At 41.1% G+C, this 115,343-nt stretch carries 100 protein-coding genes (2 of these 100 running past the window's edge); 55 read left to right on the forward strand and 45 right to left on the reverse strand.

Annotation, left to right across the window (positions count from 1 at the left end; all coding sequences use genetic code 11):
• The 6 genes from PAARA_RS08640 to PAARA_RS08665 all read right to left on the reverse strand — a co-directional run.
• On the reverse strand, positions 1–229 hold the start of the coding sequence (locus tag PAARA_RS08640; RefSeq protein ID WP_062568820.1) for a methyl-accepting chemotaxis protein. 989 nt of this gene lie to the left of the window's left edge; the window shows 229 of its 1,218 coding nt (coding positions 1–229); it begins with the start codon at positions 227–229; the stop codon falls past the left edge of the window.
• Between the two features lie 84 nt (positions 230–313).
• The gene (locus PAARA_RS08645; RefSeq protein WP_062568637.1) at positions 314–1,012 is read right to left on the reverse strand and encodes a glycerophosphodiester phosphodiesterase; all 699 of its coding nucleotides are present in this window, start codon (positions 1,010–1,012) and stop codon (positions 314–316) included.
• The gene (locus PAARA_RS08650; RefSeq protein WP_062568638.1) at positions 1,009–1,875 is read right to left on the reverse strand and encodes a DMT family transporter; all 867 of its coding nucleotides are present in this window, start codon (positions 1,873–1,875) and stop codon (positions 1,009–1,011) included. The genes PAARA_RS08645 and PAARA_RS08650 overlap by 4 nt, the downstream gene beginning before the upstream one ends.
• A gap of 87 nt (positions 1,876–1,962) precedes the next feature.
• Positions 1,963–3,489 (reverse strand): polyamine aminopropyltransferase, encoded by a 1,527-nt coding sequence (locus PAARA_RS08655; RefSeq protein WP_209438177.1) that lies wholly within the window; start codon positions 3,487–3,489, stop codon positions 1,963–1,965.
• Positions 3,479–4,297, reverse strand: a complete 819-nt coding sequence (locus PAARA_RS08660) for a hypothetical protein (RefSeq protein ID WP_062568640.1) — start codon at positions 4,295–4,297, stop codon at positions 3,479–3,481. Before PAARA_RS08660 ends, PAARA_RS08655 begins: the two co-directional genes overlap by 11 nt.
• A gap of 20 nt (positions 4,298–4,317) precedes the next feature.
• Positions 4,318–5,166, reverse strand: coding sequence for a DUF350 domain-containing protein (locus PAARA_RS08665; protein WP_245219927.1), 849 nt, complete (start codon positions 5,164–5,166; stop codon positions 4,318–4,320).
• A 122-nt stretch (positions 5,167–5,288) separates the two neighbouring features.
• Between PAARA_RS08665 and PAARA_RS08670 the strand changes: the two genes are divergently transcribed.
• The 6 genes from PAARA_RS08670 (at position 5,289) to PAARA_RS08695 (ending at position 12,885) form a co-directional block, all read left to right on the forward strand.
• Positions 5,289–5,708: a DMT family transporter gene (locus tag PAARA_RS08670; protein ID WP_245219928.1), complete on the forward strand. Its 420-nt coding sequence runs from the start codon at positions 5,289–5,291 to the stop codon at positions 5,706–5,708.
• A 14-nt stretch (positions 5,709–5,722) separates the two neighbouring features.
• Entirely contained in the window at positions 5,723–6,841 is a 1,119-nt protein-coding gene (locus PAARA_RS08675) for a sensor histidine kinase (RefSeq protein ID WP_062568641.1), read from the forward strand.
• Positions 6,838–7,440 carry a response regulator transcription factor gene (locus tag PAARA_RS08680; RefSeq protein WP_054552706.1) on the forward strand — a complete coding sequence of 201 codons (603 nt, stop codon included), beginning with the start codon at positions 6,838–6,840 and terminating at the stop codon, positions 7,438–7,440. The genes PAARA_RS08675 and PAARA_RS08680 overlap by 4 nt, the downstream gene beginning before the upstream one ends.
• A gap of 145 nt (positions 7,441–7,585) precedes the next feature.
• On the forward strand, positions 7,586–10,069 hold the full coding sequence (gene rnr, locus PAARA_RS08685) for a ribonuclease R (RefSeq protein WP_062568642.1): 2,484 nt from the start codon (positions 7,586–7,588) through the stop codon (positions 10,067–10,069).
• Positions 10,066–10,812, forward strand: a complete 747-nt coding sequence (gene rlmB / locus PAARA_RS08690; RefSeq protein ID WP_062568643.1) for a 23S rRNA (guanosine(2251)-2'-O)-methyltransferase RlmB — start codon at positions 10,066–10,068, stop codon at positions 10,810–10,812. Before rnr ends, rlmB begins: the two co-directional genes overlap by 4 nt.
• A 168-nt stretch (positions 10,813–10,980) precedes the next feature.
• A complete protein-coding gene (locus tag PAARA_RS08695) occupies positions 10,981–12,885 on the forward strand; it encodes an alpha/beta hydrolase family protein (protein ID WP_237114452.1) in 1,905 nt (634 codons plus the stop codon).
• A gap of 97 nt (positions 12,886–12,982) precedes the next feature.
• Here the strand turns inward: PAARA_RS08695 and PAARA_RS08700 are convergent, their stop codons facing one another.
• Positions 12,983–13,909 (reverse strand): manganese-dependent inorganic pyrophosphatase, encoded by a 927-nt coding sequence (locus PAARA_RS08700; RefSeq protein ID WP_062568644.1) that lies wholly within the window; start codon positions 13,907–13,909, stop codon positions 12,983–12,985.
• Positions 13,910–14,059: 150 nt separating this feature from the next.
• Between PAARA_RS08700 and PAARA_RS08705 the strand changes: the two genes are divergently transcribed.
• Both PAARA_RS08705 and mutM read left to right on the forward strand, forming a co-directional pair.
• On the forward strand, positions 14,060–14,551 hold the full coding sequence (locus PAARA_RS08705; protein WP_062568645.1) for a hypothetical protein: 492 nt from the start codon (positions 14,060–14,062) through the stop codon (positions 14,549–14,551).
• A gap of 11 nt (positions 14,552–14,562) precedes the next feature.
• Complete coding sequence (gene mutM, locus PAARA_RS08710) at positions 14,563–15,372, forward strand: bifunctional DNA-formamidopyrimidine glycosylase/DNA-(apurinic or apyrimidinic site) lyase (RefSeq protein ID WP_062568646.1); 810 nt, start codon at positions 14,563–14,565, stop codon at positions 15,370–15,372.
• A 45-nt stretch (positions 15,373–15,417) separates the two neighbouring features.
• On the opposite strand, the gene PAARA_RS08715 is transcribed toward mutM, so the two are convergent.
• The 4 genes from PAARA_RS08715 to PAARA_RS08730 are packed head-to-tail and all read right to left on the reverse strand — an operon-like array spanning position 15,418 to position 18,964.
• A complete protein-coding gene (locus PAARA_RS08715; protein WP_062568647.1) occupies positions 15,418–15,906 on the reverse strand; it encodes a DUF3299 domain-containing protein in 489 nt (162 codons plus the stop codon).
• An 8-nt stretch (positions 15,907–15,914) separates the two neighbouring features.
• Entirely contained in the window at positions 15,915–17,189 is a 1,275-nt protein-coding gene (locus tag PAARA_RS08720) for an ABC transporter permease (RefSeq protein ID WP_062568648.1), read from the reverse strand.
• Positions 17,176–17,874, reverse strand: a complete 699-nt coding sequence (locus PAARA_RS08725) for an ABC transporter ATP-binding protein (RefSeq protein WP_062568649.1) — start codon at positions 17,872–17,874, stop codon at positions 17,176–17,178. The genes PAARA_RS08720 and PAARA_RS08725 overlap by 14 nt, the downstream gene beginning before the upstream one ends.
• 16 nt (positions 17,875–17,890) lie before the next feature.
• Entirely contained in the window at positions 17,891–18,964 is a 1,074-nt protein-coding gene (locus PAARA_RS08730; protein WP_193987804.1) for a CDP-glycerol glycerophosphotransferase family protein, read from the reverse strand.
• 217 nt (positions 18,965–19,181) lie between these two features.
• Here PAARA_RS08730 and PAARA_RS08735 point away from each other — a divergent pair, with 217 nt between their 5' ends.
• The 5 genes from PAARA_RS08735 to PAARA_RS08755 all read left to right on the forward strand — a co-directional run bounded on the left by PAARA_RS08735 (position 19,182) and on the right by PAARA_RS08755 (position 24,660).
• Entirely contained in the window at positions 19,182–20,288 is a 1,107-nt protein-coding gene (locus PAARA_RS08735; protein WP_062568650.1) for a phosphoribosylaminoimidazolesuccinocarboxamide synthase, read from the forward strand.
• A 171-nt stretch (positions 20,289–20,459) separates the two neighbouring features.
• Positions 20,460–21,113, forward strand: a complete 654-nt coding sequence (locus tag PAARA_RS08740; RefSeq protein WP_062568651.1) for a methylamine utilization protein — start codon at positions 20,460–20,462, stop codon at positions 21,111–21,113.
• Complete coding sequence (locus PAARA_RS08745; protein WP_062568652.1) at positions 21,106–23,421, forward strand: EAL domain-containing protein; 2,316 nt, start codon at positions 21,106–21,108, stop codon at positions 23,419–23,421. The genes PAARA_RS08740 and PAARA_RS08745 overlap by 8 nt, the downstream gene beginning before the upstream one ends.
• Positions 23,408–24,241 carry a DUF3034 family protein gene (locus PAARA_RS08750; protein ID WP_062568653.1) on the forward strand — a complete coding sequence of 278 codons (834 nt, stop codon included), beginning with the start codon at positions 23,408–23,410 and terminating at the stop codon, positions 24,239–24,241. The genes PAARA_RS08745 and PAARA_RS08750 overlap by 14 nt, the downstream gene beginning before the upstream one ends.
• A complete protein-coding gene (locus tag PAARA_RS08755) occupies positions 24,241–24,660 on the forward strand; it encodes a group I truncated hemoglobin (protein ID WP_062568654.1) in 420 nt (139 codons plus the stop codon). Before PAARA_RS08750 ends, PAARA_RS08755 begins: the two co-directional genes overlap by 1 nt.
• Here the strand turns inward: PAARA_RS08755 and PAARA_RS08760 are convergent.
• A complete protein-coding gene (locus PAARA_RS08760) occupies positions 24,657–25,556 on the reverse strand; it encodes a glycosyltransferase family 9 protein (protein ID WP_245219930.1) in 900 nt (299 codons plus the stop codon). The genes PAARA_RS08755 and PAARA_RS08760 overlap by 4 nt on opposite strands.
• 489 nt (positions 25,557–26,045) lie before the next feature.
• Between PAARA_RS08760 and PAARA_RS08765 the strand changes: the two genes are divergently transcribed.
• Positions 26,046–26,885 carry a sulfurtransferase gene (locus tag PAARA_RS08765; protein ID WP_062568656.1) on the forward strand — a complete coding sequence of 280 codons (840 nt, stop codon included), beginning with the start codon at positions 26,046–26,048 and terminating at the stop codon, positions 26,883–26,885.
• Here the strand turns inward: PAARA_RS08765 and PAARA_RS08770 are convergent.
• The 3 genes from PAARA_RS08770 to PAARA_RS08780 all read right to left on the reverse strand — a co-directional run bounded on the left by PAARA_RS08770 (position 26,860) and on the right by PAARA_RS08780 (position 31,476).
• Entirely contained in the window at positions 26,860–28,398 is a 1,539-nt protein-coding gene (locus PAARA_RS08770) for a tetratricopeptide repeat-containing sulfotransferase family protein (RefSeq protein ID WP_062568657.1), read from the reverse strand. The genes PAARA_RS08765 and PAARA_RS08770 overlap by 26 nt on opposite strands.
• Before the next feature lie 108 nt (positions 28,399–28,506).
• The gene (locus PAARA_RS08775; RefSeq protein ID WP_062568658.1) at positions 28,507–30,939 is read right to left on the reverse strand and encodes a TonB-dependent receptor; all 2,433 of its coding nucleotides are present in this window, start codon (positions 30,937–30,939) and stop codon (positions 28,507–28,509) included.
• Between the two features lie 180 nt (positions 30,940–31,119).
• Positions 31,120–31,476, reverse strand: coding sequence for a DUF5522 domain-containing protein (locus PAARA_RS08780; RefSeq protein ID WP_062568659.1), 357 nt, complete (start codon positions 31,474–31,476; stop codon positions 31,120–31,122).
• A gap of 43 nt (positions 31,477–31,519) precedes the next feature.
• Between PAARA_RS08780 and PAARA_RS08785 the strand changes: the two genes are divergently transcribed.
• A complete protein-coding gene (locus PAARA_RS08785) occupies positions 31,520–31,843 on the forward strand; it encodes a hypothetical protein (RefSeq protein ID WP_062568660.1) in 324 nt (107 codons plus the stop codon).
• Between the two features lie 40 nt (positions 31,844–31,883).
• On the opposite strand, the gene PAARA_RS08790 is transcribed toward PAARA_RS08785, so the two are convergent.
• Entirely contained in the window at positions 31,884–32,852 is a 969-nt protein-coding gene (locus PAARA_RS08790) for a class 1 fructose-bisphosphatase (protein ID WP_062568661.1), read from the reverse strand.
• A 161-nt stretch (positions 32,853–33,013) separates the two neighbouring features.
• On the opposite strand from PAARA_RS08790, the gene PAARA_RS08795 reads away from it, so the two are divergent.
• Together PAARA_RS08795 and PAARA_RS08800 are read left to right on the forward strand one after the other, a co-directional pair.
• Entirely contained in the window at positions 33,014–35,443 is a 2,430-nt protein-coding gene (locus PAARA_RS08795; RefSeq protein WP_062568662.1) for a zinc-dependent metalloprotease, read from the forward strand.
• Between the two features lie 104 nt (positions 35,444–35,547).
• Positions 35,548–36,330 carry a YggN family protein gene (locus PAARA_RS08800; protein WP_062568663.1) on the forward strand — a complete coding sequence of 261 codons (783 nt, stop codon included), beginning with the start codon at positions 35,548–35,550 and terminating at the stop codon, positions 36,328–36,330.
• Between the two features lie 53 nt (positions 36,331–36,383).
• Here PAARA_RS08800 and PAARA_RS08805 read toward each other — a convergent pair whose 3' ends face one another.
• Positions 36,384–38,009: a methyl-accepting chemotaxis protein gene (locus PAARA_RS08805; RefSeq protein ID WP_062568664.1), complete on the reverse strand. Its 1,626-nt coding sequence runs from the start codon at positions 38,007–38,009 to the stop codon at positions 36,384–36,386.
• A gap of 115 nt (positions 38,010–38,124) precedes the next feature.
• The gene (gene rsuA, locus PAARA_RS08810) at positions 38,125–38,823 is read right to left on the reverse strand and encodes a 16S rRNA pseudouridine(516) synthase RsuA (protein ID WP_062568665.1); all 699 of its coding nucleotides are present in this window, start codon (positions 38,821–38,823) and stop codon (positions 38,125–38,127) included.
• A gap of 58 nt (positions 38,824–38,881) precedes the next feature.
• Between rsuA and zapE the strand changes: the two genes are divergently transcribed.
• Positions 38,882–39,994 (forward strand): cell division protein ZapE, encoded by a 1,113-nt coding sequence (gene zapE, locus PAARA_RS08815; protein ID WP_062568666.1) that lies wholly within the window; start codon positions 38,882–38,884, stop codon positions 39,992–39,994.
• 58 nt (positions 39,995–40,052) lie between these two features.
• Here the strand turns inward: zapE and PAARA_RS08820 are convergent, their stop codons facing one another.
• Positions 40,053–43,073 (reverse strand): TonB-dependent receptor domain-containing protein, encoded by a 3,021-nt coding sequence (locus tag PAARA_RS08820; protein WP_062568667.1) that lies wholly within the window; start codon positions 43,071–43,073, stop codon positions 40,053–40,055.
• 336 nt (positions 43,074–43,409) lie between these two features.
• On the opposite strand from PAARA_RS08820, the gene PAARA_RS08825 reads away from it, so the two are divergent.
• A complete protein-coding gene (locus tag PAARA_RS08825) occupies positions 43,410–45,539 on the forward strand; it encodes a winged helix-turn-helix domain-containing protein (RefSeq protein WP_062568668.1) in 2,130 nt (709 codons plus the stop codon).
• Positions 45,540–45,541: 2 nt separating this feature from the next.
• Here the strand turns inward: PAARA_RS08825 and PAARA_RS08830 are convergent, their stop codons facing one another.
• Positions 45,542–45,871 (reverse strand): 5-carboxymethyl-2-hydroxymuconate Delta-isomerase, encoded by a 330-nt coding sequence (locus PAARA_RS08830; RefSeq protein WP_062568669.1) that lies wholly within the window; start codon positions 45,869–45,871, stop codon positions 45,542–45,544.
• An 11-nt stretch (positions 45,872–45,882) separates the two neighbouring features.
• Positions 45,883–46,470: an outer membrane beta-barrel protein gene (locus PAARA_RS08835; RefSeq protein WP_062568670.1), complete on the reverse strand. Its 588-nt coding sequence runs from the start codon at positions 46,468–46,470 to the stop codon at positions 45,883–45,885.
• Between the two features lie 103 nt (positions 46,471–46,573).
• Here PAARA_RS08835 and PAARA_RS08840 point away from each other — a divergent pair, with 103 nt between their 5' ends.
• The 6 genes from PAARA_RS08840 to PAARA_RS08865 all read left to right on the forward strand — a co-directional run bounded on the left by PAARA_RS08840 (position 46,574) and on the right by PAARA_RS08865 (position 51,517).
• Positions 46,574–47,044: a CreA family protein gene (locus PAARA_RS08840; protein ID WP_062568671.1), complete on the forward strand. Its 471-nt coding sequence runs from the start codon at positions 46,574–46,576 to the stop codon at positions 47,042–47,044.
• 3 nt (positions 47,045–47,047) lie between these two features.
• Complete coding sequence (locus PAARA_RS08845) at positions 47,048–47,830, forward strand: hypothetical protein (RefSeq protein WP_062568672.1); 783 nt, start codon at positions 47,048–47,050, stop codon at positions 47,828–47,830.
• A 7-nt stretch (positions 47,831–47,837) separates the two neighbouring features.
• Complete coding sequence (locus tag PAARA_RS08850; RefSeq protein WP_062568673.1) at positions 47,838–48,458, forward strand: LysE family translocator; 621 nt, start codon at positions 47,838–47,840, stop codon at positions 48,456–48,458.
• Between the two features lie 8 nt (positions 48,459–48,466).
• On the forward strand, positions 48,467–48,982 hold the full coding sequence (locus PAARA_RS08855; protein ID WP_062568674.1) for a gamma-glutamylcyclotransferase family protein: 516 nt from the start codon (positions 48,467–48,469) through the stop codon (positions 48,980–48,982).
• Positions 48,979–50,526, forward strand: a complete 1,548-nt coding sequence (locus PAARA_RS08860) for a serine hydrolase (RefSeq protein ID WP_062568675.1) — start codon at positions 48,979–48,981, stop codon at positions 50,524–50,526. Before PAARA_RS08855 ends, PAARA_RS08860 begins: the two co-directional genes overlap by 4 nt.
• 70 nt (positions 50,527–50,596) lie before the next feature.
• A complete protein-coding gene (locus PAARA_RS08865) occupies positions 50,597–51,517 on the forward strand; it encodes a histone deacetylase family protein (RefSeq protein ID WP_062568676.1) in 921 nt (306 codons plus the stop codon).
• Here PAARA_RS08865 and PAARA_RS08870 read toward each other — a convergent pair.
• The gene (locus tag PAARA_RS08870) at positions 51,514–51,807 is read right to left on the reverse strand and encodes a hypothetical protein (protein ID WP_062568677.1); all 294 of its coding nucleotides are present in this window, start codon (positions 51,805–51,807) and stop codon (positions 51,514–51,516) included. The genes PAARA_RS08865 and PAARA_RS08870 overlap by 4 nt on opposite strands.
• Positions 51,808–51,885: 78 nt before the next feature.
• On the opposite strand from PAARA_RS08870, the gene PAARA_RS08875 reads away from it, so the two are divergent.
• Positions 51,886–54,384, forward strand: a complete 2,499-nt coding sequence (locus PAARA_RS08875; RefSeq protein WP_062568678.1) for an EAL domain-containing protein — start codon at positions 51,886–51,888, stop codon at positions 54,382–54,384.
• 1 nt (position 54,385) lies between these two features.
• Here the strand turns inward: PAARA_RS08875 and PAARA_RS08880 are convergent, their stop codons facing one another.
• The 5 genes from PAARA_RS08880 to purH all read right to left on the reverse strand — a co-directional run bounded on the left by PAARA_RS08880 (position 54,386) and on the right by purH (position 61,637).
• Positions 54,386–55,195 carry a DUF2797 domain-containing protein gene (locus tag PAARA_RS08880; RefSeq protein WP_062568679.1) on the reverse strand — a complete coding sequence of 270 codons (810 nt, stop codon included), beginning with the start codon at positions 55,193–55,195 and terminating at the stop codon, positions 54,386–54,388.
• Between the two features lie 45 nt (positions 55,196–55,240).
• Complete coding sequence (locus tag PAARA_RS08885) at positions 55,241–57,739, reverse strand: EAL domain-containing protein (RefSeq protein ID WP_062568680.1); 2,499 nt, start codon at positions 57,737–57,739, stop codon at positions 55,241–55,243.
• A 93-nt stretch (positions 57,740–57,832) separates the two neighbouring features.
• The gene (gene purD / locus PAARA_RS08890; protein WP_062568681.1) at positions 57,833–59,119 is read right to left on the reverse strand and encodes a phosphoribosylamine--glycine ligase; all 1,287 of its coding nucleotides are present in this window, start codon (positions 59,117–59,119) and stop codon (positions 57,833–57,835) included.
• A 16-nt stretch (positions 59,120–59,135) separates the two neighbouring features.
• Positions 59,136–59,954, reverse strand: a complete 819-nt coding sequence (locus PAARA_RS08895) for a class I SAM-dependent methyltransferase (RefSeq protein ID WP_062568682.1) — start codon at positions 59,952–59,954, stop codon at positions 59,136–59,138.
• A 96-nt stretch (positions 59,955–60,050) separates the two neighbouring features.
• The gene (gene purH / locus PAARA_RS08900) at positions 60,051–61,637 is read right to left on the reverse strand and encodes a bifunctional phosphoribosylaminoimidazolecarboxamide formyltransferase/IMP cyclohydrolase (RefSeq protein WP_062568683.1); all 1,587 of its coding nucleotides are present in this window, start codon (positions 61,635–61,637) and stop codon (positions 60,051–60,053) included.
• A 413-nt stretch (positions 61,638–62,050) separates the two neighbouring features.
• Between purH and PAARA_RS08905 the strand changes: the two genes are divergently transcribed.
• Both PAARA_RS08905 and PAARA_RS08910 read left to right on the forward strand, forming a co-directional pair.
• Complete coding sequence (locus PAARA_RS08905; RefSeq protein ID WP_062568824.1) at positions 62,051–63,277, forward strand: tyrosine-type recombinase/integrase; 1,227 nt, start codon at positions 62,051–62,053, stop codon at positions 63,275–63,277.
• Complete coding sequence (locus PAARA_RS08910; RefSeq protein ID WP_062568684.1) at positions 63,255–64,037, forward strand: hypothetical protein; 783 nt, start codon at positions 63,255–63,257, stop codon at positions 64,035–64,037. The genes PAARA_RS08905 and PAARA_RS08910 overlap by 23 nt, the downstream gene beginning before the upstream one ends.
• A 94-nt stretch (positions 64,038–64,131) precedes the next feature.
• Here the strand turns inward: PAARA_RS08910 and PAARA_RS08915 are convergent, their stop codons facing one another.
• The gene (locus tag PAARA_RS08915) at positions 64,132–65,151 is read right to left on the reverse strand and encodes a hypothetical protein (RefSeq protein WP_209438178.1); all 1,020 of its coding nucleotides are present in this window, start codon (positions 65,149–65,151) and stop codon (positions 64,132–64,134) included.
• A 2-nt stretch (positions 65,152–65,153) separates the two neighbouring features.
• Positions 65,154–66,440, reverse strand: coding sequence for a DNA cytosine methyltransferase (locus PAARA_RS08920; protein ID WP_062568685.1), 1,287 nt, complete (start codon positions 66,438–66,440; stop codon positions 65,154–65,156).
• 234 nt (positions 66,441–66,674) lie between these two features.
• On the opposite strand from PAARA_RS08920, the gene PAARA_RS08925 reads away from it, so the two are divergent.
• The 4 genes from PAARA_RS08925 to mobF all read left to right on the forward strand — a co-directional run bounded on the left by PAARA_RS08925 (position 66,675) and on the right by mobF (position 71,550).
• Entirely contained in the window at positions 66,675–66,905 is a 231-nt protein-coding gene (locus PAARA_RS08925; RefSeq protein ID WP_062568686.1) for a helix-turn-helix transcriptional regulator, read from the forward strand.
• Between the two features lie 186 nt (positions 66,906–67,091).
• A complete protein-coding gene (locus PAARA_RS08930) occupies positions 67,092–67,388 on the forward strand; it encodes a hypothetical protein (protein ID WP_062568687.1) in 297 nt (98 codons plus the stop codon).
• Positions 67,385–69,010, forward strand: a complete 1,626-nt coding sequence (locus PAARA_RS08935; RefSeq protein ID WP_062568688.1) for a type IV secretion system DNA-binding domain-containing protein — start codon at positions 67,385–67,387, stop codon at positions 69,008–69,010. Before PAARA_RS08930 ends, PAARA_RS08935 begins: the two co-directional genes overlap by 4 nt.
• A complete protein-coding gene (mobF, locus tag PAARA_RS08940; RefSeq protein WP_062568689.1) occupies positions 69,007–71,550 on the forward strand; it encodes a MobF family relaxase in 2,544 nt (847 codons plus the stop codon). Before PAARA_RS08935 ends, mobF begins: the two co-directional genes overlap by 4 nt.
• A gap of 34 nt (positions 71,551–71,584) precedes the next feature.
• Here mobF and PAARA_RS20995 read toward each other — a convergent pair whose 3' ends face one another.
• From PAARA_RS20995 to rsmD, 9 genes are all read right to left on the reverse strand, one after another.
• The gene (locus PAARA_RS20995) at positions 71,585–72,622 is read right to left on the reverse strand and encodes an Abi family protein (protein WP_062568690.1); all 1,038 of its coding nucleotides are present in this window, start codon (positions 72,620–72,622) and stop codon (positions 71,585–71,587) included.
• 440 nt (positions 72,623–73,062) lie between these two features.
• Positions 73,063–73,353, reverse strand: coding sequence for a DNA-binding transcriptional regulator Fis (fis, locus tag PAARA_RS08950; protein ID WP_002957804.1), 291 nt, complete (start codon positions 73,351–73,353; stop codon positions 73,063–73,065).
• A gap of 21 nt (positions 73,354–73,374) precedes the next feature.
• Positions 73,375–74,346 (reverse strand): tRNA dihydrouridine synthase DusB, encoded by a 972-nt coding sequence (gene dusB, locus PAARA_RS08955; RefSeq protein WP_062568691.1) that lies wholly within the window; start codon positions 74,344–74,346, stop codon positions 73,375–73,377.
• 270 nt (positions 74,347–74,616) lie between these two features.
• Positions 74,617–75,498, reverse strand: coding sequence for a 50S ribosomal protein L11 methyltransferase (gene prmA, locus PAARA_RS08960; RefSeq protein ID WP_062568692.1), 882 nt, complete (start codon positions 75,496–75,498; stop codon positions 74,617–74,619).
• A 65-nt stretch (positions 75,499–75,563) separates the two neighbouring features.
• Positions 75,564–77,423, reverse strand: coding sequence for an RNA polymerase sigma factor RpoD (gene rpoD / locus PAARA_RS08965; RefSeq protein ID WP_062568693.1), 1,860 nt, complete (start codon positions 77,421–77,423; stop codon positions 75,564–75,566).
• A 119-nt stretch (positions 77,424–77,542) separates the two neighbouring features.
• The gene (gene dnaG / locus PAARA_RS08970; protein WP_062568694.1) at positions 77,543–79,294 is read right to left on the reverse strand and encodes a DNA primase; all 1,752 of its coding nucleotides are present in this window, start codon (positions 79,292–79,294) and stop codon (positions 77,543–77,545) included.
• A gap of 135 nt (positions 79,295–79,429) precedes the next feature.
• Positions 79,430–79,876, reverse strand: coding sequence for a GatB/YqeY domain-containing protein (locus PAARA_RS08975; RefSeq protein WP_062568695.1), 447 nt, complete (start codon positions 79,874–79,876; stop codon positions 79,430–79,432).
• Between the two features lie 21 nt (positions 79,877–79,897).
• A complete protein-coding gene (gene rpsU / locus PAARA_RS08980; protein ID WP_002957797.1) occupies positions 79,898–80,113 on the reverse strand; it encodes a 30S ribosomal protein S21 in 216 nt (71 codons plus the stop codon).
• A 145-nt stretch (positions 80,114–80,258) separates the two neighbouring features.
• Positions 80,259–80,876 (reverse strand): 16S rRNA (guanine(966)-N(2))-methyltransferase RsmD, encoded by a 618-nt coding sequence (gene rsmD, locus PAARA_RS08985; RefSeq protein WP_062568696.1) that lies wholly within the window; start codon positions 80,874–80,876, stop codon positions 80,259–80,261.
• 211 nt (positions 80,877–81,087) lie between these two features.
• Here rsmD and ftsY point away from each other — a divergent pair, with 211 nt between their 5' ends.
• The 5 genes from ftsY to glsB all read left to right on the forward strand — a co-directional run bounded on the left by ftsY (position 81,088) and on the right by glsB (position 86,940).
• Entirely contained in the window at positions 81,088–83,121 is a 2,034-nt protein-coding gene (gene ftsY / locus PAARA_RS08990) for a signal recognition particle-docking protein FtsY (protein ID WP_083515287.1), read from the forward strand.
• A gap of 55 nt (positions 83,122–83,176) precedes the next feature.
• Complete coding sequence (gene ftsE / locus PAARA_RS08995) at positions 83,177–83,854, forward strand: cell division ATP-binding protein FtsE (protein WP_062568697.1); 678 nt, start codon at positions 83,177–83,179, stop codon at positions 83,852–83,854.
• The gene (ftsX, locus tag PAARA_RS09000) at positions 83,851–84,837 is read left to right on the forward strand and encodes a permease-like cell division protein FtsX (protein ID WP_062568698.1); all 987 of its coding nucleotides are present in this window, start codon (positions 83,851–83,853) and stop codon (positions 84,835–84,837) included. The genes ftsE and ftsX overlap by 4 nt, the downstream gene beginning before the upstream one ends.
• Positions 84,838–85,076: 239 nt before the next feature.
• Complete coding sequence (gene rpoH / locus PAARA_RS09005; RefSeq protein WP_062568699.1) at positions 85,077–85,940, forward strand: RNA polymerase sigma factor RpoH; 864 nt, start codon at positions 85,077–85,079, stop codon at positions 85,938–85,940.
• 79 nt (positions 85,941–86,019) lie between these two features.
• Positions 86,020–86,940, forward strand: coding sequence for a glutaminase B (glsB, locus tag PAARA_RS09010; RefSeq protein WP_062568700.1), 921 nt, complete (start codon positions 86,020–86,022; stop codon positions 86,938–86,940).
• Between the two features lie 6 nt (positions 86,941–86,946).
• On the opposite strand, the gene PAARA_RS09015 is transcribed toward glsB, so the two are convergent.
• Positions 86,947–88,251, reverse strand: coding sequence for an inosine/guanosine kinase (locus PAARA_RS09015; RefSeq protein WP_062568701.1), 1,305 nt, complete (start codon positions 88,249–88,251; stop codon positions 86,947–86,949).
• Positions 88,252–88,482: 231 nt separating this feature from the next.
• On the opposite strand from PAARA_RS09015, the gene tadA reads away from it, so the two are divergent.
• Positions 88,483–88,980, forward strand: coding sequence for a tRNA adenosine(34) deaminase TadA (gene tadA / locus PAARA_RS09020; RefSeq protein ID WP_062568702.1), 498 nt, complete (start codon positions 88,483–88,485; stop codon positions 88,978–88,980).
• Here the strand turns inward: tadA and PAARA_RS20620 are convergent, their stop codons facing one another.
• Together PAARA_RS20620 and mltF are read right to left on the reverse strand one after the other, a co-directional pair.
• Positions 88,981–89,154, reverse strand: coding sequence for a hypothetical protein (locus tag PAARA_RS20620; RefSeq protein ID WP_162898022.1), 174 nt, complete (start codon positions 89,152–89,154; stop codon positions 88,981–88,983).
• A 100-nt stretch (positions 89,155–89,254) separates the two neighbouring features.
• Positions 89,255–90,733: a membrane-bound lytic murein transglycosylase MltF gene (mltF, locus tag PAARA_RS09025; RefSeq protein WP_062568703.1), complete on the reverse strand. Its 1,479-nt coding sequence runs from the start codon at positions 90,731–90,733 to the stop codon at positions 89,255–89,257.
• A 310-nt stretch (positions 90,734–91,043) separates the two neighbouring features.
• Here mltF and purL point away from each other — a divergent pair, with 310 nt between their 5' ends.
• The 4 genes from purL to PAARA_RS09045 all read left to right on the forward strand — a co-directional run bounded on the left by purL (position 91,044) and on the right by PAARA_RS09045 (position 98,045).
• Positions 91,044–94,928 (forward strand): phosphoribosylformylglycinamidine synthase, encoded by a 3,885-nt coding sequence (gene purL, locus PAARA_RS09030; RefSeq protein ID WP_062568704.1) that lies wholly within the window; start codon positions 91,044–91,046, stop codon positions 94,926–94,928.
• Positions 94,929–95,068: 140 nt separating this feature from the next.
• On the forward strand, positions 95,069–97,525 hold the full coding sequence (locus PAARA_RS09035) for an intermembrane phospholipid transport YdbH family protein (protein ID WP_167346339.1): 2,457 nt from the start codon (positions 95,069–95,071) through the stop codon (positions 97,523–97,525).
• Positions 97,518–97,700 carry a YnbE family lipoprotein gene (locus PAARA_RS09040; RefSeq protein WP_062568706.1) on the forward strand — a complete coding sequence of 61 codons (183 nt, stop codon included), beginning with the start codon at positions 97,518–97,520 and terminating at the stop codon, positions 97,698–97,700. Before PAARA_RS09035 ends, PAARA_RS09040 begins: the two co-directional genes overlap by 8 nt.
• A 9-nt stretch (positions 97,701–97,709) precedes the next feature.
• Positions 97,710–98,045 (forward strand): YdbL family probable chaperone protein, encoded by a 336-nt coding sequence (locus tag PAARA_RS09045; RefSeq protein WP_062568707.1) that lies wholly within the window; start codon positions 97,710–97,712, stop codon positions 98,043–98,045.
• Positions 98,046–98,080: 35 nt separating this feature from the next.
• On the opposite strand, the gene PAARA_RS09050 is transcribed toward PAARA_RS09045, so the two are convergent.
• Positions 98,081–98,623, reverse strand: coding sequence for a DUF1415 domain-containing protein (locus tag PAARA_RS09050; RefSeq protein ID WP_062568708.1), 543 nt, complete (start codon positions 98,621–98,623; stop codon positions 98,081–98,083).
• Between the two features lie 40 nt (positions 98,624–98,663).
• Positions 98,664–99,923, reverse strand: coding sequence for a lipid IV(A) 3-deoxy-D-manno-octulosonic acid transferase (waaA, locus tag PAARA_RS09055; RefSeq protein WP_062568709.1), 1,260 nt, complete (start codon positions 99,921–99,923; stop codon positions 98,664–98,666).
• Between the two features lie 156 nt (positions 99,924–100,079).
• Here waaA and PAARA_RS09060 point away from each other — a divergent pair, with 156 nt between their 5' ends.
• The 5 genes from PAARA_RS09060 to PAARA_RS09080 all read left to right on the forward strand — a co-directional run bounded on the left by PAARA_RS09060 (position 100,080) and on the right by PAARA_RS09080 (position 107,864).
• On the forward strand, positions 100,080–101,567 hold the full coding sequence (locus PAARA_RS09060) for a capsule assembly Wzi family protein (protein WP_083515288.1): 1,488 nt from the start codon (positions 100,080–100,082) through the stop codon (positions 101,565–101,567).
• Between the two features lie 32 nt (positions 101,568–101,599).
• Positions 101,600–102,190 carry a D-sedoheptulose-7-phosphate isomerase gene (locus tag PAARA_RS09065; RefSeq protein WP_062568710.1) on the forward strand — a complete coding sequence of 197 codons (591 nt, stop codon included), beginning with the start codon at positions 101,600–101,602 and terminating at the stop codon, positions 102,188–102,190.
• Complete coding sequence (gene hldE / locus PAARA_RS09070; RefSeq protein ID WP_062568711.1) at positions 102,190–103,632, forward strand: bifunctional D-glycero-beta-D-manno-heptose-7-phosphate kinase/D-glycero-beta-D-manno-heptose 1-phosphate adenylyltransferase HldE; 1,443 nt, start codon at positions 102,190–102,192, stop codon at positions 103,630–103,632. Before PAARA_RS09065 ends, hldE begins: the two co-directional genes overlap by 1 nt.
• An 890-nt stretch (positions 103,633–104,522) precedes the next feature.
• On the forward strand, positions 104,523–106,787 hold the full coding sequence (gene katG, locus PAARA_RS09075) for a catalase/peroxidase HPI (protein WP_062568712.1): 2,265 nt from the start codon (positions 104,523–104,525) through the stop codon (positions 106,785–106,787).
• 57 nt (positions 106,788–106,844) lie between these two features.
• Positions 106,845–107,864 carry a cytochrome-c peroxidase gene (locus tag PAARA_RS09080; RefSeq protein WP_062568713.1) on the forward strand — a complete coding sequence of 340 codons (1,020 nt, stop codon included), beginning with the start codon at positions 106,845–106,847 and terminating at the stop codon, positions 107,862–107,864.
• An 18-nt stretch (positions 107,865–107,882) separates the two neighbouring features.
• Here PAARA_RS09080 and PAARA_RS09085 read toward each other — a convergent pair whose 3' ends face one another.
• The gene (locus PAARA_RS09085) at positions 107,883–108,605 is read right to left on the reverse strand and encodes a 3-deoxy-D-manno-octulosonic acid kinase (protein WP_062568714.1); all 723 of its coding nucleotides are present in this window, start codon (positions 108,603–108,605) and stop codon (positions 107,883–107,885) included.
• A 126-nt stretch (positions 108,606–108,731) separates the two neighbouring features.
• On the opposite strand from PAARA_RS09085, the gene PAARA_RS09090 reads away from it, so the two are divergent.
• The 6 genes from PAARA_RS09090 to glpG all read left to right on the forward strand — a co-directional run bounded on the left by PAARA_RS09090 (position 108,732) and on the right by glpG (position 113,963).
• Positions 108,732–109,793: a glycosyltransferase family 9 protein gene (locus PAARA_RS09090; protein WP_062568715.1), complete on the forward strand. Its 1,062-nt coding sequence runs from the start codon at positions 108,732–108,734 to the stop codon at positions 109,791–109,793.
• Positions 109,790–110,341: a D-glycero-beta-D-manno-heptose 1,7-bisphosphate 7-phosphatase gene (gene gmhB, locus PAARA_RS09095; protein WP_062568716.1), complete on the forward strand. Its 552-nt coding sequence runs from the start codon at positions 109,790–109,792 to the stop codon at positions 110,339–110,341. The genes PAARA_RS09090 and gmhB overlap by 4 nt, the downstream gene beginning before the upstream one ends.
• 159 nt (positions 110,342–110,500) lie before the next feature.
• Entirely contained in the window at positions 110,501–111,697 is a 1,197-nt protein-coding gene (locus PAARA_RS09100; RefSeq protein WP_062568717.1) for a glycine C-acetyltransferase, read from the forward strand.
• A 55-nt stretch (positions 111,698–111,752) separates the two neighbouring features.
• The gene (tdh, locus tag PAARA_RS09105; protein ID WP_062568718.1) at positions 111,753–112,778 is read left to right on the forward strand and encodes an L-threonine 3-dehydrogenase; all 1,026 of its coding nucleotides are present in this window, start codon (positions 111,753–111,755) and stop codon (positions 112,776–112,778) included.
• A 55-nt stretch (positions 112,779–112,833) separates the two neighbouring features.
• Positions 112,834–113,151 carry a thiosulfate sulfurtransferase GlpE gene (glpE, locus tag PAARA_RS09110; RefSeq protein ID WP_062568719.1) on the forward strand — a complete coding sequence of 106 codons (318 nt, stop codon included), beginning with the start codon at positions 112,834–112,836 and terminating at the stop codon, positions 113,149–113,151.
• Positions 113,148–113,963: a rhomboid family intramembrane serine protease GlpG gene (glpG, locus tag PAARA_RS09115; RefSeq protein WP_062568720.1), complete on the forward strand. Its 816-nt coding sequence runs from the start codon at positions 113,148–113,150 to the stop codon at positions 113,961–113,963. Before glpE ends, glpG begins: the two co-directional genes overlap by 4 nt.
• 37 nt (positions 113,964–114,000) lie before the next feature.
• On the opposite strand, the gene PAARA_RS09120 is transcribed toward glpG, so the two are convergent.
• Positions 114,001–114,408, reverse strand: a complete 408-nt coding sequence (locus PAARA_RS09120) for a flagellar basal body-associated protein FliL (RefSeq protein ID WP_062568721.1) — start codon at positions 114,406–114,408, stop codon at positions 114,001–114,003.
• Between the two features lie 165 nt (positions 114,409–114,573).
• On the opposite strand from PAARA_RS09120, the gene PAARA_RS09125 reads away from it, so the two are divergent.
• Positions 114,574–115,119, forward strand: a complete 546-nt coding sequence (locus tag PAARA_RS09125) for a chorismate--pyruvate lyase family protein (RefSeq protein WP_062568722.1) — start codon at positions 114,574–114,576, stop codon at positions 115,117–115,119.
• A protein-coding gene (gene ubiA, locus PAARA_RS09130; RefSeq protein ID WP_062568723.1) for a 4-hydroxybenzoate octaprenyltransferase crosses the window boundary here: on the forward strand, positions 115,116–115,343 show its 5' end (the start). Its footprint extends 651 nt past the window's final position; only the first 228 of its 879 coding nucleotides appear in the window; its start codon is at positions 115,116–115,118; the stop codon falls past the right edge of the window. The genes PAARA_RS09125 and ubiA overlap by 4 nt, the downstream gene beginning before the upstream one ends.

Consider the following 115,343-nt stretch of genomic DNA (forward strand, 5'->3'; position numbering starts at 1 on the left):
TTAAAAAACGCATATAGAAAATCGTAAAAATAAAGCTCGCGACGATGATAAGTGCCATTAACCAAAACAAGCTCATGCTTGCTTGTTGCTCTGAAAGGCTATTGTAAAGCCAGATTAAAGTGATCGCCTGGAATGCAAACACGAATCCTAAATTACCGACAATTTTACGCGTTAAGGTGTAAAAGAAAGTCTGTTCGATAAAATTATACATGCGCATATAGCTACTCATTAAGGTGTTGTGTTGATTCATTTGGACGTTTCTTAGTCTTGTTCAATGCCACTCAATTCAACAGTATAGCTTACTCTTGCTGAGTTACAGTGATTGAAGTGTCATTTGTGTATGACAGGGGAAATTGGTAAAAATACCATCCACGCCATAACTTAACATTAATTCAATATCTTCTACTTTATCGACCGTGTAAGCATAAACTTGAAGGCCTCGTTGTTTTGCATCTGCAACAAATTCATGGTTTATAAAGTTTTTATCTATATGAATGCTGTAGGCATGCAGTTTTTGAGCAAATTCACTGTAATTGATTGGAATTGAAGCCGTAAGAGCGCCAATTTTTACCCATGGTAACTTTTGTTTGAGCCACATGAGTTGATGATGATCAAAAGATGATACCAAAATATTATCTCTTGATATTTTTCCAATACTAATATTTGACTCTACCATCTCAACAAACTTATCTAAAGAAAAAGTGTGTTTTAGTTCAAGGTTTAAAAGCGTTTTATCTTCTACCCAGTCAATGGCATCTTGCAGACAGGGAACAACTTCTCCGTTACCTGCATCATATTGTTGAATTTGCTCTTTTGTGCAGGCATTTACTTTACCGCGACCAGAGGTTGTGCGATCGAGCCAAGTGTCGTGAATGATCATGTAATCATCAAGGCAGCTCTGTACGTCAATTTCGATACCATCTACTGCCAAATCTACTGCGGCAATAATGGCGCTTTTGGTATTTTCTGGATAGGTACCACTGGCACCTCTGTGAGCGAATACTTTCATCATTGCTTATGTTTCCGAGTCACTGACCATGTTTCATAAAAAGCGGCACTAATCACTAATGTACCACCAATAAGTGTGCTAATTGTAGGTTGCTCATGCAAAATTAAAAAAGCGAAAAACGTACCGTATAAAGGTTGCAAACAAGATATTAAACCAGCGGTTGAAGCGGATAAATGTTTTAAGCTTGCTGCAAACAGTGAATGCGGTGCTGCTGTAAAAATAACCCCTACGGTAATTAATAGCAGCCAATTTATTGTATCAACTTGTAATGGTGGTACTTCGACAAACGCGCATAACATAATACACGCGATCCAAGTTTGATAAAGCATGGTTTGTGGGCCGCTATATTGGCTAAAGTAACGCTTATGCACAATATTTCTAAAAGCAAAAAAACACGCTGACAAAATACCAATGGCAATCCCTAGAGTCACATCATTTCCTAAGCTGGCATCAGGAATGAGTAAGTAAATACCCAACATCACCACCAAGGCACTTGCTATATCTTTGAGTTGCGGTTTGCTGCCATGAAAAAAAGGCTCTAAAAATACCGTAATCACAGGGTAAGTAAAAAAGGCAATCATACCCACTGCAATCCCTGCCAATTGCATACCAGCAAAGTAGGTGAGCCAATGAACTCCAACCGTGATGCCAAGCAACAAGGCAATTAGGTAATCACGGCGAGAATGAAGCTTAATGGCTTTGTGTTGAATTGTGAGTAAAATCAGTAAGGCACAGCCTGCAATCGCTGTTCTATAAACGGTAATATCTAATGCACTTAGGCTGACCAATTTGGCAAATAATGCGGTGCCACCGAATAGTAGCACTGCAATGTGTAAGTACATAAGGCTCTGTTTGTGCGCCTGCATTACAAACCTTATTTTTGTTGTTATTAACTCTCTTTGTAACGGTAATCCTTTACTTTGTAAACTCCCTAAATAGGCTAATCCATTCGGTTAGTTCCAATATTTCCAACCTTGCAAGTAATAGTGGAGCACATTAGGCTCATCAAGCGTCGATACTTTTTCATTGTTAGCGCTAATATCGGGGGAGAAAATAAACAGTTGAGCATCATTTTCTGGACGATAAAAGCGAGTGTTAACAGGCAATAACTGGTGGTTACTACACATCAGATTACACGCCATGACAAAGCCCCATTCACCAAACGACGGTACGTTCAAATGATAAGGCAAAGTATGGGCGAAGCCTGCTGCATTGAGCGTATTGTTGATAGACCAAAATGCCTGCTTCGCAAAAAACGGGCTCGTTGCTTGGGTCACAACAATGCCATTGTCAGGCAAGCTAGCTTTTACTAATTGGTAAAATTGTTTGCTGTAGAGTCGTGCTAAGTTAATCGCCTTAGGGTCAGGTAAATCAATAAAAATGATATCGAACAGTTGCTTGCCTTGCTCAATAAACACATAGGCATCTTGGTGAATAACTTTAACCTTTGGATCATTTAGCGACTGTTGATTAAGGGTTGTTAAGTTGTGATTAGTCCTTGCAAGCTTGGCAACAGCAGGGTCTAAATCGACAAGGGTGATAGACTCTAGTTGCGGGTACTTCAAAAGCTCTCTAGCTGCTAAGCCGTCACCACCGCCTAAAATTAGAATTCGTTTTGCGTTGCCATGGCGCACCATAGCTGGATGAATAAGCGCTTCGTGATAGCGATATTCATCAATCGATGAAAATTGTAAGCCACCATTTAAATAAAGCCGAATATCATCTTTATGGCGAGTCAGAACAATTTGTTGATAAGGCGTTTGCTCTGAGTGTATGACACGATCATCATAGATTTGGCTTTGCCAAAGGTGGGTGAGTTGTTTACTAGCAAATAAACAAAGCACCAATATGAGACTAACTAAAATGAGCGTGAACCTTAGCACCTGTCGACGATGAGTGCTGATATGGTCAATAAAGTACCACAGCAATAACAGCGCAATACTTAAGTTCATTAGGCCAAAGCTTAAGGCTGTTTTAAATACCCCCAGCCAAGGTAAAAATAGAAAAGGGAATAGTAAAGTTGCGAGCAGGGCACCAAAGTAGTCAATTGATAGTACATTGGCAAGGTTTGCTTTTAGCGCATAGTGCTTTTCCATTAAGCGACTTAACAGTGGAATTTCTAAACCAATTAAAATACCTATTAAGGTGGTGAGTAAAATACTAATCGCTTGTAGTGGTAAGCCATACGCATAAGCGAAGTATAGTAATGGCACACTCAAGCCACCTAGTAATGCTAGTAGTAACTCAAAACCGATAAAATAAACCAGCAATGGCTTATCAGGCACGAAGCGAGAAAAATAAGAGCCAACCCCCATTGCCGCCATATACACGCCAATTGTCAGGGAAAATTGGGTGATGCTATCACCTAAAAAATAGGCGCCAGTGGTCGCAATTAATAATTCATAAATTATAGAGCAAAGACCGGCGACAAAAATACTAAACAGTAAAATGTGGCTTTCGCGAATTGACTTACTTACCACCTGGGCCGCCTCGTGAACGGAAACCTGCGCTGCCAATACTTTGCTCACGTAATTGTTTATCAACGTTTATATTGAAGTGGTGATATGAATAAACTTGCCAATCGTGCTCATCATCGCCTTTGCTATAAGCCAACAAAGATGCAACTAGCACAGGCACGAAAAACAACAATGCAATTGGCCAAGCTGGGATATGGGTTTCCATTGCTTTCATAGCCTCTGGGCTTAACGTGTTGATTGGTTTATAAGTAAGTTCAGAGTTTTTTCTCTTTGCGCCAAGTCGATGCAAAATAACAATGAAAGAGAAGCCTGCTATTATGCCAGTGATCCAAAGTAGAGGGTCGATGAAGCTGATGTTGCCTTTGATTGGAATGATGCGAAATGTATAATTGAAATGCTTAGCGCTATTACTGGGGCCAAAGCTACTGCTCACATATGCACTATATTGGCCTTTTTTAGGGAAGTGCACATCATGATAAGCCCTGCTCTTATATTCTCGCCATTCACCTTCAGAATCACGCCCTGATTCAGCCCATAGCTCATCAGAATAACTAAATAGATAGTTGCCTTCAGGGTCAAAAATTTCCATATCAATGGCTTTCCATGAATTTAAAGGCAGGCTACCTGTTATTTCTAAACGCATCATTTGGCCATCTTCAGGCACTGTAAATAGGTAGGCTTTGTCTTGTCCATCGTAGTCTTTAAAATTACCATCTTGGCCACTGATTAGGGGCGTCTGTAGGTCTGAACGTATTATTAAGCAGGCCAAAAATGTGATGGCAGCGATAATACAAAGCTTATAGATGTTCATCCGTTACTCCATAAATAAGCTTAAATAGCGATGGTAATGATTACAGCAACACACACTGCAATGCTACTTTCAATAACCGCTACCGCAGTGTTGTTGTCGTGCATTGCTTGGTCGAGGGAGATTTTACTAAAGATAATTTTATCAACGAGGTAGCGCACAATTGGTAAAATTAAAAAGCCAAATAATGCGTCAATAAAGAATAAACTCAGGCTTTGTTGCCAGCTGTGGAAGCCACCAATCAGCGCATGGCATAAGATTATGGCTAATGCCAACATAGTGGCAGAAAAGCTAAGTGCGACGGCTTTATTACCTTTTTCGAGTTGCTCATGAAGGTTGAAACTTGTTAGGCGATCATAGCCTTTGGCAAAAATGATCAGCATCAGTTGCCCGAGTAAATAGAATACGATGGCTGATAACCACGTTCCTTCGCCTGTTAATGCGCCACCAATAATCAGTGCTGCGGCCATATAGTTAGCCGCTTGTACTAGGCCAACCGCCTCGTTTTGTTGGTTGATTAATTGTGCTTCATTGCAGAATAAGCGCAGTAGTAACTTGTCATTCAAAATGCGTGAGCAAGTAAGTAGCACCATACCTAATATGCTGTAAAGTGATACATTCATTAAATCGCTCAGTAGACCTTGACTAGGCCCTGCTAACACAAAACCATAAATAATAGTAATCGCACCTAAGTAGCCGCCAATGGATAAACCTAAAGCACTGTTGGCATTGTCGGTTAATTGGCTGGTGGTGTTATAAGGGGTCGCTAGGTTATAGGACAATTTTGCAACGGCTATAATCGCAATGAACAAACCAATATAGGCGCTGTTATAGGCCATCGTTGATAGGTAGTGGGTTAAGTTAATATCCATATAAATTTGTTAGTGTGTTGTTATTTACCGAAAATATTAACACAGAGTGTTTGCTGCAAAGAATATTAAAGCCCCATTTTTAGCAGAATTAATCAATTTCTTAAAAGTTTCATAGCTTTTTTATGACAATTGTCAGTTCAATCAATGACAAAATTCACTTATTACGCCAAGTAGAAAAAGTAATAGTTAAGCCTCTACTTTCTGGAGGAATAAAAATGAATAATGCGGCGTGGATAAGTTTATTAATTGCAGGAATTTTTGAGGTTATTTGGGCACTTGCTATGAAGCAGTCAAATGGCTTTACTAAACTATGGCCTTCAGTTGTTACATTCGCAGCTATGTGGGCCAGCTTTGCCTTTTTGTCATTTGCTTTAAAATCGTTACCTCTCGGAATTAGTTATGCGATTTGGGTCGGTATTGGTACTGTTGGGGTATCAATATTTAGTGTGATATGGCTTAGAGAGTCTATTACGATATTTCAGATAATCTGTATTATATTAATTTTAGTCGGAATAATTGGGCTAAAATTTCAAACGAACTAAAAGCAGCAAGTGATATGTTAAATAGTCGACTTAAGGATAAAAAAACGAATTTGACCTCTTTTTGGAATTGGGGGCCACTGCTTTTTTCGGGATTCTATTTGCTTCCGAGTATTTTCCAAATTGAAAGCACTGACTTTATGCAGATGTTCGCGATTGTTCTGTTGTACTTAATTTTTATTTATTTGTATGTGAAAGCAACACAAAGAGGAACAGAACAAGTTTGGCTGCAGCTAATGTCGCTTATTTTGGTTTGTGTCATTGCTAGTTATCTAACAGTTGGCTCCGCGACTTTATTTGGCTTTGTTGCATATATTGTAGGCTATAACTTTTCGAACCGTGCGCGTATTTTTGCAATTTCGATACTACTTTTAGCTTTGCTATCTAGTAGCCAAATAATCAATGAAAATTATGCTGAGTATTTTCTCAGTGGTTCTCTTATATTGCTTGTCGCTTTATTTAGTTATGGCATTGCAGGGCGTAATGAATTTTTCCATAAACGCCGAGAAAAGCAAAATAGCAAACAGTTAGAGCAGTTTGCAGCAATTGCAGAGCGAGAGCGCATAGCTAGAGATTTGCATGATGTGTTAGGCCATTCTTTATCTTCAATCGCTTTAAAAGCGGAGCTCGCGAGCAAATTAAGTCAAGCTAATAGACAGGCTCAAGCAAGATCGGAAATTTTTCAGGTTGCGGAGTTGGCTAGGGAACTATTAAGCGATGTGAGAAAAGTTGTAACTGATTTAAAAGAATTGGATATAGATACACAAATTAATAGGTTAATTGTTCGGTTAGAGGAGAGTGGCTTCAAAGTTATTCGTAATATTAAGGCTGTTGACTTGCCGGCAAAATTAGAAGGAGTTGTTAACCTAATAATTAAAGAGGCTGTAACCAATATATTGCGCCACAGTAGTGCTAAATATTGTGAAATATCAATATTACAAACACTGGATAGTGTTGACATTAAAATGAAAAATAATGCAAATGAAACTAGCCAAATTACACTTGGAAATGGTCTATCGGGAATTAAAGAGCGAGCTCTACAGCTAGGGGGAAAGGCCGAGTTTAGTTTTTGTAATCAACAGTTCGTTGCATTTATTAAATTGCCTTTGAGTATTAAATCGGAGCAGGCAGAATGATAAGGGTCTATCTTGTTGAAGATCAAGCGTTAGTTAGAGGAGCTGTTGCTGCTCTTTTAGGCCTTGATGAAAATATTCAAGTAATTGGTCAGGCTGAAAATGGCAAGGTGGCGCTTGCTGAAATACCAAAGTGTAAACCTGACATCGTACTTACAGATATTGAAATGCCGGAGTTATCTGGAATTGAACTTGCAGAAAAGTTGGCAATAGAAAAGAGTGAAAGTCGTATAGTAATCATGACTACTTTTTCTAAAGCAGGCTATATCAGGCGCTCTTTAGATGCCGGTGTAAAGGGGTTTATTCTTAAAGAGGCATCAAGTGATAGTTTAATTCTAGCACTTAAAAAAGTCATGTCTGGGCATAAAGTGATAGATCCTGAATTAGTTTTAAGTGCTTTAGATGATAGAGACCCACTAACTGAAAAAGAGCGGGCATCATTAAAGTTAGCTGCAGAGGGGTTAAAAACGCAAATGATTGCAGCTAAATTATACTTAAGTGAGGGGACCGTACGTAATTACTTATCAGAGGCGATTAGTAAATTAAATGCAAGTAACCGTATCGACGCTGCTAGAATTGCAAAGAGAAAAGGGTGGTTATAAGGTCCTTTATTTTGCTATAAAATTATTGAACAATTTGAGTGCGAAAACTGGTTTAATCAATTTCTTAAAAGTTTCATAGCTTTTGCCTGTCTCATTGTTAGGTTATGGGTTAAAATAACAACATAACCAACTAACAAGATAGTGAATGTCAAAACAGGATCCCAATCTCAGTCGAGAGCAAGAAAAGTACGAAAACCCCGTCCCTAGCCGTGAGTTTATACTTACTCACTTAGAATCTCGCGCTAAACCAGCAAACTTCACACAACTTTGTGACGAATTACAGGTGAATGATACAGAGCGTCAAATTGCGTTCAAACGTCGTTTACGTGCAATGGAGCGCGATGGTCAACTGTATTTCAATAAGTTTAAATGCTACGCATTGATAGATGAATCAGGCCTCGTTAAAGGCAAGGTCATTGGTCATCGTGACGGATTCGGCTTTTTAGAAGTTGAAGGTGAGAGTAAAGATTGGTTTATCGCAAAGCACCAAATGAATATGGTGTTGCACGGTGACATTGTGCTTGCTAAAGGCAATCGCAAAGGTTCAAGTGGCAAATGCGAAGCACGTATCATTAAAGTATTAACTAATGAACGCGCGCCCATCGTCGGCCGTTATTTTGTTGAGCATGGTATCGCCGTTGTTGTGGCGGAAGACCCACGCATAACGCAAGATATTATGATACTGCCCGGCAGTGAAAATGGCGCGCGCCATAATCAAATGGTGCAGGTGCAAATTACCCAAAACCCAAGCCGACATATGAATGCAGTGGGCAAAGTCACCGAAGTTCTCGGTGAACACTTAGCACCAGGGATGGAAATTGAAGTTGCACTGCGTAATCACGATATTCCCCATGTGTGGCCAGAAGCGGTTGAAAAGCAAGTTGCTCATTTAGGGGAATTTGTTGATGAGCAAGCAAAGCAAGGTCGTGTAGATTTACGTGACTTACCACTGGTTACTATCGACGGTGAAGATGCCCGTGACTTTGACGATGCCGTTTATTGTGAGCGCAAGCCATCAGGTGGTTGGCGTTTGTGGGTAGCCATTGCCGATGTGTCGCATTATGTAGGTATGAACACACCACTGAATAAAGAAGCGATCGAGCGTGGTAACTCAGTGTATTTCCCTGAGCAAGTTATTCCGATGCTGCCAAAAGTATTATCCAATGGCTTATGCTCATTAAACCCAGAAGTTGACCGTTTATGTATGGTTGCAGAGATGACGGTGTCTGATGCGGGTAAGTTGTCTGGCTATAAGTTTTACGAAGCAGTGATGAACTCACACGCTCGTTTTACCTACACTAAAGTGAATGCGATTTTACAAGGCGATGAAAAGCTGCGTGAAGACTATGCCGAGATGGTGCCACACTTAACTGACTTACAGCAAATGTATATGGCACTTAAAGCTGCACGCCAAGAGCGTGGTGCGATTGAGTTTGAAACCTTAGAAACACGTTTTGTGTTTAATGCACACCGTAAGATTGAATCAATCGTGCCTGTGGTGCGCAATGATGCGCACAAACTTATCGAAGAGTGCATGATTTTAGCGAACGTATCTGCTGCCCGATTATTAGAAAAACACAAGGCGAGTGCGCTATATCGTGTGCATGATGAACCGGATGCTGAAAAGCTTGGTTTTTTCAGAAACTTTTTATCAGAGCTTGGTATCGAAACCGCGATTTCTGATGAGCCAACACCAAAAGAAATAACCCAAGTGTTAGCAAAATTAGGCGACCGCCCTGAAGCTGAGCTTATTCAAACCATGTTGCTACGCTCAATGAAGCAAGCGGTTTATCAGCCTGATAATATTGGTCACTTTGGATTAGCGTTACCTGCTTACGCCCACTTTACGTCGCCAATTCGTCGTTACCCAGATTTAGTGGTACACCGTGCAATTAAAGCTGTGCTTAAAGCACAAGGCCAGCAAACATCGGGTGAGTACGCATACACTGATGACGAAGTTGATATGTTAGGTGAGCAGTGTTCAACCACTGAACGCCGTGCTGATGACGCAACTCGCGAAGTAGCAGATTGGCTGAAATGTGAATTTATGCAAGACCATGTTGGTGACGAATTTGGTGGGGTGATCTCATCGGTGACTAACTTTGGGTTGTTTGTGCGTTTAGACGATTTACAAATCGATGGCATGATCCACGTAACCAACTTAGGCAATGAATATTTCCATTACGATGGTGCTAAGCATTGCTTGATTGGTGAGCAAACCCACACTGTTTATCGTTTAGGCGATAAATTAACGGTTCAGGTATCATCTGTCAGTCTTGATGAGCGACGCATAAACTTAGTGTTAGCAGGCGAGGCACAGCAAGACCGTTATGCCCGTCGTCGTGGCCGTAGCGCCCCTGCAAAACCAAGTGTTCGTGCCCAGCTAAAAGCAGGTAAAATTCCTGGTAAAAAATCTGAATCAAGTCGCTTTGAAGCAAAATCAGGCGATAAAGACAACGAAAAACGTGGCAAGTCTTCTCCTTCTAAAGGGCGCAAAAAGCCAAGTAGTAAAAAAGCTGATGCAGTAAAAGCCAGTAACAAAAAGAGTAAGAAAAAAGCCACTAAAAAGGCAAAAAGACCGGGTAAGAATGCCCGTAAACGTAATGGCCGAGGAGCAAATAATACGTGAGTAATGAATTAATTTTTGGCTTTCACTCAGTTGAAGCAATTTTAGCAAAAGAGCCTGAGCGCTTTTTAGAAATTTATGCTTTAAAAGGCCGTGAAGACAAACGTTTAAATCCGGTTATTGACCAAGCACGTAAATTCGGTATTTCTGTACAGTTTATGCAGCGTAAAGCGCTTGATAATAAAGCCAATGGTGAGCAACACCAAGGCATTATTGCCAATGTAAAAGCGGCGCGTATGTATAACGAGAAAGATCTAGATGAGATCATTGCCCGTGAAGAAACGCCTTTCTTATTGGTGCTTGATGGTATTACTGATCCGCATAATTTAGGGGCCTGTTTACGTAGCGCTGATGCCGCGGGTGTACACGCGATTATTGTGCCTAAAGATAAATCTGCCAAACTCAATGGTACAGCACGCAAAGTAGCATGCGGCGCAGCGGAAACAGTACCATTGGTACAAGTCACTAATCTTGCACGTACCTTGCGTGAAATTAAAGACGCCGGCGTGTGGGTGGTTGGCACTGCCGGTGAAACAGATACGGAATTATTTGATGCAAACCTGACAGGGCCAATGGCTGTTGTTATGGGTGCCGAAGGAGATGGTATGCGCCGCCTGACTCGTGAGCATTGTGATTTACTTGTTAAAATTCCAATGGCAGGCACGGTATCTAGCTTAAATGTATCAGTGGCGACCGGTATTTGTTTATTTGAAGTGTTACGCCAGCGTAATGCGACCCAGCTATAAAGCTGACTGCAACCCACCGAATATCATTAAATAACCACCTTTATAAAGGTGGTTATTTAATATCTAAAAGCTCTTCAAAAACGTTAACTAAAAATTAATGCTGTGTTAGCTTTTCCTGTGTGTTATCCTTTTATTAGTCATTTAACTGATTAATTAAAAAGGGAAAATATGTTAAAAGGAATCGTGACAATCCTGCTTCTGGCAACATTCATTGTCAATGCAAAAGCCCCTGCATGGGAACAATACGCCAAACTTCCAATGGTTGAGCAGCCAAGCTTATCGCCAAATGGTGAGCTTATTGCGACACTCTATAATACTGATTCGGGCCCAACGATTAGTGTTACTAAGTTTCCTGATATTGATTTTAAGGTGCTGGCACGGTTAAAGAAAAACAAAGACCGTGTTGATTTTATTCGTTGGTCAGGCAATCGCTACATTATCGTCTCGGCAAGTTATCCCGAATATGTAAATGGTCAGTTTTTCAGAGTATCTAGGTTGTACTCTATCAATGTAGAAACCTCTGAAACTAAAGTGCTCACATCTCCACGTTTTACAGATGATCGTTGGTATAAGTATCAGTCGTTTGAGTTAGTATCATCACTCAAGGATGAAACCGATTACGCGCTTATTTCCACCTACGACAAAAATGATAAGGGCTATGTTGTCTATCGTGTGCATTTAGGCACATCTGACTTTGATAAAGTTCAGGGTAATAAAAATGATATTGGTAGCTGGTATGCTGATAGTAAAGGGGTTATCAGACTTGGACTAGCCGTTGAAGAAAAAGACGACGTATTTACCGCATCAATTTGGTACAGAGCAAATAAAGACGCAGAGCTAAAAAAAATTCACTCACAGGTGTGGGGCGAAGATGACACTTTTTCTATTCAAGCTTTATCAAAAGATGGCTCGAAAGCGTATGTGCTCTCTAATAGGGAGCTTGGACGTGAAGCTCTTTGGCTCTATAACATAGAAGCAGGCAAGTTTGAGGAGTTGATTTTTAGTAATGATAAATATGATCTCGATGGCGCAATAACTGATAATGAGGGCGAGTTTATCGGTGTATCTTTTTTTGATGACTACTATCGCACTCACTATTTTGATGACAAAGATGGCGCACAAGAGCGTGAGGTAGCAGGCCTATTTAAAGGAAAGCAAGCCACAATCAGCAGCCGTAGCCGAGATCATACGCGATTATTAGTGTCAGTCACTAACGATGTTACGCCGCCAACTTATTATTACTTTGACTTAAATACTCAAAAAGGAGGTGTTTGGTTATCGAAATACCCTTATTTAGTCAGAAAGTCATTTAGCCCTGTACAAAATTATAGCTTTAAAGCCAGTGATGGTCTGGAAATAACGGGTTACTTTACGCAGCCAGCAAATGTTAAAAATCCGCCATTGATCGTTATGCCGCATGGTGGTCCGCATGCCAGAGATTATAAGTATTTTGACAAAGAGCTTCAGTACCTTGTTGAGTTAGGGTTTTCTGTATTACAAGTTAACTTTAGGGGCTCTGCAGGCTTTGGTAGCGCATTCGAAACGGCTGGTTATTACCAGTGGGGTAAACGCATGCAACAAGATGTGTATGAGGCAATGGATTGGGCAATTGCGCAAGGCTTAGCTAAAAAAGACAATGCCTGTATTTTTGGTGCAAGTTACGGTGGGTATGTTGCCTTAACAGCAGCCTTTCAAGAGCCTAAGCGCTTTAAATGTGTGGTGAGTATATCAGGCGTCTCTGACCTTGAAACTTTTGTTACTAAAACCGATAGACAAGGGAAATACTTAGGTAATATTGTTGATGTTAAAGATGATAAGTCTATCGATGCGTTAGCTGAGGTATCAGCAATAAGAAAAATAAACCATATTAAGGCACCTATTCTTTTAATACATGGTAATAACGATACGCGCGTTAATTATAATCAATCGAAAGATTTCTATGACAAAGCGAGAAAGCAGCTAGATATTAAATATGTTGAAATAGAGGATGGAACACACTTTTTTGACGATCAAGAAAGCCAAGTAAAGTTATTCTCTGAGATAACGCCGTTTTTGAAAAAGCACCTATTATAGGTAGCCTTAGTAACATCTAGATAAAATTTAAATAATAGAGTAATAAAAAAGCCGATGTTTGAAGTTACATCGGCTTTTTTGTATCTATTTCGTGAGATTAGATTTTTGCAAAAGCGTCTTGTAGTGGCGGTACTACTTGCTTCTTACGACTTAGTACACCATCTAACCAAACTTGGTCATTTTCAGACTCAACACCATAAGCTGTTTCGATAACCGATGTGTCATCCGATGCGATCAGCATTTGCGAGCCTTCTTTCATGATGTCTGTTAGTAGTAGTAACACTGAATGACGACCGCCTTCTTCTTTCAGCTTTGCGATATCAGCTTCAAGGTCTGCTTTAATCTCATCAAATACAGCAAGGTCGATCACTTCTAGCTGGCCAATACCTACTAGCTTACCGTTCATGTTGAAGTCTTTAAAGTCACGCATGACTAAGTCGCGTGCAGGTGTGCCTTCAACCGCTGATTTCACCTTGAACATTTCCATGCCAAGCTCTTTAAAATCTTCGATACCTGCGATTTCAGCAAGTGCTTCAACACACTTGATGTCAGCCGTTGTGCACGTTGGTGATTTAAAGATTACTGTGTCGCTTAAAATTGCACATAGCATGATGCCAGCGATATCTTTTGGAATCTCTACATTATAGAAGTCATACATCATTTTGATGATAGTGTTTGAACAGCCAACAGGACGGATCCAACACTCAAGCGGTGTTGATGATGTTAAATCGCCCAATTTGTGGTGATCAACAACACCGACAACACGTGCTTGATCGATGTCATCAGGTGCTTGCGTTTTTTCTGTATGGTCAACGATATAAACGTCTTCACCTGCGTAGCTAAGCTTTAGCTCAGGGGCTTCGAAACCAAATTTATCTAGGATAAACTGTGTTTCAGGCGATACTTCACCTAAACGCGTTGGTATTGCAGGTTCTTCGATTTGGTTTTTTAAATAAGCAAGCGCAATTGCACCGCAAATTGAATCTGAATCAGGGATCTTATGACCCACTACATACATTGACATTGACGGAACTCCTTTAAATTTGGCGGATATTTTAGCAAAGTCTCTACAGATTGATACATAACAGACATGAAATTTTGTTGATCAATTACAACTGCCAATTAACGGGCTTTTTAGTTACACTTTAAGGTATTGAAAAGTGAGGAAGATACGATGCGTTTGAGCCGAAAAGCATGGAATAATGTGGTGATTATTTCGATGCTGTTGATGATTTTTTTCTTTAACGGTTTGCACAAAAAGCTCAATACTCCCCCTGCGAATGAGGGCGTTCAAGCTCTACTGCCTGAGCAAAGCTTTATTTTAGCAATGGCTTTTCCTGAACTGAAAATTGAGCGCATAGGTACTTCGTGGCGGAGCCAAAAGTTACAAAGCATTACCTGGCAAGCCGATGAACAAACACTAGAGCAATTAGTTGAGCGTTGGCAGCGTCAGCAATTAACCATCGCAGCGCTGCCAGTGAGTAAAATTTCAAAGGCGTCAGCGGATTATGTTGCCTCTGTATGGCTTGCTGGTGAGCAATTGCCAGCGGTGTATCAGCTATATAGCATTGAGCAGCAATACTATTTATTGGATAAGCGGTTACAGCGGGTGTTTGTGCTTGAGCAAGCCGATGTCGTTCAGTTATTTCCGCTATACCCGTTTTAAGAGAGTCATAGATGCCTGAATTACCAGAAGTTGAAGTTAGCCGTTTGGGAATAACGCCGCATGTGCTTGACCAAACAGTAACCAAAGTAAATATTCATAACGCCAGCATGCGTTGGCCTGTGCCTGATGATGTTTATCAATTACAAGGGCTTAAAGTTACGTCCGTTGAACGTAGAGCAAAATACTTATTACTTGGCTGTGAACTGGGTAGTGTTATTTTGCATTTAGGTATGTCGGGTAATTTACGTGTTGTGGATGCTACAGAGCCCTTAAAAAAACATGACCATATTGAGTTTATTTTAGCATCTGGTAAAGCGTTACGGCTTAATGATGCTCGTCGCTTTGGGGCTTGCTTATGGCAAGCGCCAAATGAATGCCATACCTTGCTGTCAAAGCTAGGGCCTGAGCCGTTAACAGAAGAGTTTGTTGCAAAGCGCGTTTTTGAGCAGTCACGCAACAAAAAAGTACCTATTAAACAATTTATTATGGATAACGCTGTGGTGGTTGGTGTAGGTAATATCTATGCTAATGAGTCGCTATTTAAAGCCGGAATTCATCCAAAACGTGAAGCCGGCAAGGTATCATTAAAGCGTTATCAGCAATTAGTGCCCATTATTAAAGAAACCCTTGCAGCGGCGATTACACAAGGTGGCACAACATTAAAAGACTTTGCCCAAAGTGATGGTAAACCTGGTTATTTTGCGCAGCAATTGCTGGTTTATGGCCGCAAAGGCGAGCCGTGCGTTAACTGTAAAGAGCCACTAAAGGAAATTAGATTAGGGCAAAGAAGCACAGTTTACTGTGCTAATTGCCAAAAGTGACTCTGAAAGTAACCATGAAAAAGCACGCCTCGGTGTGCTTTTAAATTATAGTTCAAATGGTGCGACACCGACCGCTTTCATTTTATAGCCAACTTGGGCAATTTCACCCGACCACGTTTCTGTGCTAATCACCCCTGTAACAACGATTGCATCATAAAGGCTCTCAATAGGCACACCACCTTCAATTGTGACATGCACAATTTGGTTTGGTGGCGGTGGTGGTACGTGGATACAGGCACCAAAATATGGTACCAGTAAAAACTCAGTAATCACTTCGCTGTCGCCCTCTAGTGGCACTACAAAGCCAGGCAAACTAACTGATTGGCCGTTCAGTTCTTTAACAACCGGCGCATCTAAATCAGGTTGCACCCAATTTTGTTCTGAACCCTCATGGTTAGCTTGTGCTTGAGTGTCAATTTGTACATGCCCTTGAGGGATTAAGTCTTCCCAAAAAATTTCTTTAGGTTTGCCTGCATTCGCAAAAGTGCAAGATAAAAGCATGGCAACAGCAATAAATTTTTGAAAAAATTGCATAAAATTCCTTAAATTTTGATACTCATGCCATCGGCAAGTGAGTAAAAATATGCGCGGGTTGCAGGTATCAACCCGACGATAAAACCTGCAAACATTATCGCAGCTAATAGCATAAGTTCATAGGCCGATAATAGCGCTATATTAAGGCTTATTCCGGCATGGCTTTGCAAGTAACCTGCGCCGAATAGCATTAAACCGTAGAACAAGGCGACACCAACAAGGCAGCCTAGCCCAGTGATGAGTAATGATTCTGCGCTTATCAATGTAAAAATATGCCAAGGCCTAGCGCCTACCGAGCGCAAAATAGCCAATTCTCTGCGACGCTGATTTAAGCTCGACAGCAGGCTGGTCAACATGCCAAGTAAACTAATAATGACCACCACAATTGAAAAAAGTAATAATATTTTTTCGACAATTGAGAGCATTTCCCACAATTCGCGTAAGGTCACACCAGGCATGATGGCAAGTAATGCCTCCTCTTTGTATTGGTTGATATTGCGGCGCACTTGTAGGGTATATAGTGGCGAATCAAAACCAAGTAGAAAAGCGGTTATTTGTTTTGGTGTGCCGATGAGATCGACAGCATCATGCTGGTCGTGGTCGTGGTCGTGGTCGTGGTCATTAGCTTTTTCATGTTGATGATTATGACCCCCATGAATTTCATCAATCGCAGCAAGTGGAATATGTAGGGTTTTATCAACGGGTGTACCCGTTGCTTGTAAAATACCAACAACGGTAAATGGGTTATCATCATGGTTATGAAAGCTAGTATTACCCATGCCGTGAGCAATCACGACCTTATCACCCAGTTGATAGCCAAGGGATTTGGCTACATCAGCACCAAGAACAACGTCAAATAAGTGATTAAACTCATGGCCGTTTGCAAAGCTTAATGGCTGCTTCTTACCAAAGCGATAGTGAGTAAAGTAGTCCTTGTTTGTGCCAAGCACCGCAAGGCCTTTATGGCTATCACCTAACGACAGTGGAATGCTCCAGCTTACTCCTCGTTGCTTTGCAATATACTGATAACTTTGCCAACTGACGCCGTTATTAGCATGTCCAATACGAAATACAGAAGAGAGCAGCAATTGAATGTCGCCCGTGCGAGCGCCAACGATCAAATCTGTGCCAGAAATGGTATTACTAAAGCTACTTTTGGCATCGATACGAACACGCTCAATCGACATGAGCAACATCACACTGATAGCAATAGTGAATAACGTAAGCAAAGCACTGGCTTTGCGGTTGAATAAGCTTTTTGCGGCAAGTTTAAGTAGTAGCATGTCTGCCTCCTTGTAGTTCAACAAGGTCAATGCTGCGTTTGAAAAGGCTGCGCAGGGTCTCATCATGACTGACAAACACGAGTGTGCTATTAGTGGCTGTGGCTTGGGCAAACAGTAACTTCACAAATGCTTGACGGTTTTGTGTGTCCAGTGCCGAGGTTGGTTCATCGGCGATAATGATTTCTGGGCTACCTATAAATGCTCTGGCTGCTGCAACACGTTGTTGTTGGCCAATACTTAATTCACCGACAGCTTGATGCTGTAAGCTGCCTGTTAACCCTAACGCTGTAAGCAGTCGGCTCGCTTCTGCACTAATAGTGGCATTGTTTTGAAGCGCATGATGTTTGCGAGATGGTGAAAATTGGCAGCCTAATGTCACGTTTTCAATGGGTGATAAGTAAGACAGTAAATTAAAGTTTTGGAAAATATAACCAATATGGTCGGCACGAAAACGGTCGCGTTGGCTATTACTAAGTTGGTTTATTGCTTTGCCAAGTAACTCAATTGTGCCTTTGTTAGGAGTAGCAACACCGGCAAGCAAAGATAGCAACGTTGATTTACCGCAGCCACTCGGGCCATGAAGAAAAACATGTTCGCCTTGATCAATCTGCAATTGTGCAATATTGATCGTTGGCGCCGTTTGTTGTGAGTGCCACTTAAATAGCACATTTGAAAGCGTGATCATAACGACCTATAAGTTGTTACCATCGCCAGTAATTTAATTTTTTACGCATTTTTAGGTTACGAATAAAATTACGTGGTTTTGGCTTAAGTGCTGGATTAGTCAATAGTAATTCATTGCTGGCAGCAAGTACACGTTGACTCGATAAGCCGTCCTGATATGGGTGTAACTGTTGGCAGAAGTGCTCAATTTTAGCCATTAGCTCATCGGGTTCTGTGAGAGCATAATCGATGGCCTGTTCGATTTTGTCTGCATCTGTAATGTCAACGAGATGTTCCCCTGGGTTTTGGTTGCAGAAGGTCACCACAGGCTTACGTTGTAAAATAAACATCAGTAATATCGATGAGGTATCACAGAGCATCACATCCGCTGCTTTTAGAAGCGGTAAAACATTGTCGGTTTCTACAAAGGTTAAGTTTTCATTTTGTAGCGCTTTATATTGCGCAACGAGTTCACTAGGCATTTTAGGATGAAACTGCATTAAAATGCGCCATTTTCCTTGCTCGCTAAAGGCTTTAATTTGTTCATAAAGCTTTGGAGCAAGTGAGATACGCCTAGAAAAAGTCGAGCAAATGAGCAATGTTTTACGCGGATCTTGCTTATCTTCATAGGGGTTATTTTCAATCTCAGAAAAGTAGGGATCAAGTGTTGGCCAACCTGTTTCTTTTACTTGAAAGTAGCCATGCTTCTGAGCAAGCTCTATAAAGGTGGTCGTAGTTGATGGCCCTTGCGTGCAATATAAATCAAAACAGTCACGAATTTTAAAATGATTATCTAGGCCATTATTAACGCGTTTTCCTGAATTAAAGCCATGAAAAACTTTGACTTTTTTACCAGGGATAAAGTTTGGAACAATATTTCCTGGTAGATAGACAATATCGGGCTGCCATTTTTTTACATCGTTTAATGACATCAAACGTTGTTCTTCTTGGTGAAGAAAATCAGGGTTAACCTCGTCTCCTTCTAGAAACCACTTAACCTCACCGCCATGAGCTAAAATTTCTTGCTGTAGAGGGCGCAAGATGGCGTATGAATAATTCTGTGAAATATACATTAAGTATTTTTTTTCTGCGGTAGCTGCTAAGTAATCCAAGAAAACCTCCTATTGTGAGGGCGCTATTATAGCGAAGTTTTGTTTATGACAGCAAAATTACAGAACATTTAAAGTTTATTGATTTTGTTATGAGAATTGAAAAGCGGATCGTAGCGCAATGATTGAGCTTTCATAGCGTCTAGATTATTATAGGCGGCCATAACCCCAATCCCATACACGTGCTCATTTGAGCATGCCAAATACTTTCGGAGATAGCATGACTAGCTATAAAGTTTTAGACGTAAACGATGATTTACCGATCCGTACCAAAGGTGCGGTACACAGTGGTAAAGTGCGTTCAGTTTATTGGTTAACTGATGAAGACAGCGCTCGTTTAATTAATGAAAAAGGTTACCAAGTTCCAGAGGGAACTGAGCTAGCTATTATGGTTATTTCAGACCGTATTTCTGCGTTTGATTGTATTTGGCAAGGTGAAAATGGCTTAAATGGTGTGCCAGGTAAAGGCATTGCCTTAAACTCAGTGGCATCACATTGGTTTAAGTTATTTGATAAAGCAGGTCTTGCAGGTAATCATATTGTTGATATTCCACATCCTTATGTGTGGATTGTGCGTAAAGCAAGTACAGTAAAAGTTGAAGCAATTGCTCGCCAATATATTACAGGTAGCATGTGGCGTGATTACGCGAAAGGCACACGCAATTTCTGTGGTATTGATTTGCCTGAAGGGCTAACAGCTAATCAAAAGTTAGATGATGTACTTATTACACCATCAACAAAAGGGATTATTACAGGTGTTGCCGAAATTCCTGAGGTGGACGATGTTAATATCACTCGCGAAAACATTACGAATAATCTATCAGTATTTAACTTTAAATCTGAAGATGATGTCGCTAAATATGAGCAATTGCTAGTTGAGGGCTTTAAGCTTATTAGTGATGAGTTAGCACAGCTTGACCAAATCTTCGTAGATACTAAGTTTGAGTTTGGTTACGTAGAAGATATCGATGGCTCAGACAAGCTTATTTATATTGATGAAGTGGGTACGCCTGACTCATCACGTATTTGGGATGGCCCTGCTTATCGTGATGGTAAAATAGTTGAAAATTCAAAAGAAGGTTTCCGCCAGTTATTAATTAATAATGTGCCAGACAGTGATGTATTGTTAAATAAAGATCGCATGGGTGAGCGGGAGCAATTAGCAAAAGACTACACATTGCCTGAATCTGTGATGCTTGAAGTGTCTGATACTTATGTTGGTATCGCAAGTAAAATAGTGGGCGAAAAAATAACGATACCAAGCGACCCGCGTGGTGAAGTGATTGCTATTTTAGACAATGAATACGGTTTGATTAAACACAGTTAAATACCTTTTTAGGCCTAACATTCCTACAAGGCCTTTCTTATTTTTAAGCCAAGTTTGTATTTTAGGTACATCTGCTTGGCTTTTTTCTTGCTTTTCCTGCTTTCAGTCATTAACTTAACACAAGATTAATCTATACTAATTAGCAGAATAAGCTAAGCAAGGAACCAACCTATGTTTTTATTTGCGCATTGGCTTCGCGCGACGTGTGGTCTTGCACTCTTTACTAGTTCAACTTTGTTTGCAGCGGATATTTCATTTGTTGTTCGTGACCAGCTAGGTAATCCGTTATCTGACGCTGTTATTGAGCAGGTTGCAATAAAAAATAATGAATCTACGCCTCTTCCAGTCGCGGTAATGGATCAAGTTAATAAACAATTTTCTCCTACGGTACTGATTGTTCAACAAGGGCAGTTAGTGGACTTTCCTAATAGTGATGATATTCGCCATCATGTTTACTCTTTTTCGCCTGCTAAAGTCTTTGATATAAAACTGTATGCGGGGCAACCCGAAAAGCCTGAAAAATTTGATACCTCAGGTGTTGTGGTACTTGGTTGTAATATCCATGATTCAATGGTGGGCTATATCTATGTCGCTAAAAATCATCGGGCTACAAAAACAAATCATCAGGGAATGGCAACACTTAACGACGTTATATATCCACTAAGTTTAACTATTTGGCACCCAAACCAAGTAAGCGATATTACTTTTAAGCAGTCACTGATTGTAAATCAACCTCCTAAAAAGTTTTATGAAGTTATTGTTGAGACTGTAGAACCTGCACCACGAAATACATTTGGCGAGATGTTTAAGGTAAATAATGGTTAATAGTTTAAGAGGGCGAATTATTGCGCTATGCGTGGGTTTAGTTCTACTTACCACACTGGTGAGTTTATTGAGTTCTTGGTGGTCAACAAATCGTTTTAATAATCAAAAGTTAGTTGAAGATATCAATGTTGCTGAGAATGTGTTCAAGCAGTATCTTAGCGCCAAAGAAAGCTTATTGTTAACGGCTGCGAAAGTGCTGACTGCTGATTTTGGTTTTAAACAAGCTATTGCCACGCAAGATGCCGACACAATCAGTAGCGTTTTAAATAATCACAGTCGACGTATTAACGCAGATTTAATGATGTTAATTGATTTGTCGGGTCAACTTGTATCGGCAAATACTGACTTAGATCATACCTCTGATGAGTTTACCCCTTTGATGCGTGAACTGCTGAAGCATGCTGAGCAATCAAATTTTATTATAATTGATAAAACTTTATATCAGGTGATCTTACTGCCAGTGCGAGCGCCTCGTACAGTGGCATACAGCCTCGTTGGTTTCAAAATTACAGACTTAGTCGCTAAAGAGTTGAAAAACCTGACCACTATGGATGTGAGCTTTATTGGTCAAGAGGATGATGTTGTCGAAACATCGCTCACTGATGAGCTTTATGGAAGCTCAGTACTTGATCACTTCAATAATAAAATGACACATCGTATTTTTGGTGAGAAGCCAGTTTATCGTAATCGTATAATTCAGCTACCTTCATTGTCAGGACATCAGGTTACGGTATTACTTAGTGCAGATTTAACGCTAAGTTACCGAGAATTTGAGCAGCTCTTTTTTACTATCATTATTTTAGCGGTTATTACGGTGTTTATTGGGGTTTTGACCAGTGGCTTTTTAGCTAAAAATTTAACGACGCCTTTATTACAGCTGACATTACTGGCGCAACAATTTGCCCGTGGTAATTATCAGGCAGACTTTGTTGGTAAAAAGCAAAGTAGTGAGATTACAACACTTATCGACGCTTTCAATAACATGGGTAATGATATTAAAGAGCGTGAGCAGCAAATCAGCTTTCAAGCGAGCCATGACTCTTTAACTGGCTTTTTAACCCGCAGTGCCATGCTCGAAAAAATGGAATCTCTGTTAGGACTTGGCATTGATTACACCTTAGTGGCAATTGATATCAGAGGCCTTCGACATATTAACGATAAACTGGGCCCACGGATTGGTGATGAATGTTTAAAAGCGGTGGCAAAGCGAATTTGTGAGTACTCAGAGCAGATTGGTGGAGTGAATGCTCGAATTGGTGGCGATGAGTTTTTAACTTTATTCCCCAGTCAAAAAGCAGGGCAGCTAAAAAGTAGTGTGATGGAGTTAATGGCTCAATTACAAGTGGGCTATTTAATTCGAGGGTTAAATATAACCTTACGCTTTAGTACTGGTGTCGTCCATTGTATGTCACAAGGCGTGAACCCTGATGATTTAATGCGCCGTGTATTAATTGCTGTTGATACAGCCTCATCTGAACAAAAAAATGTGCACTACTATCAAGAAGGTGAGGATGAAGAGCACCTTGAACGATTGGCTATTATAGATGAACTAAAGCAAGCGTTATTTGATGATGACGGGCAGCTTTTTATGACCTATCAACCCAAGCTAAATATTAAAACGCAATGTATTGATAAAGTTGAGTCACTGATTCGTTGGCAGCGTAAAGATGGTCAATGGATTTCCCCAGAGTTATTTATCGATTTAGCAGAGCAATCCGGTGTGATTGTTGAGTTAACGTCTTGGGTGGTAAAAACGGTAGTATCACAAGTTGCACAGTGGCAGCAAATGGGAATTTCGATGCAGGCTGCCATCAATGTATCGGCGCAGGATATTGCTTACCCAAGCTTTTACTCTCATTTGTCTAAACAACTTAAAGCACACCAGTTAAGTGGCCATTTAATCACAATCGAGCTTACAGAACGTGACATGATAGAAAATGAAGAGCAAGGGATAAAAGCGCTTGAAAATCTAAAGAGCTTAGGTGTTAAGATTTCTTTGGATGATTATGGTGTGGGACAAACATCACTTGGACGCCTGAAGTCGCTGCCTATTGACGAGTTAAAGCTAGATAAGTGTTTTATTTTAAAGCTAGATCAATCTAAGCAAGACCAATACATAGTTCAATCGACCGTAAGCCTGGGCCATCAACTTGGCTTTTCGGTTGTAGCAGAAGGGGTTGAGAATAAAGCATCTCTTGATTTGCTCACACAAATACAGTGTGACTACGCACAAGGGTATTATTTAAGTCGACCTCTCAAGTCCGAACAATTTATTCAATGGTTAGCACAATACAATGAAACATTGTAAATGGCTTATAGGTTTATACTGTTTAGTTAATGTAGCTTCAAGCCTTGCAGCAACGGGCAAGTTGCTGGCAACACCTGGGGTTTCGCAAGTTGAAGGAAGTGCTGGGGGCGGGTTAGTACCGTGGGCGCAATTAGCGGGTTATGCAAGCGCTGATGAAGTGGCAATCAACGGTTTTTGTAGTCGTGCAGATGTAACTGACTACCGCTTAGATGTGTGTGGCGTGCAGTTTAACTTATTCGACCGTGTAGAACTTAGCTATGCGCAGCAGCAGTTTGATGTGCCTGCACTGGACACTCAAATTGAACAATCAATTAGTGCGGCTAAAATAAGGCTTTATGGTGATATTGTTTACAGTGAATGGCCACAAGTAAGCTTAGGCATGCAGCATAAGGAACTACAAAACGGTGCGCTTGCTTCACTTTTAGGCGCTAAGGATACAAAAGGCACGGATGTGTATATTGCAGCAAGTAAACTCCATTTAGGGGCACTTGCTGGATATAATTGGTTTTGGAACACTACTGTGCGTTACAGCGAGGCTAACCAGTTAGGCTTACTAGGATATGGCGGGAAAAACAGTGCTGAAAAATTGTTATTTGAAGCATCCAGTGCTGTGTTTTTAACGCATCAGGTGGCAGTGGGTATCGAGTACCGTGAAAAAAGCAATAACCTTGGTCTTTCGGAGCAAGATTGGAAAGATATATTTATTGCTTGGTTTCCTAATAAACATATCAGTGTCACTGCTGCATGGCTTGATTTAGGGCGTATTGCGGGGGCAGATGATCAAACAGGTTGGTATTTGTCAGTGACAGGATATTGGTAATGAAATATGGTCTTTATGTTTTTGCACTTGTGGTATTGCTGAGTGGGTGTAGAGCAACAAACCAGCTTAGCCTCTATCAACAACTAGATGGACAGCAAGGTATAGAAAAGCTGGTTGATAGTTTTATTAACCAAATCGGGCACGATAGCAGGATTCTTGAGTATTTTAAGCAAGCAAATGTAGCGCACTTTCGCCAAGGTTTCATTTTGCACCTATGCTCAGTCACTGATGGGCCTTGCAGCTATACAGGCGATTCGATGATTGATATTCATACCGGTATGAATATATCTGAAAAAGACTTTAACCGCGTGGTTGAGCTTTTAATAAACGCAATGGACGAGCAGCAAATACCTCAACGGCTGCAAAACACGCTTTTAGAGCGCTTAGCGCCCATGCGTTCAGAAGTGATCAATATTTAAATTAGCTGGTTAACCGCCTCACAAATTTGGCTAGGCTTGATGTCTCTTATTAGTTCACTGTCTATTAATTGCTGGCCGTTGGCAACCAAGGCAATGTAATTCTTTTGCTTCGGAGCGACGGTACTCCAAGGCGATGTGCCTAACCCGACTAATGCTACAAACGGGATGTTTGCGGCGGCTGCGATATGCATAGGGCCAGAATCAATGGTGATAAATAAATCTAAAGACGCAACTAAGTCGAGCATTTCTAACATAGAAGTTTGACCGGCTAGGTTTGTGATTGACACGTTACTCTTATTAAGTTTGGCGATTAACTGCTCAGCTTCATCCTTCTCAGAAGGGTCGCCAACAATGTAAAAGTCGAAGTCAGGGTGCTCTTCACTGAGTTTTTCTAAGGTTTGAATGGCGAGATCTTCAGGGTAATGACGGCATCGTTTATTTTTACCACCAAAGTAAATCCCCAGCTTTTTCTTTTTATCACCTTTTAAAAAACTACTTTTTTTAGCTTGTACTTCGGTATTGGGGATTTCAGAGAAAGGAGACCCATGTGTCTCGTTTATTAAACGGCAATAGCGGTAAATATAATGGTGATTTTTATTAAGCTTTAATGCGTGAGTTAGTAGTGGCGAACGTCCATTTTGTGCATAGCCAATACGATATTTAATCTTAGCTACAAAACAAAGGAGCGCTTCTGAAAGAGAGTTTCTGAGTATGATTGCTAAGTCAATATCGGCTTTTTTTAATATACTCGCTTGGCTTAAAAGTGAGCAAGGCTGATGCGTATTAAAGCGATTATCAGCAATAACCTCAATCGAGTGATCTCGAGATAGCATTTCAACAAGATGTGGGCGCGCTAACACATAGATTTTTTTGTTCGGGTAAAGTGTTTTAAGCATTTTGATTGCTGGGGTGCAATTAATTGTATCGCCAATGAACTTGGGAAGTACAACCAGTATATTTCCTTGGATTTTTTTACTATCAATTGTTTGGTTTTTGGGCATTTGAATGAGGCCGAGACGTTTTTATTTGCTATGTTCTTGAGAGATTAATCTTTAACTACTGCTTGCTAATGCTTATCTTTTTAACGTCAGATTAGTGAGTTAGCAAGGGCTTTTTTATTCTCAATAAGTTTACTTTTATCTTATTTTTCCAAAGATGATAGAGAGTATGAATGACAATACCCAGCTCATTTTTTGAAAGAATAAGGCTCAATTTTGCTGGGGTTAGACCGTTATTTTCTAATCGAGTTCTTGCCCAGTTATGTATTTATTTGTAGTTTATCATCATAATAAGAAAGTGCGTATGAATATGACATTAAATACAACGTATTATCTAGACTTATTTGAGCTTAAAGTTGAGTTAGTTATTCCAGTTGGAAGGTCAAAATGAAAAATATAATTACGCCAGAGTGGCTCAATAAAAATTATAATAACGCAAATATCATTCTTTTTGATGCGGGAATGGTGCGCCCTGGTATGCCTGGCGAGTATGCGCCTCAAGCAATGCTGCCTAATGCACAGCGTTTTGATTTTAAAAAGACGCTAGCAGATAGCACTAACCCTGTACCAAGTATGATGTGCAGTAGCGAGCAGTTTACAGAGCATATGCAGCTTGCCGGTGTAAACCAAGACTCACTGGTAGTCATTTATGAAGACCAAGGCTTATTCAGCTCTGCACGTGCGTGGTGGATGTTCAAAGCAATGGGCTTTGACAACGTTAAAGTTTTAAGCGGCGGTTTGGCTAAGTGGCAGGCACTTGGTTTTGCAACACAAGCAAGCTATTCCGCTGCGACTGGTCAAGGTAACTTTGTTGCTAGCCCCCGTGCTGATTACTTTATCAGTGCAGAGCAAGTGCTTAACTCACTGGATGAACAAAGCACACTAACATTGGATGCTCGCCCTTATGAGCGATTTACCGGCGAACACGCAGAGCCGCGCGAAGGCATGCGCAGTGGTCATATTCCAAATAGTCGCAGTTTGTCACTTGCAAGTGTACTGGATAACGGCGAGCTAAAACCGCTGGGTGAATTACAGGCATTATTTGAGCAACATATTGCAGCGCATCACATCCAGTTACAATTTAGCTGTGGCTCAGGTGTAACAGCTTGTGCAATTGCATTGTGCGCCGATGAATGCGGTTACACCAATTTACGTGTCTACGATGGCTCATGGAGTGAGTGGGGCGCTCGTCACGACTTACCTATTGAAACAGGTCCGCATCAATAAATTTAGCGTAATTTTGCCAGCTGCCGATACTGCTTTTATTCAAAGGCTGGCGAATTTGCTTTTTACTCGCCGTGGCTGAGGCTGCATTGTTTTTATAAAAGGATAAGCAGCTTTCTTGCCAGCTTAAATCGCAAAAAGCATAGAGCTTTTGAGTCTGTTGGGTAGGCTCTGCCACGAGTTGTTCATAGCTTTGTAAAAAAACGTTTTCAGGATACTTGTTGGCAAAATGACTGACTAATGCAGAGTAATCTTGATGGTATGAGGCAATATCTTCAATTGCAAAGCTGTAGTGATGAAACACACTTTGCGGGTTATACAGCTGCCTAAAGTTGGCAATGCTGCAATCTCGCCAGTCCCGCTGCATACAAACTATTTTAGCATTAGGAAAAGCCGCTAATATAAAATCAATATAGTAAAAGTTAAATGGCTGTTTATCACAACTTCTAAGGCTATCACTTAGTTGCTCGGCTCTTTGTTGATAGTTGGTAAGTGCTGCCTTTATTGCCTTAGATGTATATGCTTTATCGAGCATTTCGCTATCAATCACATGAACTGATTGTGTGGCGTGTTGTATGAGTTGCGCAATATCGTTTAGCTCACCGATGCCTTTTAGCTGCTCACTTTGATTAAGGATTTTCTCAATTAAGGTTGTGCCAGAGCGGGGCATACCAACCACAAAAACGGGCGAGAACGCAGAGTCACTACTTTCAATTGCTTGCTGTTTGCTCTTGGTAATAAGTTTTTGACAAAAGTGGCGATGCTGTGTGGTTTGATAATTAACTTTACTGGCTATGGCTTGCTTACTTAGTGCAAAGTATTTAAATGCATTTTTGTAGTCATCAAGGTGCTCATAATTAAGCGCAAGACTATGAAAATACACTTGTTGTTCTATAATGGTTTTTTCTTTATTCGCCAAGGCTTGTAGTTTTTGGATATGTAGCTTGGCATCTACATCAGTATTGAGTTCAGCCTGTGAATAGTGGGCTTGATAAAAGTAAGGTTGCTTTGTAGTTAGTTGCTGTAGCACGTTTTTTGCTTCATCGAACAGTCCGTGAATTTTATAACACACCGCCAAATTATAGCTAATTTGTAGGTTATCTTTGTTGCGTTGGTAGGCTGCTTTTTGCAAGCTAAGGGCGTCGTCATAATACCCTAATCGGGTCGCAATATTGGCTAAGGTATCAAAGTCAGCGGCACTCAAGTCAGTTGTTTGCAAAGCGTCTTGATAATGCACAGCTGCATTACTTACTTTGCCTAACAGTACGTATAACTTGGCAAGGGCTAAATAGTATATCGCAAAAGAGGCTAAGCTGAGCGCTTTTTCAAGCAGTTTAATCGCTTTGTTGATATCGCCCGCAGCAGCGTTGACTTCGCTAAGTAAAAAGTAACAAACGTGGTCTTCAGGGTTTTGCTTTAGGCGCTGCACAAGTAGATAATGTGCATCGTTTAGTTGCTTGTTGGCTAACAACTGTTGGATATGAGCGCGAAGCGCTTGTTGGGTATCATTTAGCATAAGCGCATAGTATACCAATTCACAATAATACTTAATTATTTTAAGGCTTATACCAATCCCAATAAAAGCCCTGCCTAAAGATGGCAAGGCTTTTATGGGTATGTTTAATCACAGCTCAAAGTTGTAGCTAAACTTCATACCAATAGTACGCGGTGTTGTGGTGTAGTGACCATAAACACGCTGTAGTTCAGGTAGTTCTTTGTTAAGTTCAGCATATTGCGACATACCAGCCCAAGACTTATCACGACGTACAGAAGTGAACGCGTACTTATCGAATAAGTTATCTACGTATAGGGTTGCAGACCACATATCGCCGGTAATTTTGGCTGATAAATTGCTTAGTGCGTAACCTGGTAATACTTCGCCGTCTGCTTTTAGGCCGACTTTGGTGATCACATCGCTTTGCGCTGTAATACCGTAGTTTACGCTTAATAGTTTATCGCCTAGGATATCTTGCTCGTAACGAAGACCAAACGAGAATTGATGCTCAGGCGCACCTGGTAAACGGTCGCCTTTAGTACCATCATAGTAGCTTTGGTATTGCGCTAAGTCGTCGGCTAATACGCCAAATAAGTAGGGGGCATCTTCGGTTAATTCAGCCTTTGCATAAGCGTATGTCGCATAGGCAGCCCAGTTATCACCAATCATAGCGCGGCTTGAAAGCTCAATACCTTTTGAATTAGCAGAACCCGCATTCGAAGTAATTAACTCCTGACCATTTACCGTACTGCTACCAACTTGCGCATCTTTCCAATCAACGTTAAAGAGCGCTGCATTGAAGTGTAGGCGGTTACGTAACCATGATGACTTAAAGCCTAGCTCGTAGTTGACTGTGGTATCTGGTTTGTAATCTTCTTCGTTTGGCAGGGCACAAACAATTTGTTGCTCAGGTAATACATCAGGGCAAGGAGCAATACCGTTACCACCACCAATGCGGAAACCTTCACTCACGGTAAAGTAAGCAAGTACACCATTATCGAATGTATAGTTAGCATTAAACTTAAATAAGTTACCGTTATCGCTAGCGCTCACATTTTCCATAACAAGGTTATCTAGTGAACCAAAATCACCAGAATAGAGCGGTGTTGCAGAACCTGATGTTGTAGAAACATCGTATTCGTAAAAACGTGCACCTAGGGTCACATCAAATTGCTCTGTGATGCTGTAGCCAATTTCACCAAAAAGTGCTTTTTCAGTGGTTTCGCTGTCTGAAACTAGAATGTACTCAAGATCTTGTTCAACATTAGGAATGCCGCCACCCCAGTACTCAGTTAAACCAGGTGTGTATTCACGATCATCTGAGTGGCTTTCTAATTTGTTGTAAAAGCCGCCCACAATCCAGTTAAGAGCGCTACTACTATTTGATACTAAACGAAGTTCTTGCGTAAAGGTATCGCGCTCTGAGGTATCGTGCGTGTAGCCAACAAATGAAGGGAAGTCGGCATAACCTGACCAAATATCGTAAAGTAGATCGGTTTGATCGCGCTGACCAGATTGCTCATAGCTAGACCAACCAGATGCAGAGACCAGCTCAGCAAAACCAAGATCTGCTTTTACTTCTAAGCTTAATAAATCATTTTCTTCTTCACCAGGCTCAAGTACACGGGCTACGTTTTCGTATTTACCTGGCACACCTTGCAGCGCACTGCTATTAGCAAGTGAGCCGTATTGCGATGTCGAGTTGCCTCCATTTTCTTGTTTTTGATAGAAGTAGTTAAGCGTTGCATCAACATCTTCGGTTGCAAGCCAACGAAGTGATAAACGTGCTGTGGTGATTTGCTCATCGTTAACATCACTGACGCTTTTTAAGTTGGCATTTACATCGCTGCTGTCAGAAAAATCAGGGTCCGGGTTTGATACACCCGGCTTTTGAACTACATGGGTGTAATCGATGTAACCTGGGTTATCGTAATAATTTAAGCTAGTACGTAATGCTAGTTTATCGTTGATTAGTGGCGTGTTGAATACCACGCCAAACTCACCACCGGTACCGTCACTTTCGTTGATGCTAAATACATCGCCTGTTACTTTGCCCTCAGTAATATCAAGCTCAGGTTGCTTTAGTAAGTAACGAATCGCACCGCCTAAAGTGCCTGCACCGTATAGCGTGCCTTGTGGGCCGATGAGTACTTCCATGCGATCAACATCAGTTAAACGTAAATCAATACTAAGTGGAATTTCACCAACATAAGTTGCGACTGTGCCGCTATCAGAAATACGATCAGAGGTATTGGTGTTCAAACCACGAACGATAATCGGAGAACCCTCACGGCCACCTTGATCAGAAATCGTTAGGCCTGGCACCCAGCGTGCAACATCTTCTAAATCACTAATATTTTGGTCGCTAATGACATCGCCATTTAGGGCCGTAATATTGAGTGGTGCATCTTGCACAGAACCTGCTCGTCGTGTTGCAGTAATTTGAATTGTTTCAATTGATTTATCGACTTCGATAGCATCTTCTGCTGCAAATGCCATATTGCTATTGATTAAAACCGCAGAAATTGCACTTGCAAGTAGAGCAGGCCTAAAGGTATTCATGTTTGATTCCGATGTAGTTACAGTAAATTTATGCTTAAAAAATAGGCGTAGCTAGTAATTCAAGCTTAAAAGAGATTGATTTAGTGAATTTATATCCAATTATAGTGTATTTTTATTCTTATAGTCATGCGTTATTTGCAATAAAATGCAAAATAATTGAATAAATACTCTATCTGGATGTTAACTATCGGAAAAAGGGCAATGGGTGCAGCCGTTTTTACAGCAATGGCCGCGCTTTAAAAAGAACCAGCGACTAAATACCATGTAGTTGTTTTGCATCGTGTAATCGAGATTTTCAATTAACTTACCTTGATCATAGAAAGGTTTGGCAAAAGCGAGCTGTTGCTTTAGAGGCTGTTGGTATAGTTTGAATAAAAATAAATTTATTTTCTTAATCGTACAATCACGGCACAAACAGGATGTAGCTGCTTCATCAAGTGGTAAAATGGCGGGTAATTCATTACACCAACACGCATTTATATTGTCGGCTTGGCAGTTAAGTGTTGCTTTGCATTGCGAGCAAGTAAGGGTTGTCATTCTGTAAAAAGATGCTTTGAGATTGAAAAGGTAAGCATAGCAAATGGATAAATTAGACGCATTAGATGAGTTTGCTCGATTTGGTGAAAACCGATTTGAGGCAATCGCCATTATTACCAGCAGCCCTGACAATCAAGGTGATGTGTATATTGTTACGCAAGACGTTTTTTGTCAGGTTTTACAGCGTGTTATTGACGGTGAAATAGATATCGATGAGTTAGAACTTTGGGCAAATGTATTAGAGTCTCGTCAAGACATCGACGAAAGTGCGGTTGAAGGCGCAATCTTTGCCTTAAGTAATAACGAACAAATGGGTGAGTTGAGTAAAAGTACGCTAAAGAAGTTATTAGAACTGATCTTAGGCTGAAAGAGTCTTATATCTTTCAGCCTAAGGTATGTACTTGTTGCTACTTATGATAGTTCAAGCAGGTTTCAACTTCGTTTTTCGAGCCTAAGATCACCGCAACACGCTGGTGGATAGCGTCAGGTTGAATATCCATGATGCGCTCTGTGCCCGTTGAGGCAATACCGCCAGCTTGTTCGATTAACATTGCCATAGGGTTTGCTTCGTATAGTAAACGTAATTTGTTAGGCTTATTTGGATCTTTCGTATCGGTCGGGTAAGTGAAAATACCACCACGACATAAAACACGGTGCACATCACCCACCATTGCAGCAATCCAGCGCATGTTGAAGTTACGACCACGAGGGCCTGTGTCACCAGCAATTAAGTCATTGATGTAATTTTGCATCGCCGGTTGCCAATGGCGCTGGTTAGAGGCATTAATAGCAAATTCGCTGGTGTCTTCAGGTACTTTTGCAAAATCTTCTGTCAATAAGAAGGTACCGTGCGTTTTATCTAAGGTGAAAAAGCGTGTGCCTTTGCCAGTTGTTAATGCCAGCACGGTAGATGGGCCATATAATACATAACCCGCTGCAACTTGGTTTTTACCCGGTTGCATAAAGATACTTGGATCAGCAGGATCCGCGCCATCAGGCGCTGCCATAATTGAGAAAATTGTACCAACCAGTGAGTTAATATCGGTATTTGAAGAGCCATCAAGCGGGTCAAAGGCAACGATATATTTAGCATCAGGATTACCTGCAACGGTAAAGTCTTCTTCCTCAGAAGCAATGGCTTTTACGTAGCCCGATTCGAGTAAAATGTCTTTTAGAAGCTGATTGGTAAGTACATCTAATTTCTTTTGTGTTTCACCCTGAATATTTTCATCAAGAGTTGAACCTAACACACCTGATAAGGCACCTTGACCAACACGGAATGAAATTTCTTTACATGCCGCAAGCACTGTTCTGATCAATGAGATCAGTTCACGAGGGCAGCCATCTTCTAATAATACCGGTGGGAGTCTACGCATTCTATTTTCCTGATAACGTTGTAGCCAGACATTTTTAAGTGTGAGAGAGAATGTCTTAGCAAGCGCTGAATTTCGTCTTAAATAGCTGTTTTTTGTTGGCGATACTTTATACTGCCAAATACCTGTACAGTATTTAAAACGCGAATAACAAAGATAAGATTATGCAAAAAATACCATTACTACGATACCTGCTCTTAGCTGTGCTGCTTACTATAATAACTCAAGCACACGCAGCAATTAAGCCTATAAATGATTTTACTGAAAAAATGAGTCATTTTTCGGGCTATTATTCTTTCTATTATGATTCTGAAAGCGGCAAAGTGTACGTTGCAGTTGATAAACTCAAGCAACCTTTTTTACTTCAGCAAAGCTTACCTTATGGGGTCGGCTCAAATGATATAGGGCTTGATCGAGGGCAACTTGGCAATACCTATTTAGTACAATTTGAACGTTTTGGTGACAAGGTGATGTTACGAGCATTGAATACTTATTATCGGGCGAATACGGCCAACTTGGCTGAGCAGCAAAGTATCAAAGAAGCGTTTGCTTCGAGTATTCTTGCGGGCTTTAGTGTTGTTGCAGAGTCAGACTCAGCGGTACTTGTAGACTATACTCCTTATTTATTGAGTGATGTGCACGGTGTAAGTCGTCGTTTAGCTGCAACTTCGCAGGGGAGCTTTAATTTAGATGGTAATCGAAGCGCAGTCTATTTAGCTCGTTCAAATGCATTTGTGAAAAATACAGAGTTAGAGGCAATACTCACTTTTCAAGGTAGTAACCCTGGTGAGTTTGTTCGTCAAGTGAGCGCTGATCCTCACGTACTTACAGTACATATGCATCATTCTTTTATTGAACTGCCTGATGATAACTACACACCACGTCAATTCCATCCTCAATCCGGTTACTGGAGTATTGAGCATAAAGATTATGCCGCGCCACTTGGTGAGTCTATGTATGTGCGTTACATTCCGCGTCATCGTTTAGCAAAAAAAGATCCGAGCTTGCCAATTAGCGAACCCGTTGAACCGATTATTTACTATTTAGATCCAGGCGTGCCTGAGCCAGTTAAAACAGCCTTGTTAGAGGGCGCTAAATGGTGGAATGATGCATTCAATGCTGCTGGTTATAAGAACGCATTTATCGTTAAAGTGTTACCTGATGATGCTGATCCTATGGATATACGCTACAACGTGATCCAATGGGTACACCGTGCAACACGTGGCTGGTCGTATGGCAGCTCAGTGATAGACCCGAGGACGGGCGAAATTATTAAAGGCCATGTAACACTGGGTTCATTACGTGTACGTCAAGATATCCTTATCGCTGAGGCATTAGCTGCCCCTTATTTTGAAGGTAATGAAGTTGCTACTCGTTTACAAGCAATGGCTCTTGACCGTATTCGTCAACTAAGCGCTCATGAAATAGGCCACACGTTAGGGATTGCACATAACTTTTCAGCGTCGGTCGCTGATAGAGCATCGGTAATGGACTATCCTCACCCGCTACTTAGTTTCAATGAGCAAGGCAAACTGGATGTGAGCCGAGGCTATGCCTCTGGTATGGGAGTGTGGGACACACAAGTGATAAAATACGGTTATAGCGATTTTACAAACCAAGATGAACCACAACAACTGGCCGCAATTTTAGCTGAAAATAAAAGTAAAGGGCTGGAATTCATTTCGGACAGTGATGCACGTGCTAAAGGGGGCGCTCATCCAACGGGGCATTTGTGGGATAACGGACGTTCACCAAGTGATGAGTTAATGCGTGTACTTGATGTTCGCAAACAAGCGCTGACGAGCTTTGGTATTGAAAATATCAAAACGGGGACTGCGTTATCGCAACTAGAAGAAATGCTGGTGCCACTTTATTTATTCCATCGCTATCAAGTTGAAGCTGCGGTTAAATTAATTGCCGGTGTTAATTACGAATATGAAGTACGTGATGGCTCAGAGCCAAAAGGGGCGCAAGTTGTAGCTAAGCAAACCCAGCAGGCGGCTGTTGATGCACTCCTTGCTACACTAAAAGCTGAGAATCTAGTTTTACCTGAGTCAGTGTTAGCGCTTATTCCACCAAAAGCGTATGGGGAATCTAAATCACGCGAGAGCATTGTCGGTCGTACAGGATTAACCCTTGATGCTATGGCACTGCCTGAAGTCGCGGCTGCACATAGTTTAAGCCTATTATTTAATAACCAGCGTGTTAATCGTCTCGCGCAGCAACAAGCGCGTAGCGATGCATTTTATAGTTTAGATTCATTATTAGCTCAAACTTATCAGCAAATTTTCGAGCAAAAAGTTGCCCAGGGGATGGCGGGTAAGATTAACCAACGAGTGCAGCTTTTAACGGCTAAGCAATTTGCTGATTTAGTAACGAGTGATAAAGTCGCCCCCGAGGTACAAGCACAGTTTCGTTATTATCTTGCCAAGCTTGCAAAGAGTTACCAGCAAGAATCAATGCTAGGAAGTGCATCAGTAGGTGATAGCGCCTTCAAACAATATTTAAGCGAACAAATCAGCCACTTTTTAGCAAGCGGTGAGTGGCCTGCAAACTTTAAAGTATTGCCAATGCCACCGGGTTCACCAATTTAACCCACCTTTATTTTAAGACGCCTAGCATAGCTAGGCGTTTTACTTGCATAAAACTGGATTTTTGCTAATCTAGCGACCTCTCTTTTTGTCTTCTTGGGGTGTATATGGCGTTTTTTTCTCGCTCGCTGCTTGCGGCAGCTATTACATTCTCGAGTTTTTCAAGTTATGCCTCATTAGCTAAAAAGCAATGCGAAGTTGAGCTTAGTCACGGCTTGATCATTACAGATGATGTTATTCGTATTGTTGATAAAGGCCAAACCCGTGTACAAATAAACAACAATACTCAGTTATTTATTCGTGGCTATTGGGTTGACCTTAATCCAGAAGAAAGCAAAGTCGTGGAGCAGTTTAGTTTAGGTATTCGTGACACTGTGCCTGAATTAGTTGAACTGGCCACTGACGGTGTAAATTTAGGTTTGAGTGCTATTGAGCAGGTCGTTGAGGGCATGTCCGACAAAGAACCTGAAGTACTTAAAACGCAATTACAGTATGTTGAACGTGCTTTGATGGATAAGTTTAAGCGTGGCGATGACTTTTTCTTTATCGCCCCGCAATCATTGTCGAAAATCGATGACTTTTTTACCAAAGAGATCAGCCAAAAAATTCACTCAGCTGTACATGGCTCATTAGGGGCTATTTTAGTTTCATTAGGTGATGCGTTTAAATCACGTGAGGGAAATATCGAAGATCGTATTAACGACATGGGTCAGCGTATGGATATTATCTCTAAGGAAATAGATAAGTCACTGCAAAAGAAAGCGGAGCAGCTTGAAATGAAAGCCTCTGAATACTGTGAGTGTTTAAACTCACTAGATGTCACTGAATCTCGATTACAAAAAATAGTGCCAGGAATGGCCGATTTCGATTTGGTACAGATTAAGTCTTAAAAGCCCAGTAAACTTACTGGGCTTTTTATGTCTGGCTTTTGATACGTGAATAGTTAGCTAAATTTAGCTGTTTCTGTCTCTAAATCAGCGGTAAGGCCTTTGATTGAATCGGTTGCCGTATGTGCCTGACTGGATACGTTAGCCGTCTGTGAGGCCGTATCTGAAATGGTGACCACACGTTTTGCTGTATCTTCACCTGCGTCTAATTGCTCTTTAGCTGCTATAGCAATTTGATGGCTCATTTGTGCGATTGCACTTAATGAACTCGCAACTCGGTTTAGTTCTTCATTGGCTTTGGTTGATTTAGCCACAGTTTGTTCACTGGTCGAAATACTCAGTGCAACAGATGACTTAGCATCTTGTGTTGCTGATTGTAATTTACCAATCATGTTGCGGATTTCTTCGGTACTGGTTTGTGTTCGTTGTGCAAGGCCACGGACTTCATCAGCAACAACCGCAAACCCTCTACCTTGTTCGCCAGCACGAGCTGCCTCAATGGCTGCATTAAGGGCTAATAGATTTGTTTGCTCTGCAATTCCTTGAATAACACTTAGCACATTAGCGATATTATTTACTTCATCATCAAGAACTTGAATGTTATTACCAGCGCTGTCAATTTGTTGCTCTAAAAGTGCGATTGTTTGTGCTGCTTCGTTGGTTAAGTGGCTTGCGCTTTGCCCTTGGTTCTCAGCTTCTTGTACTGAGTAAGCTGCTTGTTCGGCATGCTCAACAACTGTTTGCGCTGAGGCGGTTAGCTCAGTAATGGCTGAGGCAACCATTTGTGTTTCTTCATTTAAACTACGGGTGAGTTTATCAAGCTCAATAGAGCGAGACTCGTTATCAACACTTTGATTTTTGAGGCTATCAGTTACATCTTTGATACCATCAACAACGCCGCGTAAGCCTTGTTGCATGTAATGCATGGCCGCAATAATACTTTCACTTGGCGCATCTTGGCGGATAGTTGAGTGGAGGTTGCCACGTGATACGTTTTTAACGATATCAATAACTTCATTGATTTCACCTCCCAATGCATTGGTCAGTGATGAGCCAAAGCGTGCAATTGCAAACGTGAGGGCAATGGCAATGAGCATAGATAAACCCAATAGCCACTTTGCTGTGCTCCAGTATCGTTCATCGACTTCTTTTGCACTAATTCCTGTGCCAACATACCAGCCAAACAGCGGTGTTTTTTGTACAACAGACGTTAAGTCTACTGTTTCACCATCACGGACAGAGTCCCAGTGGTAAGTGATAATTTTATTTGTTGTGTTACCCACGAGTTGCTCGACCATGCGACCAATGCTGTTACCACTGGCATCTTTAAAGTCATTAAAGCTAGTACCATGCAATTCTGGGTCATGTGGCGTGGCAACAAAATCTAAATTATTGTCGACGACATAAACATACTCTGAATCGTGATATTTATTTTCTCTTAAAACCTGAGTTGCCAACTCTTTAGCCTGAGTTTCATCAAGCTGGCCATTTTTTACCATCAATTCGAATTGCTCAACGATATTAGTTGTGCTTTTCATCAATTGGTTAATACGCGCAATGTTATCGCTCTCACTTGCATGACGTAACGACTGTAAACCCAACAAGGCTATTGCGCAAAGTGCAATAAAAATGGCGGTAGCAAATAAGCTAATTTTTGTTTTTAAAGCTAGTCCTGATAACACAGTTAGCCTCCTTTTATTATATCCCCTCTACTTTTCTACCATGTTTATCGGCAACTTGTTAGCTTTTATTAAGTAAAAATGACAGCGTTATCATGATATTTGTTCAAGTACCTATTTAGAGTGAAAGCTCAGCAGCGGTCAAGGGGCGGTATTCACCACTAGCTAGATTTTCATCAAGATGAATATTGGCAATTTTTTCACGGTGTAGTTCAACAACTTTGTTATCAACTGCGGCCAGCATTCGTTTAACTTGATGATATTTACCTTCACAAATGGATAGGCGTAAGCTGTAGCTTGCAAGTTTTTCAACAATGGCTGGGCGAGTTAGCTCTTTTTCGTTGTGTAATTGCACCCCTTGCTCTAACGCTACTATTGCTTCTTCATTAATCGGTTCTTGCGTTTCAACTAAATAAGTTTTGAACTTGTTGTGCTTTGGTGAAGTTATTTTGTGCGACCAGTCACCATCATTGGTGATGATAACTAAGCCGGTGGTGTCTATATCTAAGCGACCAGCAACATGAAAGTCACTCATGTTTGGCTCATCGAGTAAGTCGAATACTGTCGGGTGAAGGTCATCTTTATTGGCACACACATAGCCTGCAGGCTTATGGAGCATGAAGTAGCGCTTGCCTAAAAAGACCAACGGCTCGCCTTGCCAGCGAATATCATCTTGTTCAGTGACTGAAAAGTCAAAAGAGGTGATCACCTCACCGTTTACGGTGGCGTATTTACGTTTTATACCAGCTCTGGTTTTACTGCGAGGTAATTCAGCAATATGACTGATAAATTTATCTAAACGGCATGGGAATTTCATTGGGATCACATTTTTAGTCGGCTACAATGGCCGCGAGTATAGCGGATACTGGTGACCTATGACAGTACAGCAAGGACAAATATTAAGGTATTACCAAGCGCAAATAGCCAAAGGCGAGCTGCATGAAGACCATGCTCAACGCACAGCGATTAATGCGCTTGATAATCTAGCCACAGAATTGGCTGCGCCAAGACATTGGTGGCAAAGCGCTAAGCCAATAAAAGGGGTTTATTTATACGGCCCAGTAGGGCGTGGCAAATCCATGTTGATGGATGTGTTTTTTAAGCTGGTTAACATTGATGCGAAGCAGCGTTTGCACTTTCACCATTTTATGAAGCAAGTGCATGAGCGTTTGATTCAGCTGCAAGGGCAGAAAAATCCGCTGACACTTATTGCTAAGGAGTGGGCACAGAACATTCGTTTGATTTGCTTTGATGAGTTCTTTGTTTCTGATATTGGCGATGCCATGATCTTAGGTGGCTTATTCAAAGCCTTGTTTGAGCACCAAGTGGTGTTAGTGGCGACGTCTAACTGTCAACCTGAGCAGTTGTATCGCAACGGTTTACAACGAGCACGATTTTTACCCACTATCGATTTGTTAAATGATCATTGTCATATTTTAAGTGTTGAAGGCAATACCGATCATCGCTTTCGCTTTGGTAAACAAACCGAACATTACTTTATTGATAACAAAAGTGCCCTAATAGGGCGCTTTTTAAAGCAAGAGCAAGCAGTACAAAAGCAAACAACGATAGAGGTTTGCTATCGTCAGCTTAGCTGTGAGCTGCAAGCTCAAGATGCCATTATGTTTGACTTTATGGCGTTATGTTCAGGTGCTAGAAGCACAGCAGATTACATTTATTTAGCAGAGCGCTTTCAGCGCATTTATTTGCTCAATGTGCCAGTAATGGGACGCGGAGCAACGGGTAAACAAATTGTGCATGGTATTGAAGACAGTTATCAACGTGAAAAACAGGATTTACAAGAGCACTTTTTAGATGATGAAGCCCGGCGCTTTATTGCTTTGGTTGATGAGTTTTATGACCGAGGTCGATTACTGGTGATCTCGGCTGAGGCGGGCATTAGTGATATATATCAAGGACAGAAACTGGCATTTGAGTATGCGCGTACAGAGTCTCGATTAGTCGAGATGCAAAGCTGGAAAAGATAAAAGGCGCATTAAAAAGTGCGCCTTTGTTGTCAGTCTAGCTGGGGTTTATATGAAAATGTTAAAAACTATATTGTGCGCCTACATACACATAACGACCTTTACCCCCACCATACTCAGAGTAATAATTACCACGCCCTGAAGGATAAAAATCACCTTTATTATCAAACACGTTATTTACACCACCGAATACGCGTAGTTGGCTTTGTTTACCAAGTGACAAAGTGTAAGACGCTGAAAGGCTGTGCTTTAAGAACGAGCCATAATCTTGGTAGGCAAGTTTTTCTGGGTTACTAATACAGGTATCTTCACCAGCCTCACAGCGGGCATCATTTTCGGCTACATACTCATTATAATCTTCTTCAAGACTCTGGCTTGCTTTAAACGAGCCTAAGAAATTTGTACGCCAGCGAATACGTAGATCATCATTACGCCAAGTAATCGACATTGACGCTTTATCTTTAGTGCGACCATAGCCTGCGTAATGACTGGTCACTAAGCTACCATCGAGGCCTTCATAGGTCTGTGAGTTTTCAATCACATGATTATAATCAAGCTTTAACGAGAGTTGACCATAACTGTCAAAATCAAACTTGTACTGTGCAACCACATCATAGCCTCTAGCTGTGAGCTCATCGAGGTTATATTGACGTTGTAAAACCTTAATAATATTGCCCTCATTATTACGGGTAATATCATTACAGAAGGTGTTTTCAGCTCCCCACGCAACTTCAGAGTCGTAACATTCACGCATGATGTTTTCATTACTGATTTGCGAAATTGCATCGACAATTGCAATATCATAGTAGTCAACCGCAAGGTTGAAATTGTCTAAAAACGCAGGTGCCACTGTGATGCCAAACGTATACGTATCGGCAGTTTCTTCTTTCAAGTTTTCATTACCAGCACCCGGTGAATAACTGTTATTTTCATCGTTAAATTCGAAATCAGGATCGGCAGCAAGTTGCGCAGCTAAAGTGGGCTCTTTACGACAGTTATCGTGACCAGGTTTGGTCGATGTTGCAGTTAAACCATCACAAATATCATCATAGCTGTCGTAATCGCCACGCGGTGGTGACATAAGTTCAGTGATGGTTGGCGCGCGTTGCGCACGTGCATAATTCGCTCTAAAAGCATAGCCTTCGATAGGCTCCCAAAAAATACCGAGTTTGTAGCTGGCAACTGTATTGACGTTTTCCATGCTGTAATTAGCCAACCGAAGTGACGTTTCAGCACTTAAGTTTTTTGCCAGTGGTGCATCTTTTAACAGTGGGATTGCAAGTTCTGCAAAGGCCTCATAGACCTCAACTTCACCGTAGAAGTTTGGTACATAGTTAAAGGTGATCCCACCGGATTTCATATCATCACTGGTTTTCAGATCTTGGCTATCTTTACGGTATTCACCACCAAATACAGCCGACACTGAGCCTGCTGGTAGTTCAAATAAGTCACCAGCAATGTAACCGACTACGCCATATTGTTTTATTTCGGTATCAATAACCGGATTAGTACGTATCCATGCCGCCATGTCATCAGTGATTGACCCTTCGCCAAACAAGTTGATAGGCACGCAGCCTGCTGCGCGAGCTGCTTCATCAATACATTGGATTGTGCCATCAGCAAGCTCCTCAGCTTGTAAAGCTTGGCTTAGTTTTACTGTGTTTAACTCATTGCTACGAACTTGATGTTGAGTGAAGCGACCGTAGCTGGCTGATACATCCCAATCCCATTCACCGTTAAAGAGTGTCCCCTGTAAACCTGCCCAGCTACGAATCGTTTTACGTGTGTTATCAGTACTGATATTACCCACTTCACTAAAACGACGATCCCAATAAATACGATCTTTATATGGGTTGGCATCTAAGATTTCTTGCGGCACATAAGGATTATCAATTGGAATATAACCTGGTGCAACATCCGAAAGTGGATCGCCAGTGACGGGATCATAGCGAGGTACAAAAGCACCTTCGTACTCATCCTCTGGAGACTTATTGTTAAATGATCCACTGTCACTGTATTGTACCTGTGCGTACAGCATGACATCATCTGTTAAGTCAAAGTCGACTTTCAGTGCCGTTGAGAAGTTATCACTTGGCACATCCAACATCACGTATTGGTTAGAGTTGATGCCGTAAATTTCTTCGTTGCCTTTCCAGTCATCACGAAGAGTTTGACCATCGTACCAAAACTGGGTGTCGTTATTACCGTTTTCTAAGAACACACCGCCAGGAATACCGTCGCTCTTACTTACCCAGTCAGCTTGAGTGATGTCACGCATACATTGGTCGCCATTGGCTGTTTGCATCACATTACACATGCGATCAGGGTCATAATCGTAGCTATCTTCAATCTGGGCACGTTTACGGTCGTAAAACGTCATGCCAAAATCACGGTCCCAGTTAGCGCTGAAATATGCATAGCCGCGATCATCGGCAAATGAGGTGCCATAATTTAAATCAAGGGTAAACTCTTTGCCGCCACCATCAGTGGTTTCACCTGTATTGGCTTTAAAGTCGAAGCCTTCTTTTTTCGATTGAGTAATTATATTTACAACACCTGCGACCGCATCTGCCCCATAGGTTGCTGATGCACCGCCACTAATTATTTCAACGCGTTCAACCATGCCGCTAGGAATGGTATTTAAACTAACGTAATTACCACTGTAGCTGTTTGAAACAACGCGACGACCATCAATCAGTGTCAGTGTACGGTTAGCACCTAAGTCACGTAATTGAACAGTGGATAAACCAGTTGCAGAAACACTTGATTGGCTGGTGGTATTACCAATGCTTTCACTAAGCGCAGGCATGTTATCGACTAAAATATCAGATAAATTCGTTAACCCAGTATCCAAGATAGCGTCACGATCCATAGTAACCAGTGGCGTGGGTATCGAAAAGCTGTCTCGTTTTATACGTGAGCCCGTAACGATAATTTTTTCGGGTGTTTCGTTTTGTTCTTTGATTGCAGGGCTGGTATTAGCTGTGCGTGCAATGTCTGCTTCATTAGCAAGTGCATGTTGGCTAAAACCACTGGCAACAGCAAGCGCTATTGCACATGGCTTAGTTAGTAGATTTCTCACAGGCGTTCCTAGTTGTACTTATTTTATTTTTAGTTGTGTGAAACCAGAGCGCTGCTCTTTTAAGGGCAGTTAAAATTTACAGTGAACAACACCCTGGTTTGTCGGTATTGACGTAAAATTTTTTATAAAAATGTGAATACAACTGCAATCTTTAGTGACTCGTTTATCTCTCTATTTTATATCTATTTAATATCTATTCTTTTAAAATCAATGTGTTGTTATTTTTGCGCTGTCAACTTATTGACAATTATAATACTGGTTAATCATTGTTATTTGAGATAAATTGATAGCTAAATACACGTCTAGAAATCTAAAAAGAGGTTAAGTTTAGACTTAATGGAAACCACTCATCACGCCTACCGTTTGGGTCGGTGTACAATTAATCCCCTTGAAAATAAACTAGTTTGTGATGATAGTGAGCACGTTTTACAGCCTAAATTCATCGAGTTATTAGGTTGTTTAGTTGCCCGTTATCCTGAGCCAATTACTCGCGAAGAGTTAATTAATCTTGTTTGGGATGGTAACCATTTTGTAGGAGAGAAGGCGTTAACAAATGCTATTTGGCATTTACGTAAGGCGTTTAAAGAATTAGACCCAAACTCAAGTTACATTGAAACCTTGCGTAAAACAGGGTATCGATTGGTTCAATCACCTGAAAAAATTGAACAGCAACCTAAAAAAAATATACCCAGTTTCAAACGTGCTCAAGTTTATGGTGTTGCTGCTGTATTTATGCTTTGCGTATTTGCTGCGTGTGTATTCTGGTATGTTTCTAGTTATCAAACAAAGCAGCACACGGCCTTTGTGATGCCGATAAACAGTATAGAAAGTGTAACAGCAAGCCCTGGGCGTGAAATTTATCCTGCCGTATCAAATGATCAACATTACTTGGTTTATTCATGGCGCCGTTTAGATAAATCTGCGGATTTATATTTACGTGACCTCCATTTTCCTGAGCATCCAGCAAAACAGCTAACCGACAGTGTAGAGACTGAAGGGCGCTCCGTGTTTAGTCCTGACTCAAGCACCTTATATTACTATCGTTATACGCAAAACAGTGCGTGCGAAATAGTGAAACTATCACTTGTAAATGCGACGAGCGTTGTCCTGAGTGAATGTCGCCGCGAAGGTGGAACTGATCTTGATGTCAGTGCCGATGGTAAAACACTCGCTTATATCGGTGAGTATGTAACCGAAGCCGGCGAAACGGTAAGCCGCATTAAGTTACTGAGCCTTGCATCAGATAACCTACATGAAACATCTATTCCTTGTGTTGATTATTGCCATATTAACGATGAGTCCGTGTCGTTTTCACCTGATGCAAAACATGTCGTGGTTACTCGTAATGTTGAAAACGACCAGCAAGCACTTTTTATGATTGATGTACAAACAGGGCAAGCTAAACGACTTACTCCAAACTTTGCCTTTATTCATGGTGTTGATTGGCATCCGAGTAAGAACTTACTGGTTTTTTCGGCAACTAAAGGTGGGAAGCGTTATGGTTTTTTCTACGATATTGAACAGCAAAAGCTGATTAACACTCAAGTGGCAGGGATGAGTTCGCCAAGGTATAGCGCTGATGGCAGTGTCTATTTTCATCAATGGGATATAGACAAGGTGATTACACGGCTAAAAATTGATGAGCAAGTTGCCAGTTCACCTTTTTCTATGCTTTCCACTAATTTTAGTTCGCTTTTTCCAGAATATAATTCGGCGCAGAAAAAGCTATTATATGTATCAAATGAGTCTGGCAGCTCTCAATTATGGATAGTTAACCCAGATGCAAGCTCGCGTAAACAGTTGACGAGCTTTCCACATGTTATTGGGCAAATACTTGACCCAACGTGGTCAAAGGATGGGCGCTACATTTTGTTTTCAGTGCTGGATAAAGGGCTGAGTACACTTTATCTATATGACTTTAAGCTCGATAAGAGGCAAGCGTTAAATATTCCATTTGCCTATGCACGCAAACCAACGTGGTCTAGTGATAACCAATCTATTCTTGTGTCTGACAACGATTATGTTTATCGATTTGATTTAAAAGGTAATAACCTTGGTAAAGTGATAAGTTCTCCTGCTAAATATGCTGTTGAGTTATCATCGGGTGATATTCTTTTTACTGATAACAATAAGGCTATATGGATAAAACACCATGGAACGGGGCAAGAACAGGTACTTGTTGACGATATCCATTTAGCGAGGCATTTTTCGTGGTTATTTGTCGAGAAGAATGAATACAATGATGCGCGTATTTATTACTTTAAAGTACGCGTTGGTGATTATCGTATTAGTTATTATGATTTGGCGAAAAAACAGCATTTTGATGTGATGGCATTACCCGAGCGTGCTTATAGTCGTTCATCAGGGCTGACCTATGTGGATGATGAACGCTGGCTTGTATACACGGGATACCTGTCACCTGAGATTGAAATTAAGCGTCTTCCTGCGGCATTTCTGCCGCAGTAAAATTAGCACTTACGATAAATATCAGGGCTCATATCATAAATGTTTACGCTTAAACTATAAGAACGGCGACAGTACTTTCTTAAGCAATTGAGTAGTTGTTCGCTTAGTTGCTGCTTTTGTTCAACGGTTCTACCTTCCATGATAGATGCAGCAATATGGATGAAGCCATCTTTCCCTTCACCTAGCTCATAGTGTTGGTAGGCAATAGCACGTGTTTTAATGGTCGATAATTCGAATAAACCAGAATCGAATACCGCTTGGTGAACTTTTTCAACCAGCACTTGAGGAAGAATAGGGAGATCTTCTGAATGTTCAATAACAATATGCGGCATGAGGCTCTTCCTTAAAAGCGGTAACTAAAACCGATGTTTGTTTGAAATTGGTTTAATACATCACCATCGAAGTGCCAAAGGCATTGTTCGTTTTCGGATGCAGACAAAGTACATGAGATGTTACTTGCATTATTTACAATAGTCGCCAACCAGCGAGTTTCAACATAAATTCGCGCTTGGTCTGTAAATAGGTACTCAGCGCCACCGTATAAGCCTGAAGTAAAAAAAGTGTCGGAATCAGCAAAATCAGTACTGACGTGATTTGCGCCAATTTGGGCACCAACAAAACCAACTATATGGTCAGCTAATGGCACCTCTATGGCACTTTGAAATAGCAGGTATTGCATCTCGATTTGCTTATTGGCTTGGTCTTTCATATCAAGTTCGGTTGCTGAATAAAAGAATCCATAACGAGCATTATCAATGGTTCTGTCTAGGCTAACCGTAAAGTGACTATCATTTTCTAACTCGATTTTAAGGTTTTCTTCGGTCTGTACTGAGTTAGTAAAGTTTTTGCCGAAACCAGCGCTAATAGAGTAGCCAGCGTGAGCGGTACTACTTAAGAACATTAAACACAGTAAACTGAGCGGTTTTTTCATGGTTTAGGTGCTCGTTGTTGAAGATATTTTGAGATAGTATTGAAACATAGCAAGCAAATAGTTGTAAATGGACAACTATCGCTTTTTAATAAGGATAACGAAGATGAAGACACTAAAACTTGCTGCACTGACAGCCTCAATCATCTTGTTGAATGGTTGTTCGGATGACGCGGCTTCTGTAAGTTTAGGATTGTTTACGACTAAAGATATTAAAGTGGTGTCGCAACAAGACCCAATCATTAGTGGTGTTACCTGTCATATCAGCCATATTGAAGCAAATCTTGATTTTGCAGATCCTTCAGATATGTCAATTGCCTGTCGTCAAACTGGTCCCATTACTGCTGAACAGTTACAAAAAATAGACCGCAGTAAATCCGGTGATGTGGTATTTAAATCATCAAAGAGTATTTTATTTAAATCATTGAAGGTGCGTCGTATTTACGATGCACCAACCCGTACTCTTTTGTATTTATCATACTCGACAAAAGAATCATCAGGCAGTCATCACCATGCTTTATCAACCGTTCCGCTTTATAACACAGATGCATGGCAGTGGGCGCAAGGACAAGAGTAAAATATGTTAACCCTATTTAAATCTGCTCCCTTACTTGACGAGCAGGAGCAACAGTGGCTAATAGACACATTTATATGGGCTGTTGAGCATTTTGATAGCGATTACTTTTTACAGAAGACGCAGATTGTATTACCCAATAGCCAGTTTTTCCCAGACAGTGTCACGAGCGTTGAAGATATGGCTAAAACAGTATTTTCTCGCGTTGTTGGCTATGCGGGGATGAAGGCGTGGCCTGTAAGTTTAGTATCACCCTCACAGCTTGTTCCACAGGTATTTCCGCATTTTGAGTTTCAGGCTTCTCTAAGAGGAGAACACGCTCAGTTAATCGTGCCTGCGAATCACTTAATTAATGTGTCTTTTAACCCAAACCAAATAAATCAGCCACAAGACTTAGTTGCAAGCTTCGCTGGAACACTTGCGACAATACTTATTCATCACGTTGGTGTTTTACCACCTGGAGGTAAAGAGTTTTTACCACAGGCCAGCGACGCACTTGCTTGTTTTTTAGGATTTGGTGTGATGATGAGCAATACTGTGTATCAATTTAAAGGGGGCTGTGGATGTGGTTATAACCCCTATGCCAATCGCCAAGCCGCGTTAACGGAGCCGCAAACCTTATTTATGCATGCTTTGGTATCGCATTTTAAAGGCGATAATCAGTCTAAAAAATACCTAAAGCCTCATTTACGAGGTCAGTATAAGAAAGCGCAAAAGCAAATAAAGTTATTAGTTAATAGTAGTGCTAACCCGCTATTACTTGCGTTGGATGAACAAAAAGTAGGGTAAATAATCCGTGCCGTATTTAGATGAGTTTTTATTAATTGCTGTCGCGCATTTTTTTGCTGTTGCAAGTCCTGGCCCTGACTTTGCTGTTGTGCTTAAACAAAGTATTCAGCATGGCCGTCAAAATGCACTATGGACAAGTGCGGGGGTGGGGGCAGCCATTTTACTTCATGTTGCTTATTGTGTATTGGGTGTTGCCCTTATCCTATCGCAATCGCCGAGCTTATTTATGGCATTAAAATATCTGGCGGGTGCTTATTTAGCGTATTTAGGCGTACACGCTTTACGTAGTGCAAAACCGGCTGATAACACACAGCCAACGCTTGCTCAGGCTGAGCCTGAGTCGGTGTATAAAGCTTTTAGGCGTGGCTTTTTTACCAATGCACTGAACCCAAAAGCAACGCTGTTTTTTATGTCGCTTTTTACGTTAGTTATCAGCCCTGAGACCCCAGTATTAGTGCAAGCAAGCTATGGGGTGTATATGGCTTTGGCAACTTGGGTGTGGTTTTCATGTTTATCACTGGTGTTAACAAAAGCCGCTGTGCGAGAATTTTTCTTAAAAAGTGGTTTTTGGTTTGATAGAGGTATCGGCGTGATCTTAATTGCGTTGGCTATTCGTGTTGTTGTGTAAGGTGAATTATGACTATTTATAATTTTTCGTTTGGTTCAAACATGTCATCAAATCGGTTGTTGGCACGATTACCTCAAGCAAAACGTATCGGTACGGCCATACTCAGAGGCTATGAGCTGACATTTGATATGGTCAGTACCGATGGCTCAGCGAAATGCAGTGTTCGCCAAACTTCTCAGCCAGACGCACTGGTTTATGGGGTCGTCTATGAGCTTAATGAAGATGAAAAAGCGATTCTAGATACGATTGAAGGCCCTCGCTATGACTGCGTTGATGTGTCTGTTGAATTGTTAGATGGAGAGCAATTAACAGCACATTGTTATATCGCCAATACAGTAGACGCTGCACTTTTGCCATTCGACTGGTATCTACAGCATGTTCATCGCGGTGCGCTTGAAGCTGGCGTGCCAAATGATTACAGTGATTCAATACTCGCGCGCGAAAGTTGCGATGATCCAGATAAAACCCGAGCAGCGAGAGAGTTCGCTATTCACAACAATAAAAATGATCAAGGGACATTATGAAACTGTGTAAACTAGCCGTTGCTGCGGCCTTATTATCAAGCTGTTCATTCTTTAGTTACGCTGATATCGACAGTGAAAAAATTGAGCAAGTAATTGAAACATCAATGGCACGTTTTGATGTGCCTGGTATGGCTGTTGCCATTGTTGAAAATGACAAAGTCGTTTTGGCAAAAGGGTTTGGGGTGACCAACCTTGATACGGGGAAAAAGGTTAATAAAGACACTTTATTTGGTATCGCCTCAAATACGAAAGCATTTACTGCAGCCGCTTTAGCGAAGCTGATAGATGAGGGAAAGTTAAACTGGGACGACAAAGTAATTGATCATCTACCTGAGTTTCGCCTGTACGACCCTTATGTAACACGTGAAATGACGATTCGTGATTTATTGAGTCACCGTAGTGGCCTAGGTTTAGGACAGGGCGATTTAATGATTTGGCCTGACACTGATAAATCGATTGATGAAATCATTGCCGGTCTTAAGTACTTAAAACCCGCCAGTAGTTTTCGTAGTAAATACGCGTATAACAACTTAATGTTTGTGACCGCTGGTGAAGTTGTGGCACGTGTGTCAGGGATGAGCTGGAATGATTACATTGAGAAAAATATCTTAGAGCCACTTGATATGAAAAACTCTCGAGCTGGCTTTTCACGCATTCCAGAAAGTAATAAAAACTGGGCCACAGGGCATATTCCTATGGATGGCCAGTTACACCCGTTTTTTGTTAATTATTTAGAAGACTTTCGTGGTGCCGGTGCGATCGCTTCAAGTGTCAATGATATGAGCCAGTGGCTACGCACGCAACTTGCCCATGGCCAAATGCCAAATGGCGAACAGTTATTTACTGAAAAGCAGCAACAGCAAATGTGGCACCCGCATATTACCTCTTTAGCATCGAAAAGTGCATACGAGTCATACCATCAACAATTTAGAGGCTATGGTTTAGGCTGGAGTATTGAAGATTTTCATGGCATTAAAAAATTAGGTCATGGTGGTGGGATTTTAGGTATGGTCTCTCAGGTGACCTTACTACCAGAAAAAAACCTAGGTATCGTTATTCTAACCAACCAGCAAGCGTTTAGTGCGTTATCTGCAGTTACTTATGAAGTGCTTGAAGATGCGCTGGATTTGGAAGATAAAGATTGGGTCGAAGAGTTAGCTAAAAAGCACTTTGAAGGTAAAGAAAAAGCCTACGCAAATGCTAAACCAGAAACACCGGCAGATTATCAACCAAAGCTACCAAATATAAATTACACAGGCACACTGCATGATAACTGGTATGGTGATGTGGTAATCGAAGAGCTTAATGGGAAGTTACGTATCGACTTTACGCATACTAAACGCTTGAAAGGCCAGCTTGAACATTACACGGGTAATACGTTTATTGTGAAGTGGGATGAAAAGCTACTTGAAGCCGATGCATTTATTGAGTTTCAAATGAGTCCCGAAAACCGCGTTGAAAGTGCCAAAATGCGAGCAGTTTCAACTGCTGTGACAGATTTTAGCTTTGATTTTAGAAACCTAGATCTACAAGCTAAAAAGTAAACCAAAGTCGCAAAGCCGCTCAAAAGCGGCTTTGTTATAATTGGCTGACAATTACTTCAAGGAGCGCGTAATGAGAACGGCCGTTATCTCTCATCCATTTTGTCGAAAACATAAAATGATTGAAGATCACCCTGAGTGTCCTGCGCGTTTAGATATGATCACTGACCGCTTATTGGCAAGCGGTGTTGATATCGCAGTCACTCATTTACAAGCTCCTAAAGCCACACGTGAAGACTTTTTACGTGCCCACGATGAGTCTTTGGTGCGTCACGTAGAGCAAACTATTCCAGAGTCAGGCCTTGCAGAACTTGATGGTGACACATGGCTGTGTCCCGACTCAATGAAAGCAATTGAACGTGCTGTTGGAGCAGGGTTATTAGCTGTTGATGAAATTCTTGCTGATAAGCTAGATGCCGCTTTTTGTTCAGTGAGGCCGCCTGGTCATCATGCAAACAGGACCACCTCTGCTGGTTTTTGTGTGTTTAATAACTTAGCAATTGCCGTGCAGTATGCAAAAAGCAAAGGAGTGAAACGCATTGCCATTGTTGATTTTGATGTTCACCACGGCAACGGCACACAAGACATCTTTTTAAACGATGACAATGTACTGTTTTGCTCTTTGTTTCAGCATCCATTCTATCCTAATACAGCGGTTGAAAATAATCCGACTTTGGTAAATTCACCTTTACCTATTGCCAGCGATGGGACTGATCTAAAAGCGGTTTATTATGAGCAGTGGTTACCTAAACTAACTGAATTTAAACCCGAGCTATTGTTTATTAGTGCGGGGTTTGATGCACACTTAGAAGATGATATGGCAAGTTTGAAGTTTGTTGAAGATGACTACGCTTGGCTTACGTCACAATTAGCGGAGCTATGCCAGCAACAAGGCTGCAAAGGCATTGTATCATTTTTAGAAGGCGGGTATGCCTTGTCAGCACTAGGGCGTAGTGCTGTTGCTCATATCAAAGCGCTGGTGGATACAGTTTAATTATCTAGCATCATAAAAGCTTGTTCCGGCGTTAATTGAGTCACTTTACTCAAGCAGCAGCTCCCCTCTTGTGCAAGTTGTTGCGTCACTCGTTTTGCCAGTTCTGTGCTTGTGATTGGTGTCACGTCGTTGTTATATAAATCAACATACCTTCCAGCTTTATTCAATAGTAAAAGCTCGTTTCGCTGCTCCTTAGTTAAACTATAGAGAAAATCATTTAAGTCGCTCTCACCTTCAAGGTACGCTACTTCTTGCTTACTAAAAATGATCAAAGGAAATGATAATTGCATTTATTGTCCTGTATCAAAGCCCGACATAATGAAATGATTATAATTGCTAATTCCTGTAAGAACTAGGTAAGTCTACTTATGAGTCAACCAAGACGGCATCAAAAGGTCGGGGATGTTATTTCGCAAAAGCTGGTATCGTGCCCTGCACATACCCCTTTGGTTGATGCTGTGCGGTTGATGCATGTTCATAGTGTGACGGCTATTTTTGTTAAACACGACCAATCCATTGTTGGTATATGGACTGAGGCGGACTGCCTAAACATTGATATTACAAGCCCTGAATTTAAAAATGTACCTATTCATGAGGTTATGTCAGCACCGGTGGTGTCCGTGCCAAGTCAGTGTTTACTGAGCGATGCGACACTGCGCTTTCAACAGCATGGTATTCGACATTTATTAGTGATGAATAGCGATAAACAGCCTGTTGGTATGTTGAGCTTGTCGGACATTGTGCACAATCAAGGGCTTGATCACTACCTACAATTTCGTCCTATTCATGAACAATATCGCACTGAATTAGACATTGTTGATGCAAATTTGCCAATAGAAAGCGTGGTAGAGATTATGCGCACGAGCCGCCTAGAAAGTGTGCTTGTTTATAATTCAGCCTTAGCTATTCATGGCATTATCACACAGCGAGATATTGTTGGGCTAATTATTCAAACTGAATGGCTTAACCCTTGCTGGCAATACGCAAGTTATCCATTGATAGAGATAGACAGTGACAGCAGCTTGTTTGATGCATATCGTCTTATGTCTGAACATAATGTTCGTCATTTAGCGGTGAGAGAGACTGATATTTGTGGAGTCATTTCGTTTGCAGATTTAATCACAGAAATAGAGTCAGCGTATTGCTGCGAACTGGAACGAGCGATTGAGCAGCGCGATATTGCCTTACAAAAGTCGCAACGAAATTTATTTTTAGCTAATAAAATTATTGATGCGTCATTGGATGGCATCATGCTAACTCGTAAAGATGGCACGATTATTCAAGTTAATCCTGCATTTACTAAACTCACAGGGTTTGAAGAGCATGAAGTGATTGGCAAGCGACCGAGCATTTTAAGCTCGTCTATGCACAGCCGTTCATTTTATCAAAAAATGTGGCATGCCATAGAGTATGAAGGGGTTTGGCAAGGAGAAATTTGCAACCGTAAAAAAAGCGGTGAAGAGTTTGTTGAATGGCTGACGATTATTCAAATTAAAGATCCAAATGTTGATGAAGTACTCTATGCGGCTATTTTTAGTGATATAACAGAGCGTAAGCGAGCGGAAGAAAAAATCTCACAACTGGCGTATTACGATGAACTAACCGGTTTGCCAAATAGACGGTTATTTCACGATAGGTTGTCAATTGCGTTAAGTGCAGCCAAGCGTAATCAAGATTTATTAGCCGTTATGTTTGTTGACTTAGACCGTTTTAAAGAGGTGAATGACAGCCTAGGTCATGATGCGGGTGACAATCTTTTACAACAAATAGCAGAGCGCATTTCATCTGTACTACCTGAGGGGGATACCCTAGCTCGTTTAGGCGGGGATGAGTTTGTACTTTTATGCGAAGTTGAGAGGATTGAAGCATTACTTGGATTTGCAGAGCAGGTCTTGCAACAAGTCAGTATGCCTTTGTTAATTAATGAGCAGGTGGTGGCGATAACCGCCTCCATTGGGGCCGCAGTGTTTCCAGATGATGGTATCGATAGTGCTACCTTGCTTAAACATGCTGATATTGCAATGTATCGGGCAAAAGAGGTGGGTCGAAACTCATTTCAATTGTTTAAGCCGGCCATGAATGCACGCTCTCTTGAGCGGCTTGCGATGATGAGTCGTTTGCAAACAGCCATAGAGAACGATGAGTTTGAATTGTACTACCAGCCGAAGCAACACCTTGAAAGTGGCCGAATATCAGGCGTGGAAGCCTTACTGCGTTGGCAGGAGCCAAGCTTAGGTGTTATCTCTCCAGCTAAATTCATTCCATTGGCAGAGGAACTTGGCTTAATTGTAAAGCTGGATATGTGGGTTATAGAACAAGCTTGTAAAGAGTTAGCTATATGGCAGCGAAATGATATTGAAGCAGGGCGTTTAGCGATTAATATTTCAGCTAATCATTTACGGCAAGGGCAATTGGCTTCTAATGTTGAACGCTTATTGAGAGAGTATGAGGTGGACCCATGCAAACTTGAAGTCGAACTCACTGAGAGCTGCTTCATAAGTCATTTTAGTGAAGCTAAACAAGAGTTACTGGCACTTAAAAAGCTGGGCGTTAATATTACGCTTGATGACTTTGGGACTGGCTATTCAGCATTGAGTTACCTAACCAAATTACCTATCGATACACTTAAAATTGACGCCAGCTTTATTGCTAAAGTCCCCGATGAATATGGCAATAGTGAGATTGTTTCGGCGATTGTCACACTAGCTAAGAGCTTAAATATACACGTTGTTGCAGAAGGTGTTGAGAAAGTGGAGCAGTTAAACTACTTACAAGGGCTTAACTGCGACACGATTCAAGGTTATTACTTCTGCCGCCCCATTACGAAACAGCAGTGGTATGGCTTTTATCTTAATACTCAAACATAGTTTAGCTTAGGGTGATTTCATACGAAGTAAACTTTCGAATATTAATGACGCCAGTGTCAAAAATTAAGTATTGACCCTTAATACCTTTTAAAACACCTGAGACCTCTGGAGCCTTATCAAAATTGAATGAGCTGATCTTGGTTGGATATTCGTCGACAGGGTAATCAAGAGTCACAACGTCCTCATCTAGTTTTTCGATGGCTGTTGCACCAAATAACTCGGCAAGTTCATCTAACTTTTCTTCAATTTGTGGCAGTAACTCTGTGGCAGCAGCCTTTAGGTCGAGCACGTCAGATTGCCCTTTTAGCATATTACGCCAATTGGTTTTATCAGCAATAAACTTGGCTAACGCGACTTCAACTAAACCTGATTGCAAACGAGTCTGTACTTTAAAAATAGGTAGGGCTTGAGTTGCCCCTTGATCAATCCAGCGGGTCGGGATTTGTGTATGACGGGTAATCCCCACTTTTAAGCCAGAAGTATTTGCTAAATACACATAGTGCGGGATCATGCAGTTTTCTTCACCCCACTGTGGCTCACGACACGTGCCTTGGTCATAGTGACAAGTTTCGGGTTTCATAATACACATATCGCAACTTGCTAGTTTGCGCATACAGACAAAGCAGTGTCCTTGTGAGTAACTTTTTTTGGTTTTCTTACCACAGTTACAACAAAAGATATTGCCGGTGTGCGTAAGTGTGAGTGTTTTTCCTATATAGTCGTTTAAAGGTACTAGTTCATCACCAACAGGTAGTTGATATTGTACAGGTGTACTGTGAGTCGACTTGAGTTTACGCAATGTACCTTGCATCTTTACTTGGCCCCTAAAGATGTAAAAGGGGTAGTGTAACACGCTCTATTTCGATTGTGTGTCGATAAGCTCAAGATATTCATCAACTGCTAAGGCTTTGCTGTAAAAGTAGCCTTGGCCATGATCAGCGCCCATTTTTATAAGCAATTGCTCTGTTTCTTGATCTTCTATCCCCTCGACCGTGATATTCATGTCAAGGTTATGGGCCATATCAATCGCTGTTTTTACGATCACTTGGTGAGTATCGTTATTGGTTAAATCGAGAATAAACGATTTATCTACTTTAATTGTGCTAAACGAGTAATTAACTAAGTAATTAAGGGAAGAGTAGCCAGTGCCAAAGTCATCTAAAATCACTTGGCTCCCTAATTTATTTAACTCATTAACAAAGCGTATCATATCCTTGTGGTTTTTTATCAATGCATATTCAGTCAGTTCAAATTTTAACTGATTGGCAAAAATACCTCGTTTTAAAATGGTATTTTCAATTTTTTCAACCAGTTTAGGAATGGCTAAGTTTTTGGCACTTAAGTTAACACTAATCGTATGTTCTTTATGCCCGTGCTGATTGAGTTTTGCTATGGTTTGGCATGCTTTCTCAATTACCCATAAGCTCAATTCATTGATAAGTCCCGTTCGCTCAGCAAGCTGGATTAGTTGTTCGATATTTAAATTTTGATCAGCACTTGGCCAGCGTAGTAGGGCTTCAGCTCCTGCAATTTTGCCCGTGCGTAAATCAATGATTGGTTGTAAATATATCGCTAATTGCTCATTACGAATAGCGTGCTGTAATGATGCAGCTAAGCTTAAATCCATATCAACATAGGCAGAGTCGAGAGTTTTAAATGCCTGTTTTTGAGAAATTGCGAGAAACCCCCGTTGTAACCAAGAATCAAAGCCATCATTTTCAATGGGCTCGGTAACACTGAATCGGTAATAAAGCTGCAAATCGAGGCCTGCAATTTTATATTGCTTTGGCAGCTGTTTAGCGATATTACCTAACTCATCGTATAAGTCACTTTTAGGCTGGATTTTGGTTGATATAAAGGCCAGCATACCATTACCTAAATCAGCTATTTTAGGGCTATTATCCAGTGCATATTCAAGGTTAATAAACTGCCTATGCTTGGCTAAGTGGTTTTCTAACGAAAGAGCAACCGTTGTAATAATCTTACTACTTTGGCTCGGGTTTAAGATGCTAAGTAATGCATTGAATTGCTCAATCTTAATTAAACACAAATGTGCGCTGCGTTTTTCATTTATTAAACTCATGTATCCTTGCTTGAGCATGGCTTGGTTTAATAATTTTGTTTGTTGAGTGTGAGTTGCGTGATACAGCGCTTTTTCGCGTTGATAACGCACTCTGTCAGCCAGTGCCATTGCCATTAAAACAATTTCGCAAAGTATAGCCATTAAGAATAAGTGACGAGTTGTAAAACTGTAGGGAATAAAGCCAGTTAATTCCAGTGGCTGTACAGCAGCACCAATAATAAGCGGTATCCATGACATGACATAAAACTTCGCCCATCTGAAACCACTAATTAGTTTCTTATAAATCATGGTAATACATAAAATATAAAGAATGACCATAATGGCAAAAAAGATCTTCGAGGAGTTATATTCCAGCATAAAAAAGCTCATTAAGCCTAAGCTGAAAAGAACAGCCAAGAAGCTAAGGCTGAGTTTATATAGTCGGCAATTATCTTTGTGATAGCGCAAAAACATGGTGCAAAATGCAACCGTAAAAAAGGCAATGGCGTAGTTACTAAACACTATTTTTTCGTTAAAAAATAATTGCCACGACAGTGGCCAAAGATAAAAGCCAAACCCAAGCACAGAACCCATTAGTAACAGGGCAGAAAGAATGTAGCCAATATAAATGAGATAAACACGATCACGGATACCCAAAAAAAGTACAAGGTTATAAAGAGCAGCCATAATCAGCACGCCAATAAATATTCCCCAAATACCAGCTTGTGAACGCAATAAGTCTTGAAATTCTTTTTTACCGTAAATATTGATGGGTGTTTTGCTTATCCCGACAGTATCTACTTTTATGACCAAAGAGACTTTTTCACTGCCCTTTAATGTTAAAGAGGTGTGTGGTGTACTGTACTGAAATAAAGACAGCCCACTGACCTTATCACCTAGTTCAATCGTGCTAATAAGTTGTTGCTGTTCATTGAGTTGATATACAGTGAGGTAGTCAACCATAGGGTTATCAAAATGAATAAACAAATCAATCGGGTGCGGCTGCCTATTTTCTAAATCGAGCTTTAACCAGTAATCTTTTGCGGCTAAATCCCACTCAATGTGCTTAAAAGGCTTTTTTTCAAGTTTGCTCGGTTCACTTAAAAACTGTAAAAGAGTAAGCGACTTAGTCTCATCAATGCGGTAAGCATTTTGAGAGTAAACAGGGGCTGTTTTGTCAATGGTGTAACGAGTTGGGCTCGCCAAGTGAGACGATAAAGTGCAGATAATAAAAAATAAGATCGCAAGAATAAAAAATGACAAAAAATGATATTTTAGCGTTTTACTATTCAAAATGACTTCTTAGCTTAGTTTGGCTCCTCAATAGTGTAGCATTAAAAAAGCGCAGATAAACTGCGCTTTTTCTTAGATTTAACTGGTTTGACCTTACGCTTTTTCGCGCGCTATTGCGCGATAAGCTATGTCAGTGCGGTATTCCATACCTTCCCAGCTAATATCATCAACAAGCTTATAGGCACGTTGTTGTGCTTCAGTGACAGTATTGCCAAGTGCTGTTGCACACAATACGCGACCGCCAGCTGTAACTACATGCTCGCCATCTTGCTTCGTGCCTGCGTGGAATACTTTCTCACCTTCAGGGTAGGTTACTTGTAAGCCATTGATCGCATCACCTTTCGGGTAGCTGCCTGGGTAGCCTTTTGCAGCTAAAACAACACCCACTGCTGCACGAGGGTCAAATTCAATATCTGTTTTATCAAGCTCTTCGCGGTTAGCCGCTTCAATTAGCTCAACAAGATCTGATTTAAGACGAAGCATCATAGGTTGCGTTTCAGGGTCACCAAAACGACAATTGTACTCAATAACCTTTGGTGTTCCATCCGCAGCAATCATAAGGCCTGCATACAAGAAACCTGTGTAAGGGTGGCCTTCTTTTGCCATTCCCTCAACGGTAGGGTTAATCACTTCATTCATGATACGTTGGTGAATTTCATCAGTCACAACAGGCGCAGGTGAGTAAGCACCCATACCACCAGTATTTGGACCTTTATCGCCATTGTAAGCACGTTTGTGATCTTGGCTTGTTGCAAACGGCAGTACGTTTTTGCCATCGACCATGACAATAAAAGACGCTTCTTCACCTTCTAAGAACTCTTCGATAACCACACGGCTACCTGCTTCACCAAAGCTGTTGCCAGCAAGCATATCGCGAATAGCTTCTTCAGCTTCAAGCTCTGTCATGGCGACAATAACACCTTTACCCGCTGCTAAACCGTCAGCCTTAACAACAATCGGTGCACCTTTTTCTTTAAGGTATTCAAGGGCAGGGTCGATTTGCTCAAAGGTTTGGTAATCAGCAGTCGGGATCTTATGGCGAGCCAAGAAGTCCTTAGTAAACGATTTAGAGCCTTCTAATTGTGCCGCACCAGCTGTAGGGCCGAAAATAGCTAAACCGTGTTCACGGAATGTATCAACAACACCCAGTACCAGTGGTACTTCAGGACCAACAATGGTGAGTTCAACGTTGTTTGCTTTAGCGAAAGCTAAAAGACCTTCAAGATCTTCAACATTGATTGCAACGTTCTCAAGTTTTGGCTCTAGAGCCGTGCCTGCGTTACCTGGAGCAACGAAAACGGTGTTTACTTTACTGTTTTGGGCAGCCTTAAACGCAAGTGCGTGTTCGCGGCCGCCACTGCCGATGACAAGTACATTCATGGCGAAATAATCCTATTTAAAGCGGTTTTTTAAACTTCAGCGTCATACGGTCACTTTCACCAATCGCTTTATACTTCGCGGCATCTTTTTCGCCTAAACGAAGGCTTGGTGGGAGTGTCCACACCCCTTTAGGGTGATCAGCTGTATCAAGTGAGTTTGCATTAATGTCACTGCTTGCTACCAGTTCAAAGCCAGCTTGTTTGGCAATATCAATTACATAGCTTTGCTTCATATAACCTGATGATTTTTGATCTTCATCGCTACGCTGCTCTGGTAAACGGTGTTCAACAACACCAAGTGTACCGCCTGGTTTTAGAGCTTTATAAAACGATTTGAATGCGCTTAATGCACCTTCTTTATCTTTGCCCATGTACCAGTTATGAACATTCCTGAAGGTTAAAACCATATCAGCACTGCCAGCAGGAGCAATATCAAGATGCGTGCTCGGTGCAAATTCTGTGAGTTTTACTTCACTGAAACGTGCATCTCCTGCAATTTTCTTTTTAAACCCTGCGAGTGAACGCTGATAGTAACCTACTGAGGAATCAGCTGGGAAATGTGCTGCATAATAAGTCCCTTTACCTTTTAATGCTGGAGCTAAAATCTCAGTATACCAGCCACCACCAGGCGCAATCTCAACGACAGTCATTGATGGCTCAAAACCAAAAAAGTTAAGCGTTTCGATTGGGTGACGATATTCATCACGGGCACTGTTATCACTACGCTCAGCTGCACTGACTGCTTTTGTGAGTGCTGAGTTTAGGTCTTGGCTAAGAGCGTGTGCAGAAGCAAGTGTAAGGCTTGCAACAAGTATAGATTTTAGAGCAAATTTCATCGTCTGTTCCTTCATTAATTAAGCAATTAGTAATCAGAATACGTGAATTTGTAGCAAACAAAAAGGGTTAAACACGCTGTTTAACCCTTTGTGTGATTAGTGGCGGAAATGGCGCATACCTGTGAATACCATTGCCATACCTGCTTCGTCAGCTGCGGCGATAACTTCTTCATCACGCATTGAGCCACCAGGTTGAATAACAGCTGTGATGCCAGCGTCGCGAGCGGCATCAATACCGTCACGGAACGGGAAGAATGCATCAGATGCCATAACAGAGCCTTTTACTTCTAAGTTCTCATCAGCTGCTTTGATACCTGCAATTTTCGCTGAGTAAACACGGCTCATTTGGCCTGCACCTACACCGATAGTCATGCCGTCACGTGCATAAACAATGGCGTTCGACTTAACGAATTTAGCGACTTTCCAGCAGAATAGTAAGTCTTTTAACTCTTGTTCAGTTGGCTGGCGCTTAGTGACAACTTTAAGATCGCTCTGCGTTACCATGCCAAGGTCGCGGTCTTGAACTAGGATTCCGCCATTTACTCGTTTGATGTCATGGCCTGTTGCATTACCTGTCCACTCGCCGCACTCTAATAAACGTACGTTTTGCTTAGCAGAGACGATTTGTGCTGCTGCTTCAGATACTTTAGGTGCGATGATAACTTCAACAAATTGACGCGCAACAATCGCTTCTGCCGTGTCAGCATCTAATTCTTTGTTGAATGCAATGATGCCACCAAATGCTGATGTAGGGTCAGTTTTGAATGCGCGATCATAGGCTTCAAGAATGTTGTCACCAATTGACACACCACAAGGGTTCGCATGTTTTACAATAACACACGCTGGTACGTCGAATTCTTTTACACACTCTAATGCTGCATCAGTGTCAGCAATGTTGTTGTAAGAAAGTGCTTTACCTTGCAGTTGTACCGCCGTTGCAACAGACGCTTCAGTTAACTCGCTTTCAACATAAAAAGCGGCGTCTTGGTGTGAGTTTTCACCGTAGCGCATATCTTGTTTTTTAGTAAACTGCATGTTGATTGTGCGAGGGAATTTAGTGTCTTCAGCGGCTTCCTCAGTATAATCAGGAACCATTTTACCGAAGTAGTTTGCAATCATGCCATCGTACTGAGCGGTGTGCTCATAGGCTGCAATAGCTAGATCAAAGCGTGTTTTATACGTTGTTGAACCATTATTGCTTTGCATCTCGCTGATTACACGGTCGTAATCTTTTGCATTGACAACAATAGTCACGTCTTTATGGTTTTTCGCCGCAGCACGAACCATCGTTGGACCACCAATATCAATGTTCTCAATTGCATCTTCTAGGCTGCAGTCTTCTTTCGCAACAGTGTTTGCGAAGGGGTATAAGTTAACTACAACGATATCGATAGCTGAGATGTTGTTCTCACTCATCACGTCTTCATCTTGACCGCGACGCGCTAGAATGCCGCCATGAATTTTTGGATGAAGTGTTTTAACGCGACCATCCATGATCTCAGGGTGACCAGTATGGTCAGATACTTCAGTGACTTTAATGCCATTATCAGCAAGTAATTTACAAGTACCGCCCGTTGATAAAATATCGACGCCTTGAGCTTCAAGAGCGCGAGCAAATTCAACGATACCGGTTTTATCTGACACACTTAATAGTGCGCGACGAATTGGACGATGTGTATCCATTGTAGTTTTGATTACCTCAGTGTTTGAGCTAGCTTAGAAAGGCGGTATTTTAACTGAATATGGCTCAAAAGACGATGTTTAAAGGATGAGGATTTTGCATAGTTTTTGTTGTTATAAAAAAAGCACCCGAAGGTGCTTTTTATTCAAAACTCTTATACCAGTTGTATTGGATTAGTAAACGTTTATTAGCAAAATAAATATGCTGGCTTACTATCAGTCCATTAAAACGGGTATCAGTTCATGCCGTATTTTTTAATTTTATGTCTTATTTTGTTTTGTGTTGTTTGTGTTTCTAATTTTTTTGTTATTTAACTTGCTGTTATTTAATTTATTTTATGTTTTTCTGGTTTCATCTTGTTTAACTTTGTTTAGGTTGGTATAAAGTGATTTTGTGGGTGTTTTTGTGGGGTTTTATGTCATTGTCCGATGCAGCTTTAAAAGGAATGCTAAATAAGCAACATCAAGGAAAAAGGCCAAAAAAAGTAGCTGATAGAGATGGGCTTAGTATCTTATGGTGGCCTAAAGGAAAAATTTCTTGGGTTTATAGATATAGGTTCCAAAATCGCCAAAATGATTTAACTATAGGGCGTTATACATCCAAAGAGGATTCAACAAGCTTAAAGGATGCAAGAAAAATTGCAGCTCAATGTCGTGCTTGGTTAGATGATGGGCTCGATCCTAAAATAGAAATAAATATTAAGAATAAAAAAAGTAATGTTCAAAAGACTGTAAAAGATGCTTTAGAGTATTGGTTAACAAACTATGCGGTTAATCACAGGCAGAATTTAGAAAAACACCGTTCTCAATTTGAAAGGCATATATACCCTCTACTTGGAGGCGTGCCAGTCGAAAATTGTACAACACATCAATGGGTGTCTTGTTTTGACTTAATACGTGATGGCAATCCTGCGTTAAAGAGAAAAGCAGCTCCAGTTGCTGCTGGTTATATTTTTCAAAATATTAAGCAGGCACTCCGATATTGTAAAGTAAGGCAATTCGCAAGTAGCAATATGCTTGAAGACCTTACTATTACAGATGTAGGAAAGAAGCAGGGTAAGAGCGAAAGGTTCCTTACGGATAAAGAGCTATCGGAAGTAGTGAGCTGGCTTAAGTCAGGGAAAGTAACTAGTTACTATAAAAACCTCGTTTTTTTAATATTAGTCTTTGGCAGTCGTAGTCAGGAGTTAAGGTTATCGAAGATATATGAATGGGATTTGGAAGCAAAATTGTGGACGGTGCCTGAAAAACACAGCAAAACGAAAAAAAAGATAATTCGCCCAATACCAGAACGTGTAATTCCCCTAATAGCTAACCTTAAAGCTTCTGCTGAGAAACATAAAATAGATCTCCTTTTAGGGGAGTTAAAATCCGCAGAAGCCGTCAGCCAGTTCGGAAGAGGGATCTGGAAGAAATTGAAGCACCTTGAAAAGTGGACACTACATGATTTCAGAAGAACAATTTCTACAAAACTAGCTGATGAAGGTATCGCACCCCATATTGCAGAGTTACTACTTGGGCACGAGTTAGGTGGGGTAATGGCAATATATAACAGAAGTTTATACTTGGATGACAAGCTTATAGCGCTGAATAAGTGGATTGATATTTTGGAGGTTTTCGATGACGTATCAAGATGTAATTGAGTTGATGTCATTGTGCTTTAGTGAGCAGTATTCAGCAGAAGATAATCAAATAATTAAGAATCGAAAGTCAATGAACCATAATGAAGAGGCATGCGCAGAGTTTCTAGAATATGCAGCAATTGAAATTGATAAAGCTTCATTCAAAGGGCTCAATCCATTGCTAGCTCATGTTCTCAGCAAAGCTTTTACGAATGCTGCAAGAGTTATGCGTGAAAGGAAATGTTCTACAGATGAGTCTGACAGGGATGCTGTATTGAGTGAAATAGGTAAAGAACTTGGCATTACAAATGGAAAGGTTCTTTTAGAAGATGGTGTGATCGGTCAGGAGTTTCAAACTCTAATGAATTCAGGTGTCTACTGGAGTAGTGAGGTTGAAAGGTTTGTTTATCCGGATGAGTTAGAAATCCGCAAAATGCTAGCTGATAAATATGGTGCTAAGTTAGACAGTGTTACTAAACGAGTTCGCAAGTGCGAAAAGAAATGGAAAGCTGAGCAAGATAAGCGCTCAATAGACATCGGTATTCGTTTAATTGAAAGTCTTTTCAGTTCTTTTGAAGAAAAGGGAATTAGATCTATTTCTCATGGAGACTTGCATAAAATCTTATCTTCTATTCTTGAGCGTAACTTTAGTGAGTATGAAGAGGTTAGGGACTGGTGTCGAAGAATGCCAGATGATGAGGCTGATTTAATAATGCGATTTGCATGTCGTAAAAAAGTTCTAAATAAAAATATGGATGGATACTACACAAGGATAATTTAAAATGAGAATAACTAGCCCATACATTTTTTCATTAAATCAAAAAGCCAAAGTAATGCTTTGGCTTATAAATTAAATCAGCATTGAAAGTTAAGGTTTACTTGCGCTCAATGTTGTATTCCTCAGTGTCACTTCTTATCGATACTAATTCTTCGCCCCAGTTCAAAGTGATGTTATTAACTTCGTTAATGTCTACATCTTCAATACTTTGAATAACAGGCTTTATATACTTGTCAATGAATACAGAAATTACATCACCAGCTTCAAGTTCCATATATTGCCAAGCAGCTTCTCCTTGATAGAATTCGCCGCCACATTCTATGTATTTATTCGAGAGTTCAGTAAGTCTGTCTGAAGGTGTAGGATCCAGTACTAACAAAATAGGAGTATAACCTGCCGCACTAGCTTCAACAGGAAATGACAGCTCCTCACCAAAACGCCCTTGGCCGCTCGCTGCAATTGTAACTCTCAGTTTAAGCTCAAATGCTTTGTTTGTATCAGGGACTAAGCAATCAATTTGACGTCCTTTAGATGTTGGATTGCCACCGGCATCAAGGCGTTTTACAGGGGAGTTTCGAGCTCCTATAGATTCACCGCCTAGGCAACTAGCAAGTAATGGTTCAAATAAGTAGCCAGTTTCTTGGGCAGAGCGGTTATCAATGTCGTAGATCCACTTTCGCCATAACATCCAGTGAGCCAGTAGTTGGCTGCCGCACTCCCCATATTCAAGCAAAGCTCTTGGGCCTATCTGATCCATGGTCGGCAAGGGTTGTGCTGAGAGTATGCGTCTGTATTTAATGCGACGGCGATGTAAAGCACATAAATTCTCAATATACAGCGCGAAATCATTATCTTTAGCAAAACAACGAGAAATGGCCTCTTTAACATCATTTGCAGTTATATCTGCATTTTCTAAATTTTCAAACCAAGCTAACGGAGTATCGAAATAGCCGTCATCTCCATTTGTTATATCAGTAATTTGAAGCTCATCAACAGACCATTCTAAGTCTTTAATTGATGTGCATATAAGAGAGTATAGCTCAATGTCGCTAATGATTACTTGGGCATCACCTGTGCCATGCATTTTGCACTTTGCGTATAGATTTTGAATAAACACTATCAAAACTCCAAAATAAACTCTTTTTGTTTGCTTTCTCTATTACTCATTAAGCTAGCTAGAAGTTCGTTCGTTTTCTTTAAAGCTGGACTCATAGCTCCCGCTTTTGTAAGAGCAAAACCTAGTAATTCACCTTTTTTGCTATTAGATTTATTTGTAAATCCATATTTTTGTTCGACGTGAATCGCAATTGTTCTAGCTAAAATAGGAGGTATAGCATTACCTATTTGTTGTATTTTCTGAGATGAATTACCAAAAAACAAGAAGTTATCCGGAAAAGTTTGAACTCTTGCCGCTTCTCTAATCGTTAGTGGTCGGTCATGAAAAGGGTGGATGAGTTCTCGTGTAGCGGCTCCAGTAATTGTCAAGCATGGCTCATTAGAATGTAGCCGTTTCATTCCTGATGGTGCTCCACCACGCTTTTCAGTAGGTGTTCCATCAGCAACTCTTCGGTTTGCTCTTTTTTTAAACGATTCATGTTGTAAGTGTTCGGGCAAATCTTTCATTGTTTGTCCAGAACGCAAAGCTGAAACTCTTTCCAGCTGAATGCCTTTTAATGGAGTAAAAAAGTGCTCTGTAATTTCTTCAGTTTTGGCCCTTAGATATGAATCGAACTCATCTCTAGGTACAAAATTTTGGGCAACAACAGTATGATTTCTCTTAGGAGAGGCGTCTGGCAAGCTTTCAATTGCATTTTGCAGTGTTACATCAGAGTTTCTGAATATCTGTCCAGTAACTTTTGCTGTAGGTTTAGGCATTGAAAAGTCCATTCCTAAGCTATTACCAAGTACTATTACTCGTTTTCTGCGTTGGGGCACTCCATATTCTTGTGAATATACTTTTTCAACTCTTACCTTGTAACCCAATTCTGTAAAAGCCTTCACGGCTTCGGTTACATATATGCCTTTATTAGAGGTGAGTAGTCCTTCAACATTCTCCATCATAAACCATTTAGGTTTCATAATCTTCAAAGCGTTGATGTAGCTTTTTAAAAGATGATTTCTTGGGTCATCCCAAAAGCGAGTGCCAGCGGTTGAAAATCCTTGGCAAGGTGGGCCACCAATTAAAAAATCTAGTTCACCCTCTTTGAGGTCATAGTTAACCATTACTTCATTAAAATCAATGTCGTCAATGTTTTTCAGTAATGTATCAGTTTCTGGAAAGTTTAACTTGTAAGTTTCAATAGCTGCTTTATCTATATCAGTAGCCATTAAAATTTTGTATCCAGCTTGTTTAAACCCTAGTGAGCACCCGCCTGCACCACAGAAAAGGCTAATTGCAGTTCCCATCTTTTCCCCCCAATTCATAGGTATAAAATACTATCACAATATAGTTCTCTGTTGTAACTGTTCATTCCGCATGGGCTCCTGTCAGCTAGTCTACTTTTTATGAATTGTATTCGCTAATAATCCATCTAGGACGATAACCCCCCAAGACCATCCGCCTTTTCTGTAATTAAGATGAAAGTCAGTTTAATACGGTTTACTTATCAGTAAACCCTACACAAATGAGGGTAAAACAAAATGGTAGAGATTGTAACGCTGACGGAAGCACTTATTCCGATTTCAGATATGACCAAGCTTGTTAATAGAAATCGTCAAACATTATGGGCTTGGTGGAACAATGGTAAGTTTCCCGCTCCAATAATTCAAAACGGGAAGACGATAGGTTGGCGCAAAAGTGATTATATCAATTGGTTAATAAAGAACCAAGCTCAAGTATCTTTAAAACCAGAGTTAAGCAAGAGGTGTTAGAGCATTAAATATTAATACATACAACCACGCATCTACGATGCAACCCAACTAAGTGTCATGTTAATTTAACTTATTGATTTTAATTATAAATCTTGGTCATTTCCTTTGAAGTCATCGAGTGAGCTGATTGGTTTTAAGTGGTTGTTTTTAATAAAGATTACATTGTAATTATAGAAAGGTAATGAAATGACAAAAAAGAAAAAAACTATTACTCAACATGCTGTTACGACACGATTAACAGTTGGTGATTATGCCGCATTATTAGCAGAAGCAGAAGTTAGAGGCTCTAACCCAGCACAAGTACTTCGCTTGGCTTGGAGCTTGTACTTGGAGAATAAGAGTATTGAAAGTCGGATAGAGCTGCTTGAAAACAGAATGACTCGTAGAACATTTGAGATAGTGTCTGTAGTTGCAGGACTTTCTGAGGCAGAGCGTCAAGATGCCCTATCTCAAGTGAAAAGACACTTGGAGGTTACAAAATGATTAAATCTACTCAGCGTTATCAGTCATGGTATCTGATTGGAGGCACATTTGCTTTTAGCTTTTTAGGGATAGCGTATTTAATGCTTTTGTTCATCTATGAAGGTGATATCCAAATTGCATTCAATGCGTTTATGAAAAAAGACATTCTAAGTTATTCAGCAGTCATTTTTTCTGTTTTTGGGGGAGCATATATATCATTTAAGCTCCTTTATGTAGTGGGAGGGCGAGAGCCTGTAGTTCATTTATCTGGGCCTATCAGATTAAAAGGAAAATCGGCGGAGAAGCACGCTAAAAAGAAACTTAACCAGTCTCTGCAAGGTGATCCAATTGGAGCAGGAATATTTCTTCACCCAAGTGTTCAAATCTCAATGAGACAGGAGCTTGGTAATATTCTTGTGTACGGTCAACAAGGAAGCGGAAAAAGCACAATAATTAAACCTATAATTAATAGTATTCGTCATCGAGATGACAAGGTTTTTATCTACGACCGAAAAAATGAGTATACACAACTCTTCTATGATGCAGATTCTTTGTTAATTAGCCCTTTTGATATGCGCGGGGTGCAATGGGATTTAACTAATGATGTAAGAAATGAGCAGGATGCATTGCTAATTGCGGAATGTTTGATAGAAGAAACAGAGGATCCCCTTTGGAGCACTGGCGCAAGGTTATTATTAACAGGCTATCAGATGATTCTGTTGAATGTTAATAATGAGTGTTCTTGGTACTCATTGGCAGGTTTATTAAGTCAACCAGAAGAGCAGATCCTGCCGATGTTGCGGAAGTATTACCCTCAGGCGGCTGTATTTATCAGCGAAAAATCAAAAACAACTCAAGGCTTCTTAGTAACTCTAATGAAAGAGTTGCACTTTTTGCGACAGCTTCGCGGAGTGTGGAGACCAAGTGCTATAGATATGATTTCTGTAAGATGCTGGGTAGAGAATAATTCAACATTACCAAAGACTTTAATTCTTGCACATGATGAAAACTCTTCAGAGTTATCACATAAAATTTGCAATGCTATGTTTAGTTTAATGGTAAGCCATACCTTAGCACTTGAAGATAGTAATGATCGCCGTATTTGGTTTTGTCTGGATGAGCTATCGAGCCTTAGAAAAAATAGCTCACTAGAAAAGTGGCTGAGACTTGGTCGCTCTAAAGGGGCTCGAACAATAGTTGGGGTGCAGGCAATATCACAGATTAGAGAAATATATGGTAATGATGTTACAGAGACTATTTTAAACCTTTTTAGTAACGTTATAGCATTAAGAATGGGAGCTTCTGGTGATTCAGCAAAGTATGCCAGCGCCGCTTTTGGTGAACATCAAATTGAACGTCAAATACTTAGTCGAGATGATATGGGACGCTACTCAGTTAGCCATCAAGTTAGTTATGAACCTCTAGTTAGGCCAGAAGATTTGGTTAGCTTAAATTACTCTTCATGGGGAGTGAGTGGGTTTATGTCTGTTCAAGGCTGGGGGTCTGTATATGAGATGCAATGGCCATTTGCTGATATTCAAATCATAGCTGATGCTGTTGTTAAACAGAAAAATATTGAAGGTGTAAACCCTTACAAAGAGAAAAAAATAGGAAAGAATAGGCTAAGGAGATCCAGACTATGATGTCGATGTCTCCTATAAAAAATTTAGATTACTACGAAGAGCTTGCTAAAGAGGACTATTACACAAAGGGAGGTGAGCCTTTGGGTGTATGGTATGGCAAAGGGGCTGTTCTTATGGGGCTATCAGGTGAAGTGGAAAAAGCGGATTATAAAAATGTTATGAGGGGCTTCTCTCCACGAAATGAGGCCTTGTGCCAAAACTCTGGAGCTAATCATCGTGCTGGTTTTGACCTTTGTTTTAGTCCTCCAAAATCAGTATCTGTGCTTTGGGCAAGAGCTGATTCACAATTAAAAAAGAAGATTCAAAAGGCACAGTTCAAAGCAGTTTGTTCTGCTATTGACCATTTGCAGAAGCATGCAGCAATTACACGTAGGTTAAAAAATGGAACTAGTCGTGAGCAAGTTATAGGTCTTGTTGCTGCAACATACGAGCATAGTACATCTAGAGCTTTGGATCCTCAGCTACACACTCACTGCCTCATTGCTAATATTGCCCCTCGGTTTGATGGATCGTGGGGAACGTTAGAGAGTAGAGATTTGTTCCTTTGGCAAGCTAGTGCAGGGGCTGTTTATAAAGCTGAGCTAGCATTTCAGTTACGTGAGTTAGGGGCTTCAATTGAAAGATATCAAGATACCTTTCAAATCAGTGGTGTGCCTTCAAGTTTATGTGAGTATTTCTCTAAGCGCGCTAAGGATATAAGAGCAAAGCTGGATTCAGTAGGAATTTCTTCTGGAAAAACCTCCTTCGGAGATATTGCAGTGCTTGATACTAGAGAAAAAAAGCAAAAAGTTAATCGAGCTACTCTTTTTCATGACTGGATTATGCAAATGGATGAGCGTGGATTTGGAGTTGATGCGTTAGGAAGCATCCTGTCTAGAAAGCAATATATAGATTCTACTGATGTAATATTTGATGAAATTGAGATATTAGAAAAGGTTAGTGAGAAAAAAGCGGTTTTTCGAAAACAAGATATTTATAAAGCTGCTGCAGAGGTTGCTCAGATCACAGGAGAATCATCTAATAGAGTCGAGAACATAGTAAAGAGCTTGCTCCTTGATAAAGACGTTATTTTTATTAAGAGAGATAGCAAGCATAATGAACTATTTACTTCTCGCTATATAATTGAGTCAGAACGCCGCCTTATAGACAATGCCAAGCTGTTAAAGGGAATGCATAGTTTACCAATAGACCGAAGCAGTGTAGAAATTGCGTTAAATAGACTCGACGCAGCAGGTATCCGCTTGTCAGATGAGCAACAAGAGGCTGTTTGGGAAGCTTGCTCACAATCAAAGATCTCCATAATACAAGGAGCCGCAGGAAGTGGTAAAACGGCTTCCTTGGAAGCCGTTCGTATGGCTCATGAAAGTGAAGGTTACAAAGTAATTGGTGCTTCAGTAGCTAAGTTGGCTGCAGACAATTTAAGTAGAGAAGTAGGTATAAAAACTTATACTTCAGCAAAGCTACTTATTGATCTTAGGCAGGGGAGACTCAAAATTGATGACAAGACTTTGGTCTTGATAGATGAAGCTGGACAGCTTGGAGCTATTGACTTTTCAGCTTTATTGGAAAGTATTGCCGATTATGGAGCGAAGGTTGTATTAGTTGGAGAGGACAAGCAATTAGACTCTGTTTCGCATGGAGGAGCATTGCGGTATCTATCAAAGCCTGATATTGCTGGAACATCTAGGATTGAAACAATACGCAGACAAAGAGAACAGTGGTCACGAAATGCAGTCATGTACTTAAGGAATGGACAAGCGAAGAAGTCATTATTGTTGAGTCAGAAGAGAGGCTATGTAGAGATTGGTAACGACAGTGCAGAGTCGCGTGCCTTATTAGTAGATTCATGGAATCGATATAGAAAAGATAATCCTGACAAGACTACTATCGTACTTGCCCAGACTTGGAAAGATGTTCAATCCATCTCGGAAGAGCTGAGGAGTGTTTATCAGTCAGAAGGTATCGTAGGAAAGGAAAATCTTAAGTTTTCATGTAGCGTTTCGGGCAAGCCTCTAAGCTTTGAGTTTTCTACAGGTGAGAAAGTAAGGTTAACTAAAAATGACTATCGTCGTGATTTTAGTAATGGAACCTTAGCGACTATTACTAATTTGACTCAGTTGTCAGATGGTAGTGTAGAATTCATTTTAGTTAGTGATGAAGGACAATCCATACGTTTTAATAGTAAAGACTATTGTGACGAGTTAGGTCAATTGTACCTAGCGCAGGCTTATGCTGTAACAATATATGCGAGCCAAGGCATTACCGTGGATGGTGACACATTTGTTTTACACAATTCAAGTATGGATCGCTCATATTCATATGTCGCAGGGTCACGACATAAAGACAATTGCCATTGGTTTTTCAATAAGAGCAATATTGAAGAGAGTTTTAATGATGGTAAGCCTTTAACTGATGAACAGGCTTTAGGTTATGCTGCACATGCAATGAGCCGAGATAAGTATAAGTGCTTAGCCATCGAATACTTGGAAGTGAATCCAGAGCTACAAATAGAGTTACCTCAGCCAATTCTAGACATTTAAGAGTAATATGATTCTTCAGATTTATTAATTGTAGCTATGAGATATGTTGGATTGCTACTATATTTCGCCCTTTACTGTAAAGGTAAGTTGGTTTTTTGCTTCTTAATATGGCTGAAAGTTCTCTTTTAAATCTACATGGCTTCATCGAAATTGATGTATACCCTCCGCGACTAATATGAGCATTAAGGCCATCTTCGCTGCAAAGCCATAGAATTTGCTTATGTAAAGTTGATTGGATGAAGTCATCATGAATCTCCTTAGACATCCAACTAAGTAGTTGCGTGTGCTTGCTATATATACTCCTCAGTCGTCTTATGCTTTGTTGTGGAGTTGTTGTACTAGAGTCAAGGGACGTTCTAGGCTGAGCTAAGTCTAGCTGGCCATTCGTAACTGGAGGTTGCTCAGAAAGGAATTCTCCAAATTTCCATACTGGCTCATGGTGAGCAATTCTATTTCTGAAGTCTCGAATTAACTCTAAGCGATAGGATAATTTCTTTTGCTCTATGTCGGAATTCCATTGGTTGCTATTTGAAGTTCGATGCTTCGGATATATGTCGCCAAGGATGTTCCTCCAATCTACATTAGGACACTTATCTACCAAGGAAGACCAAAACCCAAATGTTAAGCTAGAAACAACGTCATCTGCCGATGGGCGCCTTGTATTGTTCCAAGGTGTACCATTTCGTTTGTTGTGAGTGACGTTATGTATGTTTCCTAAGCTTTTATTGTTTAGTATCCGATTTCCATTATTGGTCGCATTATACCAATTACAAGAACTCTGATTACCTATAGTGGAGTAATTATTGGTCTGCCATGGGTAGTTATTACAGTTAGCAACTATCTCTTTGCTGTGAGCGAAGTAGTATTGGCTTAAAGCAGAATGCATTCTGTTTCTCATAACTATTTCGATCAGAGTTATGAGCTTAAAGAAGGAATGTGATATTGATTCATTCCATTGGTAACACCCAAAAATTTGCTCATGTGATAAATGTTGACCAAAGTAATACTTGTAGGCATTAATTCTTGGGTTAGATAATGCTGAAAAAAGTATATTAAAATCTTTTGGTTGCACTTGAGTTCCTTTAAATGAGTAAATTTCCTATACGCTATTGTTTCATATGCATCACGAATCATAAACCGAAAAATTTAAAGTTACTTGACACTTATACATCATATACCCATAATTACACCTGTAAGCGCTTGTAGCGTTAACCAAAGGACCGCCATAATATCTAGGTCTGTAGGGTTACAAGTAGCAAAGTATATATGAAAGGGTCGCGAAAGCGACCCTTTTCACTTTCTAGCGTAGCCATTCTTAAAGTCTCCTCTATAGACTCTTCTCAAGTTAACCTATTTTTCTCAATTACCCTGACTTCTAGCTTTGATTGAATAAAGCTAACGCTTTAGTCGAGTATGGTGTATTGAATGTGGGGGTTTTTGTGGGGGGGATATAAAAAGGCCTCACTGATATTTCAGTAAGGCCTTTTAAAATCAATACCTATAATAAGTATATTAGTTCATGCCGTATTTTTTAAGCTTCTTACGTAAAGTACCACGGTTGATACCTAGTAAGATTGCTGCACGAGTTTGGTTACCACGCGTATACGTCATTACTTCTTCAAGTAATGGTGCTTCTAGCTCAGAAAGAACAAGGTCGTATACGTCTTGTACGTCTTGACCATTAAGTTGCTTTAAGTAGTGATGAACCGCTTTTTTCACTGCATCACGCAACGGCTGTGGTTTCTCGTGTGACTGTACATGAGGGTTTGTGATAAATGGAGAAGTCACGTTTTGTTCGAACATCGTTATATGTCTCTTTCTTTCTTAGTTAGCTGCTAGTGTTTTAAAGTATTCTTCTAATGCGTCGATTTGTGCCTGTGGGTTATCTAACGCATTAAATACTCGCCTAAACTGACCGTCACTGTCATGGGTTTGCAAATACCAAGATACATGCTTTCGAGCGATACGCGCTCCCATTGGCTCCCCGTAAAACTGATGAAGATTGTCTAAATGCTCCATCAAAATGCTTCGCACCTCTGCAATTTCAGGTGCTGGCAAATGTTCTCCAGTTCGCAAATAGTGGTCTATCTCCCTAAAAATCCAAGGGCGACCTTGGGCGGCTCGACCAATCATAATGGCATCTGCACCCGTATAATCTAAAACCTGTTTTGCTTTTTCTGGTGATGTAATATCACCATTGGCGACAACAGGTATAGATACTGAACGTTTAATATCCCTAATTGTGGCGTACTCCGCTTCACCTTTATACATACATGCGCGCGTGCGTCCATGTACTGCCAGTGAAGCAATGCCATAGCGTTCAGCTATGCTCGCAATCTCGACACCATTACGGTTATCCTGATCCCATCCAGTGCGGATTTTCAGTGTTACTGGGACATCGACTGCATTAACAACCGCATCGAGTATCTCTTCTACTAATTCAGGAAACTGTAATAAGGCAGAGCCTGCGAGTTTCTTATTCACTTTTTTAGCAGGGCACCCCATATTAATATCTATGATTTGTGCACCATTGCTGACATTGAATTGTGCTGCCTGTGCCATAAGCTCAGGATCGGCTCCGGCAATTTGCACCGAGCGAATACCCGATTCACCGCTGTGATCCATACGGTTCATCGACTTTTCGGTTTTCCACACTTTCGGGTTCGACGAGAGCATTTCAGATACAGCAAGCCCCGCGCCTAAGCGTCGGCAAAGTTGTCGAAATGGTCTGTCTGTAATGCCTGCCATAGGCGCGACAATTACATTGTTCTCAAGTTGGTATGAACCGATACGCACTGTTATTCAATAGGCCTCTTTTCAAGGGGCGCTAAGTTTACGGTTTTTTTTCCAAAAATCAAAGGCTATAAATTGAACAAAAGTGACTTTTTTTTGCCCTTTTTGTATTGACTTTTGATAACAGTTTGACGAGCGGGTCGATTTGTTTGTTATTTAAACAAAAAAAATTAGCCGTTTTAAAATGGTAAAATTTACGCATGTAAAAATAAGGTAAAGCCTGTTAAATAGTGGCTTTACCTTGTGTGTTATGGATTAAAAGTATTGTGTGTTTTATGCCTTTTTTGTGCCGCTCACGCGTGTCCATTCACCTTCAATGGCGATATCATCAAGGGCTAAAAATGGGGCATAAACGTCGGCAACTGATTGCGCTTGCTCTTCTAAAATACCTGACATGGCAATTTTACCATTGGGTTTCAACAACCCTAAAATGATCTCATGAAGCTCCCTTAATGGTTGCGCAAGAATGTTTGCAACGACGATATCAGCGCTAAATTCAGGCTGATCTTCTGGCAAGTAAACTTCAAGTTTGTCGGCCACGCCATTACGCTCGGCATTATCGCGGCTCGCTTCAATGGCCTGTGGGTCAATATCAATACCGATCATACGCTCAGCACCTAATTTTATGGCCGCTATGCCTAAAATACCCGAGCCGCAACCAAAATCGACCACAGTTTTACCTGTTAGATCTTGGCTTTCTAGCCACTTTAAACATAGTGCAGTCGTTGCGTGTGTACCCGTACCAAATGCAAGGCCTGGGTCAAGCAATACGTTAACAGCGTCAGGATCAGGAATATCTCGCCAACTCGGACAGATCCAAAGGCGTTCACCAAATTGAATCGGATGGAAGTTGTCCATCCACTCACGTTCCCAGTCTTTGTCTTCAAGTTGTTCAATTTTATAAACAAGCTTGTCAGCGAGTGTCGCTTCTGCTTTTAATGTCGCCACTACACTGTCCATATCATGGTTAGCGTCATAGAGGCCAATCACTGTGGTATCAGCCCATAGTTGAACGGTCCCCAGTTTTGGTTCATAAATCGGGGTGTCTTTTGCATCGACATAAGTCACTGATGCACTACCTGTGTCCATCAGTAAATCACTGATCATGTCAGCATTATCAGCGTTTGCATTAATTCGAATTTGGATCCAAGCCATGATAATCTCTCGAATAGAAAAAAGGCCGCAACAGCGGCCTTTTAGTTATTAATAGTGCAGTGTAATTACTTCGCGTCTAAGAAGCTTTTTAGTAAGTCTGAGCGAGAAGGATGACGTAATTTACGTAACGCTTTCGCTTCGATTTGACGAATACGTTCACGTGTTACGTCAAATTGTTTACCTACTTCTTCTAATGTATGGTCTGTGTTCATATCGATACCAAAACGCATACGAAGTACTTTCGCTTCACGGGCCGTTAAGCCAGCTAATACGTCGTTGGTTGCGCCACGTAGCGATTCCATCGTTGCAGAATCAATTGGCGAATCAATGGTCGTATCTTCAATGAAGTCACCTAAGTGCGAATCTTCATCATCACCGATTGGCGTTTCCATTGAAATAGGCTCTTTCGCGATTTTCAATACCTTACGAATTTTATCTTCAGGCATTAACATACGCTCAGCTAATTCTTCTGGATTAGGTTCGCGACCCATTTCTTGTAACATTTGACGAGAAATACGATTCAGCTTGTTGATCGTCTCTATCATGTGCACAGGAATACGGATAGTACGCGCTTGGTCTGCAATTGAACGTGTAATTGCTTGACGGATCCACCATGTTGCATAAGTCGAAAACTTATAACCACGACGATACTCGAACTTATCAACCGCCTTCATTAGACCAATATTACCTTCTTGAATAAGGTCTAGGAATTGTAGTCCACGGTTGGTATATTTTTTCGCAATCGAAATTACAAGACGTAAGTTAGCTTCTACCATTTCCTTTTTCGCACGGCGAGCTTTCGCTTCACCAATGCTCATGCGGCGGTTGATGTCTTTAATACGTTCAATACTTAAACCCGTACTTTCTTCGATAGCGCTTAATTTTTGGATACAGCGAATGATCTCAGGTTTTACTTCTTCAAGCTTAACTGAGTGTTTATCGTTAGCTGCAATTTCAAGGTCGATCCAGCTAGTATCTGTTTCATTATTAGCAAAGTGCTTAACAAACGTTTTCTTTGGAAGCTTAGCAATTTGAACCGCTTGCTTCATGATAAGACGTTCTTGAACACGCACTCTGTCCATCATTTCGCGCATGTTATTTACCATGCGGTCAAACTGTTTTGGAACTAGCTTAAATGTTTTAAATAATTCGCCGATTTCGGTAATAGCAGCTAATGAGTCAGGATGAGAGCGACCTTTTTCTTCAAATGTATCACGCGCTTTATTATAAAGATCACGTAGATTTTCGAAGTGAATGCGTGCTTCTTCAGGATCTGGTCCTGTATCAGCTTCATCATCATCACCGTCGTCATCATCATCACTGTCTTCATCGTCGCTATCATCGTCTTCTTCGTCTAACTGTTCTTCGTTTAACTCAGAACCGATATGCGTTGCCGAAATTTGTGATTCGTCTTCATTATTAGGATCGAAAAAGCCTGAAATAATGTCGCTTAAGCGCATTTCTTCAGCTTCAAATTTATCCCACTGCTCGAGTAGGTAAGTAATTGCTTCAGGGTATTCAGCAACTGAAATCTGAACTTGGTTGATACCTTCTTCGATACGCTTAGCGATTACAATTTCGCCTTCACGCGTAAGTAGTTCAACAGTACCCATTTCACGCATGTACATGCGGACAGGGTCAGTTGTTCGACCGATCTCTTTTTCTACAGTCGCAAGTGCAGCGGCCGCGGCTTCTGCTGCGTCTTCGTCTGTCGTTGTTTCTTGCATCATTAATTCATCGGCATCAGGTGCGTTTTCACTTACCTTGATACCCATATCATTAATCATGCTAATGATATCTTCTACCTGATCTGAGTCGATAATGTCTTGTGGAAGGTGATCATTAACTTCTGCAAAAGTTAAATAACCTTGCTCTTTACCTTTTTGAATCAGAAGCTTTAATTGTGACTGAGGAGTTGGATCCATAGAGATTTATTCTTCCACTCTGAAAGTTGATACAACAGGCGCCAGCTCGCTTTATAAGCGAAACGAAAACTAACTAGACGCAGTGAATAGCACAGTATAACAGCATAATTCAAATCTGACTAGCTGTTGCTGCCTTTTAACGCTTGTGTCAGTAAGTGACACTCAAGACGTTCTTCGCTTGTTAACCCTTGGGTCTTGTCTTTTATTAATAGGGTCTCTAGTCGATAATTTAAACACTGGTCTTCAATAAATTTAAAAGTATTTTTAAAAACAGTTTCTAAACGATCGTCATTTATTTGATGTTGCCAAGTTGCTAATTTAACAAGGGCATCATACTGCGCACTATCACGAAATGACTCAAGAATTTGTGCCGTGGTTATTCCTGGTCGCTCTAGTGCTAAGTGTTGGATGTGCAAAAAAAGTTCAATACCGGCAATTTTCATTTCTGCCAACTCTGGCATATAAGCAATGCTGGTCGCTAAGTTTGGATGTTGCAATAAAATACCGATTGCTTGGCGCATTGGCGTGATTTTAAATTTACGTTCAATTGCATGTTGCTGCTTTGGTGATTTTACGCGGTTATTTAACTGTTCTCGCGTTCGACCAATTAAGCGGCCAAGGTGTTCTAAAATATTCTCTTGGTAAAAATCACTGGGAATTTTTTCAATCAGCGGCAGGGCATCACTCAGTAATTTTGCTTTACCTGCATCCTGGGTTAAGTCAACCTCTTGGCTGAGCTTATTAAAGAGCACTTTACTAAAATCATCCGCGTCCTTTAATCGTGCTTCAAAAGCGTCTTTGCCTTCTTTTTGTACCAGCGAGTCTGGATCTTCACCGTCAGGTAGAAATACAAATTGTAATGACTTTCCATCTGCAAGGTAAGGAAGTGCATTCTCAAGTGCACGCCAAGCAGCATCGCGACCAGCACGGTCACCATCGTAACAGCAAATCACTTTATCTGTGGTTCTGAATAATGTGTGCATATGCTCTGCGGTGGTTGCTGTACCAAGGGCTGCAACGGCATATTCAATGCCTTGCTCAGCTAAAGCAACCACATCCATATAGCCTTCAACAATTAAAATATGTTCCAGTTTTTTATGAGCTTGCTTAGCTTCGTACAAGCCGTAAAGTTCAAAACCTTTATGGAAAATACGCGTTTCTGGTGAATTGAGGTATTTAGGCCCTTGATCTGCTTGCATTACACGGCCACCAAACGCGATTACCCGACCGCGTTTGTCGCGAATAGGGAACATGAGTCGGTCACGGAAAAAGTCAAATTGGCGACCAGGCGACTTTTCAGAGGCAAGCTTTAACTCTACTAGCTGTTCTTTTTGCTCTTTATTGCGGCCTAGTTGCTGACACAGTGCTTCCCACTCACTCGGGGCATAGCCAATCATGAATTTTTTTGCTGTTTCGCCACTTAAACCACGACCTTTAATATAATCAATCACGGTTTTAGAATTAGCATGATGCTTTAGTTGATGCTGATAAAAGCGTGCAGCATGGAGCATTAAATCGTAATCAGAGCGCTTTTGTTCAGCGGTGCGTTGCGGACCTGAGCTTGTGCCTTGCTCGCGAGGTACGTCTAAATTGAGCATACTCGCTAATTCTTCGATAGCATCAACAAATTCTAGTTTGTCATATTCCATGACAAATGAAATGGCATTACCATTCGCACCACAGCCAAAGCAATGATAAAACTGTTTATCTTGGGAGACGGTAAAAGAAGGGGTTTTTTCGTTATGAAAAGGACAGCAAGCTTGGTAGTCTTTTCCCGCTTTTTTTAGGCCAACTTTTGAATCAATTAACTCAACAATATCGGTACGAGCGAGTAAATCATCAATAAACTGTCGAGGGATTTTTCCGGCCATGGCTGTTGTTTTTTCCTGCACTATTTTTGCATTTAAAGTAAGATTTGAACACAAAAGGTGATTATATAAAAGCTCAAAAGCAAGAAACCGAGCACTAGGCTCGGTTTGCTTGAATCATACATCTGTATGTGGGGGTTAGGCAGTTAATCGTTGCTTGATTAAGCCAGAAATCTTACCTAAATCGGCACGACCTTCAGCTTTGCTTTTGATCACTCCCATTACCTTACCCATGTCTTGCATACCCGCTGCGTTTGTATCAGCAATAGCCGAGTCAATAAGTGCTATGATTTCTTCTTCACTCAATTGTTGAGGTAAGAATTCTTCAAGAGCTTTAATCTCATTGGCTTCAATTTCAGCTAAATCTTCACGACCCGCATCAATATACTGGGTGTAAGAGTCGCGACGTTGTTTTACAAGCTTCACTAAAACAGCGGTAATACCGTCGTCGTCTAGCGTGATTTGCTCGTCAATTTCACGTTGCTTGATTGCAGCAAGTACCATGCGGATAGGCTTAAGACGTTCTTTGTCTTTTGCCTTCATCGCATCTTTTTGCGCATCTTTTAGCGTTAATAAAAGGCTCATTTATACAAGACCAAATACTGATTAGTATAATTTAACGCGACGTGCGTTATCGCGAGAAAGCTTCTTCATGTGACGCTTTACTGCAGCAGCTTTTTTACGCTTACGCTCAGCTGTTGGTTTTTCATAGTGCTCGCGACGACGAACTTCTGAAAGGATACCTGCTTTTTCACATGAACGCTTGAAGCGACGAAGTGCTACGTCAAACGGTTCGTTCTCTCTTACTTTAATTACTGGCATTAAAAATTCACCTACCTAAATAATGAGCGTTGCTCAAGTTGATCGAATAACGATCAAGTGGTTCAAAAATGGTGCGGTATTGTAATCCGAAGCAACACCACATGTAAAGGATAATATTAACAGAAACTGGGATGGCAAAACAGCGTTAATTTGTCGCGCGTTGATACAAGCGACAAATTACTTGCCCAGCAGTTTTTTCTTTTAATAGCAACCAGTTACTAGGAGTCTCTAGGCTTTTTAGTTCGCTTTCAACTTCCACATAAATTAACGCTTGCTCAGTTAACCATTGATTTGATTCGAGTAATAAACAACTTTTTTCGGCCAAATTTTGGCGAAAGGGTGGGTCAACAAAAACTAGATCAAACTGTTTATTTTCATCATTATTATCTAATAGCGCTAGGCTATTACCCTGTTTTACAGTGGCATTATCAAGTTGCAAAGTGGCTATGTTGTTGTTTAGCTGTGCCGCTGCGCTTTTATCAAGTTCAAAAAAGACCGTATGTGCAGCAAACCGAGAAAGCGCTTCAAAACCAAGCCCTCCAGAACCAGCATAGCAATCAAGTACGCTTGCACCTCGGGTATCTTGCATTAACCAATTAAACACGGTTTCCTTTATTCGATCCGTTGTTGGGCGTAAGCCTTGTACATCTTTGACCGGAAGTTTTCTACCGCGAAATTGACCACTAATGATACGAATAAAGCCATGGCTTGATTTATTGCTTGTCGCTTTAATTTGGCGATTAGGTGTTGATTTTTTTCTCATTTAACTCACTAATAAATGGTAACTGATACCTAGCTCAGATAATATTGTGCTTTATAGCTAGTGTGTCATTTTTCTACTGCACTAAAAGTGTTACTATTAGTGTCTTAGCGATAGATGGTACCCGTTTTGGTTTGGCTGAAAGTAGCTGAACTATCACCAACCTATTATTCATGTAAGTTTATCAGATTTTTATAAGTGGTTATTAGCAAGTATGGCAAAAAAAAATAAATTCTTGTCTTGGTTTGGTTTTGGCAAATCAGAAAAACAACAAACAGAGCAAGCAGCAAAAGAGGCTGATAACCAGAAGCAATTAGAAGAACAACAGCGTATTGAAGCCGAAAAGGCGGAAACAGAACGCTTAGAGCAAGAGCGCATTGCAGCAGAAAAAGCGGAAGCTGAACGTTTAGCTCAAGAGCAGCAAGCGGCAGAGCAACAACGTCTGGAACAACAAGCTCGTCTCGCTGAGCAAGAAGCAGCAATGAAATTAGAGCAAGAACGCGTTGCCGCTGAAAAAGCAGAGCGTGAAGCTGAGCAAGCTGCTGCAGAAAAGGCAGAGGCTGAACGTTTAGAGCAAGAGCGTATCGCAGTTGAAAAGGCAGAAGCGGAGCGTTTAGCTCAAGAGCAGCAAGCGGCAGAGCAACAACGTCTGGAACAACAAGCTCGTCTTGCTGAGCAAGAAGCTGCAATGAAATTAGAACAGGAACGCGTTGCTGCTGAAAAGGCGCAGCGTGAAGCCGAGCAAGTTGCAGTAGAGCAGGCAGAAGCAGAGCGTGTAGAGCAAGAGCGTATTGCAGCAGAAAAAGCACAAGCTGAGCGTCTAGAGCAAGAACGCATTGCTGCAGAAAAGGCAGAAGCAGAGCGTTTAGAGCAAGAACGCATTGCTGCAGAAAAGGCAGAAGCAGAGCGTTTAGAGCAAGAACGCATTGCAGCAGAAAAAGCACAAGCGGAACGCGTTGAACAAGAACGCATTGCAGCAGAAAAAGCACAAGCGGAACGTGTTGAACAAGAACGCATTGCTGCTGAAAAGGCGGAAGCTGAGCGTGTAGAACAAGAGCGTATTGCAGCAGAAAAGGCGGAAGCTGAGCGTGTAGAACAAGAGCGCATTGCAGCAGAAAAAGCACAAGCGGAACGCGTTGAACAAGAACGCATTGCTGCTGAAAAGGCGGAAGCTGAGCGTCTAGAACAAGAGCGCATTGCTGCTGAAAAGGCGGAAGCTGAGCGTCTAGAACAAGAGCGCATTGCAGCAGAAAAGGCTGAAGCTGAACGTGTAGAACAAGAGAAAGCTGCACAAGCCGCCACTGAAAAACCAAAGAAAGAAGGTTTCTTCGCACGCCTTAAAAAAGGCCTATTAAAAACTCGCGTTAATATTGGCTCTGGCTTTGCCTCTATCTTTAGCGGTAAGAAAATTGACGATGAGTTATTTGAAGAACTTGAAACACAGCTGTTAACAGCAGATTTAGGTGTTGATACAACAATGAAGTTGATTGATAACCTAACTGATGCAGCGGATCGTAAGCAGTTAAAAGATGGTGATGCTCTTTATGAGTTAATGAAGCAAGAAATGGCTGATATGCTTAAAACTGCTGAGCAGCCGTTGGTTGTTTCAGGTGATAAAAAGCCATTTGTGATCTTAATGGTGGGTGTCAATGGCGTTGGTAAAACAACGACTATCGGTAAACTAGCGAAGCAATTCCAAAGTGAAGGTAAGTCGGTCATGTTAGCCGCAGGTGACACCTTCCGTGCTGCTGCTGTTGAGCAGCTACAAGTATGGGGTGAGCGTAACAGCATTCCGGTCATTGCTCAGCATACTGGCGCAGACAGTGCCTCAGTTGTATTTGATGCTTTTCAAGCGGCAAAAGCACGTAATGTAGATGTGTTAATCGCTGATACAGCAGGGCGTTTGCAAAATAAAGATAACCTTATGCAAGAGCTTGAAAAAATAGCCCGCGTAATGAAAAAAATAGACCCTGATGCGCCGCATGAAGTCATGTTAACAATTGATGCGGGTACGGGTCAGAATGCGATTAGCCAAGTAAAACTTTTTAATGAATGCGTTGGTTTAACTGGTATCACATTGTCTAAGTTAGATGGTACGGCAAAAGGTGGGGTCATCTTTGCTGTAGCAGATAAGTTTAATATTCCAATTCGTTACATAGGTGTTGGTGAGGGTATTGACGACCTGCGCACTTTTAACAGTAATGACTTCATTGATGCGCTGTTTAGCCAAGATGAGGACGATGCATAACTAATTAAAAAGGGAGTTAACTCTCTTTTTAGCTGTAAGATGATTGATAATTAAAATGATAAATTTTCAGCAAGTCAGTAAAACCTATCCGGGGGGCCATCGTGCCCTTGAAAAAGTCAGCTTTCATATTAAGCCTGGCGAGCTTGCTTTTTTAACAGGCCATAGTGGTGCTGGTAAAAGTACTTTGTTAAAGCTCATTAGCCTCATGGAGCGCCCATCAGCAGGGCAGGTACTAATAAATGGTGTGGATTTAAATGCCGTTAAGTCACGCCAGGTGCCGTATATTCGTCGTGATATTGGTATTATTTTTCAGAACCATCGCCTTTTAGAGCGTTATTCTGTATTTGATAATGTTGCCTTACCGCTTGTGATTGAAGGAACGCACCACAAGCAAATTGCTAAACGTGTTCATGGTGCATTAGATAAGGTTGGCTTGCTCGATAAAGCTAAATGTAGCCCTGCTACTTTATCTGGTGGTGAACAACAGCGTGTAGGAATAGCCAGAGCGATTGTTAATTCGCCACCAATTTTATTAGCTGATGAACCAACAGGTAATTTAGATCCTGAGCTTTCAATGGATATCCTGCGCTTATTCGAGGATTTTAATCACCATGGTACAACGGTATTAATTGCAACTCATGATATTGGCTTGATTGCGCGTATGCGTTACCGCAGCCTTACGTTAAAGGATGGTCGAATGATTCAAGATCCGTTAGCGGAGGAAACACTATGAGTTTATTATTCAAAAGTCGTTCAAGCCAAACAGAGGGACAACAAAAATCACTTTTTGCTTCGCCTTACTTTTTTATAATGAACCTTATTCGACAAGGTGTGCACAGCCTCGGTGAAATGTGGCGAACACCTCTTGCATCACTTATGACGATTGCTGTTTTAGGCTTGAGTTTAACCTTACCGGCCACTTTGTATTTAGTGGTTAAAAATGTATCTCAAGTGAGTAGTGGTTTTGAAGACGCGGCAGAAATTTCGTTGTTTGTTAAAGAAAGTATGACTCAGCAACAAACGCAAACCCTAGTGAAACGTTTAGCTCTTTATCCTGAAATCGATAAAGTGGAGTTTATTTCAAAAGGGGATGCACTTACTGAGTTTAAACAGGTATCTGGTTTTGGCCAAGCACTGGAATACCTTGATGCAAATCCACTGCCTGATGTTGTTATCGTTACGCCTACCATTCGTCACCGTCAACCAAATGCAGCAGAGCAATTACTTAAAAAACTAGAGGCTGAGCGTGAGGTTGATTTTGGTAAGCTTGATATCGCGTGGCTTGAACGTTTGAATGCACTATTAAGTTTATTAAAAGAGAGCGTCATCACTATTGCCCTACTATTATTAACCTCTGTTACTTTAATCATTGGTAATACTATCCGTTTATCGATAATGGACAAAAAAGAAGAAATTCAAGTGATGAAGCTTGTCGGTGCGACAAACACCTTTATTCATGCGCCATTTTTATGGACAGGGGTGTGGTACGGTATTATTGGTGGTTTGTTCTCTTTTATTTGTGTTGCTTTAATGATGTGGTGGCTAGGCAGTGCGGTTAGTGAAGTGGCGGGCGTCTATGAAACCAGCTTTGATTTAATCGGTCTGACAATGTCGGAATTCGGCGTTTTAGTTGCACTTGCAACAGCACTCGGCTTTGTCGGGTCTTACTTATCAGTTAGCCGCTATATAAAAGAAATAGAACCCGATAAAGTATAACAATAAAGTGTAACAATTCGTTGTTACACTGCTCTATTAGCGCTAAATAAAGTAGTAATTAATTTATCGCTTTTTCAATCAAAGCTAGAATTCACCGCATATTCAGCGTGTTAGCGTAAACTAAAAATAGATAAAAAAAACCACTTGATCTGAGGTTCAAAAAAGTTTTTAATTGAAATTAGCACTCTCGCTTAAAGAGTGCTAAGATGGTTTTAAAATGTTTATCACTGAGGTGAAAAATGAGTAAAGATTTATACGCAATGGCACTTACTGTAGGTCAACAAAGCGCAAGTATGGATGGCTATCTTCAAGCTGTTAGCACCATTCCTATGCTTGATGCTGAGAAAGAAAAACAGTTAGCGACACGTCTTCAGGAAGAAGGTGATCTTGATGCTGCAAAGCAACTCATTATGTCACATCTTCGCTTTGTTGCTCACATTGCAAAAAGCTATTCAGGCTATGGTCTACCGCAAGCCGATTTGATTCAAGAAGGTAACATCGGTCTGATGAAAGCGGTAAAACGTTTCGACCCAAGTGTCGGTGTTCGTTTGGTCTCATTCGCAGTACATTGGATAAAAGCAGAAATTCACGAATACGTATTGAAAAACTGGCGTATCGTGAAAGTTGCAACGACAAAAGCGCAACGTAAGTTATTCTTCAACCTACGTAAAAACAAAAAACGTTTAGGTTGGTTCAACCAAGCTGAGGTTAGCACCGTTGCAAACGAGCTGGGTGTTAGCGAAAAAGAAGTACGTGAGATGGAATCACGTATGAGTGGCCAAGATATGGGCTTCGATTTAACGGGCGACGACAATGATGACGCACCGACAAGCACATACTCGCCAGTACAGTATTTAACAGATGGCAGTGCTGACCTTGCTGATGATATTGAAGAGCAGCAATGGCAAGAGCAATCTCATGCACGTTTATTTAGCGCATTAAAAACCCTAGATGAGCGTTCGCAAGATATCGTTAGTGCGCGCTGGTTAGCGGATGATAAAGCAACACTGCAAGAGCTTGCTGAAAAATACAATGTGTCAGCTGAGCGTGTTCGCCAGCTAGAAAAAACAGCGATGAAAAAGCTGCAATCAGCAATGAGCTAATAGCGATCGCTATAGCAAACCATCTCTAGTAGACTACAGAGCCTCGCAAATGCGGGGCTTTTTGTTTTAAGGACGCGGTATGTCACAGATTGATTATCAACATGTATTAGATGAAATAACCAAAGAAGTTCAGCCATTACTGAGCCAAGGTAAGGTTGCTGACTATATTCCTGCGTTAGCAGAGGTTGAGCCAAATCAGTTCGCTATAGCGATTCATACCGTAGACGGTCAAACTTACTGCGGTGGTGATTGTAGTGCGCGTTTTACTATTCAATCAGTTTCTAAAGTGATGACCCTGACTTTAGCGCTTCAGCGTTATGGGGATGAATTATGGCAGCGAGTAGGTAAAGAGCCTTCTGGTACAGCGTTTAACTCATTGACCCAACTTGAGTTTGAACATGGCATCCCGCGTAACCCATTTATTAATGCTGGTGCCATTGTGACATGTGATGCGCTTTACAGTCGACTGTCTGCACCGATGCATTCTATGCTTGAATCATTTCGGCAGTTATCAGGGAATCCAAGCGTCATAATCGACAAAAAAGTGGCTAACTCTGAATATGAGTTTCGTCATCGCAATGCGGCCATGGCACATTTAATGAAATCATTTGGTAATTTTAATAACGAAGTAGATGATGTCTTATGGGCTTATTTTAATTTCTGTGCCATCGAATTGAACTGCGTTGAATTAGCAAAAGCTTACAATTATCTCGCTAATCAGGGCAAAGATGCCAACGGCAATAAAGTGCTGAGTGCAAGGCAAAATAAACAACTTAACTCGTTACTGTTTACCAGTGGTTTATACGATGCAGCGGGGGACTTTGGTTACCGTGTCGGTATGCCCGGAAAATCAGGAGTATCTGGAACAATCTTAGCAGTACTACCTAATCAGTTTACGGTTGCGGTATGGGCACCACGTTTAAATTCATATGGTAACTCAGTGGCTGGGATAGCGGCCCTTGAGCGCTTATCCCAGAAACTGGATATTTCGATTTTTTAGTCGCGATTACTGCTCCCAGTATACTTGCTCTAAACAATCTTCACGTTCAGGTAAGCCACGCGATAAACGTGGTGAGTGCTGAACAAGCACTTCATAACTTGCACGGTTAGCGTATTTACTAATTTGTGCAAGCGATGAGTACGTCATAGCAGGTTGCTGATGCTTCGCTGAGTTTGCCACATTGAGTTTGTGGTAAACGTTTGCTGATAAATCATGTAATACCGCAGCAAGCGCACAATCACCTGCACCGTTTGTGTTTTTGATGCTATCAGGACCACCCATAAACGGTGCGGTATGGCTATAGGCACGAATAGGGTTTTGGCAGTCATCTTTGCGCATTGCGCGCGAAAACTCGTAACGGTTAAAATCTGCGATTGCACCTGGTAGAAGCGGGTATTCTGTTTCGCGCTTGAATGAATCATCTACATAACCGGCCATAAATAAGCCTTTCTCGCCAGCTGTGCATATCACTAAGTCAGTCCAATCAAGGGCTTTATCTGCTGCAAGAAGCGGATCTTCAAAACCTGTAATGGCGAGACCTTCTTCCTCGTTCATCGCAAGAATATCAACGTGTTCTTTAACAAATTTAGCCCACCAAGTAGGGTCTTGTTCAATTAAGAACTTAGTGCCGAGTGTTAATACCACGGGGACACCTGCATCATTTGCATACTTAACAGCCTGCATTGTTGCGTCGGTCATGGTTTCATCGCCTTGTGTACGCATTAAGTAGGCGCTGATCACCAGTGCTGAAGAGTTCTCTATGAGCTCTTTATCGATTGATTCAGGACGAAGGTGGTTCATAAGCCCAGCACTAATGGCGAAAGTACGTTCACCCGTTTCGTCAATCAAGGTAAAGCAGCGACCGATGGGTCCGTCAACCGGTTGTAAGTAATTAAGATCTACGCGGCTAGAGGTATTACATAAAAAGCGGTATGCATAACTACCAATTTTGATATTTTCACTCATCACACCAAGTAGTACTGAGCGGTCATCAGCAAGTGTTGAGTAATTGTGCATTGTGTTGCCAATAGTGCCACCAGCAAACTCATAATCGACCATATTATTGAGCTTTAGGCGGTCGTATAGGGCATTGGTAATATCGTTATCAATGACTTGCGACATACCACGGCGCAATTGAAATTCATCAAGGAAAGCTTGATCAACTTTAGCTTCAATGTCGACCACAATTTGATCGATACCGGTTATATAACTACGTTGTAGTCGTTCCGTTGAGTTGAGTTGATTAGTAAGTGGATCTTTAGCTTCCACTGGAAAATAATGTTTATGCCTGCGGCGTCCAGGAAATTTCATTTGCTACCCGTGTATTGATATCAATTGCAAATTGTAAATCAACAAATTTACCTAGTTGAATTGCTATTAGCGAAATAAAAAAAGCGCGAGATTATAGCGCAATATGGGTCCGTTGAGCCATGAAAAAGCCACTAAAATTTGCGTTAATTTTTAAGTGTAGCAGTATTTATTGCCCTTTTTATTGACTAACTAGGTATAATTACTCACAGTTTTACAAGTTTTGTGTGATTTATGAGCGAACAATATAGTGACGAGTATTGGATGGAAAAAGCCCTCACTTTTGCAAGTAAAGCAGAAGCGATTGATGAAATTCCTGTTGGTGCAGTACTGGTAAAAGATAATCAACTCATTGCTTATGGTTATAACCGCTCAATTACTGATAATGACCCCTCTGCTCATGCTGAGATGATGGCTATACGTGAAGGGGGTAAAGTACTTAATAACTATCGTTTGATTGATTGTACTTTATATGTGACCTTAGAGCCTTGTTCTATGTGTGCAGGATTGTTAGTGCATAGTCGTATCAAACGTTTGGTATTTGGTGCTAAAGATGCAAAAACAGGATCTGCAGGGTCAATTATGAACCTATTACAAGAACCAAGACTAAATCATCAAGTTGAAGTAACCGGTGACGTAATGAGTGAACAGTGTGGCGCGGTAATTTCAGCGTTTTTTAAACGCCGTAGAAAAGAGAAAAAAGCGGCGAAGCTTGCTGCTCGCAACGCCTAGTTAAACAACCGGCGTTGCTGGGGTTTCTTGTGCTTCCATTAATTGCATGGCAAATAAACGGCGGCGCCAAATAACTTTTTTGTGTGTGTTACGTAGCATGATGCGACGGCGTGTCGCTGTAGAGTAAATCACATTACGTTTAAATTTATGTGTGGTACGTCTTCTTTTTAACATGTGAGCTCCTAAAGTGAGAGAAAGCATGGCATGAATTGGGATATTGTTCTAGAAGATAATGATCATTTGATGACAAGTAAACTGATTTCTGCTGTATTGGTTAGTTATTGTTTAACTTGTTTTGTTCAGTATTAGCAGCTTGTTGCTCATTGTCAGGTTTGCTCTGCTTGTTGTCATTATCCGGCAAGTTAGGGTCTTCTTGTTGCGTTATTGCTTCTTCATCACTCGGGTTTGAAATAGCGTCATTTTCATCAAGCCAAACTAAAGCGTCATAGTAACGACGAATGTTATCAACGTATTTCACGGCAACATCACCACGTGCATAGCCATATTTAGTTTTACGGTAATAGCGTTTTTTAATTAAAAGCGGTAAACGTTTTTTCACATCAGCCCATTTATCCGGGCTTGCACCTTCTTGTTCGGTAATAATACGCGCATCATTTACATGCCCCCAACCTACATTATATGAAGCGAGCGCAAACCATGTACGGTCAGGTTGTGGGATCCGCTCAGGGATCCAAGAGATTAGCTGGGCTAAATATTCAGCGCCACCTTTGATATTTTGCTCTGGTGCTAAACGGTTGGTTACGCCAACTTGTTTGGCAGTGGCTTGAGTTAACATCATGATACCACGGACCCCAGTAGGCGATTTAGCCTTAGGGTTCCACATCGATTCTTGATAGCTCAGTGCAGCAAGTAAGCGCCAGTCAATATTACCAGCATATTGTTCAAACCAAGGCTGGTACTTTGGTAAGGTTTCTTTAATCGCTTCGATATAGGCAAGGGTATTTACATAGTTAAACTGGCGTACATGACCAAAGTACTTTTCTTCAAGTACGTAAAGCTGGTTCGTTTGTTTTATATCGCCAAAAAAAGGCACCATTAAAGCATATAAAGAGTCATCACCATCTTTTCTTAAAACCCATGCTATTGGATCGTTTCGGGTGACCGAAAAGCCAATGCTTAAATTAGGATGGTAACGGCGAAACAGTGACAATGTATGCGAGTCAGCGAGGGTGTAGTCAATCTCACCATCAATCACAGCTTGCAACAACTCTTCTTCATCCATGTCCTCAGTTTCATTCCAGCTCAAAGTCGGGTGAAGTTGTTTTAATTGCTGTAAAGCAAGTGAGTGACTGCTTTTTGCAAGCACAGTTAAGTTGCCAGTTAAATCGTCGAATTCGCGGGGGCGGACACGGCCTTGTTTGTAAACTAGTTTCTGACTAATTGTGCGATAAGTTGGACCGAAGCGGTAATGCTTAGCGCGAATCGTATTGTACGTAAGCCCTGAAGCTATTACGTCTAAGTCGCCATTTTCTAGGCGGGTGAACATATCTGATAAGTTAAAAAAGGGCACCATTTCAAGTTCAACACCGACATAGTCAGCAAACTCTTGAGCAAGCTCATACTCGAAGCCTTGCACACCTTGTGGCGCTTGATAGTAATTACTCGCGCCGGCTAAAGTACCAACTCTAATTTTATTCTGCGCCTTGATATGAGCTAGTTGCGAAGGCTGTTGTTGCATATCGCATGCACATAACATGAGCACTAAACTAAAAATAGCGAGTAACTTTTGCATAGATTATAAATGCCCCTTAAACCATTACCTTACCGTTATAGCAAAACTTCAAAGCTGCGTCACTTGGCGAATAGTTTTATATATCTATTTTAAATTAATAAAGGCATCAAGGTTGCAAATAGATAAGTCATACAGAACAAGAACCTGCGAAAAAATAACGGGTATTAGGGTGCTCGATTGTTGCAAACGTAAAAGCGGTTATGAAGATTATTTAAATAAAAGCGCAATTTTGAGTTAAATCTAGGCGTTATTTGCACTATAATACGCGCCTAAAATATCGTTCAATCCCTAACCCCGGATGAAAATACCTATGTTGATCCTTCGTGGTGCACCAGCACTTTCCGATTTTAGAGTTCAGAAAATTTTAGCGCGTTGCCAACAGGCACAACTTCCAGTCACTGACGTTTATGCCGAGTTCATGCATTTTGCTGATCTTACTGCTGAACTTTCAGCCGATGAGCAAACAAAGCTAGAAAAGCTGCTTACTTATGGTCCAACGATTGCCGAGCATACCCCTGCTGGCACGTTAATTCTTGTAACGCCGCGTCCAGGTACTATCTCGCCTTGGGCATCAAAAGCAACTGACATCGCACATAACTGTGGCTTAAGCCAAGTTCACCGTGTTGAGCGTGGTATTGCATACTACGTTGAAGGTCAGCTATCAGCTGAACAAACAGCTGAAGTTGCAGCGTTATTACATGACCGTATGACTGAAGCAACGCACGCGGATATGGCTGACGCAGCTAAATTATTCCGTCACGATGAACCGCGTCCAATGTCATCAGTTGACATTTTAGGTGGTGGCCGTGCAGCACTTGCTAAAGCAAACGTTGAGCAAGGTTTTGCACTTGCAGATGACGAAATTGATTACTTGGTAGAAAACTTCCAAAAGTTGGGGCGTAACCCGAACGACATCGAATTATTCATGTTTGCACAAGCAAACTCTGAACATTGTCGTCACAAAATCTTTAACGCTGATTGGACAATTGATGGCATCGAACAGCCAAAATCATTGTTCAAAATGATCAAAAACACCTACGAGCAAAACCCTGAAAACGTGTTATCTGCCTATAAAGATAACGCAGCGGTAATGAAAGGCTCAGTAGCGGGTCGTTTCTTCCCGAACAATGAAGGCGAGTACGCATATCATCAAGAAAACATCGAAATCTTGATGAAAGTTGAAACGCACAACCATCCAACAGCGATTGCGCCATTCTCAGGTGCATCGACTGGTTCGGGTGGTGAAATTCGTGATGAAGGTGCAACTGGCCGTGGTTCTAAACCTAAAGCGGGTTTAGTCGGTTTTACAGTCTCTAACTTACGTATTCCTGGTTACGAGCAACCATGGGAAACTGACTTTGGTAAGCCTGGTCGTATCGTTAATGCACTTGATATCATGACTGAAGGTCCACTAGGCGGTGCGGCATTCAATAACGAATTTGGTCGCCCTAACTTACTTGGTTACTTCCGTACATATGAAGAAAAAGTATCAAGCCATAACGGTATCGAGGTACGTGGTTACCACAAGCCAATCATGCTTGCTGGTGGTTTAGGTAATATTCGCTCTGAGCATGTTCAAAAAGGTGAAATCCCAGTAGGTGCAAAATTAATTGCACTCGGTGGCCCTGCAATGAACATCGGCCTAGGTGGTGGTGCTGCGTCTAGTATGACATCAGGTCAATCAAACGAAGACTTAGACTTTGCATCTGTACAACGTGAAAACCCAGAAATGGAACGTCGTTGTCAGGAAGTTATCGACAAATGTTGGCAGTTAGGTGATGCAAACCCAATCGCTTTCATCCACGATGTGGGTGCAGGTGGTCTTTCAAACGCATTCCCTGAGCTTGTCGACGACGGTGGTCGTGGTGGTAAATTCCAACTTCGTGATATTCCTAACGATGAGCCGGGTATGGCACCACACGAAATTTGGTGTAACGAATCTCAAGAGCGTTACGTATTAGCGGTTGCGGCAGAAGACTTCGCGCGCTTCGAAGCAATCTGTAAACGTGAGCGTGCAGAATATGCGGTAATTGGTGAAGCAACAGAAGAGCGTCACTTAACGGTTGAAGATAGCCACTTCGGTAACAGTCCTGTCGATCTTCCGCTTGATGTATTACTAGGTAAAGCACCAAAAATGCACCGCGAAGTTGAGTCGAAAAAAGCACAATCGCAACCATTAGACGTTGCTAACATTGATGCTGCAGATGCTGCACAACGTTTATTACGCTTACCAACGATTGCTGAGAAAACATTCTTAATCACCATTGGTGACCGTACGGTAACGGGTTTAGTTGCGCGTGACCAAATGGTGGGTCCTTGGCAGGTACCAGTCGCCAACTGTGCGGTAACAGCCGCTGCGTTTGATACTTACCACGGTGAAGCAATGTCACTCGGTGAGCGTACACCAGCTGCACTTTTAAACTACGGTGCGTCTGCTCGTTTAGCGGTGGCTGAGTCTCTAACGAACATCGCGTGTGCTAACATCGGTGGCCTTGAAAATATTAAGCTATCTGCAAACTGGATGGCTGCAGCAGGTCACCCTGGCGAAGATGCGGGTCTTTACGAGGCTGTTAAAGCGGTGGGTGAAGAGCTTTGTCCTGCACTTGGTTTAACAATCCCTGTGGGTAAAGACTCAATGTCGATGAAAACTCAATGGGATGAAGACGGTGAACAAAAATCGGTTACTGCACCATTATCGCTGATCATCACTGCATTTGGTCGTGTTGAAGATGTTCGTAAAACAGTGACGCCACAACTACGCACTGATAAAGGTAACTCATCGCTATTATTAGTTGATTTAGGTGCGGGTCAAAACCGACTGGGTGCATCAAGCCTTGCACAGGTTTATAAGCAACTAGGTGATGTGACACCTGATGTTGATAACCCTGCATTATTAAAAGGCTTCTATGAAGCAATGCAAGCACTTGTAGCTGATAATAAGTTACTTGCTTACCATGACCGTTCAGACGGTGGCTTATTCACTACGGTTGCTGAAATGGCATTTGCGGGCCACACAGGTGTCACTGTTGACCTTGCAGGCTTAACAGGTTCAGACATCGAAGCGCTTTATAATGAAGAGTTAGGTGCAGTGATTCAAGTAGCTAATGACGATTTAGACGCAGTGAAAGCGGTTCTTGCTGACCACGGTTTAGCTGCTATCAGCCATGAAATTGGTACATTAAACGCTGATGACCGCGTGGTATTTACGCGTGGTGATGATGTAGTACTTAACCACACCCGTACTGAGCTTCGTACTATTTGGGCTGAAACAACTTATCAAATGCAAGCGCGTCGTGACAACCCAGAATGTGCAAAGCAAGAGTTTGATACTAAGTTTGATGCAAAAGACCCTGGTCTTAACGTAAAACTAAACTTTGACTTAAACGAAGATGTTGCAGCGCCTTACATTGCAACAGGTGCGAAGCCGAAAATGGCGATTCTTCGTGAGCAAGGTGTTAACTCTCACTTAGAAATGGCGGCGGCATTTAACCGCGCCGGCTTTGCTGCTGTTGACGTGCACATGAGCGATATTCTTGAAGGTCGTTTAACACTTGAGCAATTTAAAGGCTTAGTGGCATGTGGTGGTTTCTCTTACGGTGACGTATTAGGTGCAGGTGAAGGCTGGGCTAAGTCAATCTTATTTAATGAGATGGCGCGTGAGCAGTTCCAAAGCTTCTTCCACCGCGAAGATACATTCAGCTTAGGTGTGTGTAATGGCTGTCAAATGCTTTCAACATTGAAAGAATTGATCCCAGGTACTGAGCACTGGCCACGTTTCGTAACCAATAAGTCAGAGCGTTTTGAAGCTCGCTTTAGCCTTGTTGAAGTGCAAGAAAACCCATCGGTATTCTTTAATGGTATGGCAGGTTCACGTATGCCTATCGCTGTTTCTCACGGTGAAGGTCATGCTGAGTTTGCAAACAGCGATGCAATTAAAGCAGCGCTTGAGTCAGGTACTGTGGCAGTAAAATTTGTTGATAACTACGGTAACCCAACAACGCAATACCCTGCTAACCCGAATGGCTCGCCAGAAGGTATCACGGGTATTACCTCTACTGATGGCCGTGCAACGGTTATGATGCCGCACCCAGAGCGTGTATTCCGTACTGTTGCTAACTCATGGCACCCAGATGAGTGGAAAGAGGATAGCCCATGGATGCGCATGTTCCGCAACGCACGTAAAAACGTTGGCTAGAACTTAGTTATGTGCCTAGCTATACAAGCTAGGTTCATACAAGCTGTTTAAACTAAAAAGGCTGCACTATTATGTGTGGCCTTTTTGTTTATAATAAGTTAGTTGTGACTGAGTATAAGTTCAAAGGCAAGGAGAGTTTTTTGAGTTTTAAGCGAGTAAGTGTTGGGTTGCTAGGGTTCATACTGAGCATTGTGCTCTTGGTGTACCTATTCAGGTTACCACTGACATCCTGGTTCTTAACACCTATGCTTGGTAAAAGTGGCGTTGAGCTTCATTGTATTGACTGGTCATTGAGCAGCAAGCTTGATTTAAATATCGAAAAATTATGCTTAACCTATCAAGGGCAGCAAATTGAGTTAGCAGGCATTATTGCGAATAAGCAGCAGGTGACAATTTCCCGAGCTAATTTGACTGTCAGTAACTTGGCTGGCAAACAAGCACCAAACTCTACGCAAACTGAATTTAAAAAGCTTGCTCTAACATTGCCTGAGCAAAGGCCGCTGATAAGCATTCAACAGCTTGATGTCGTCTCACCGTTTACCGACAACCCTGTTAGGTTGGCAATACATGAAAAACGCCTAAATCAATTTACGGTTTCACGGGACTTTAACGCAGATGTTGCAATATCTAATTATGAAGTGAAAGCCAATATTGCCCTTGATGATAAAATAGCTGAGCGATTCATTGAGTTACCAAAAGGTAGCCATTTTACTAGCGAGTCACAGCTTAGGTTTGATGGCATTACTGTTGCGATTGAAAGCGTAATTAATGCAAGATATCAGCATGCTATAGAGCAATGTGAGCTAAGTTTCACGGCTGAAGGACAAGCAAGTGCAAAGTATCAATTAAATCAGCAGTTTATGTATGCTGATTTATCAGCTTTAAATAATCAGCTTAGCGCTAATCGCGAGTGTTTAAACAACATAGCAAATCAACAACATCAATCATTTATCAAAGCGCAGTTACCGCTTAGTTGGCAGTTACAAATTGAACAACCTGTTACTATAGAAGGTGAGCGGCTATCAGCCCCAATGGTAAAACTGCTAACAACTGAAGGGCAAAGTGAGATTACAGTAAGTAATACGGCACTTTCTTTACAAAACCCGCTTACATCACTTAATAGTCAAGTTAGGGTTGATTTTATTAGTAGAGATATTGATGAACTTAAGCTTAATGCTCATTTGAATGAAAAAAGCGTTACTGCAGATTTTCAGCTGTCATTGGATTCACTCCCTACGTTTTTAGATTTTCAGGCTGATAGCATTCAGGTTAGTGGCAATTTGAGGGTTGATGAGTTGCTTTCTAAGCCCGTAGTTAAAAAACTTACCGCTGATATCAGTGCTAAAAATGCGCTTTTAGCAGATCTAAAAATAACTGAGTTTACTAGCCACATTGTTACTCAACTAAGTGATGAGCAACATTTAAGTGCTAAACTAAGTAGTCAGGCTAAGTCTATAAACTACAATGAGATTCAAGTATTAAAAATCAATAATGAGCTCAGTGTAAATAGCGACTTAAGTGTGGGTGAGTTATTTGCCGATATTGATGCAAAAACCACAGCTGCTAAATTAATAACCCCACAAATTACCTTAAATAAGCTCTCAATAGTGACTAACGCTTTGCAAAGCCGAGCCTTACAAGCAACGCATCATGTGTTTGCCGATGGCTTAGAGGCGCTTGTCAGCCATCATATGTCCAAGGTTGCGCACCCATTTGAGTTAGTGATACCAGAACAAGCTATATCGAAGTTCAACCCTATCATCTCCCAATTCGAACCGCTCGTGACAATTACTGATGGTGTTGTTTCGGGGATCATAAAAGGCGATGTGAATTTACAGCAGGCAAAGGGGGATATTCAGATCGCAAAACTAGGCGTGCTTTATAATGACTACCTTGCTAATGACTTTGCTATAGAGATTGAAGGGGAGTTTAATTCAGGGCAGCTTAATATTGTGCCAACTAAATTTACTCTCAATGAACTGCGTGCAGGTGCCGTGGTCAAAAACATACAGGGTCAATTGCAAGTAACGGCTAATCAGCCTTGCGCAGCTAATTTGACCGGACAGGTTATGGGTGGCGCATTTGTGGTTAATAAGTTTTGTCCACTGAGAGACAACCAAACCGCGACCGTTAAGTTTGAAAATATTGATGCCAGCAAATTGGTCACCCTTGATGCTGAGTCTGGAATTAGCCTAACTGGTCGCTTAGCTGGCACTCTACCTGTCGTAATAAGTAAGCAAGGTATAGAGGTAAAACAAGGGCAGTTAGTTAATCAAGGTGATGGTAAATTATTAATCACCAATAATGCTGGTTTTGAAGCAGTAAAAGCGCAACAACAAGAGCTGAGTACGACACTTAGTTTGTTAGAAAACCTAGATATCAAACAGCTAAAGAGTAGCGTTGACCTTAAATCTGATGGTTGGTTGCATTTAGGTGTAAACTTACAAGGTTATAATGAACAACAGCAACAAGCGGTTAATTTTAATTATAACCACGAAGAGAATATCTTCACCTTATTAAGGGCACTACGCTTAAGTGACGAAATTACTCAAAAAGTTGAAAAAAAGTATGCAAAAAAAGGAAGCAATGATGGCTAAATGGTTAGTAATGCTAACGGCTTTAGGGCTTTTAAGTGCCTGTACTCACCGTGTTGAGGTGGCGGCTAAAGAGCCAATTACAATCAACTTAAACGTAAAAGTTGACCATGAGATCCGCGTTAAAGTGGATAAAGAACTTGATACCCTATTCAGTGATGACAGTGAATTATTCTAAGGAGCAAACATGCGTAAATTACAACTTAAAAAATTGAATGTGATCACTTTAATTAGTGCTGTTTGTTTATCATTTTCTGCTTGGGCAATTAGCTTAGATGATGCAAAGAACCAAGGTTTGGTAGGTGAAGATAGCTCGGGGTATTTAGGGTTAGTGGTAAATAATAGTGAAGCAAAAGCGCTTATTAGCGATATTAATGCTAAGCGTAAAGAGCAGTATTTAAAACTCGCGAAAAAGAACAACCTGTCTTTATCGCAAGTGGAATCCCTTGCTGCAGCAAAAACCATCGAGAAAACAAAGTCTGGCCATTATATTGAAGTAAATGGTGAGTGGGTAAAAAAATAGCCTTTGAACTAACTAAAAAGCCAGCAATGCTGGCTTTATTTTTTATCGATACAGCTTTTTAACAGCTGCTGCCAAAAATCGATGCCTTTGCGCCTTGCAAGTTTAATATTATGCTCAGGAATCGACTCAGGTTCATCGTAGTTTTCTAGCGCTTCGCTCATGCTGGCTTCACGAATTAAATGCAGCGTTGGGTAAGGTGCGCGATTGGTGTAATTAGCAGCATCACTGTCATCACTGTCAGCAAATACATAGTCAGGATGAAAGTTGGCTATTTGATACTTACCTTCATAACCTTGCGCCACTAAAAGTGCATTGGCTAAATCGACTAAATCTAAGAACTCTTCAAAGTCCTTAAAGCCTTGCTCAAACATCAAAAGGGTTGTTTCGCGCTGTGCTTGTTGGTCTAACTCGTTACACTCGTGAAGCATATCCATTACTGCATCATCAATCGTTACTGACTGACTGATTTGATAATGAATGCAATTGCTTTCAACTTCTTTACGAGCAAAGGGGCAAAAATTGTATTTTACAATTACGCTGGATACCCATTCGCGCATTTGTTTTTCTGGGCGATTCATAGTGTGCTTTGAACTCACGTAATTTCTCTATTTATCTATTCTAACTTTCTAAGTAAAGCTCAATTAAATTGACGGTTTTGCTAATAGCACCTTGATTATTAGCAACGCATTTCGCAGCCTGGTGACCGAGCTTAATAGTTTGCTCTGCATCATTACTTAAAGCGATAAGTGTGTCAGCAAGGTGATTTTCATCTGTGACGGTTTCAGCTCCTTGAGCACTAATTAGCTCAGGATAAATATGGTCAAAGTTATAAGTATGAGGGCCTGCTAGTACGCCAACAGAAAATGCAGCAGATTCTAACGGATTATGACCGCCTCGCTTTATTAAACTTCCACCAATAAAACTGATATTCGCTACACCATATAAGCATTGTAACTCGCCTAAAGTGTCAGCTAGCACGATCTGTTGGTTACGATAGTTATCCTCACTTCGACGACTAAAGCTCATGGTTGAATTTTTTAATAGCTCAGCAACTTTATCGAATTGTTCAGGGTGACGCGGGGCAATAATTAAAAGAGCGTTGGGCAAGGCTTTTAACAGCTTTTCATGAGCACTCAAAATAAGCTCATGTTCAACAGGGTGAGTGGAGCCTGCCACCCAGATAAAGCGCTCGTTGTGATACTGCTCCTTAAGAGCAGCGACTTTATGTAATTGCTCGTTTGTTGGCGTGATATCAAACTTAATAGAGCCAAATACCCGCACCTCTTCAGGCTTTAAACCAAGCTCAATAAAACGATTAGCATCATCCTGGTTATGACTTGCAAGAGCACTTATTGAATTCATAATCACTTTTGTTAGTGGCATCACCTTTTGATAACCCTGCTGTGATTTAACAGAAAGGCGAGCGTTTAAAATAAGCACTTTAATCCCACGTTTATTGCTTTGTGCCACTAAATTAGGCCACAGCTCTGTTTCCAAAATACACAGTAATTGAGGTTTAACTCGTTTTAAAAAGCGGTGAGTAGCGCAAGGAAAGTCAATAGGTAAATAACAGCAATTAACAGAGTCTTGAAAGTTGTTTTTTATTTGCTCACGGCCAGTAGGGGTATTGCATGTTACTAAAATACTTAACTTGGGATTGTGTTGTTTGATAGCTTTTATGAGCGGCGTTGCTGCAAGCACCTCACCAACCGATGCGCAATGAATAACAATATCTTGCTTTTTAGCTGCTAAAAAACCAAAGCGCTCCGCAAAATGATGACGATAACCGCCATTTTTTTTACCTCTTAGCACGTATAGATAGAAGATAATAAGCGGGCTAAGTAGATATAAAATCAAGGAGTATAAAATACGCGCCATCACTGTGCCTACAACATAGATAAAACGCTATGATAACGTGGAACATAGCTCAGCTGAATATAAAATGTTAAAAACAGTTATCTTTAAGAGTTTTAAGTGTTTCGACGCGTCGAATTTGGTAATATTTCAAATACTTTGTATAGGGACTATGTAGTTATGAAATTAAAAATGATAAAAGCCTCAATTGTAGGTGTGTTACTTAGTTGCTCCTCTCCACTGTTTGCAACACCCACAGCCTACTTACCTATAGGCATGGACGCACAGCTTGATCATCAACTAGATACACTATTTGCACTGACTTCTGGTACGCCGATGGCCAAACCTTATCGGTTGGCCGAAGTCGAGACAGCACTCACTAAACTAAAAAATTCAGAGCCTGCATTGGTCGCTGCTATTCGCGCTAAGATTAAACCTTATCAAAGTGATGATGCTATAACTCGCGTCGGCGTGAAACTTCAGGTTGACTCTGATACAAGCAAACAAATAGCGAACCAGCGAGGCTTGGGCTCTGATGAATGGGGGCAAGGCTTTTTTGAAGGCATATGGCGTGCTAACGATTACATATTAGTGCAAGTTGGTATTGATTATCGTGCTAAAGCAAATAAGTTTGTAAACTACAATACGTTCGTTAGTTTTGCTGGTGAAGATCTACAATTAAATATTGGTTACAAAGAGCATTGGTTCTCACCATTTAAACACGCTGCACAAGTGATTTCTACCAATGCAAAAACAGCGCCATCGGTATCGATAGGCATGGTTCAACCGGCGCATAATTGGTGGAATTTCGACTTTGAGCTGTACTATTCAGAATTAGAACATGTTGATAACGGTATCCTTTATCAAAATGAGCTCCATAGTGGTACACCTAAGCTTGCAGGTACTCATTTTAGTATTGAACCAATCGATGGTTGGAAAATTGGCATCAACCGTATGATGCAATTTGGTGGTGGTCCTCGTAAGGTTGATGCAGGTGATGTGTTTGATGCATTTTTTGACCCTGCTGGAAACGACAACTCTGGCCTTACAGGTAGTAAAGATAATGAACTTGGCGATCAATACGCGACGATTACCAGTACCGTAAACTTTAATTGGGGCATGCCCATTGAACTTTATTTTGAGTATGGCGGTGAGGACACTAAAAACCATAAAAACTATCAATTTGGCAACACAGTAAGCAATGTTGGCTTTTTCTTACCGAAAATGACAGATGCCATGTCATTACGGTATGAATATACCAATATGCATAGCCTATGGTATGTAAATGAAATTTATCCAGTTAACGGCAATACGGTGGGTGGATTTGTGACTGGCCACTATGCAGCTGATCAGCGTTATAGTGATTTTCATGCAGATGGTGTTGCGAAGGTTTATGCAGATGCGCCCCCTACTCAAGTGCATAGTATGGAACTTACTTACAATGAGAGCCTAAGTTCTTTATGGCGTGGTAAGTTAACCTTAATTGAAAACGAAAGTAATTATTTAAATGAATTTGGGCAAACAAGCGCAGACTATGAAAAAGCAATTGAACTTCAATTGAGTAATACACGTCAATGGAATGAACACACCCTCGAGACAACACTTACCTATGGTGAAGATGTGTTTGGAGAGAACTATACTTGGTTATCCGTTGCATTATTTTGGTAAGCGAAGCCGTTATTTATTTTTGAGGAATACCTATGTCTAATCTTGATTCTGTAGCGGCAAGCTACCTAGAGAGTTTAAACCGTCATCAAATGTTGTTTGAAACGATGGAAACCTACCACCCAGAAGTGATGCAGCTTCTTGAAGCATGCCATAGTACATTACAAGCAGGCGGAAAAGTGATTTGGTTTGGTAATGGTGGGAGTGCAGCCGATGCACAACATCTTGCTGCAGAGTTTGTTGTTCGCTATAAATTAGAGCGAGGTCCGCTTGCTTCTATTGCGCTTACAACAGACACCTCTATTCTGACAGCACATAGTAATGATTACCATTTTGACACGGTATTTGAACGCCAAGTTCAAGCGCTATGTAAGCCAGATGATTTAGTGATTGGCTTAACGACTTCAGGCACGAGCCCTAATATTAATCTTGCGTTGGCTGCTGCAAATGAAATTGGCGCGTATACTGTGGCTTTAACAGGCCGTGATGGCGGTAAAGTGAAAGATATCGCGAAGTTACCGATCATTATTAAAAATGACGAAACAGCGCGTATTCAAGAAGCGCACATGTTTATTGGTCATTGGTTGTGTGAAGCCATTGATATGGTTGTAGCGGAGCAACAGTAATGGATTTAGCGTTACTAAAAAATCTTTCTAAAGCACGTATTTTGGTTGTTGGTGATGTCATGCTAGATAGATACTGGCATGGCGATTCAGGGCGTATTTCACCTGAAGCGCCGGTACCTATTGTTAAAGTAAGTAAGTTTGAAGACAAGGCGGGTGGTGCGGCAAATGTTGCAAAGAATATAGCCCGTTTAGATGGCAAGGTCGGGTTGCTGGGTCTGATCGGTGAAGATGAAAGTGGGCAGATCCTTGAAACAATTTTAAGCTCGGAAAAAATAGATTCTCAGCTAGTCAGTGTTTGTGAGCTACCTACAATTTCTAAAATGCGTGTCATAAGCCGACATCAACAAGTTGTTCGCCTTGATTTAGAAGAAACCTTTACTGAGCAGCACAGCCAATTATTACTTAACCGCTTAGAGCTAGTGCTTGATGATTACGATTTCGTATTGTTTTCAGATTACAACAAAGGTTCACTTAGCTTGATTCAGGCGATGATTCAGGTTGCTAAAAAAGCCGGAAAAACAGTACTTGTCGATCCAAAATCATCGGATCTGAATTTATACCGTGGTGCAGATTACATAACACCTAATTTAAACGAGTTTAAACTTGCTGGTGGACAAACAGGTTCAGAGCAAAGCTTAACAGATAGCGCGCGTAAGCTGATTAGCGAAGCAGGTATTGCGGCTATGTTATTAACACGTTCAGAACAAGGCATGTCCTTAATAAGCGAAGCTGAAAAGTTTGACTTTGCAGCCCAAGAGCTTGAAGTGAGTGATGTTACCGGAGCGGGAGATACGGTTATCGCGACCTTAGCGGTCATGTTAGGCGCTGGAATGACGCCTAAGGATGCTGTTGAAATTGCCAACCTTGCGGCGGGGATTGCTGTTAGTAAGCTTGGTGCCGCAACCGTGTCTCCTGAAGAGCTTAGCCGTAAACTTGGCCAATACTTACAGCAAACAGGTGAGCACTATCAAACGCCATTTGACGATGTTTTACAACATATTGAGTTTGCAAAACAAAATGGTGAGAAAATAGTCTTCACAAACGGTTGCTTTGATATCCTTCATGCAGGGCATGTGCGTTATTTAGCGCAAGCAAAAGCCAGAGGCGATCGCTTAGTTGTAGGCTTGAATAACGATGAATCAATTTCACGATTAAAAGGCCCTGAGCGACCAATTAACCCATTACAAGAGCGTGCAATGGTATTAAGTGCCCTTGCTTCTGTCGATTGGGTGATCCCATTTGGTAGCGTAGAAGAGCATGATACACCAGCCAAACTCATTGAAACGATCAGCCCTGATGTACTCGTAAAAGGAGGGGATTACACCGTTGAGCAAATTGCAGGTGCAGAGCATGTTCTGCGTCATGGTGGCAAAGTTGAAGTGCTTGAGTTTCTTGACGGGTGCTCAACCTCTAACGTGATTAGTAAAATTAAACAACCTTAACCCTAAAGTGCTGGGCTTTTCTCCGCCCTTTACGAAGCAACCAGTCTGTAGCTGATTTTTATAAAGGCTTTTACTTATTAGTTAATAAGTAAAAGCCTGATTTAGATCAAGCAAGGGGCAATTCAAGCTGAAAAATATGACAGCAGTGATTAGTCTTTATAGTCATATTTTAATCTTACCTTTAAAGTAAGTTCTTACTTCCTAGTAAATTACAACTCGCTATAAAACTAAAGTTCTGTTTTTTTGCTGCCTGCTTATTTTCATATTTAACGGTCGCCTTTAACTTACTGATATTGTGTTCTATTTATTTTTCATTATGAGCTTGTTTTTAATTTTTAAAATTTAAAAATTAAAATTATCATCGTTATTTTTTACTATATATCTGTTTTTAAAATTTTATACCCTGCTTTTATTTCTAGTCGTTTATCATTATTTAATCAAGAAAACAAATTAATATAATCTATAAAATCGATTTTATTTAAACGTATTTTGCATCTAATGTATCTAAAAAGGGTTTGTTGTTGGTTAGGTTTTAGTACGTTGTTAATAATGAGGTTCTTTCATTTTTGCGACATAAAAATTCATAAACGGTATTGCATCGTGTAAGCAAATTTTTAGTTGCAGTAACTAACCACTTTCAGCGCTTTACAAGGTTTAAAACGTACCTACCACAAGTTACACATTAGCAAGTTAGAGGGGTGGTAGGTCGTTTTATATCGTTTTGTCGATATGAAGGAGGTTGGTTTTCATATTAGTTTATTTTTGTGAATTTGAATTCTATTGAGCTTAAAATTTTCTAAATTTCTAATGTTTTAGTTTTAGATTATTTAGGTGTTTGGCTTTATTTTAAATAGTTAGTTTAAAAATTATATTAGTTTGAGGATTATGTTATGAATAACCGTATTGTTAGCAAGTACACTTTGATAGCCAGTGCGCTGGCTATTATTATTAATTTTGAGGGGATTGCGGCTGAAGCTCAAATGAGCAAGCCTAAAGGCGCTGTTGGCAGCGGCCATGTTGCTCAAAATCAGGCAAAATCAAACCTATTTTGGTGGCCAAATCAGGTTGACCTAGCCCCGCTGCGTGACCATGACTCTCGCTCTAACCCGCTAGGAGAAAACTTTGATTATAAGAAAGCATTTTCTAAGCTCGATATGAATGCATTGAAAAGCGATATTAATAAAACACTCACAGACTCTCAGGACTGGTGGCCCGCAGACTGGGGAAATTATGGTCCTTTCTTTATACGTATGACATGGCATGCCGCGGGGACTTATCGAACGCTTGATGGTCGAGGGGGAGCCGGTGGAGGCCAACAGAGATTTGACCCGCTAAATAGCTGGCCAGATAACGCAAGTTTAGACAAGGCGCGTCGACTACTTTGGCCAGTGAAACAAAAATACGGTGAACTTATTTCTTGGGGTGACCTTATAGTGCTTGCTGGCAATGTGTCTCTTGAGAATATGGGCTTTAAAACATATGGTTTTGCCGCAGGTCGTCAAGACGACTGGGAGCCTGATATGGTTTACTGGGGCCCTGAAGTTGAAATGTTAGCAAGTGACCGCCGAGAGGCTGATGGTAAATTAAAAAGACCACTTGCAGCTGTTCATATGGGGTTGATTTATGTGAACCCTGAAGGGCCAAATGGTGTTCCTGATCCTGTTGGTTCAGCGGCTAACATCAGAGAGTCTTTTGCCCGTATGGCGATGAATGATGAAGAAACGTTAGCACTTATTGCCGGTGGTCACACATTTGGAAAAATGCACGGTGCGCATAAAGCGGCAAAATGTATCGGCCCTGAGCCAGGTGCTGCTGGGCTCGAACAGCAAGGGTTAGGCTGGAAAAATAAATGCGGTAAAGGTCACTCTGAAGACACTGTTACAAGTGGTCTTGAGGGAGCGTGGACGCAATCACCAACTCGCTGGACATCGCTTTATTTATCTAATCTTTTAAACTTTGAGTGGAAAAAAACAAAAAGCCCTGGTGGGGCGATTATTTGGGTACCGACGAATGAGTCTTTACATAAAGTCGTTCCAGATGCGCATGTTAAAGGAAAGTTCAATCCGCCTGTTATGACAACAGCTGACTTGGCATTGAAGTTTGATCCTGCGTATCGAAAAATTGCAGAAAGGTTCTTAGCCGACCCTGAAGAATACCGCTTAGCATTCGCAAAAGCGTGGTACAAACTGACTCACCGTGATATGGGACCTCGAGATAACTATTTAGGTGATGCGTTTCCAAAAGAGAAGCTAATTTGGCAAGACCCAATAGATAAACCAAGTTACAAACTGGTTAATGCAAAAGACATTAAAACTCTGAAAAGTAATATTTTAAATTCGGGTTTAAGCGTTTCTGAGTTAGTAAGAGTTGCGTGGACATCGGCTGCTTCTTATCGAAATTCAGATATGCGAGGAGGCGCTAACGGCGCACGAATTGCGTTACAGCCGCAAAAAGAGTGGGCAGTGAATGCACCAAAAGACACAGCAAAAGTGATCGCTAAGCTGAAAAAAGTGAAAGATGACTTTAACAAAAAGTCGCGAGGAGGCCGTAAGATCTCCCTCGCTGATACAATTGTACTTGCAGGAGCAGCAGGCATTGAAAAAGCGGCTAAAGAGGCTGGGTTCAAGGTAACAGTGCCATTTTCACCAGGACGAGGTGATGCAACCCAAGCCCAAACAGACATCAACTCGTTTTCTTTGTTAGAGCCTAAAGCGGATGGATTTCAAAACTATTACCAAAAAGGCTATTACAAGTCTCCCACTGAGGCACTCGTTGATAAGGCTGACCAATTAGCCTTAACGGTACCTGAGATGACAGTATTAGTGGGTGGAATGCGCGTACTTGGTGCGAATAATTCCGGCAAGCACGGTATCTTTACTGATAAACCTGGTGTACTAAGCAATGACTTTTTCGTTAACTTATTAGATATGTCTACTAAGTGGAAACGAAATGGTGATATCTATGAAGGAGTGGATAGAAAAACTGATAAGCTCAAATACACAGCCACACCGGTTGATTTAATATTTGGTTCATCAGCTGAGCTTAGAGCCGTTGCAGAGGTTTATGCTTTCGATACATCAAAAGAACGTTTTGTTAACGATTTTATCAAAGCATGGGTCAAAGTTATGCAGGCTGATCGTTTCGATCTCAAATAATTAAGTAATGAAACAAAGCGGTTTTATTTAAAGCCGCTTTTTTTAACCAGAAGCAATATGAGTATAAATCAGTTGATTGTTATCCTATTTAAGAAGTTAACACTTTTTATTGTGTTATCAGCTTCTTTAACTTTAAATGCACGAGCAAAGCAAGCCGATATAGATGACAAAGTACTTCGTAATAATGCACTATCTGTATTTGGTGTTATTCCTGAAAAAATGCCGCGCAGTGATGCAGATACACCCGCATTAATTCAGTTAGGCAAAAAACTCTATTTTGAAACTCGTTTATCTAGTAACAATAGCCAATCGTGTAATTCATGCCATAACTTGTTAAACGAAGGACAAGGTCACGACGCTAAGGTTGTTTCAGTAGGTGCCTTAGGCATAAAAGGGCGAAGAAATGCCCCATCTACATGGAATGCTGGTTTTCAATTTGCCCAAAACTGGGATGCACGGGCTGAAAACTTAGAGCAGCAAGCCTCTGAACCATTATTAAGTGAACACGAAATGGCGTTATCGAGTAAGCAAGAGGCTGTTGATAAACTTAGTACTTTATATAGTAAAGAGTTTGAATATGCTTTTCCAGATTCAAGCCCTGCGCTCACTTTTGAAAATATAACCAAAGCCTTAGCATCCTTTCAAAGAACATTGATCACACAAGATCGATTTGATCGTTACCTGAGCGGCGATAATAACGCTTTAACAGTACAAGAAAAGCGAGGTCTTTTACAGTTTCAAGAGAATAGTTGCGCAAGTTGTCACAGTGGCCGTCTTTTAGGTGGGCAGTTTACAATGAAAATGGGGATCGTAAACCCATACCCTAATCGAGATGATAGGGGGATGGGGGAGGTGACCAATAGAAAAGATCATGATTACTTATTTAAGGTGCCAAGCTTGCGGAATGTGGCAAACACAGCACCGTATTTTCATGATGGAGCTGCAACAACCTTACAAGAAGCTATTCACTTAACTGGCTGGCATCAATTAGGTAAAAAGCTCAGCGAGGAGGAGGTTGAAAATATAGCCGCTTTCTTAGAAACCTTAAATAATGAAAATACAGTTAACTTCCCATAAGAAGTGCGCATCTTTTAATTAATGTTTTAGTTGTGCTTGGTACTCACAAATGAGTAATTGCCAATCGCTTTGCTGCCAGTGCATTATTTCGTTACGGCCTTGCTCTTTTGCAAATGAACGTGCCAAGCGTTTCATATTTTCTTGTTGCCAACTAACGTCAGGTTGCTTTATTTCGCCACGGTCGAAGTCAATAATGAAGACGTTACCGCTATCGTCAAATAAGATGTTATTGATATTTAAGTCTGCGTGATACACCCCGTGGTTATGAAATTCACTCAGTGTTGTTGCTATTTTTTTTAATTCATCATGACTAAGTGTGCGTGTAATAAGTATATCGAGTAAGCTTTGCGCGCCTGTCACTGCTTGTGTAATTATATCACCTCGATAAATCAAGCCATGAGTCGTGACTTTCGCAGCTATTGGAGTGGGGACATTTAAACCCAATTCAGATAAGCGCATCATTAGCGAGAACTCTTTATACACACGAGTTTTTTCTAAACCTAAGTAGAGATACTGATCAGTTAAAAGTTTACCAACAAGGCCGCCACGCCAGTAGTGCCTTAACACGGCAGTTAAGTGATCATGTTTAAAAAACCAAGCCGTTGCACGGCCTTTTTTAGCACCAACAATTTTATTTTGCTGTTGCCAAAAGTCAGCATCAAACCACTCGCGCGTGAGTAACTGGGTATAAGCGGGGTGACAAAGTAGCGTGGTATTTTCTTGATGCAGAGTCTCAAACATAACAACTTAACGTATTAACGATCTATGCTTATTATAGTACCGTATTTTTGGTATTTCGTATAAGTACTTGCAATAGCACAAAGTTAATTTAAGATCGCATTTTATTTGCTGTTGCTAAGGGCACATGTGACTCATTCAACCTCGTATTCAGAGATATGTATATTAAGGCTTTCGGCTATTGGTGATGTTTGCCATGCGGTATCGGCTGTGCAAGCTATTCAAAAAGCGCATCCAAAGGCAAAAATTACTTGGGTAATTGGTAAAGTCGAAGCAATGTTACTGGCTGATTTACCGGGTGTTGAATTTGTGGTGTTCGACAAAAAACAAGGTAAGCAAGCCTACAAACAGCTTAAACAGGTTTTTAAAGGGCGACAATTTGATGTGTTACTACATATGCAAGTAGCACTGAGAGCGAACCTTGCAGCACGTTGTATTCCTGCCAAAGTAAAAGTTGGCTTTGATTGGGCGCGTGCAAAAGAATTACATAGCTTGTTTATTAACAAGCGCATTGCACCACAAGCCGAGGCTCATGTACTGGAAGGCTTTAAAGGGTTTGCCAGCGCCATTGGTGTGCCTGATTATCAACCAAGCTGGCAGATGCCAATTACCGAACAGCACCAGCAAGCTGCTGATATATTATTAGGTGCAGAGCGTTTAGCAGGGCGTATTTTTGTGATTTCACCTGCGGCAAGTAAAAAAGAGCGAAATTGGTTGCCTGAGCGCTATGCAGCACTTGCTGACTACGCTCATAATCAAGGTTTCTCGGTAGTGATTACGGGGGGACCAACGCCGCTCGAAGAAACGCTTGCAGAGCAAATAATTAGTCACAGTAAGACGGCTATTTTGAATCTTGTCGGTAAAACTCAGCTAAAAGAGCTGTTATGTGTTTTAAAGCGTGCGTCTTTAGTGCTTGCTCCTGATACAGGCCCTGCCCATATGGCGGTTACGGTTGGCACCCCAGTGATAGGGTTATACGCTCATTCAAACCCTAAACGCACAGGGCCTTATTTGTACCAAGATTACGTGGTTGAGGTTTATCATCAAAACCTTGTTCAGCAAACGGGTAAAACAGCTGAACAATTATCATGGGGGACGCGTGTTAAAGGGGCTGATCTAATGACACAGATTAGTGTGCAAGATGTCACTTTAATGTTTGACCTTGTCGTATTGAAAGAGCAACTGAAATGAAGAAAGTATTATTTTTAGACCGTGATGGTGTCGTGAACATTGATCACGGTTATGTGTATAAACCACAAGAGTTTGAATTTGTTGCCGGTGTGTTTGATGCCTGCAAGAAGTTTACTGATAATGGCTACGAAATTGTGGTGGTTACTAATCAATCGGGGATTGGTCGGGGCTACTATTCTGAGCAGGATTTTCATAATCTAACAGCTTGGATGAAAGACGAGTTTAAACGTCATGACGTGCCTATTCTCGCGGTTTACTTTTGTCCACATCATCCAACAAAAGCACAAGCGAGTTATTTACAAGAGTGTGACTGTCGTAAACCTGCGCCTGGAATGCTTTTACAGGCTATTACTGAGCATGATATTGACCCTAAAAAAAGTATCATGGTTGGTGATAAGTTAGGGGATTTAATTGCAGCTGAAAGGGCAAGTATTGCCACGCGTGTATTGGTGCGTTCAGGGCAAAGTTACGCAGAGTCAACAGAACAACATGCTGATATCGTTTGTGAGTCATTAGCCGACTTACCTGCTCTGGTTTTACACTCATAGCAGGTAAGACCAGTTTTATTTCGCAAATCCGCACCCATTCAAGGCGTGCGACGAACTACAAACAGTGCAATTGTTCGCCTAAGCTTTTACAATAGGCGCAAATTTCACAGTCACAGCTAATCGGCTCTGATTACTTAAAAGATTATTTGGAGATTTCAGATGAGAGCATCTGCGTTTTTTAATCAGCTTCAGCAACAAATAGACGAAGTAAAAGCTGAAGGTCTATACAAAAGCGAACGTGTTATTACCTCACAACAACAGGCTCAAATTGAAGTTGCATCGGGTGATAAAGTTATCAACTTTTGTGCAAATAACTACTTAGGTCTAGCAAATAGCCCAGAGCTAATTAAAGCTGCGCAACAAGGTCTTGATGATCACGGTTTTGGTGTTGCATCAGTCCGTTTTATTTGTGGTACGCAAGATATTCATAAAACATTAGAAGAAAAGATTTCTGCGTTTTTAGAAACAGAAGATACCATTCTTTACTCATCATGTTTTGATGCAAACGCCGGTTTATTCGAAACTATCCTAGGCCCAGATGATGCAATTATCTCTGACGCTTTAAACCATGCTTCGATCATTGATGGTGTACGTCTTTGTAAAGCTAAGCGTTTCCGCTATGCCAATAACGACATGAGCGACCTTGAAAAGCAACTTATTGCAGCTGACGAAGCAGGTGCTAAAACAAAACTCATCGCAACAGACGGCGTTTTCTCAATGGACGGCGTAATTTGTAATCTTGAAGCGGTGTGTGACCTAGCTGATAAATATGATGCCTTAGTGATGGTGGATGACTCTCACGCGGTTGGTTTTGTAGGTGAAAATGGTAAAGGCACACCTGAATATTGTGGTGTACTTGACCGTGTTGATATCATCACAGGTACCTTGGGTAAAGCACTGGGCGGCGCATCAGGTGGTTACACATCAGGTAAGAAAGAAATCGTTGAATGGTTACGTCAACGCTCGCGCCCGTATCTTTTCTCAAACTCACTTGCGCCATCAATTGTTACAGCATCAATTAAAGTACTTGAAATGCTGAGCAACGGTGGTGAATTACGCGCTAAGCTTTGGGACAATGCAAAATATTTCCGTGAACAAATGGAAGCGGCTGGCTTTACCTGTGCAGGTAAAGATCATGCGATCATCCCTGTAATGTTAGGCGATGCTAAAGTTGCCTCAGCCATGGCAGACAAATTACTTGCTGAGGGTATTTACGTAACGGGTTTCTCATTCCCTGTGGTACCTAAAGGTCAAGCACGTATTCGTACGCAAATTTCTGCGGCGCATACAAAAGAGCAATTAGACACCGCAATAGCGGCCTTTACCCGTATTGGTAAAGAAATGGGTGTTATCTAATTTTATTTCCTAAACCGAAGCCTTTGCTTCGGTTTTGTTTAATTGAGTGTGAATCATGAAAGCATTATCTAAATTAAAAGCAGAACCAGGAATTTGGATGACTGATGCGCCAAAGCCTGAAGTTGGCCATAACGATCTGCTTATTAAAATCCGCAAAACAGCAATTTGTGGAACAGATGTCCATATTTATAAATGGGATGAGTGGGCACAAAATACAATCCCAACGCCAATGGTCGTTGGCCACGAATATGTAGGTGAAGTGGTTGATATGGGCCAAGAAGTACGTGGTTTCCAAGTGGGTGACCGTGTATCGGGCGAAGGGCATATTACCTGTGGTCACTGTCGTAACTGTCGTGCTGGCCGTGTACATTTATGCCGTAACACCACAGGTGTTGGTGTTAATCGCGAAGGTGCATTTGCTGAATACCTTGTGATCCCCGCTTTCAACGCATTTAAAATTCCAGATAACATTCCTGATGAGTTAGCATCAATCTTTGACCCATTCGGTAATGCAGTACATACAGCGTTATCGTTTGATTTAGTTGGTGAAGACGTATTAATCACAGGAGCTGGCCCAATTGGTATCATGGCAGCAGCGGTTGCTAAACACGTTGGTGCACGTCATGTGGTTATCACTGACGTAAATGAATACCGCTTAGATTTAGCGCGTAAAATGGGCGCTACTCGTGCTGTAAATGTGGCAACTGAAAAGCTTGAAGATGTAATGAAAGAGCTTGGCATGACAGAAGGCTTTGATATTGGCCTTGAAATGTCGGGTGTGCCAGTTGCATTTAACAGCATGCTTAATAACATGAATCACGGTGGCAAAATCGCTATGCTAGGTATTCCACCTTCAGATATGGCGGTTGATTGGAACCAAGTTATTTTCAAAGGCTTAATTATCAAAGGTATTTACGGCCGTGAAATGTTTGAAACTTGGTATAAAATGGCAAGCTTAATTCAATCAGGCCTTGATCTGAAACCAATAATTACTCACCAGTTCTCTGTGGATGATTTCCAAGAGGGCTTTGATACAATGATTTCAGGCCAATCTGGTAAAGTAATCCTTAACTGGGATTAGTGCCGTTTATAGTGATAAGGCGGCATATTGCCGCCTTTTTAGTTTAGAGAGTATTATGTCATACAAACATATTTCAGTAAGCGACACGTTTGCGCTTTTAGATAAAGAAGACGTTGTGATTGCCGATATTCGTGATCCTAACTCGTTTAAAACGGGGCACATTCCTGGCTCTGAGCATTTATCAAATGCTAATATTAGCGAATTTATGATGAATAAAGAGTTCGATCAGCCAATCATTATTGTTTGCTATCATGGTGTAAGTTCTCAAGGTGCTGCGAGCTACTTAGTTGAGCAGGGCTTTGAAGATGTTTACAGCATGGATGGAGGCTTTACAGCTTGGCAAACACAACTTCCGGAGCATATTGAACGATGATTGAACTGGGCAGCATAAATAATCCTCGCGCGGCGCAGGGATTTATTGACTATATTAAAAGCAAAGGCTTACAGGGTGAGCTTCGCTCTGAAGATGGTAAAACCGTCATTATTTGTGTTGCTCCAGAGCATTTTCATCAAGCTCAGCCATTATGGCAAGAGTTTGCGGCAAATCCACACGATGAAAAGTATCTGCAAGCCTCTTGGCAAGTGGGGAGCACACAGTCATCACTTTCTTATCAAGGTCAGTCGCTCAACCTAAAAGCGCGTTTTAAAGCATTAAGCTGGCTCAATCGCACTGTTACGTTAGTATCAATAGCGATTTTTGTGGCTTTTTTACTCGGTGGTTTTGATACCATTTATCGGATGCTACAGTTTAATCCTGCGCAACCGCTTAGTTGGTTTACACCAGCAATCGTGCATTTTAGTGCTATCCATTTAATTTTTAATTTAATTTGGTGGATGACACTAGGTAATGACATTGAAAAGCGCAGTGGAAAGTTAACCTTAGTCGGCTTATTTTTAGTGACCGCATTTATCAGTAACTGGGCTCAGTTTTTATTGGTTGGGCCTAATTTTGGTGGCTTGAGTGGTGTTGTCTACGGTTTGCTAGGCTTTTGTTGGATATACAGTGTAATGAGGCCAACAGAGCCGCCTTTAGTCAGCAAGAGTATTGTTGGCTTTATGCTTGTTTGGCTGATTTTAGGCTTTGTTGAAATGTTACCTGTCAATATGGCTAACTGGGCGCATCTTGCGGGGCTTTTATCAGGTATGGCTTATGCTGTATCAGATAAGTTACTTTCGCGCCGTTAAAGTAATCTGTGACGGCGTTTGCCGTCACTTGTTATGGCTAGTGATATAAGTATTTAGTGAACAACACTTCACGCACTATTTCTTGTCCAGTCTCTTGTTTTAAAAGTGTTTTTAACTTTTCAGTACAGCGTTTTCTAATTTCTTCTCGACCGGTAAGCGACTTGATATTCTCTTCTGGCTCTTTAGAAAGAATTTCAACAATCGCATCACGCAGCAAAGGGGTATGATGTTCTACGACACGGATATCTGACATGTCATTGAGCATAAGATCGACCGTAATACGTACATAACCAAGCTTTTTGTTACCTTGGCCAATATAATTGGTAATTATGTCTGGCTCAAAACCAAAATAACCGACTTTTGACTCGGCATGTGCCGAAAAACTAATTGTTGCATTAACTGCTAATAGGCATATCAAATAAATTGATAATAACGATTTTTTCATAGTTAAAAATAGTCCACCCTTTCAATGGTTTTTAGTCTATACCCAAACTTACTAGAGATACAGGTTGTTGTAAGAATTTTAACTGTTATTGAGATTAAATGATGGCTTTTGCCAAACGTTTTGCAGTGATATCATTTGCGCGGTTTCTTAAAATACTGAGTTGTTGTGACTAAATTCCCAATATCATTAGTTGCTGATTGGCAATCGGCATCAGCCTATCCACATTTAACGCAGCAGCAACAAAGCTGGTTGCTTGAAGCGGGCTCATTGACCGCTAAGCTCAAAAGTCATTGCCAACAGTTTTCTGTTCACGTGCTCAATGAAGCACCTTTTGACTTAACCTCAGAGCAGCAAGCACTATTAAATACATCTTTAAGTCACGCATTAAACCGCGAAGTATTATTACTTTGTGATAACAAGCCTATGGTATATGCGCAAAGTTGGCTGCCAGCAGATGATACCCTAAAAAAGCAGCAATTGTTAAGTATGGGTACAAGACCTTTAGGCGATGTTATTTTCCAAGATCCCAGTCTTTTACGCACCGAAATTGAAGTGGCTGAATTTTCAGAGCAACACCAACTAGGTTCTCTTATAAATGAATTAGGTTTAGAACCGCAGATGTTATGGGGTAGACGCAGTGTGTTTTCGCTAGCTCGTGCGCATTTTTTAGTTGCTGAAGTCTTCTTGCCTGGAGCCTATATTTACTTATGAAATTAGCTGCATTACACGTCGCACACATTCCTTACTATAAGCAATTGATGCGTACCGATAAACCAATAGGGACTTTGTTATTGCTTTGGCCAACATATTGGGCACTTTGGCTTGCCAATCAAGGCGCCCCGAGTTTGCTAAATTTTGTCGTATTTAGCTTAGGGGTCTTTGTAATGCGCAGTGCCGGTTGTGTGATTAATGATTACGCAGACCGTAAAATTGAT

Origin of the sequence: Pseudoalteromonas arabiensis (assembly GCF_001550155.1) — a bacterium.
GTDB lineage: Bacteria > Pseudomonadota > Gammaproteobacteria > Enterobacterales > Alteromonadaceae > Pseudoalteromonas > Pseudoalteromonas arabiensis.

Excerpts from the sequence above, each read along its gene's own strand:
- purD (WP_062568681.1), bottom strand. The coding sequence starts at position 59,119 with ATGAATGTACTTGTCATCGGCAGTGGCGGCCGCGAACACGCACTTGCG.
- dnaG (WP_062568694.1), bottom strand. The coding sequence starts at position 79,294 with ATGGCCGGAAAAATCCCTCGACAGTTTATTGATGATTTACTCGCTCGT.
- tadA (WP_062568702.1), top strand. The coding sequence starts at position 88,483 with ATGAGCGAACAATATAGTGACGAGTATTGGATGGAAAAAGCCCTCACT.
- PAARA_RS09040 (WP_062568706.1), top strand. The coding sequence starts at position 97,518 with ATGGCTAAATGGTTAGTAATGCTAACGGCTTTAGGGCTTTTAAGTGCC.
- PAARA_RS09080 (WP_062568713.1), top strand. The coding sequence starts at position 106,845 with ATGAGTATAAATCAGTTGATTGTTATCCTATTTAAGAAGTTAACACTT.
- PAARA_RS08905 (WP_062568824.1), top strand. The coding sequence starts at position 62,051 with ATGTCATTGTCCGATGCAGCTTTAAAAGGAATGCTAAATAAGCAACAT.
- gmhB (WP_062568716.1), top strand. The coding sequence starts at position 109,790 with ATGAAGAAAGTATTATTTTTAGACCGTGATGGTGTCGTGAACATTGAT.
- PAARA_RS09045 (WP_062568707.1), top strand. The coding sequence starts at position 97,710 with ATGCGTAAATTACAACTTAAAAAATTGAATGTGATCACTTTAATTAGT.
- PAARA_RS08715 (WP_062568647.1), bottom strand. The coding sequence starts at position 15,906 with ATGCAATTTTTTCAAAAATTTATTGCTGTTGCCATGCTTTTATCTTGC.
- PAARA_RS08780 (WP_062568659.1), bottom strand. The coding sequence starts at position 31,476 with ATGACAACCCTTACTTGCTCGCAATGCAAAGCAACACTTAACTGCCAA.
- PAARA_RS09100 (WP_062568717.1), top strand. The coding sequence starts at position 110,501 with ATGAGAGCATCTGCGTTTTTTAATCAGCTTCAGCAACAAATAGACGAA.
- PAARA_RS08870 (WP_062568677.1), bottom strand. The coding sequence starts at position 51,807 with ATGCAATTATCATTTCCTTTGATCATTTTTAGTAAGCAAGAAGTAGCG.
- prmA (WP_062568692.1), bottom strand. The coding sequence starts at position 75,498 with ATGGCTTGGATCCAAATTCGAATTAATGCAAACGCTGATAATGCTGAC.
- PAARA_RS09015 (WP_062568701.1), bottom strand. The coding sequence starts at position 88,251 with ATGAAATTTCCTGGACGCCGCAGGCATAAACATTATTTTCCAGTGGAA.
- PAARA_RS08920 (WP_062568685.1), bottom strand. The coding sequence starts at position 66,440 with ATGGGAACTGCAATTAGCCTTTTCTGTGGTGCAGGCGGGTGCTCACTA.
- PAARA_RS09120 (WP_062568721.1), bottom strand. The coding sequence starts at position 114,408 with ATGAAAAAATCGTTATTATCAATTTATTTGATATGCCTATTAGCAGTT.
- PAARA_RS08790 (WP_062568661.1), bottom strand. The coding sequence starts at position 32,852 with ATGCGTAGACTCCCACCGGTATTATTAGAAGATGGCTGCCCTCGTGAA.
- purH (WP_062568683.1), bottom strand. The coding sequence starts at position 61,637 with ATGGATACACATCGTCCAATTCGTCGCGCACTATTAAGTGTGTCAGAT.
- PAARA_RS08825 (WP_062568668.1), top strand. The coding sequence starts at position 43,410 with ATGGAAACCACTCATCACGCCTACCGTTTGGGTCGGTGTACAATTAAT.
- PAARA_RS08700 (WP_062568644.1), bottom strand. The coding sequence starts at position 13,909 with ATGTCAATGTATGTAGTGGGTCATAAGATCCCTGATTCAGATTCAATT.
- PAARA_RS08740 (WP_062568651.1), top strand. The coding sequence starts at position 20,460 with ATGTTTTTATTTGCGCATTGGCTTCGCGCGACGTGTGGTCTTGCACTC.
- mltF (WP_062568703.1), bottom strand. The coding sequence starts at position 90,733 with ATGCAAAAGTTACTCGCTATTTTTAGTTTAGTGCTCATGTTATGTGCA.
- rpoH (WP_062568699.1), top strand. The coding sequence starts at position 85,077 with ATGAGTAAAGATTTATACGCAATGGCACTTACTGTAGGTCAACAAAGC.
- PAARA_RS08720 (WP_062568648.1), bottom strand. The coding sequence starts at position 17,189 with ATGCTACTACTTAAACTTGCCGCAAAAAGCTTATTCAACCGCAAAGCC.
- ftsE (WP_062568697.1), top strand. The coding sequence starts at position 83,177 with ATGATAAATTTTCAGCAAGTCAGTAAAACCTATCCGGGGGGCCATCGT.
- PAARA_RS08765 (WP_062568656.1), top strand. The coding sequence starts at position 26,046 with ATGAAAAATATAATTACGCCAGAGTGGCTCAATAAAAATTATAATAAC.
- PAARA_RS08760 (WP_245219930.1), bottom strand. The coding sequence starts at position 25,556 with ATGCTTAAAACACTTTACCCGAACAAAAAAATCTATGTGTTAGCGCGC.
- PAARA_RS08670 (WP_245219928.1), top strand. The coding sequence starts at position 5,289 with ATGACAATTGTCAGTTCAATCAATGACAAAATTCACTTATTACGCCAA.
- rpoD (WP_062568693.1), bottom strand. The coding sequence starts at position 77,423 with ATGGATCCAACTCCTCAGTCACAATTAAAGCTTCTGATTCAAAAAGGT.
- purL (WP_062568704.1), top strand. The coding sequence starts at position 91,044 with ATGTTGATCCTTCGTGGTGCACCAGCACTTTCCGATTTTAGAGTTCAG.
- ftsX (WP_062568698.1), top strand. The coding sequence starts at position 83,851 with ATGAGTTTATTATTCAAAAGTCGTTCAAGCCAAACAGAGGGACAACAA.
- PAARA_RS08755 (WP_062568654.1), top strand. The coding sequence starts at position 24,241 with ATGAAATATGGTCTTTATGTTTTTGCACTTGTGGTATTGCTGAGTGGG.
- PAARA_RS08695 (WP_237114452.1), top strand. The coding sequence starts at position 10,981 with ATGTTAAAAGGAATCGTGACAATCCTGCTTCTGGCAACATTCATTGTC.
- PAARA_RS08675 (WP_062568641.1), top strand. The coding sequence starts at position 5,723 with ATGTTAAATAGTCGACTTAAGGATAAAAAAACGAATTTGACCTCTTTT.
- rsuA (WP_062568665.1), bottom strand. The coding sequence starts at position 38,823 with ATGAAATTCCCATGCCGTTTAGATAAATTTATCAGTCATATTGCTGAA.
- PAARA_RS08645 (WP_062568637.1), bottom strand. The coding sequence starts at position 1,012 with ATGATGAAAGTATTCGCTCACAGAGGTGCCAGTGGTACCTATCCAGAA.
- fis (WP_002957804.1), bottom strand. The coding sequence starts at position 73,353 with ATGTTCGAACAAAACGTGACTTCTCCATTTATCACAAACCCTCATGTA.
- glpE (WP_062568719.1), top strand. The coding sequence starts at position 112,834 with ATGTCATACAAACATATTTCAGTAAGCGACACGTTTGCGCTTTTAGAT.
- glsB (WP_062568700.1), top strand. The coding sequence starts at position 86,020 with ATGTCACAGATTGATTATCAACATGTATTAGATGAAATAACCAAAGAA.
- rsmD (WP_062568696.1), bottom strand. The coding sequence starts at position 80,876 with ATGAGAAAAAAATCAACACCTAATCGCCAAATTAAAGCGACAAGCAAT.
- PAARA_RS08735 (WP_062568650.1), top strand. The coding sequence starts at position 19,182 with ATGACTAGCTATAAAGTTTTAGACGTAAACGATGATTTACCGATCCGT.
- tdh (WP_062568718.1), top strand. The coding sequence starts at position 111,753 with ATGAAAGCATTATCTAAATTAAAAGCAGAACCAGGAATTTGGATGACT.
- rnr (WP_062568642.1), top strand. The coding sequence starts at position 7,586 with ATGTCAAAACAGGATCCCAATCTCAGTCGAGAGCAAGAAAAGTACGAA.
- PAARA_RS08975 (WP_062568695.1), bottom strand. The coding sequence starts at position 79,876 with ATGAGCCTTTTATTAACGCTAAAAGATGCGCAAAAAGATGCGATGAAG.
- waaA (WP_062568709.1), bottom strand. The coding sequence starts at position 99,923 with ATGGCGCGTATTTTATACTCCTTGATTTTATATCTACTTAGCCCGCTT.
- PAARA_RS08800 (WP_062568663.1), top strand. The coding sequence starts at position 35,548 with ATGGCGTTTTTTTCTCGCTCGCTGCTTGCGGCAGCTATTACATTCTCG.
- PAARA_RS08785 (WP_062568660.1), top strand. The coding sequence starts at position 31,520 with ATGGATAAATTAGACGCATTAGATGAGTTTGCTCGATTTGGTGAAAAC.
- PAARA_RS08750 (WP_062568653.1), top strand. The coding sequence starts at position 23,408 with ATGAAACATTGTAAATGGCTTATAGGTTTATACTGTTTAGTTAATGTA.
- PAARA_RS08660 (WP_062568640.1), bottom strand. The coding sequence starts at position 4,297 with ATGAACATCTATAAGCTTTGTATTATCGCTGCCATCACATTTTTGGCC.
- PAARA_RS08665 (WP_245219927.1), bottom strand. The coding sequence starts at position 5,166 with ATGGATATTAACTTAACCCACTACCTATCAACGATGGCCTATAACAGC.
- mutM (WP_062568646.1), top strand. The coding sequence starts at position 14,563 with ATGCCTGAATTACCAGAAGTTGAAGTTAGCCGTTTGGGAATAACGCCG.
- PAARA_RS08930 (WP_062568687.1), top strand. The coding sequence starts at position 67,092 with ATGACAAAAAAGAAAAAAACTATTACTCAACATGCTGTTACGACACGA.
- PAARA_RS08880 (WP_062568679.1), bottom strand. The coding sequence starts at position 55,195 with ATGCAAGGTACATTGCGTAAACTCAAGTCGACTCACAGTACACCTGTA.
- PAARA_RS08770 (WP_062568657.1), bottom strand. The coding sequence starts at position 28,398 with ATGCTAAATGATACCCAACAAGCGCTTCGCGCTCATATCCAACAGTTG.
- PAARA_RS08725 (WP_062568649.1), bottom strand. The coding sequence starts at position 17,874 with ATGATCACGCTTTCAAATGTGCTATTTAAGTGGCACTCACAACAAACG.
- PAARA_RS09050 (WP_062568708.1), bottom strand. The coding sequence starts at position 98,623 with ATGAATCGCCCAGAAAAACAAATGCGCGAATGGGTATCCAGCGTAATT.
- rpsU (WP_002957797.1), bottom strand. The coding sequence starts at position 80,113 with ATGCCAGTAATTAAAGTAAGAGAGAACGAACCGTTTGACGTAGCACTT.
- PAARA_RS08845 (WP_062568672.1), top strand. The coding sequence starts at position 47,048 with ATGTTAACCCTATTTAAATCTGCTCCCTTACTTGACGAGCAGGAGCAA.
- PAARA_RS08835 (WP_062568670.1), bottom strand. The coding sequence starts at position 46,470 with ATGAAAAAACCGCTCAGTTTACTGTGTTTAATGTTCTTAAGTAGTACC.
- PAARA_RS08830 (WP_062568669.1), bottom strand. The coding sequence starts at position 45,871 with ATGCCGCATATTGTTATTGAACATTCAGAAGATCTCCCTATTCTTCCT.
- PAARA_RS08795 (WP_062568662.1), top strand. The coding sequence starts at position 33,014 with ATGCAAAAAATACCATTACTACGATACCTGCTCTTAGCTGTGCTGCTT.
- ftsY (WP_083515287.1), top strand. The coding sequence starts at position 81,088 with ATGGCAAAAAAAAATAAATTCTTGTCTTGGTTTGGTTTTGGCAAATCA.
- PAARA_RS08935 (WP_062568688.1), top strand. The coding sequence starts at position 67,385 with ATGATTAAATCTACTCAGCGTTATCAGTCATGGTATCTGATTGGAGGC.
- PAARA_RS08895 (WP_062568682.1), bottom strand. The coding sequence starts at position 59,954 with ATGAAATTTGCTCTAAAATCTATACTTGTTGCAAGCCTTACACTTGCT.
- zapE (WP_062568666.1), top strand. The coding sequence starts at position 38,882 with ATGACAGTACAGCAAGGACAAATATTAAGGTATTACCAAGCGCAAATA.
- PAARA_RS08875 (WP_062568678.1), top strand. The coding sequence starts at position 51,886 with ATGAGTCAACCAAGACGGCATCAAAAGGTCGGGGATGTTATTTCGCAA.
- PAARA_RS09065 (WP_062568710.1), top strand. The coding sequence starts at position 101,600 with ATGTCTAATCTTGATTCTGTAGCGGCAAGCTACCTAGAGAGTTTAAAC.
- PAARA_RS09085 (WP_062568714.1), bottom strand. The coding sequence starts at position 108,605 with ATGTTTGAGACTCTGCATCAAGAAAATACCACGCTACTTTGTCACCCC.
- mobF (WP_062568689.1), top strand. The coding sequence starts at position 69,007 with ATGATGTCGATGTCTCCTATAAAAAATTTAGATTACTACGAAGAGCTT.
- PAARA_RS09060 (WP_083515288.1), top strand. The coding sequence starts at position 100,080 with ATGAAATTAAAAATGATAAAAGCCTCAATTGTAGGTGTGTTACTTAGT.
- PAARA_RS20620 (WP_162898022.1), bottom strand. The coding sequence starts at position 89,154 with ATGTTAAAAAGAAGACGTACCACACATAAATTTAAACGTAATGTGATT.
- PAARA_RS08705 (WP_062568645.1), top strand. The coding sequence starts at position 14,060 with ATGCGTTTGAGCCGAAAAGCATGGAATAATGTGGTGATTATTTCGATG.
- PAARA_RS08840 (WP_062568671.1), top strand. The coding sequence starts at position 46,574 with ATGAAGACACTAAAACTTGCTGCACTGACAGCCTCAATCATCTTGTTG.
- PAARA_RS08680 (WP_054552706.1), top strand. The coding sequence starts at position 6,838 with ATGATAAGGGTCTATCTTGTTGAAGATCAAGCGTTAGTTAGAGGAGCT.
- glpG (WP_062568720.1), top strand. The coding sequence starts at position 113,148 with ATGATTGAACTGGGCAGCATAAATAATCCTCGCGCGGCGCAGGGATTT.
- PAARA_RS08865 (WP_062568676.1), top strand. The coding sequence starts at position 50,597 with ATGAGAACGGCCGTTATCTCTCATCCATTTTGTCGAAAACATAAAATG.
- PAARA_RS08925 (WP_062568686.1), top strand. The coding sequence starts at position 66,675 with ATGGTAGAGATTGTAACGCTGACGGAAGCACTTATTCCGATTTCAGAT.
- PAARA_RS08775 (WP_062568658.1), bottom strand. The coding sequence starts at position 30,939 with ATGAATACCTTTAGGCCTGCTCTACTTGCAAGTGCAATTTCTGCGGTT.
- PAARA_RS08650 (WP_062568638.1), bottom strand. The coding sequence starts at position 1,875 with ATGCAGGCGCACAAACAGAGCCTTATGTACTTACACATTGCAGTGCTA.
- PAARA_RS08745 (WP_062568652.1), top strand. The coding sequence starts at position 21,106 with ATGGTTAATAGTTTAAGAGGGCGAATTATTGCGCTATGCGTGGGTTTA.
- PAARA_RS08860 (WP_062568675.1), top strand. The coding sequence starts at position 48,979 with ATGAAACTGTGTAAACTAGCCGTTGCTGCGGCCTTATTATCAAGCTGT.
- PAARA_RS08855 (WP_062568674.1), top strand. The coding sequence starts at position 48,467 with ATGACTATTTATAATTTTTCGTTTGGTTCAAACATGTCATCAAATCGG.
- PAARA_RS08910 (WP_062568684.1), top strand. The coding sequence starts at position 63,255 with ATGACGTATCAAGATGTAATTGAGTTGATGTCATTGTGCTTTAGTGAG.
- hldE (WP_062568711.1), top strand. The coding sequence starts at position 102,190 with ATGGATTTAGCGTTACTAAAAAATCTTTCTAAAGCACGTATTTTGGTT.
- katG (WP_062568712.1), top strand. The coding sequence starts at position 104,523 with ATGAATAACCGTATTGTTAGCAAGTACACTTTGATAGCCAGTGCGCTG.